Genomic DNA, 115,343 nt, shown 5'->3' on the forward strand with positions numbered 1-115,343 from the left:
CCTAAAAACCCTATCGCTTTGCTATAACTAGCCGTTTGCAACCAGACCTCACCAGCCGCACCCGCCATCTGCACCAGCATAATGCCCATGATCACCACCGGAAAGACCAAATTATCGAGCAGCGGCAACAACAAAAAAAACGCAACAATACTGGCTGCAAGTAGTAGCGCTAACAGCCACCACACTATTTCGATGTTTAACTGCACCCAAAATGCGGTGCTGTAACAAGCCTGAGCGATAAGATACCCGCTAAAATAAATCATACTATGCACTTTAAGCGATGATAATGTGTCTGCGAGAATCGATACCAGTAAGCCACCTGTAATCCAATAGGTGTAGGCAGATAACGTGTCTTGCGTTGCAACAAGAATCAGAAGAAGTAACAGGGTAAAGATTTTGAACACGAGAAATTGCGTCCGATTACCTTGCTTCGATCCCATTACCGAATACATACCTGAAAGCCCAATTGCCAGCCAACTCCACATGCCGCACGTACCTTTTGCTTAAACTCGCCGCTAGTCTAGGTAGACCAGCATCTATGTAAAGATACAATCTACGAAAGTTGGATCTCGCTAGCGATTCCCATCATTTTGTGTTGTCCGCATTCTGTAAATACGGTCAATCATCCGTATTGACGTTCTGATTAGGCAGAAAGGTTTTGAACCTACAGCAGTGGCAATCAGCGCCCATTAGATGAGTTAAGTGGTAGGAATCAAAGCATAGCACTAACCGAATTACCATAGAGCTAGAGGCTCCCTGAGTATTTCAGCACCGACAAACCATGTTTTTGCTACTAAGCCCAACCTATCTAGGTGATTTCAGTATAACTCTATCATCTTAAGCAAATTTGGCCACATACCAATCAGCATGGATAAATAACCAACATAAAAATCAAAAATGAAGATATACAGCGCTATAATTGAAATAACTTTGAATAAACAACAGTGAAAAATGGAAAATAGTGCGTAATTCTATGTAAATTTACTATACAAAATACACAAACAAAAACCCAACCAATTGAATTAAAACAAATTAAATTCATTTACCTCAACAAAAACTGCTTTCACTGCCCACAATACCAGTAATTCATCTTGCTCTTAATACTGCTTCTCTAATCCAGCCTCTTTTGTTGGTTTTTTATCCCCCAGCAGGATACCGAGCAACACATACTGGAACTTTTACAAACTTTTGACGAACCCACGCAAAACTTGCCACTAAGCATAGAGTTGAAACAATAAACAATAATTAAACATTAAGTAAGATGTTTCTTACATATTAAATTCAACAACTTAAAACAAAATAGAACAATTTCAACACTAAACGAATAATTAAAGAGCAATCCAAAAAACACTGTTTAATTAGTTAAAAACTGGTAAAAATGCTTTCTTTAAGTGTTGGTTTTGAAAAGTTTAAAAGTGATAGCTTGATCAACCCCCAAAAGTAGTGCTATATTAATTACATCAAGTTCATCAGATTTAGGAGTAGTGTTATGATTTCGTCTTCTCAAAAACAAGGGCTGGTAATGATTGCAGTGGTTGTGGGTTTAATGACACTGCCAATGATGTACTAAGCACATGATTAAAAATAAAAAAAGGACGCAAAAGCGTCCTTTTTTTATTTTCGATAAACCCTACTTTAGGTGTTGGGATAGCGTTTCCCAGTGTACGTAATAAACACCTAGTGCAGCGAGCGTAATCAGCATGACTAAAAAAACTGCCGCGCGCCAAATAAAACGAGAGCTTCTTGGTGTTAGCTCTTTTTCGCAGTCATCACAGGCTGCCATGAAACCTTTGCGATCATCCAACTTATAATTTTCTTCATGAACCACTTTATTGCGTACTGTGGCGATATAGCGCAGTTTCGATTTAACATCATGCGGTAAACGCTCTTCACAACTCGAAATCAGTTGGTGCAACCCTTTCCCTTCTGCGTGGTATTGAGTACGCAGCAGTTTTTCGATTGTTCGGGTACGCATAACTACTTTTTCAATATCTGACATCGTATCGGCCGTCCCTTTAGGATTTATTTTATTCTTCTATAAACTTAGAGCGTTTTCGAGTACTTAACTCCAACTTTACGCTCAAACTGTGTGCTATTTCCAAGTTATGTGAGCATGCAAACTGTGAACCACACCGAATAAAATCCAACGACCTTTGAGTAAATCATGAAACATCTAGATCGGTGCATGGTTTCATCAGGAACTTCTGTAAAATAAGGCGTAACAACATACTGGAGGTTTCCATGCCCATTACACTGATTTTGGCACTATTCGCCCTCATCGCGCTAGGTGCTTGGGTATTCTTTCGTTTTTACAGCAAACATTACGTTGGTGAAGAGGCTCCCGAGCAAACAGCACAAGTCACCATCTTAGACAAGCAAGTCTTTGAGATTCCAGACCCTGATCCAGGACAAGACGATCAAGAATTTTGGATCTACGTTCAACGCGGTTCGATGGGCCCTAAACGAGAATTCCAAGTTGGCGTTCATTATTATCATGCTCTTAACCCTGGCGATAAAGGAACACTCACCTACCAGGGAGAGAAGTTTCTTCATTTCGCCTTAAAACGCTAAACTCCATCAAGGCAATAGCCAACGCGTCTTGGCCGAACGAGAGAATAGGTAGCTTGTCATCAACGCTCCAGCACCACTAATCAGTATCCACAGTGGAATGACCCATACAGGATGCCCGGTATACCAACCAAACTCTTTCATTGGCCACAAGAAAATTGGATGCAGCAGATAGATGCCCAAACTGTGTTGACTAATAAAACTCACCACTTTTTGCACATTGGGCGTTAATCCTTCACCAAAGTAACGACCCAGCATAAACACCATTGAAGCAGCTAAAATAACGTTGAGTGTCTTATACGACAGCCAGTGTCCAACCTTGTATTTTCCGGCTTCTAAACTATTCGATACCAGCATGGTAAATGTGACAACAAGAGCAATCACTCCGAGTACCGTAAATAAGGTCACGACAGGTCGATTCAGTGGTACTTTCTGAAACAACACATATCCTAACGGCAGATACCCCATATAGAGCCACATCTGATTGCTCCATGGTCCATCAATTTTGAATAAGAATAAGGTGCTGGTAAAAAGCCAAACCGCTAGGTAGGTATATAAAACGTTGTCGTCGACATTTCTAACCAACCACTGGAATAATGGAATGACCAAGTAAAGTGGAATGAAATAATAGAAGAAACCAAGATGATAATAGGTGGCGTGGTGCAGGCTGCTAGACAGGACGTCTTTTACACTACCAGAGTCGAATCCTTGCGCCGTCCAACCAGATAAATACGCATAGAACAACGACCATATAAGAAACGGGATCAGAACCTTACCTAAACGACGTCTCAAGTAATATTTACCATCAAATGGACGCTTATCACTGAGCATCAAAGCTCCGGTAATTAAGATAAACACGGGCACTGCCCAGCGAGTTACACTATTTATTCCCACCGCTGTTAGCCACTGATCAAGCGGGATTACGCCCAGCTCGTTTCGGTAAGGTGCCAACACATGTATGGCGATCACAGCTACCGCGGCTACACAGCGCAATAGGTCAAAAAACAGAACCCGCTCTCTCATACTTCTTTCCATTTGTGTCATTTGTTGTCCATAGCATAGTGGAATTTGCACTCTGCGAAAGACTTAACAAACTGTTTTTGCTTATTTTTAACGCAACCAAGACACAATGCTTTCAGTGCTCACCTGGCTTTACAAGCACGATTTTTAAACACGGCCTATCAATTATGAGCAATACTGCGTGACGTTTCGCCAAACAGAACAGAGCGGAGAAATAAAAAGAGCCCGCGACCAAGGAGCTCTTATCAATCAATTTTTTAAGCGGTTGCAACCTTGGCTTTGGGTAACTTAATAGAAATAAGCGTCGTTAGGGCAAGAAACGCAAAGGAAACCCACAAACAAGCGGCAAGCCCAGCTTGCTGATATACCCACCCAGATAAAACCGTTCCGATCAATCGACCCATCGCATTCGCCATATAGTAGAAGCCGACATCCAGTGATACACCATCCCCTTTAGCATAACTGACAATTAGGTAGGAGTGCAGCGACGAGTTAATCGCGAAAACAGCACCAAAAATCATCAACCCCACGACGATTACCAACTCTGGCTGCCAACCCACTTGCACTCCGTAGGCAATAGCGCCAGTGATAACGGCAAGGATCGCTGCCCACATCAGTGCGGCGCTACCATCGGGAACTCGCCCTTGCGCCTTCCCAGTAATACGCGGGGCAAAACCTTGCACAAAACCATAGGCGATCACCCATGCCGCTAAGAAGCCACCGACCCACAAATGGTCCCACCCAAACACGCTGCCCAGGTAAACAGGAAGCGCAACGACAAACCAAACATCACGAGCCCCAAACAAGAACATGCGTGCTGCAGATAAGATGTTCACCGATTCAGATTTAGAGAAAATTTGGCGAAATTTGGGTTTGCTTTTCGCTTTGCCCATATCGGCTTCTAACCAAATCATGCTACAGATAAAGACCACCGTCAGAGCCGCAGCCATAATAAACATCGAGTTTTGGAAGCCCACCCAAGACAACAATAAACCACCAACAAAGAATCCTGCCCCTTTCAACGCATTCTTTGAACCCGTTAATATCGCGACCCATTTATACAGTGCCCCTTGTTGTTCATCCGGCACTAAGGTTTTGATGGCACTTTTCGCACTCATCTTGTTCAGATCTTTGGCAATCCCGGATAACGCCTGTGCCGCCATGACCCAAGGAATCGTTAACCATACACTCGGCACCGCAAGCATCAACAAAGCAAAAACTTGCATGGCTAATCCAATATTCATGGTTTTATTCAGGCCTAATCTCGCTCCTAACCAACCGCCAATCAAGTTGGTCACCACCCCAAAAAATTCATAGAAAAGGAACAGAGAGGCAATGGCTAATGTCGAATAGCCTAAGTCGTGGAAGTAAAGCACCACCAGCATACGTAGTGCACCATCGGTTACGGTAAAGTTCCAATAATTGAACGTTACCAACATGTACTGACGAATGCTTTTACTTAATTGTGAAATCATGATGACCTCAAATGTACAGCAATAAGAGCATTTAGATCATGATGTTCCAAATGCTGTAGAACCTGAACACCAATATTGTTACGCAACCATTTTCCGTAACAATATTGGTGAAAAACCATCTGCGTAGTCCACTTAAAAGAAAAGTAAAAAACACATAATATCAAATGGATAGATAAACCAATAAATGTGTATTCATCTTCAACAAGTGAAACTCACTGCAAGACTATGGCGCTTTTGGATCATAGTGTTCTAAAAGCGCCATTCGCTGATCAAGTGCGATTTGCCACGTGCTCGATATAGTCGATTTGTACCGGTTTCGTGAACGCACCCGGGCGCAGAGCCTGAACTTCACGGACGATATCAGCGAGTTCCCAACCTTTCTCGATCAGCAAGTGCGCAGCAAAAAGACCGGTTCTACCTGACCCGCCCATGCAGTGCATCGCAACCTTGCCGCCTTGATCAACAACCGCGTGCAATTCAGGGCTGGCTTGCTGCCACTTCGCCGCAAACACGTCGTTAGGCGCGCAATCGTCTTCAATCTCAATCTGGAACCATTTCATGCCGAGTTGTTGAGTAACTTCACCCAACTCAGAAACGTGTTTCGACGCCAGCTCAGTATCGTCCAAAGCCGTCACAACAGCCTGAACTCCTTGCGCTTTCAACTGTTCAAGTGATGCTTGTAGTGCAACACCTTTTGTACCCGGACAAGGCGTTAAAACTAATGCACCCGAGTCCAAGTCTAATTGCCATGTAGGATGTGACATTTGCATACCTCTTTACGCTAAACCAACGTTACGTACCAGCTCGGCAGTACGTGTCGCATAACCCATTTCGTTGTCATACCACGCATAAATTTTCACCATGCGCGATCCAACCACCATCGTAGATTGGGCATCAACAATGGTTGAGCGCTGGTCACCTTTATAGTCAATCGAAACCAATGGACGAACTTCAAAACCAAGAATGCCTTTCAGTTCACCTTCGGACGCTTCTTTAAGCAACGCATTCACTTCTTCTGCTGTGGTGTCACGCTTAACGTCGAAGATGATGTCGGTCAGTGAAGCATTCGCCAAAGGGACGCGCACGGCATGGCCATTAATTTTGCCTTTCAGATCCGGGAAGATTTCCACTATCGCTGTTGCACTGCCAGTTGTTGTAGGAATCAAGCTCATGCCACAAGCCCGAGCACGACGCAGATCTTTGTGTGGCGCATCCAGAATCGTTTGTGTATTGGTCAAATCATGAATCGTCGTGAACGATGATTGCTCGATGCCTAATTTCTCATGAATCACTTTCACCACTGGCGCGATGCAGTTGGTCGTACAAGATGCTGCAGTAACAATACGGTGCTTTTCTGGATCGAAAATGTGGTCATTTACACCAACGACAATGTTTGCGATGCCTTCTTCTTTTACGGGGGCGCTTACCACCACACGTTTAACACCTTGGTCAAGATACTGATCTAAGTACGAGGTTTTACGATGCACACCGGTTGCTTCAATCACCACATCACAACCAGACCAGTTCACCGCGTCGATATCACGTTGTTGAGTGGTCACGATGCGTTTACCATCGATGATTAATTCATTGTCTTCTACTTGCACTTCGTGGTGCCAACGTCCTTGAACTGAATCAAATTCAAGTAAATGACCTAGCGTCGCGGCATCGCCAGCAACATCATTAATTTGGACAAATTCCAATTCTGGCCAGTCAAACGCCGCACGTAATGCCAAGCGACCAATACGACCAAAACCGTTAATCCCTACTTTAATTGTCATAAGTTCCTACCTTTAAAATCTTTAATCGTGAATTTTTATTCGTGACTAGCAGCAAGCCACACGATTCTTATCATGCAGACGCGAAATATCTTCTTGGTATTCTTGCTTCAAACAGTTCGACGCGACTAAGTTGTCAATCAACTTGCGCATCCATCCGGGTAACTGCTGTGACAGTTCGTAATACACCCACTGTCCTTTACGCTTATCAACCAAGATGCCATTGGATCGTAACTGAGCAAGATGACGAGAAATTTTCGGTTGGCTTTCTTGCAGCGCAAAGACCAAATCGCCGACGCAGATCTCGCCTTCACGCGCCACCAGCAATAAGCAGCGCACCCGGGTCTCATCGGATAAAAGTTTGAAAAACTGATGTGGAAGCATAATAAACATACCTATATATGGATATACGTATATGTTTATTTAAAAGAAGGAGGTCGTCAAGGTCACGGCGTACGACGTCACAAAAGTTTCATACAGGAGAGAGTGATAAGCGGAGAGATGAGTCTAGCCCGCTTAACGTCAACAACCTTAAGCGAGCTAATGAAGCTTTAAGAGTGAATATTACGCTTTTGCGGCAGCCAACAGAGCACCACAACCGACGAACATCGAACCAAAGATTTTGTTTATTTTAGACATAATGAGATCAGAGCGAATAAAACGCCCCATCTTTGATGCCAGCGAGGTATAGCCAAGCATCACACAAGAATCAATCACAACCGTCGTCACGCCTAGCACCAATAATTGTATCAGTTGATCTTTGGCTGGATCGATAAACTGAGGAAACAACGCAACGAGGAACACAATCGATTTGGGGTTGGTAAGATTAATAAACACAGCTTTATACAATAGCGAGCTCGCCGACATGTCCTGATGGTTCTCGGCGGTTGCCAAACCTGATGTGTCACGCCATTTCTGAACACCAAGCCATACTAAGTAAGCGACACCCACCCACTTAATCACACTAAATGCCGTCGCTGATTGCGCAACCAATGCACCAATGCCAGCCCCAACCAGCGCGATGTGTATGGCTAGTCCTATTTGCAAACCAGCAATGGCACTGAGTGACTTTCGGGTCCCGTAGTTCAAGCCATTACTGATCGAGTTGACGGTACCAGACCCAGGAGCCAAACTAAAAACGATCGCTGTAACTACATAGGCTAGCCAAACATGCGTATCCATTGCATTTCCTCACTATTTCTTCGATGATACACCGCGTCTGCAACGTATCTTTAGGTAATCGACTAATGGCTTCTCACCATTCACCTTTGATTTATACCCAAGAGACTTTATTTGGGCAAGCGATAGATGGTCCTATCGCAGCACTTTGGCAAAGTCGCCAAGAAGGTTTTGTGAAAGGAGTAGAAAAAAAGAAAATCTACTGGTGCAAACTGACTAATCCGAACCACAAAAAAGCGGTGCTGGTCGTCAATGGTCGTATAGAGTCATCTTGGAAATACCAAGAGTTGTTTTATGACCTGTACCGACAAGGATTCGATGTCTATTCTTTTGATCACCGGGGTCAAGGATTGTCTGAGCGCCTTTTGAGCGACTCTGACATGGGTCATGTCTATGACTTTACCGATTACGTTGACGATATGGATGAGGTACTTAAGGCGCATAATCTCAGCCATTATAAACATAACTTTATTATTGCTCACTCCATGGGGGGAGCAATCGCCACGCGATATTTGCAAACACGCCCGAACCACCCTTTCACAGGGTTGATATTAAGCGCACCTATGTTTGGCATCAACTTACCTTGGTATCTTTCGCCTATCGCGATACCAGTGACGCAAATCATGTCCGCAATCTCGACACTGCCACGTTACGCGCCGGGACATCAACCATACTTCCCCAAGCCATTTGAAGATAACCCACTCAGCCAAAGCCATGATCGATACCAATGGTTTCGTAACCTCTATACCGAGAAACCAGAACTGCAAGTCGGTGGACCCAGTACTCGATGGGTATGGCAAGGATTGATGGCTGCAAAACAGTGCTTTTTATTGACTCGCCAAATCAAGGTGCCGGTATTGCTCATCCAAGCGCAAAATGATCGCATTGTCAGTAACCTTGCCCAAAAACGCTTTATCGATAAACTACGTAAAACCAACCCAGAAACCGAACTGCTGACGATTGAAGGGGCTCAGCATGAGATCTTGTTCGAATCAGACCAATATCGTAATCAAGCGTTGGATGCCATATTCCGTTTTATGAATGAACACCAGGAACAAAACACGCACAAGTGAGATTAAAGGGGGAAATATCTACCTGACGATTTACCCTCTTTTTCCTGTTTATTTTGACGTACACTGGGTCGCACATTGGATATTGTTCATTACATTAGCTGTGGATTGAATAATCGACCTGCACAACTTCGAGTACAACCGACTCATTCCACCTATCCTAAACGTTGACGAGGACTACATGAGCACATCGTTACCTTGCAAAGAGATCACTAAAATCGTTGCCTCCGATCTAGACGGTACCTTACTTGCACCCGATCACAGGCTCAGCGCGTACTCGAAAATGACGCTGAGAACCCTTCACGAAATGGGCTATACCTTTGTCTTTGCGACGGGTCGCCACCATGTAGACGTTGCCAGTATCCGCCGCGAAGTGGGCATTCCCGCTTACATGATCACCTCAAATGGTGCACGCGTACACGATCAGGACGATCAACTCATGTACAGTGAGAACGTCCCGCAAGAGTTAGTACAGAGTGTGATCGATACGATCAAGCACGATCCTGAACTCCTCATTCATATCTATCAGAATGATGATTGGCTGTTGAATAAACCTGATGAAGCGCTACGTGACTTTCATGAGGAGTTCACCTATAAATTGTTTAATCCCGATCAAGCGCCGACCGATGGTATTGCGAAAATATTTTTCACTCATGAAGGTAAAGATCATGAGCGCCTAGTAGTGTTAGAAAACAAACTCCGTAAACAGTTTGGTGATAAGCTGAATATTGCCTTTTCGACACCGTGGTGTTTAGAAGTGATGAACGGAGAGGTCTCTAAAGGTCATGCTCTACAAGCTGTCGCAGAAACGCTCGGCCTAACTCTAGATAACTGTCTCGCCTTTGGTGATGGTATGAATGACGTAGAAATGTTGTCGATGGCAGGTAAAGGACTCGTCATGGGAACCGCACACGAAAAAGTGATGCAAGCACTTCCGCATAATGAAGTGATAGGCAGTAATGCTGATGATGCAGTAGCGCGCTATCTGCAAAAGCACTTACTCCTAGATGAGCAATAATAGCCATCGTAATAAATACCACTAAAAGGGCTGCTATTATGCAGCCCTTGTTTCTCTCTATTTGAGCTGCTATCTATTTGTACGCTGACTCGGCAGTTTTTCTTTGTCAAGAATCGCGTCCCACTCTTGCTCCGCTACGGGCATAATGGATAAGCGATTTCCGCGTTTCACCAATGGCATCGCCTCCAGTTCTGGCATCGATTTCATTACTGACAAGGGAATCACACGCTCGGTTTTACGCACAAATTCGACATCCACCATGACCCATCGCGGGTTGTCAGGGTCTGACTTAGGATCATAGTAATCACTTTCTGGGTCAAACTGAAAATGATCTGGGTACGCTTCCTTAATCACTTTTGCTATCCCGGCGACACCGACCTGTTTGCAGGAAGAGTGATAAATCAGCACCAAATCCCCCACTTTTACCTGATCACGCATCATATTGCGTGCCTGATAATTACGAACTCCCTCCCAACATGACACGTTTTGTATTCTCAATGTATCAATAGAAAAGGTATCGGGTTCAGTTTTAAATAACCAATATGCCATAATGCCTTCCGATGCCAATAAAGTATTAATGAGGAAGATATAACATGAAGGCTTTAAAAAACCCAGTGGCACTCGCGACTCTGCTGGTTCTGCAAGCATGTAGCAGTCAACCACCGCAATCGGGTGACGACAAACTCACCGCGCCAACCGCTTCACTGGACAAGCCAGACACAATTCAACCTCAGTCATTTATGCTCCGCGGCAAAGTGATCGTTGGCCCCAAAAGCCAATACATCATGCCATGTGGCAGCGATAAACAGTACTGGTTGCAGTTAACGCAGCAACAAGCCCAGCACGCCATCGCGCTAAGTCGTCAACCCTATCAAGCCATGTACGGGGAAATGATTGGCTACCTCAACACGCCAGGCATTGACGGCAGTTCTGCCGATTTTGACGCTAACTTTTCCGTCGAACAAATTAACTTCCTCAGCGCTGAAAACCCTAATCTGTGCTCTCAAGCCAATAAACCAACTCGAGTATTTGGTAACGAACCGTTTTGGTCTGCAAGCTTTACCGACGACTCACTCAACGTTCAACCAATGGGTCAACCAGTCCAAGCGCTCAAGATCCAAGGAGCTCAACTGCAACCTCGGCAACGTACCTACCAACTGAACGAGGGCTCTCTAACCATGGCAGAAAACCTCTGTTCAGACACGATGAGTGACTCACTGTATGGCTGGAAAGCAACACTCAAACTTGATGACCAAACATATCAAGGCTGTGGGATGACGGCGAATGTTGACAACACTCTGAGCTGGGCTAATACCTATGTGGCCACCTCGACGCAATCACAGGGGTTCGAAGTGCAAATGACGTTGCGCCCCGATCACAGTGCAGAAACGAAATACAGTTACTCCGATGGACAACCCCCTTTAGTTGAACGCGGCTACTGGCAACAACTCAACCCATCGCAAGTTCAAGTCGTGATGACGCACCACCAGCAACAACGCTTGCTGTCTGAGCGGCTATTTACCCGTGAGGGAAACCAGCTCAAAGCCACCCAAGAAAAAGTCGGCAATCTCGTCTACCCAATCGCAGATGGCGGACTGGTACTGTATCCAACTACTGTGCGTGAGACAGGGTTGCAGCAACCTGCTGCCAAACGAACGAACAAGCCGATCGGCAGTGCTGATATACCGTCTAGCGCTGACTTCAACTCACAAGTCGATAGCGCCGTTCGCAATTACTTTTTCATTAATCAAACCGATCCGAGTAATAACCAGTACCGCTGGCTGACTTACGACTTAAATGATGACGGTCAACAAGAATTGCTGGTGCAGTTAGACTGGTGTGGCTCTGGCGGCTGTACCTTACTGATTTTTGAGAACTACGAACAAGCTTGGCGTTTCAATAGCCGAATTACTTTAGTTCAAAGCCCAATCATGCTTGGTCAACAGATCTCTCACGGCTGGCGTGATCTCATTTTTAATGTCAGCGGTGGTGGAGCACAGTCCGCTAACCATGTGATGGAATACACGGGGGTCAGTTATCCAATCAATCCAAGCATGGCACCAACAGCCACCGCTGAACAAGTAAGTGGGGTACGCTTATTCTCTGACGGGATTAGCCCAGTACGTGATGGAGTACGCTTATAATGCCTTCGCTGTGCACTCACTGCGGTTTTCAATATCAGTGCATTTGCCCACTGCTGCCTCAGCTCAACAGTGAGCATGCTTTGATGCTACTTTTACACCCTAACGAACTCAAGCGTGATACCAACACTGGTAAACTGCTACAGAAATGCCGACTGAATGTCGAGCAAGCACTCTGGGATCGTAAACAGCCACCAGCAGAGTTGTTAGCTCGGCTCGCCGACCCTAGCCTATATCCGGTCATACTGTTTCCTCATCAAACAAGTCAGACACTGGAACAAGTCACAGAGCAAAGTAAGAGCCAACAGAGAAAACCACTGTTCATTATTTTGGATGCGACCTGGCAAGAAGCGCGCAAGATGATCAACAAAAGTCGTTGGTTAGAAGATATCCCAATGTTGGAACTCTCTGCTCAGGGTGACTCCCAATATCAACTGCGCCGCAACCAGCAGCAAGGCAACCTATGCACTTTTGAAGTGGCTGCACAACTATTAGGGCAATTAGGCGAAAAAGAGAATCAGCAGCTGATGCTCAGTTTTTTTGCTCGTTACTTACCGATATTTCATGCAGAGAAAAGCGGACATGGATTTGTTCAAAGGTAGATAAGGGAGGAAAAGTGCAGCACGCTGCACTTTTAATAAGGTTTCACGTGAAACTTTATTGAACCAAGTGAACTATTGAATGTGGAACCTTAAGCATTACAAAAGATCCAACAGGGTCTGTAAAGAACGAATTTCAACATCAGGTAAGGTGCGTGTCTTCGGATGCTGATTCACGTTGATATTCACATCATTTAACCAACATGCCGCGTAGCCCGCTCTTTTCGCGCCATGGACATCCGTCAGCAAATGATCACCAACATGTAAAATGTTCTCGGCAGGTAAGTTTAAAAAACGTTGGGCCTTATCAAACATATCAACAGCCGGTTTCGCCAAACCATCAGGTCCCGCCTTCAGTACACACTGAAAATAAGGAGCTAGGCCGATTTTATCCACATCCACGTTGCCGTTGGTGATGGCAATCAATGGGACTTTGTTACCAAGCTGCATCAGTATATCCAGACTTTGTTGAGGAACTGCAAACCGATTACGCCAGTCTAGTGCAACGTTAACCCCCTGCTCTGCGGCCAATTGCGCCTGCTTTGAGTTATATCCCGCATCAAGAAAGCCTTGCTTTAGTTGGACCAGTCGCCACAGTGTGACATCACTTTTTAAATCTGGAGATTGTGTCACTACACGTCTTTTTACGGCGAGCCAATCCGTTTTTCCCATATGTGCAACTGCAGGATGGCTGACCTGCAGCCACGAGAGTAGCTCTCGCTCCATCCTCGCAATAATGGGGGCGTTATCATACAAAGTATCATCAAGGTCAAACGTCATCGCCTTTATCGGCGCAATGCTGCGGTAAAATATCATCTTTCGTGTCAGTCTCCGCGTTTCTTGCGTGCTCTTGGGTGCGCTTGATCGTAAGCTTGGGCTAAATGTTGGAAGTCCAAGTGAGTATATATTTGCGTCGTCGAAATATTTTCATGACCCAATAATTCTTGTACCGCTCGTAAGTTGTTACTCGATTCCAGCATATGTGTGGCAAATGAGTGACGTAATTTATGCGGACTAATATGGCTCGCAACCGACTGTTTTTGCCCCCACTCAGCCATGCGCTTTTGTACACTGCGATGAGAAATACGTGTACCTAGCTTGGAGACAAACAATGCAGATTCACCAGCATCAGCAAGACCACCACGTAATTTGAGCCATTTACCGACCCATTCCGTTGCCATTCCAGAAAACGGTACCTTGCGCTCTTTATCACCTTTACCAATGACACGAAGCTCACCGCTACGTAATTGAACATCACGCACATCAATGCTGACTAACTCGGCTAAGCGTAAGCCAGCGCCGTACATTAACTCCATCATTGCCCGATCACGCACAGCTAAGGGGTCATCCTCATTCACCTCGAGTAGTTGATTAACTTCATCGACATCAAGGTTTTTAGGTAATGGACGCTTTTTACGAGGTGCCGATACCCCTTTCGCTGGATTGGCCGACATTTCTCCACGCAGGATAAGAAAATCGAAAAAGCTACGTAAAGACGATAAGCGAGTCGCAAGGCTGCTGGCTTTCATGCCTTCACGCATACCTTTACCCGCTAACTGGCGCACCCAGCCCGCATCTACCTGAGACCAATCTTTTAGGCCCATATCAACTAAATGTTGGGCCATGGTTTCGAGCTGTTGCTTATAATTACGCTGAGTGTGCAGGCTTAGCCCTTTTTCGCTTCTAAGAAACTCATAGAAACGTTCAAGGGGCTTTTGCAAACTACTTGGCAGTGGAATGCTGTGAGCAGGCGTTGTTGTCATCGTAAGATTGCCATACCAAGGTTTGAGCAAGATGCGCCACTACGAGTGATAAATGACGCAAAAATAGAGTATCCATTTCTGGCTGGAAATGGCCACCGTCTTCGCTAGAAAAAATCAGCGCACCAATGGTCTGCTGTTTTACTAATGGTAGCACCACATAAGACCCCATTTCTGGGACCGCTTGCCGCCCAAATAATGCTTCACGATCAACGTTACGTAAACGACCTAAATATGCGTCTTTCCCGTTGAGATGAGTCGCTGCAAACCGTTGATAGTTGTCTCGGTTGAGTTGTATCGATGCATCACATTGATCGAACAAGCGCACATAAGCCCGCAGACCTAAGTCCTGTGCTTTTTGCTCAATGGCTTGAATAACCTGTTTGAAGTCATGACATTTGAGGACCTGACCTTGCAGATCCATAAACTCATAAAAGGTGCGATCGTTGTTTGCCGCAAGAGACATCAGCGTCGTGATCTCTTCTTCAAGCTCTTCGATGCGCTGACGCTGACGGTTCATTTGGACATGCACTAACGACACTGCCCCTAATTCCGCATGAGGGAATGAGAGGCGATCGACTAACTCCGAACGCTCTACAAAAAAGTCTGGATGATCTTTTAGGTACTCAGCGACGACTTCAGCGGTTAATGCATCAGCATTGACTTCAATAACTTCTTCTACTTGTACTTTAGACAAACTATTTCCTTTTTGCGTCTATTAGCACGATAACTGACCATCAAAAACATGCGTTGTTGGCCCTGTCATGAATAGTGGCTCTCCCGGCCCCTTCCAGGAGATTTTTAGTTCACCACCAGGCAGTGACACTTTGACATTCTCGTCCAGCAGTCCTTGTAGGATACCTACTGCGACGGCCCCACACGCACCACTACCACAAGCCTGTGTTTCCCCTGCGCCTCGTTCGTATACTCGTAAACGAATGTTGTTTCGATCAACAACCTGCATAAAGCCGGCATTGACACGCTCTGGGAAGCGCTCATGAGATTCAAGCAGCGGTCCTAATGTATCGACCTCTGCCGTATCGACATCATCGACAACCGTCACAACATGTGGATTACCCATACTCACCGCGCCACAAAAGAGTGTTTTGTCACCCGTACGCATGATGTAGGTTTTCTCTTTCTGCTTAGCTTTGAATGGAATCTTGTTGGGTTCAAACTCAGGCACACCCATATTGACTCTGACTTCACCATCTTCTTCAATGTTGAGGATCATCTTGCCTTTCTTGGTGCTCACACTGATGCTGTATTTGTTAGTTAGCCCTTTGAGCCTCACGAAACGTGCAAAGCAACGAGCACCGTTACCACACTGCTCGACTTCACTGCCATCCGCATTAAAAATACGGTAGTGGAAGTCTGTTTCTGGGTCATACGGAGCTTCAACCACCAGCAACTGGTCAAAACCAACGCCGGTGTGACGATCCGCCAAACGACGAATCAAATCTTGAGAAAAAAACATGTTCTGGGTAATACAGTCTACGACCATAAAATCATTACCCAAACCGTGCATTTTAGAAAAATGGAAATGCATTTGTTGTGTGTTACTCCGGTAGAATCTGTTCCAGCTGCCACAAACTGGTCAGCTCTTCACGCTGGCGAACGAGATGGCTCTGGTCTCCATCGACCATCACTTCTGCCGCTCGGGTACGAGTATTGTAATTCGAAGACATCACAAAACCATAGGCGCCCGCGGAACGAACCGCGAGTAGATCACCTTCTTGCAACACAAGTGCACGATCTTTACCCAAGAAGTCACCCGTTTCACAAATAGGACCAACCAAATCATAACTCTGAGCTTCACCTTCTCGTGGCGAGACTGGCACAATTTCTTGCCAAGCTTGGTAAAGTGCAGGACGCATCAGATCGTTCATCGCAGCATCAATGATGGCGAAGTTTTTATGCTCAGTGTGCTTAAGGAATTCAACACGCGTTAGCAAGATACCTGCGTTTGCTGCAATGGCGCGTCCTGGTTCAAAAATCAACTCGAGATCTTTGTGATTATCAAGGCGGGCCAATAACGCTTTGGCATAGTCCGATGGTTGCGGCGGTTGCTCATCATGATACACCACACCCAAACCACCACCGACATCGATGTGGCGAATATGAATGCCTTGTGCTTTTAAATCATCAATCAGCGCCAATAAGCGATCTGTCGCATCAATGAACGGAGCGATACTGGTTAACTGAGACCCGATGTGACAATCGATACCTTGCACATTCAGATTCGGTAGACTTTGCGCAAACCGGTAAACTTCCGGTGCTCTATCAAATGCAATACCGAACTTATTATCACGTAAACCCGTTGAGATGTAAGGGTGTGTTTGAGCATCCACGTCTGGATTAATACGCAATGAAATTGGGGCAATTACACCAAGTTCACCCGCGACTTTATTCAGGCGTTCTAACTCTGGCTCAGACTCAACGTTAAAGCACTTAATGCCAAGCTCCAGTGCTCGTTTCATTTCTGTTGGTGTTTTTCCTACCCCGGAAAAGACGATTTTTTTCGCATCACCACCAGCGGCGATCACTCGTTCTAGCTCACCACCAGACACAATATCAAAGCCAGAACCTAAACGCGCTAATGCATTAAGTACACCAAGGTTTGAGTTCGCCTTCACCGCAAAACACACTAAGTGCGGGTGTTCGCCCACAGCATTGTCAAACGCCTTCCAGTGACGTTCTAGCGTGGCTCGAGAGTAAACATACAGAGGAGTGCCATATTGCTCTGCTAGAGTCTGAAGTGAGACATTTTCAGCCCAAAGCTGGCCATCGTCCTGATAGTTAAAGTAATCCAAAATTCGCTTCCCTTATTTTATTCGACTGCTAAACCGTAGTATCACCTTGAAGTGCGGCTATTTATTGTGATTGCTCATTTTGTTGAGCGTCATCTGGAATGTAGAGTGAACCGGACTGCCCACACCCAACGAGTGTAGCGGCTACCATCACAAACAACACAGTAAGTAATTTTTTCATTTGGCATATCGTGATTATTAATTCAATGCCCCCTATAATCGCACCACACTCAGGAAAAGCAATAGGACAGACGGATGAACGATACTGAATTTCATCAACTGGTGGATACACAAATGCAAATCATTGAAGAATCCATCGATGAATCAGGCGCTGACATTGATTATGAAGTGTCTGGGAATGTAATGACGTTAGAATTTGAAGACCGCAGCCAAATCATCATCAATCGCCAAGAACCCATGCATGAGATTTGGTTAGCATCAAAATCAGGCGGTTTTCACTTCAAACTTATCGAAGACAAATGGATCTGTTCAAAAACAGGGATAGAGCTGTTTGAAATGGTGAAACAGGAGTGTGAAAAACACGCTGGTGAAACCATCGATTGGGAATAAGGCCAGCCCTACCGCCAATAATAAAAAAGAGCACTAATTAATGTGCTCTTCTTTTTTATTTTTTCTTCTCAGTGTTACCAGTGTTACGCATTCACGGCTTTATGAGGACGATGAGGTGGACAATCGTTACGATAAGGAATGATGTAAGCGCTCCCTTCTTCTGGGTGAATGATTTGGTAATACTGTGGCAAATTAAAGTTGATAAACTGTGAGGCAACGCCATTGTCATCTTTTACTGAGGTGTAAAAACTATTGACCGAAGCGATCATCTCATCTTTTGAGCCACTGAACTGGTGATACACTTCCACCTGGTTTGACTCATCCAACACATAAATATTAAATCCGTTTTCGCTGTCTTCGAAAAAAAATTGCACCAAGCCTTCGCTCGCAAAACCATCGACCGCTTCAGGCATTTGGTATTCTTGCTCTCGATCCAGCATCAATAATGGTGAGCCTTTAAGCTTGTTCGTTGAGATACTGCGATAAAAGTCGATCGAGTTTTCCAATTTCTGCACTGATACTCCGCGACGCTCGAAAAACAGGCCGTAGGTTTGATCGCCTAGACGCATCGCCTTAAAACGTCGGCGTTTTTCTTGTTCGACAGGCTTCAAACGTAACTCAATACATTCCGCTAGCAGCTGATATACCTTATTGCGCATCACACCACGCATGTTTTTCGCATAACAAAATACATCCACCGACTCAGGCGGAACCGCATCTTGGTGCATTTTGCCTAAAATGGTTTTCAGCGCATCCAGCATTGCTGTCTCGCCTTTGAAATGCAATGTGCGCACTTCATGCCATGAGTTTCGATAAACCAAATCGACGCTGCCGACTAAGTTCTTATGCTCAGGCCCAAAACTAAAAATATCGATATTCTTCACATCCACTTTCATCGATCTACCGGACAATTCCGAGGTAGGATCGCTTTCAAAGTTGATGAACATGGCCAGTTGGCTTATTTCACAAGGATTTGCCAACGCTTGCATGGATGGACGACGCTTACGTAAAGCAAACGTATTACGTAAATCACTCACCATTTGATAGAACTTATCAATGTCTAGGTCAGCTTCGCGTACCACAGCATGTAAATGAGTGGACTCGGTAATTAAACCGTTAAAGAAAGCCCATGAAACCAGCTTACTCAGGTATTCATGATGATCCAGATACGGTTGACCAAGTATGCGGTGTGCCTCGAGAGGCTGTTTATACAAATACCAACCGGGTTTATTCACGCCCCCTTTTTTCACTTCGATAAAACTCAAATCAGGTTCATGTAAATCCGGAGAAATTTGCGGGTTCAGTAGAGTAACTTTCCCCGGTAACACTTCAAACGCTGCATATAGTTTACGCGCAAGAATACTGATATCTTGCGGGCTGATAGCCGAAGTGATGTCGTTACGACGTGCGAACTGAATTAGATTACGGTAACTCTGCATCAACGCATCCAGTAATGCATGATGCACCACTTTGACCTGCTCGACTTTCCAGTTTCGACGATCATCAAGTTCAGCAACCACAAGGATATCCCAGTTCCATTGCTCTATCATCTCGCTCAAAGCTTCACGACGCCAAGCCACAGAACCGACATCTGGCTCACGAGACAGTTTTTCATGCGTTTTCAGATAGAAGCAACGACGAACTAAATCTAGGCGTGTATGGTCTTGAATGCGCTCAAGGTAGCGAGTCACTTTTTCTAGCATCAAGTAATAAGCATCCATCCCATAAAGATCTGGTTCATGAGCAAAAAAACGACGCTTTGTATCAATACTTAATAGCTGAGTATGAGGGTATTCCCAAGAGTAAGCTTCTAATAGAATCGCTTTTAGAACCGACTTATAAGGTGAATCAATACTCTTGTACAATTGCCACAAATTCGAGCCAAAATACTCTTCCGCTGGAATTCGGTTCAATTTGCCAAAGTCGATCCATTCATCACAGTTAATGTGACCATCGCGACAAAGTTGCGAAACGTACTCTTCGTAACACTCTTCCATTTCTGGTGGCACAATTTGCCATAAAAGACGCTGACCAGCGATTCGGACCGCTGAACGATAAAACTCATCAAGTAGCAGCAGATGTTGAGAAGAGCCACAGTTATCACCTGTCATCTCTTCAGAATGATTGGTTTTGAAACGTTCTTCATCCATTAAGAAAAAGTTCGCTTCTACACCTTTGCTTTGCGCCCAATCCGTGATCAGCAGACATTTATTTATCAGTGATTCACGTTCGTTACTGCCCATTTCAGGCGAGACACACACCCAAATATCCAAATCACTGGACGTACTTTGACCGATAGAAGACGTACTACCCATGGTATACAAACCGAGAATTGCAGGTTGTTGCGCCGTTTTTAACGACTGACCAATCGTCAGTTGAGTGTCGTCAATAAACTGTTGCTGGATCGAATTCGGTGTAAAGCCTGACACGCCAAATGGTACGTCGGCATCATAGTAACCGGGTATAACGGGGTGGTTGTAGTTAAACAACGCGGGGATCAAGTGAAGAACTTGCTGGCTTTGCGAGTCCATAAGCGCCAGCGCGCGCTCAATACGCTGCCGGTTCAAATTGTCTAATCGCTGAATAATTTTTTGGGTGTAAACCTGCAAGGGTAATTCCTTGGTTGAACAGTCACGAATATCTGCTGAAGTTTTAAACCAAAACAGTCTAAAAACGTGATCAATTTAACACTTTTATTGTACTTGGTAAAGTTTACCACTTTTACATCAACCCTGCGGCAAAAATATACATTTGTCACAAATTTGATAGCGAGACAGTGTCGCCCGTAACCGCAGTAACGAGTAATAGTCCTTAACTTAATTGAGAATCTAGTCACACTATTTTCAATGCGATATGAAATTTCATTCTTCGAATTCCTAGATAACTAACTAACAGTAAGAATTTTTTGGTGACAATGGTAGGATAAACTCAAATCCAAACAGCATTGAGATGATCATGACACAATCAACACCTATTCGCATTGCAACTCGAAAAAGCCCTCTTGCTTTATGGCAAGCCCATTTTGTGAAAGACGCCCTGCAAGCTGCTCATCCAGGGTTGGAGGTCGAGTTAGTAACTATGGTGACCAAAGGTGACGTGATTTTAGATACCCCTTTAGCCAAAGTTGGTGGTAAAGGGTTATTCGTTAAAGAGTTGGAAGTCGCAATGTTAGAAGGTCGCGCAGATTTAGCCGTACATTCGATGAAAGATGTTCCTGTTGACTTCCCTGAAGGATTGGGGCTTGTAACTATTTGCGAGCGTGAAGATCCTCGCGATGCGTTTGTTTCGAACCATTACTCGGATATTGACGCACTACCTGAAGGTGCAGTGGTCGGTACATGTAGCCTACGCCGCCAATGCCAACTAAAAGAATATCGCCCAGATCTCATCATTAAAGAGCTGCGTGGTAACGTAGGAACACGCCTCGGTAAACTCGATGCAGGTGAATACGATGCCATTATTCTAGCCGCTGCTGGCTTAAAGAGACTGAAACTGGAAGAGCGAATTCAGAGCATTATCGAGCCAGAGCAGTCACTCCCAGCCGTTGGGCAAGGAGCAGTTGGTATTGAATGCCGCCTTGACGATGATAGACTCCTAAAACTTCTTGAACCATTAAATCACCAGAATACAGTAGACCGCGTACTGTGTGAGCGAGCAATGAACCTCACACTAGAGGGAGGTTGCCAAGTACCCATTGGCAGTTATGCCCTGCTGGATGGAGATGAAGTTTGGCTACGCGCGTTAGTTGGTGAGCCTGATGGTAGCCATATTGTTCGGGGTGAAATACGCGGCGCTCGAGAAGATGGCGAAGCGCTAGGCGTCAAATTAGCAAATGAACTGCTAAATAAGGGCGCGCGAAACATCCTCACCAAACTGTACGCCGAAGAACACGAATAATCATGACAGTGTTGGTCACTCGGCCTGGAGAACAAGGCTTAGCGCTTTGTTCTTTGCTTGAACAACACGGTATCTCCGCATACCACCACCCTCTAATAGATATTGTTGCGGATCTCACTGACGCAGCATTGAGGAATCATATTGATGATGTTCAGATCATTATTGCTGTGAGTCGACATGCGGTGCAATGTGCACAGCAAATTCTGATTAACAATGAGAAATCATGGCCTAAACGAGCCATTTACCTTGCCGTTGGTCAAAAAACAGCACACTATTTAAGCAAACACTCTCAACAGAAAGTACACTATCCGCGAATCAGTGATAGTGAACATTTATTGCGACTTCCACAGCTAAGCAATGTTGAACATCAACATATTCTCATCTTGCGCGGTAATGGAGGAAGAGAGTTGATTAAAGAAGCACTAGTTAAACGTGGCGCAAAAGTCCACTATAGTGAGACATATAAGCGAGAATTCATCCCATTCGATCCATTACGCTGTGTTTCACTATGGAAGACGCAAAAAATTGATCAGGTCATCGTCACCAGTGGTGAGCAACTGAATTATTTGTGCAACCAATTGACATCCGAGCAGTTGAGTTGGCTTAATAAGCAAGAATTGTTTGTTCCCAGTCAGCGCATTGCTGATCTCGCAATTCAACGGGGGTTCACTCGGGTGAGATGCACAGGAAGCGCATCCAACCAGGAATTACTGGCTGCTCTCCAGCCCTAGTTACACAGGACATAGGCATGACAAATAAAAATAACGACCAAAAGAATAACGATAAAAACCTTACCGAGGACACTTCATCGGTATCGCAAGCTGATAAAGAGACGCCTAAGAAGCAACCTGAGTCTAAAGCAGAATCTAAAGCGACGGCAGAGACAACCTCTTCTGAACCGAACAAGCCTAACGATGATGCTCCTTTAGCAAGCAGCGAAAAGCCGTCAGAAAAAACCAAACCCGCGGAACCTGTTCAGCAACCGTTTGAAGAGAAACAAGGTAAACGAGGCGTTAAGCTCGGCACAGCCGCTATTATTCTCTCTGTCATTTTTGGCGGTGGTTTAGCCTATAAACTCCATGAGCAGCAAAGCCAATATCAAGCCCAAATTACCCAGCTTCAAAGTCAGCTAGAACAAGCTCAAACTTCAATGAAGCAGCAACTCAATCAAGTAAAAGAAGAAACCATCGCAAAAGCGACGACGGTCACCCATAAAGCTGAGGTCGTTTTAGGTCAGCAACAGAAAAGCATCGAAAGTCTCCAACTTGCCGTTGCTGACATAAAAGGTCGCCGCCCGAATGATTGGCTACTTGCAGAAGCGGATTATTTAGTAAAACTTGCTGGTCGTAAGTTATTCCTGGAGCACGATGTCGAAAGCGCCACGCAATTGATGGAAACAGCAGACCAACGCATAGCGGCACTCAATGACCCTAGTTTGGTCAATCTACGCAAATCAATGGCAAATGACATCACAAAACTGCGAACCGTTCCTTTAGTGGATCGTGATGGTTTGGTATTGCGTCTAACCGCTCTACAGCAGCAGGTCGACACACTGCCATTAGCCAATGCCATACTTCCAGAAGCTCAAGCGGTTACAGAGCAAGAAGTTTCTGAAGACATCGCCAACTGGCAAGATAATCTGATGACGTCGCTCAAGGACTTCTCTGAAAACTTCATCACCTTCCGTACTCGTGATGGTAATGTCATCCCACTACTTTCACCGCAGCAACATTTTTATCTCAAAGAGAACATCAAAGCCAAACTAGAAACAGCGATCAAAGCGGTTTATGACGAACAAGGTGAGATTTATACCACAGCACTCACAACGGCTGACAAGTGGGCACTTGCATTCTTTAATCAAGATAACAATTCGGTTAAAGAGTTCAATAAAACCATCAACCAACTGAGTCAACAAAACATCCAGGTAGATTACCCTACGAAGCTGGAGAGCCAGTCAAAGCTCTCTGATGTCATTCGTGTACGCATACGTCGTGAAGTAACGACAATGACAGGCACGGAGGATAAGTAATGTTTCGTCTTATTTTCCTATTTGCCGTTTTAGGTTTGGGCTTATTTGTAGGCACGCAATTTTCAGGTCAGCAAGGCTATGTACTCATCTCGATAGCAAATAAAACCATCGAAATGAGTGTGACGACTCTGGTCATCTTCGTTATCGCGGCACTCGCAGCCTTGTTCCTATTAGAGTTTGTAATTAAGAAAGTTATTTATACAAGCTCTGCTACTTGGAATTACTTCAGTGTGCGCAAAATGCGCCGCTCTCGCCGATATACCAATGAAGGCATCATTAAGCTACTGGAAGGTGACTGGAAAGGCGCAGAGAAAAAAGTAACACGTTGGGCCAACCACCACGATATGCCTCTCCTGTGTTATTTGGTTGCATCAGAAGCCGCGCAAGGGCAAGGTGACAAACAGAAGCGGGATCAGTACCTAGCTCTAGCAGGCCAACAAGAAAACGCCCACCTTGCCGTCGAGCTTACGCGCGCAAAACAGTTAGTTAGAGATAACGACTTCGAAGCCGCCCTTAACACCTTGCAGTCGTTAAAAGGACAGTACGCCAATAACTCTATTGTACTCAATCTGTTAAAAACAACTTATCTTCAACTTAAGCTGTGGCAACCGTTGCTTGATCTAGTGCCCCAATTGAACAAAGCAAAGTTGATATCAGAAGACGAGCAAGCAGAGCTAGTACAAACAGCCCAATGTGGTTTGTTACATGATGTCGCACAAAAGCAAGGCAGTGAGGGGTTGATCGCTCATTGGAATGGATTGTCGCGCAAAGTGAAACAAGAACCCCATTTGATTGCTTGTTTTGCTCGTGAGTTGATTGCACGAAAAGCAGACTCGGAAGCGTTTACCATTCTGAAGGAATCATTGAAAAAGACCCCAACACCAGAACTTTATCAATTGCTACCTGATCTTAACCTGCCAGATATACATCCAGCAGTGGTCTTCTTGGAAGGTGTTGTTAAGAAAGAGCCAGAAAATGCCGCGGCTCACAGTGCTCTGGCAAACTATTACTTCCGCCAAGAAAAATGGTCTGAAGCCCAACAGCACTTTGAAGCGGCTTTAAAGCTTCGTACAGACGTTTCTGACTACGCATTCTTAGCAGACACACTCGAGAAGCAGAACTTAACCAAAGCAGCGCATGAAGTCTCTCGTAAAGCGTTAACGCTGGTTCAAGATGACGATTAAACCTTAACCACCATTCAGTAATTCAAAAGCCGACCGCAACATGCTGTCGGCTTTTATTTTATTTCTACCTTTTGATGGATACACGAGCAACCATACCGACGTGTTCTTATCGCCATATCTAAAGCCTTTACAACATCCGTCGCTTTCATTTCATTGCTAAGCTCATAGCCCATAATCTTCCGACTAAAGGCGTCAGTAACTAACGAGAGATAATGCACTCCTTCATCAGATTGGACATAGGTTATGTCGCTCATCAACACATCTTCAGGATGACAATACTTTTTTCTGAGGCTAGTCCCGTGTTCAGCATCAAGAATATCAACGACTTCATTTAAAAATGAGATTTTTCAATCGTTCATCTTCCAACTCTTTTTCAAGTCGCTTAATTTTTGAGCTGGAGATGCATTTGGTTTCGTTGTTTTATGCATGGCGTTCTTCCTTGGATTTTGCGCCCAATCCATTTTTCCGTACTTTCTTAGCCAGGTTAAAACCGTTGAACGACCTTGAATGCCATAGGTAGCTTAGGCTTGTTTATACGTCATGTCGCCTTTTTCAACAGCATCGACAACCTGTAATTTAAAACCTAGTGTGTAATCACGCTGAGTGCGTTTAACGTAGAGATTATGTGAAGTAGTCATAATTCGTCCTCAATGTGCAAACACATTTCAGGACGAGACACAGAAATGACAAAAGCCCGTTGATAAATCAACGGGCTTTCTTAATGGTGGCGGAGAGATAGGGATTTGAACCCTAGATACGCTATTAACGTATGCCGGTTTTCAAGACCGGTGCTTTCAACCACTCAGCCATCTCTCCACAAATTGTTACTAAAATTTAGTCTTACATATAGATGCTAATTTTAGTTTTAGCTTTCACCTTTTTAAAGGTGAAGACCTAATTTAAAGCCTGGCGATGTCCTACTCTCACATGGGGAAACCCCACACTACCATCGGCGCTACTTTGTTTCACTTCTGAGTTCGGAATGGAATCAGGTGGGTCCAAAACGCTATGGTCGCCAAGCAAATTCGGGTTAAACTCGCTGCTTAAGCAAGTTTAATAATCTGGAAAGCTGTTTTATTTCTCATTATCACACATTCAATGTTCTTTCATTGAGTCCATCAAAACCCCTTGGGTGTTGTATGGTTAAGCCTCACGGGCAATTAGTATCAGTTAGCTCAACGCCTCACAACGCTTACACACCTGACCTATCAACGTCGTAGTCTACGACAACCCTTTAGGATACTTAAAGTATCAGGGAGAACTCATCTCAAGGCTCGCTTCCCGCTTAGATGCTTTCAGCGGTTATCAATTCCGAACTTAGCTACCGGGCAATGCGTCTGGCGACACAACCCGAACACCAGAGGTTCGTCCACTCCGGTCCTCTCGTACTAGGAGCAGCCCCTTTCAATTCTCCAACGCCCACGGCAGATAGGGACCGAACTGTCTCACGACGTTCTAAACCCAGCTCGCGTACCACTTTAAATGGCGAACAGCCATACCCTTGGGACCGACTTCAGCCCCAGGATGTGATGAGCCGACATCGAGGTGCCAAACACCGCCGTCGATATGAACTCTTGGGCGGTATCAGCCTGTTATCCCCGGAGTACCTTTTATCCGTTGAGCGATGGCCCTTCCATTCAGAACCACCGGATCACTATGACCTGCTTTCGCACCTGCTCGAATTGTCATTCTCGCAGTCAAGCGGGCTTATGCCATTGCACTAACCTCACGATGTCCAACCGTGATTAGCCCACCTTCGTGCTCCTCCGTTACTCTTTGGGAGGAGACCGCCCCAGTCAAACTACCCACCAGGCACTGTCCTCATCCCCGATGAGGGGACCAAGTTAGAACATCAACACTACAAGGGTGGTATTTCAAGGTCGGCTCCACCAACACTGGCGTGCTGGTTTCAAAGCCTCCCACCTATCCTACACATGTAGGGTCAATGTTCAGTGCCAAGCTGTAGTAAAGGTTCACGGGGTCTTTCCGTCTAGCCGCGGGTACACTGCATCTTCACAGCGATTTCAATTTCACTGAGTCTCGGGTGGAGACAGCGTGGCCATCATTACGCCATTCGTGCAGGTCGGAACTTACCCGACAAGGAATTTCGCTACCTTAGGACCGTTATAGTTACGGCCGCCGTTTACCGGGGCTTCGATCAAGAGCTTCGACCGAAGTCTAACCCCATCAATTAACCTTCCGGCACCGGGCAGGCGTCACACCGTATACGTCATCTTACGATTTTGCACAGTGCTGTGTTTTTAATAAACAGTTGCAGCCACCTGGTATCTGCGACTCCTAGTAGCTCCATCCGCAAGGGACTTCACCGCCAGGAGCGTACCTTCTCCCGAAGTTACGGTACCATTTTGCCTAGTTCCTTCACCCGAGTTCTCTCAAGCGCCTTGGTATTCTCTACCCGACCACCTGTGTCGGTTTGGGGTACGATTCCAACTTATCTGAAGCTTAGAGGCTTTTCCTGGAAGCATGGCATCAATGACTTCACATCCGTAGATGCTCGACGTCGTGTCTCAGCCTTAGAAAGAGCCGGATTTACCTAACTCTTAAGCCTACGCACTTGAACCTGGACAACCGTCGCCAGGCCCACCTAGCCTTCTCCGTCCCCCCATCGCAATAAGTTGAAGTACGGGAATATTAACCCGTTTCCCATCGACTACGCCTTTCGGCCTCGCCTTAGGGGTCGACTTACCCTGCCCCGATTAACGTTGGACAGGAACCCTTGGTCTTCCGGCGAGGGGGTTTTTCACCCCCTTTATCGTTACTCATGTCAGCATTCGCACTTCTGATACGTCCAGCATGCGTTACCACACACCTTCAACCGCTTACAGAACGCTCCCCTACCCAATGTGCAAAAGCACATTGCCGCAGCTTCGGTTTACTACTTAGCCCCGTTACATCTTCCGCGCAGGCCGACTCGACCAGTGAGCTATTACGCTTTCTTTAAATGATGGCTGCTTCTAAGCCAACATCCTGGCTGTCTGAGCCTTCCCACATCGTTTCCCACTTAGTAGTAATTTGGGACCTTAGCTGGCGGTCTGGGTTGTTTCCCTCTCCACGACGGACGTTAGCACCCGCCGTGTGTCTCCCGGATAGTACTTACTGGTATTCGGAGTTTGCAAAGGGTTGGTAAGTCGGGATGACCCCCTAGCCTTAACAGTGCTCTACCCCCAGTAGTATTCGTCCGAGGCGCTACCTAAATAGCTTTCGGGGAGAACCAGCTATCTCCAGGTTTGATTGGCCTTTCACCCCTAGCCACAAGTCATCCGCTAATTTTTCAACATTAGTCGGTTCGGTCCTCCAGTTGATGTTACTCAACCTTCAACCTGCCCATGGCTAGATCACCTGGTTTCGGGTCTATATCCAGAGACTGAACGCCCAGTTAAGACTCGGTTTCCCTACGGCTCCCCTAGATGGTTAACCTTGCCACTGAATATAAGTCGCTGACCCATTATACAAAAGGTACGCAGTCACACCACGAAGGTGCTCCTACTGCTTGTACGTACACGGTTTCAGGTTCTATTTCACTCCCCTCACAGGGGTTCTTTTCGCCTTTCCCTCACGGTACTGGTTCACTATCGGTCAGTCAGTAGTATTTAGCCTTGGAGGATGGTCCCCCCATATTCAGACAGGATATCACGTGTCCCGCCCTACTCGATTTCACTGAATGTGCGTTGTCAACTACGGGGCTATCACCCTGTATCGCCGGACTTTCCAGACCGTTCGTCTAACGCATATAAAGCTTAAGGGCTAGTCCAATTTCGCTCGCCGCTACTTTCGGAATCTCGGTTGATTTCTTTTCCTCGGGGTACTTAGATGTTTCAGTTCCCCCGGTTCGCCTCGCTGCGCTATGTATTCACGCAGCGATACTTACTTATGTAAGTGGGTTTCCCCATTCGGAAATCCCAGACTCAAGTGGCTTTTACTGCCTAATCTGGGCTTATCGCAAGTTAATACGTCCTTCATCGCCTCTGACTGCCAAGGCATCCACCGTGTACGCTTAGTCACTTAACCATACAACCCGAAGAAGTTTCGAATTGACGTTAAACAACCAAAGTTGTCTCTCATTATTTGAATGAGCGAGAGACAGTTCGATTTTGCCGGACTCAAATATGAACAACACCTAAAGATGTTATTCCCAAGAACACTTGAATGTGTTTTTAGTTGTATTCCCTTAGGAATACTTTGAGAACTTTACAAACAACAATAAATTGTTGTTTTGTCAGCTTTCCAAATTGTTAAAGAGCGAGATTTTCTGATGAAAACCATTTTTAAAAGCACTATCACTAATGCGCTTAAAGATGGTGGAGCTATGCGGGATCGAACCGCAGACCTCCTGCGTGCAAGGCAGGCGCTCTCCCAGCTGAGCTATAGCCCCATCAGGTGTCGATACTGTCGCCAACCCTTTAAAAGGAATTGGTGGGTCTGAGTGGACTCGAACCACCGACCTCTCGCTTATCAGGCGAACGCTCTAACCACCTGAGCTACAGACCCAGTATCGTCTCTTAAACTTTATAAACCATATCAATCTGTGTGGACACTCATCACGATAATCATCGTATAAGGAGGTGATCCAGCGCCAGGTTCCCCTAGCGCTACCTTGTTACGACTTCACCCCAGTCATGAACCACAAAGTGGTAAGCGTCCCCCCGAAGGTTAAACTACCTACTTCTTTTGCAGCCCACTCCCATGGTGTGACGGGCGGTGTGTACAAGGCCCGGGAACGTATTCACCGTGGCATTCTGATCCACGATTACTAGCGATTCCGACTTCATGGAGTCGAGTTGCAGACTCCAATCCGGACTACGACGCACTTTTTGGGATTCGCTCACTCTCGCAAGTTGGCCGCCCTCTGTATGCGCCATTGTAGCACGTGTGTAGCCCTACTCGTAAGGGCCATGATGACTTGACGTCGTCCCCACCTTCCTCCGGTTTATCACCGGCAGTCTCCCTGGAGTTCCCGACATTACTCGCTGGCAAACAAGGATAAGGGTTGCGCTCGTTGCGGGACTTAACCCAACATTTCACAACACGAGCTGACGACAGCCATGCAGCACCTGTCTCAGAGTTCCCGAAGGCACCAATCCATCTCTGGAAAGTTCTCTGGATGTCAAGAGTAGGTAAGGTTCTTCGCGTTGCATCGAATTAAACCACATGCTCCACCGCTTGTGCGGGCCCCCGTCAATTCATTTGAGTTTTAATCTTGCGACCGTACTCCCCAGGCGGTCTACTTAACGCGTTAGCTCCGAAAGCCACGGCTCAAGGCCACAACCTCCAAGTAGACATCGTTTACGGCGTGGACTACCAGGGTATCTAATCCTGTTTGCTCCCCACGCTTTCGCATCTGAGTGTCAGTATCTGTCCAGGGGGCCGCCTTCGCCACCGGTATTCCTTCAGATCTCTACGCATTTCACCGCTACACCTGAAATTCTACCCCCCTCTACAGTACTCTAGTCTGCCAGTTTCAAATGCTATTCCGAGGTTGAGCCCCGGGCTTTCACATCTGACTTAACAAACCACCTGCATGCGCTTTACGCCCAGTAATTCCGATTAACGCTCGCACCCTCCGTATTACCGCGGCTGCTGGCACGGAGTTAGCCGGTGCTTCTTCTGCAGCTAACGTCAAAGATGTGCGCTATTAACACACACCCCTTCCTCACTGCTGAAAGTACTTTACAACCCGAAGGCCTTCTTCATACACGCGGCATGGCTGCATCAGGCTTGCGCCCATTGTGCAATATTCCCCACTGCTGCCTCCCGTAGGAGTCTGGACCGTGTCTCAGTTCCAGTGTGGCTGATCATCCTCTCAGACCAGCTAGGGATCGTCGCCTTGGTGAGCCCTTACCTCACCAACTAGCTAATCCCACCTAGGCATATCCTGACGCGAGAGGCCCGAAGGTCCCCCTCTTTGGCCCGAAGGCATCATGCGGTATTAGCCATCGTTTCCAATGGTTATCCCCCACATCAGGGCAATTTCCTAGGCATTACTCACCCGTCCGCCGCTCGACGCCGTTCACGTCCCCCGAAGGTTCAGTTAACTCGTTTCCGCTCGACTTGCATGTGTTAGGCCTGCCGCCAGCGTTCAATCTGAGCCATGATCAAACTCTTCAATTTAAAGTTTTTTCGGCTCAATGAATACTGACTTCAAAACTACTAATGTAATTTTAAAGCTATTATCGTTCCAACAGAACGATAATGAATTGACTGTGCTGAATCCGAAGATTCAATGGTCACTTCGTATCATTGAAACCTAATTTGAAACCGAAGTTTCTAATTGGATTATCATCAACGAGTGCCCACACAGATTGATAGGTCTATATTGTTAAAGAGCTTGCTTTTCGAGAATCTTTTCTTTCAAAGCGGAGGTGCATTCTAGCGATTTCATTGAGAGTGTCAAACACTTTTTTTCAACTTATTTTCGTAGAAGCTTTTTCCTCTTCCAACCTTGCAAAGCCTTATAGCGTCTGCCGTGTCGGTGGATGCGCATTATAGGGAGTTACGATTGCAGCGCAAGCCCTTTTTAGAAAAAAAACAGAAAAATTGATCGTTCGGTGCTTTTTCCATCAAAAGCAAAAAAAAGAGGGTAAAAAACCCTCTTTTTTGACTTTAAAAACTGTACTTAAATGAAAGCATACGCATCCGCGAACATACGTTCCCTTTTCGCCCGCTTATTCTGAGTAAACTGTTCTCTCGCTGCGCCAGCCATTTCAAATCGACCTGCGATGTAAATATCGTAACTATCGAGGCTTACAAAATCGTCACTGACTGCTTCAAGTACATTACCCACCTTCCCCTGCCAACCAACTGGGGCTTCTTCCACTACTGGAATGAAGTGAACATTAGAGTATTTCTCTGAGATCGCGACAAGCTCGTTTTTTGCATATAACTGGCTTTCATCACGAGCTCCCCAATACAAGTAGATAGGATTGGTTTTGTTTTGCGCAACACAGTGGTCTAAGATTGATCGAACATAACTGAACCCTGTGCCACCAGCGATAAGCAATAAAGGACGCTCACTATCTTCTTGAACCCAAGCGTCACCGTGCGGTGCATCTATCTCAATATCACCATTGGTTGCTAGTGCAGATTTCATTGCTTCGACAACTTCTATCGCGTAAGCGTTGTGTTCAGCAGCGCCAATGTGCAGCTCCAGTTCACCTTCATGTCGGCAAGGGCTACTGGCAATAGAAAATGGGCGCTTATCTTTTTCTCCCATTACTACCATCAGGTATTGGCCAGCTTTAAACGCTACGAGTGATTCCGGGTGAAGTAGAATTCGGTAAGTATTACAAGCTAACGGCTGAATAGACTTTACTTTACATTGGATGGTCATGGTGTTCCTCTCACTTACTCTTCAAAAGTAAGCACTAAATTACTTTCTGTATAGGCTTGGCAAGGAAATATCCACCCTTGCTGTTGCTCTTTATCGGTTAGCATAGGGTCAAGGTGGTAACTCACCTCGCCTGATAGCTTTTTACACATACACATAGCACAAGCGCCTACGCGACAACGGTGCGGGAAGCGAATATTATTGTTGAGCGCAGCTTCCAACACTGTCTCTCCCTCTTCGACCTGGAATGTAATTTTCATAGGAAGAAGCTGGACTTGATGGCTCATAGCATACCTAACTGATCCCAAATCTCATCGACTTTCGCCACAAGTTTAGGATCTTTTTTAATTGGCGTGCCCCACTCACGGGTCACTTCAGTTTCAAATTTATTGGTGGCATCGAGTTCTAGTCTCGTTGCAGTTCCACGCACTTGAATCGTGTCTCTATCGGGATCCATACGCGTTGTCACTGCCCAAATAATATCGTGCCAATCTTGAGCATTGACGTCGTCATCACACAGGATGATGAATTTGACATGCGTACGGTGCTCGAAAAACTCCCCAAGGTGTTTTAGCAAAGCTTGCGATTGTCCCGCCCGCTCTTTCTTTATGGTGGCCACAACAAACTGTTGCTTGGCAGTAGGCGGTAAGTAAATATCAACAACATCCGGACATTGGGCTTTAAGCTCTTCCAACTCAACTTGCGTAAGCGCTTGGCTTTCTCGCTCACGCGCTTGTGGTCGAGTTGCCAGTTCCGCTTCCCACTTTATCGTTGCATCCAATCCCATTTTGGAACCTAGTCCCACCACAGGAGAAGCAAAATCCAATGAGTCAATCGGCGTATTATCTATCATTAACGTATCACGCACTGGATCCATATGCTCAGTCATGGCTTTAACCACATCATTCCAATCACGTGCATTAACAGACTCATCACAAACAATGACATATTTGGTGTACATGAACTGACGTAAGAAAGACCACACTCCCATCATGACACGCTTGGCATGTCCCGGGTATTGCTTCTTCATTGTCACCACAGCCATTCGATAAGAACAGCCTTCAGGAGGCAGATAGAAGTCTTCAATTTCAGGGAACTGTTTTTGTAAAATAGGAACGAAGACTTCATTCAGGGCAACGCCTAATACCGCAGGCTCATCCGGCGGTCGTCCGGTATAGGTGCTGTGGTAAATAGGGTCTTTGCGCATGGTAATATGTGTAATAGTGAAGACGCGGTGCAGTTCTTTCTCATTGTAGTAACCAGTATGGTCACCGTATGGTCCTTCTTCCGCAAATTCATTTGGGTCAATGTAGCCTTCTAGGACAATCTCGGCACTTGCGGGAACCTCTAGGTCATTGCTGATGGATTTGACGACTTCGGTTTTGCTGCCGCGGAGTAAACCCGCAAACGCATATTCGGACAATGTATCAGGCACGGGCGTAACCGCACCAAGAATGGTAGCGGGGTCTGCGCCAAAAGCGACTGATATGGGGAATGGTTGACCAGGGTTTGCTTCCATCCAATCGCGTAAATCAAGCGCTCCACCTCGATGAGCAAGCCAACGCATGATGACTTTATTCTTCGCAATTTTTTGCTGACGATAAATACCAAGGTTTTGGCGCTTTTTATTTGGCCCCTTGGTGACCGTTAAGCCCCAAGTTAAAAGCGGTGCAACATCTTCCGGCCAGCAACTCATTACGGGAATCTTATCCAAATCGACATCATCGCCCTGCCAAACGATATCCTGACACGGGGCTTTGCGCAGACGTTTAGCTGGCATGTTCAACACCTGTTTGAATACTGGTAACTTTTCAATCGCATCTTTAAAGCCTTTAGGTGGCTCTGGCTCTTTAAGGTACGCCAGTAGTTTCCCTACTTCTCGTAGCTCTTTTACATCTTGTCTCCCCATACCAATCGCGACTCGCTCCGCCGTACCAAAGAGATTGGTGAGTACCGGAACATCATATCCAATGGGGTTTTCAAACAACAATGCAGGACCGCCTGCGCGCAGTACGCGGTCGCTAATTTCTGTCATCTCATAGGCGGGATCGACAGGGTGAGTAATGCGTTTGAGTTTACCGTTCTGCTCTAGATGGTTGATAAACTCACGTAAATCCTTAAAACTCATAGGCCTTCATGACTGGCTGATTAAACTCTCCGCAGTATAACAAATAGAAGGACTGTAAGATCCTCCTATTTATTGTGGATTTATGGGTGATATTACTTCAATACTTGCTCAATCTGACTGGCTTTGACTTGATGATTGTTCGAAATAAGATCTTCGAGCCAGTTTTGGTGACCTTGCAGAGCCAGTTCTCTTGCAACTAGAGTCGCTTCTTCTGACAGAGCCATCTTGTCAATTAAGAACTGCTTCACTTCAGGAGTGAGCGGGTTGGATTTAGTCAGAAGACTAATAGCTGATGGCTTGAGAGTCGGATTGACCGTTGAGTTCATCAATTGCTGCAAGGAAAACGCATCACCGACCGCGGCCAAGCGCTCTATTTCTATCAGGCTGTTGTAATCGGCTTTCATCCGCCACAGCAAATCATAGACTTCTTTATCTCGACTGACTTCGGCCAAACGCGCTATCACAGCGGTTGATGGCAGCCAGCTTGTGATATCAGCTTGAGTTAACTGCACCGTCAATGCTTGTAGTGCACTAGGAGACAAATTATCTAATTCCTGAAGAAGCAGCGCCTCTTGGGACTTAGTGTGTTGTGTCGTACCGGATAACCATTGTTGAAGATCGAGTTCCTGACGTTCCGCTTGCAGCACGAAGTCTAAGGTACTTTGGCCTTGTTTCCAGCGCTTGAGTAAACGACTTGCAACGGCAGGATAATTAAACGCAGGAACACTGAACTCGTACCCATCGCCTCGCTCTAAAACTTGATAGGTCGGGATCATACGAATCTGTGACTCTATAAAAAGCGCCATTCGTGGTGTAAGAACCACGTCCTGCTTTTCAATTTTTTCGAGCAAGCGAAAGCGCACAACCTCTTGCTGAGGCAATGCGAGGCGGTCGAGGGCAAATTCCAGTGAATCGACTTTGTCTCTAATAGCATAGTCGAACAGTTCAGACGTTTTGGCCTGAATTGGGGCATCCTGAAGCCACTGCTCTACCACCGACTCCTGCATTTCCTTAGCAGATAGTGTCGTTGGTATCGCCATAAGTGACACACTCAGGAGTAAAGACGACAACATTCCTTGTTGCATGTTAACCTCCCGATAACAATTACTTACATTCTGATGCTTCTATTTGCAGAAAGCAATAAAAAAGCCACCGTTTTGCGGTGGCTGTTTTATAAATAAGATGTTCGTAATTACTGACGACGCATCGCGTCAAAGAATTCGTCGTTGGTCTTGGTCATTGCCAGTTTATCAATGAGGAACTCCATTGCGTCGGTCTCACCCATTGGGTGGACAATCTTACGTAGAATCCACATTTTTTGTAGCTCGTCCGTTTTAGTCAACAACTCTTCACGACGAGTACCGCTGCGATTGAAGTCAATGGCAGGGAAAACACGTTTCTCTGCAATCTTACGGTTCAAGTGAAGTTCCATGTTACCGGTACCCTTGAACTCTTCGTAAATAACCTCATCCATCTTAGAACCAGTATCAACCAAAGCGGTTGCAATGATAGTCAAACTACCACCTTCTTCGACGTTACGAGCAGCACCAAAGAAACGCTTAGGACGATGCAGTGCGTTTGCGTCCACACCACCTGTCAACACTTTACCTGATGAAGGAACAACGGTGTTGTAAGCACGCGCCAAACGAGTGATAGAATCTAGAAGGATAACGACGTCTTTCTTATGCTCAACCAAGCGTTTTGCTTTCTCAATGACCATTTCAGCGACTTGAACGTGACGTGATGCTGGCTCATCAAAGGTAGAAGCAATGACTTCACCTTTCACTAGACGCTGCATCTCGGTCACTTCTTCCGGACGTTCGTCAATCAGAAGTACCATCAGTTCACACTCAGGATGGTTGTAAGCGATACTTTGCGCGATGTTTTGCAAAAGCATGGTTTTACCTGCTTTTGGCGGAGCAACAATCAAACCACGCTGGCCTTTACCAATTGGCGATGCTAAGTCTAATACACGCGCTGTGATGTCTTCTGTTGAACCGTTGCCACGCTCCATCACCATACGCTCGTTAGCATGTAATGGTGTTAAGTTCTCAAAAAGAATCTTGTTACGAGCGTTGTCAGGCTTATCAGCATTGACTGTGTTGACTTTTAAAAGGGCAAAGTAGCGTTCACCATCTTTTGGTGGACGAATTTTACCCGCAATTGAGTCACCTGTGCGCAGGTTAAAACGACGAATCTGACTTGGTGATACGTAGATGTCGTCCGGACCAGCGAGGTATGAACTATCTGCACTGCGTAGGAAACCAAAACCGTCTTGCAGAATTTCCAGAACCCCATCGCCAAAGATGTCTTCGCCGCCTTTGGCGTGCGCTTTCAAAATCGCGAAGATAATGTCTTGTTTTCTTAAGCGAGCTAGGTTCTCTAATCCTAAGCTCTCGCCCAGTTTTACAAGGTCAGACACAGGTCTGTTCTTCAGTTCGGTAAGGTTCATGGTAGTGGATTCTTGTTTAGTCAAAATAAGATCTGTTTTCTAGTTAAGATGGATTTGGTCTCAGGATCGACCAAGAAGAGAAATTTGTTCAATTAACGCGCGATAACTTAGCACTAATTAATATTCTAGTCCAGAGTTAGAAAAACAAAACCGTGCATTGTTAATCTGCACGGTTTTGTTTTTAATCACATGGTGATTATAAATTTGCGTCCAAAAACTCTTTCAGTTGAGTTTTAGACAGAGCACCAACTTTCGTTGCCGCAACACCGCCGTCTTTAAACAACAGTAACGTTGGAATACCGCGAATACCAAACTTAGGCGGAGTGCCTGCGTTATGATCGATGTTTAGTTTACCGATAGTGAGCTTGCCTTCGTACTCTTCAGCGATTTCATCAAGAATAGGCGCAATCATCTTACAAGGACCACACCACTCTGCCCAAAAATCAACTAAAACAGGGCCTGCAGCATTGATCACATCGTTTTCAAAACCGTCATCAGTTAGCTGCAAAATCTTATCACTCATCTTCCACTCCAATGTGTTTTTCGAAACTGGTTGGATGATAACCAGTAATTAGATGCCCTATTGGAATGTATTTACTTTCGTATTGCAAGCTTTAGCTGATATTCTATAGCGATGAAAAAGACGCATATCACAGAGCAAAAGTTCGCCGATTTGGGATTAAAGCCCCAAGTTATTGATGGATTGGACAAAAAAGGGTTCGAATTTTGTACCCCTATCCAAGCCTTGGCGCTGCCGGTACTGCTCACCGGCCAAGACATTGCAGGCCAGGCCCAAACGGGCACTGGTAAAACCCTCGCGTTTCTTACTGCTACATTCAATCACTTGTTAACGACACCAGAACACGAAGGGCGCCAACCCACGCAACCGCGAGCCATCATCATGGCGCCAACGCGTGAGCTAGCCATACAAATCTTTAATGATGCAGAGTCGCTTATTGCCAGTACTGGCCTAAAAGCCGCATTGGCGTACGGTGGCGAGAGCTACGATAAGCAACTCAATAAACTACAAAGCGGCGTCGATATCTTAATCGGGACCACCGGGCGTATTATTGATTTCTATAAACAGCGCGTATTCAACCTAAACAACATTCAAGTGGTTGTATTGGACGAAGCAGACCGCATGTTTGATTTAGGCTTTATTAAAGACATTCGCTTCTTGTTCCGCCGCATGCCTGCGCCACAAGAGCGTCTCAATATGCTATTTTCAGCCACGCTATCATATCGCGTTCAAGAACTGGCCTTTGAACATATGCACAACCCAGAGCATGTTGTGGTAGAACCAGCGCAAAAAACTGGTCACCGCATTCAGGAAGAACTGTTCTACCCATCAAACGAAGATAAAATGGCCTTACTTCAGACCCTCATTGAGGAAGATTGGCCAGATCGCGCAATTATTTTTGCTAATACCAAGCACAAATGTGAATCAGTTTGGGGGCATCTCGCTGCAGATGGTCACCGTGTTGGCCTACTTACTGGTGATGTACCGCAGAAAAAGCGTGAAAAAATTCTCGAGCAGTTCACTAAAGGTGATGTGGATATCCTAGTCGCGACCGATGTAGCCGCGCGTGGTTTACACATTCCTCAAGTAACACACGTGTTCAACTATGATTTACCTGACGATTGCGAAGATTATGTTCACCGCATTGGTCGTACAGGTCGTGCAGGTGCGAGCGGTCACTCAATCAGTTTTGCATGCGAAGAATACGCCATTAATCTACCTGCAATTGAAGAATACATCGAACATACCATTCCGATGTCTGAATACGATGCTTCTGCGTTGATACGTGATCTACCAGCACCGATTCGCATGCGCGCGCCACGCAATCAACAGCGCCGGACGAATACGGGTGGTACACGTTCCGGTAATCGTAAGCCGCAAGGACGTCGCCCTCGTCAGCCACGCCAATCGGCACCTAAGCAATCTTAAAGGGAAACTGAAGTCGTTTATGAGTCAAGCAGGATCATCACCGCTATATGCTGCCATCGACCTCGGGTCGAACAGTTTTCATATGCTCGTTGTGCGTCATATCGATGGCAGCGTTCAAACTATGGCTAAAATTAAGCGCAAAGTTCGTTTAGCCGCGGGCTTAGATGAACATAACTCTCTTAGTATGGAAGCGATGCAGCGAGGATGGGACTGCTTAAGTCTATTTGCGGAACGCTTGCAAGATATTCCGAAACAGAACATTCGTATCGTCGGTACCGCAACATTGCGCACGGCAACGAATGTGGAAGTTTTTTTAGACAAAGCGCGTGAAATTCTCAGTCAGCCGATTGACGTCATTTCGGGTGAAGAAGAAGCCGCCACGATTTACAAGGGTGTAGCGCATACATCTGGCGGTAGCGGTCGTCGCTTAGTCGTCGATATTGGTGGCGCAAGTACTGAACTGATCATCGGTGAAGGGTTTGAGGCCAAAGCATTGACCAGCTTAAAGATGGGCTGTGTCACTTGGCTGGAAAATTTCTTTAAAGATAGACAACTGAATGCCCGCAATTTCGACGCTGCGATTGAAGGTGCAAAACAGACCATCAAGCCGATATTAGAGCAGTATACCGACTTGGGTTGGGATGTTTGCGTTGGTGCGTCTGGTACCGTTCAAGCATTACAAGAGATCATGCTGGCGCAAGGTATGGACGAAGTAATTACTCACTCCAAGCTTAAACGCCTACAAAAGCAAGCGATGCTCGCCGATCATTTAGAAGAGCTAGACATAGAAGGTTTAACACTCGAACGTGCGCTTGTTTTCCCAAGTGGCTTATCTATCCTGATTGCGGTATTTGAATTACTCGAAATAGAGGCCATGACCTTGGCAGGTGGAGCGCTACGTGAAGGCCTGGTTTACGAGATGGTCGATGAACTGCGTCAAAGTGATATCCGCTCACGCACCATTAGCAGTATTCAGAGTCGTTATCAACTGGATTGCCAATATGGGGATCAGGTGAGTCAACTTGCTAGCCAGCTTCTTAAACAAGCTGGCGGTGAAACATGGATTTCTGAGCCTCAAGGTAAAATCTTACTTACCACAGCCGCCAAATTGCATGAAATAGGCTTAACCATTGACTTCAAAAAAGGTGGTGAACACAGTGCTTATCTGCTGCAAAACCTAGACTTGCCCGGTTATACGCGAGCACAAAAGTTCTTTATCGGCGAAGTGGCACGTCGTTACCGTGAACAACTGACGTCTCTTCCTGAGCAACATGCTCTATCGGGCAGCAGTGCAAAACGTGTCCTGCGTTTATTACGCCTTGCGGTCTTACTAACCCACCGCCGCAATCCAAGCTTAGAACCGCAGATCGAGCTTTCCGCAGAGGGTGACAACCTGACATTAAGTATCGATGCCAAATGGTTAGAGGCGAATCCGCTGACAGCAGCAGAGCTGGAAATTGAATCGAATCGCCAAACTGATATTGGCTGGCCGTTAACGATTTCAGCGCGCTAACCGTTTACGGTTTCTTTACCACTTAAACATTACATATCGATAGATAAAGGCTCCTTTGGAGCCTTTTTTATTGCCTGTTATTTTTTGAAGTGCAGATCTAAGCCCTTTGGGACACCCATGATCCAAATGCTCTACGTGCTGAACGCCTCATTCACATGTAACAAAAAACCGCTTGTCAAAAACAAGCGGCTTTCCAACATCGAAACAAACTGAGAGCACTACACTGTGGTCGTGACTTTAAAGTCAGGATTCACTGCCGTAAGTTTCTTAATCAGATAGTTCAACAGCACGCCATACATCGGAACAAACAAGCCAAGGCTAATGACAAGCTTGAAGCCATAGTCCACCAGCGCGATTTCAGTCCAGTGCTCAGCCATAAATGGATCCGGACTCTGGTAAAACGCAATACCAAAGAAGGCAATCGTATCTAATGCATTACCAAATAGTGTCGAACAAGTCGGAGCTACCCACCACTGCTTCATTTGGCGTAGGCGGTTAAAAACATGCACATCCAAAATTTGGCCGAGCAGATAAGCCATAAAGCTTGCTATCGCGATGCGGGCAACAAACAGATTAAATTCACTCAAATGGCTAAGGCCTTGGAACTGACCTTCAAAAAAGACCACTGAAAGAAAATACGAGACGATCAACGCAGGTAACATCACCAAAAAAATGATTTTACGCGCGAGCGGTGCACCAAAAATACGTACCGTCAGATCGGTTGCCAAGAAAATAAATGGAAACGTAAATGCGCCCCAAGTGGTATGGAAGCCAAAAACAGTAAACGGCAGCTGAACCAGATAATTGCTGGATGCAATAATGACAAGATGAAATAAAACCAGATAGATAAGGGCGTTGCGCTGCTGCGCAGGGGTAAAGTTACTCATGCGATACCTTTTTAGTTTGGTTTGGGGGCGAGGGAACCCAAATCGAGTGAGCTATTTAAAAGCCACTCTTACCAACAATGTTAAATGAAAAAATGGCTTCACTCTGTATTGAGCAAAGCGGTGGGCGATTATACATTAACCACTTTGACTAGCAAGTAGAGGTTTTTACGCAAACGTTTATTCTCATACTTCACTTAAAAACAGCGGCTTTTAAGATACAAACAAAAAAGGTGTTTCATGTGAAACACCTTCCTACTACGCTCTTTTCAGATCAGAAACCACGTTGAAACAACCCGGCTAGATAATCAAGCTCTTCCCTGCTCTCTTCTATCGTCAGCGCTTCAAACCAAATCGCTTCACTATAATGTTCAGCCTTCATAAACAAACGACAGCCTTCAAAATCGATGAGCCAAGAATGGATATCCGCATCCCATTGCTTTTCAATAACAACAGCAGATAACAATCCAACCAAACGCTCTCCCAGCGCAGGAAATGTATCTAAATCAAAGCTTGGGGCAGTAATAACTAAACGCCCTTCGTCAGCGAAATATTCCGCTAAGCCAAATTCCTTTTGCATAGTCAGTCTCTTAACCGTGGTGAGTAATGTGTTCTTGAATCAAATCAAGAAACGGATCGGCATACTTTTCTAGCTTTCGCTGCCCCACGCCACTAACGGCTAACATCTCACCGTATGACGTTGGCAATATATCTGCCATATCAATAAGCGTCGCGTCACTGAAAACCACGTACGGTGGTAACCCATCTTCATCTGCAATCGACTTACGCAATTTACGTAACTTAGCAAACAACTTTTTATCATAGTTTTTGCTAGTGAGTTTATCTGTTTTCGCCGCGCGAGCAGTGGTGTCGAGCCGGGGTACCGCCAGTTCGAGTGACACGTCTCCGCGCAGCAACGGGCGCGCTTCTTCAGTCAACTGCAACGTTGAATTACGGGTGATATTTTGAAACAACAGACCTTTGTGAATCAGCTGACGGAAAATGCTCACCCAATAGTCATGACTATTCTCACGCCCGATTCCATAGGTAGAAAGTTTATCGTGCCCATGTTCACGGACGCGAATATTTTGCATTCCCCGCAACACTTCAACAACGTAATTCATACCAAAGCTCTGATTAACACGGTAAACACAGGATAAGGCTTTGCGAGCTTGTTGCGTCGCATCAAACAGTTTAGGTGGATCAAGACAAACATCGCAGTTCCCACAAGGTTTTTCACGATATTCACCAAAATAGTTTAACAATACTTGGCGACGGCAGGTCTGCGCTTCGGCAAACGCACTCATCGCATTGAGTTTATGGCTTTCGACTTGTTTTTGCGGGCCATCGTCTTTCTCGTCCAACATACGACGTAACCAACTAATATCAGCCGGATCGTAAAGCATCATCGCTTCTGCTGGTAAACCATCTCGCCCGGCACGCCCCGTTTCCTGATAGTAGGACTCGATGTTACGGGGAATATCAAAATGCACGACAAAGCGCACGTTTGGTTTGTTAATCCCCATACCAAAGGCTACCGTAGCAACAACGATTTGAATATCATCACGTTGAAATGCTTCTTGAACATACGCTCGCTCATCAGTCTCCATTCCAGCGTGGTAACCCGCGGCACGAATACCATTGTTACACAGCTTCTCTGTCACCATTTCTACTTTCTTACGACTACCACAATAGATAATCCCGCAGTTCCCTCTCTGGGTTTCTAAATAGCGGATGATTTGCGAAACGGGCTTATGCTTTTCAACTAAGTTGTAACGAATATTAGGGCGATCAAAGCTCCCCAGATAAACCTGCGGTTCCGTTAAATTCAATCGCTGTAAGATATCTCGACGAGTCGCATCGTCCGCGGTCGCGGTTAGCGCCATAAATGGAACGTGTGAAAAGTGCTGCTTTAGTTGACCTAACGCGGCATATTCGGGACGGAAATCGTGGCCCCATTGCGAAATACAATGCGCTTCATCTACGGCAATCATCGATAAAGAAAGATGTTCTAAGCGCTCGATAAAATCGCGCATTAATACTCGTTCAGGCGAGACATAAATCAGCTTCAACTGACCATTATGCATCCGGTTATACACGCTGAGCAGCGCTTCTCGGCTCATGGTCGAGTTGACACATTCCGCCGCTACACCATTGGCTTTGAGCTGATCAACTTGGTCTTTCATCAGTGAAATCAGTGGCGAAATTACTAAGGTAATACCAGGCTTTACTAAAGCAGGAATCTGATAACAAAGTGATTTACCGCCACCAGTCGGCATAATAACTAAACTATCCTGCCCCTCTACCGCAGCATCAATGACTTGTTGCTGGCCATCACGAAAAGACTGATACCCAAACACGTCCTGTAATACTTTTTGAGGTGTTGCAGGCAAGTCTGATGGTTCAGCTAACAGAGTCGAGGTCATGAATAATCTCAGGTTGGATGGTCAAGAAATGCTTTTCCGTGCCGCGAAGTCAACGCCTCTTGGCACACAAAACGAGGGCACATTGTAATGGGGTTTGATGGCGAATAAAACCGCAAATTGTTAGGTGTTTCCTAGTACGGCTCGTATACTCAGTTTCTCGTCTATAAATACACAAATAATTGGCACTTCATGACTTCCGAAGAACAACTGCGCGCACGACAAGGCGTTCTGCTTGCGATTGCGGCCTACACTATGTGGGGTATTGCCCCTATGTACTTTAAATCGATTGCCCAGGTCTCTGCGTTTGAAATTCTCAGCCACCGAGTGATTTGGTCTTTCTTTTTGCTTGCTGCTCTACTTCATTTTGGCCGAAGGTGGCGTGCCGTCTATGACATTGCAAGCAGCAAAAGTAAAATGGCATATCTGCTATCAAGCTCTGTCCTCATTGGTGCTAACTGGCTGATTTTTATTTGGGCAGTCAACACCAACCATATGCTTGATGCGAGTCTTGGCTATTTCATCAACCCACTGATTAATATTTTGCTTGGGATGGTATTTCTCGGAGAGAGACTACGCAAACTCCAGTGGTTCGCTGTGGTACTGGCGGGTTGTGGGGTATTAGTGCAATTAATCGTCTTTGGTTCGGTACCGATTGTTGCGATGGCACTTGCGATGAGCTTTGGATTTTACGGGCTGCTACGCAAAAAAGTGGCCGTGGATGCGCAAACCGGGCTCTTTGTCGAAACACTGCTTCTTTTGCCGGCAGCGTTGGTTTACTTGTTGTTTTTCGCTGATACCGCCACATCAAACATGATGGATAATGCCGCTTCTCTCAATACACTTCTTATTGCTGCTGGTGTGATTACAACGTTACCTCTACTCTGCTTTACTGGTGCGGCAACAAGGCTCAAATTATCTACTTTAGGTTTTTTCCAATACATCGGTCCAAGTTTAATGTTTTTGCTTGCCGTACTGATGTACGGAGAAGCGTTCACTATGGATAAAGCCATCACCTTCGCTTTTATTTGGGGTGCGTTAGTCGTATTCAGTATCGATGGACTGCGCAGCAATCGTCGTTCTCGTCGGGCAATTCAGCCACAGTGATCGTTTTTTACAAGACAACAACGATATTGATAGATAAGCTTGGTTATATTATGACCAAGCTTTTTTGTATGTAATGGAACAGATTCAATACTATTCTACAGCCCATGACCAGTTGAGCCTGATCGAGGCGAAATATCAGAGTTTTGCTTTTCAAAAGCACTATCATCTTGATTTTCACCTTGGCTTAATCACCCATGGTGAACAGAAATTCCATCACCAAGGCAGCCATCATCAAGTCGGACACGGACAGATTGTCATTATGCCGCCTGATGAACTGCATGACGGTCAATCACGGCGTGCTGATGGGTATGAAGTGAATGTATTTTCGATCGAACCAAGCATGCTCAGTGATCTGGCAGATCTAAAACAAAACGGTCAAACAATCAGCTTTAATGCACTGATCATCTCGGATCCGCAGATATTTTTACAACTTAGCAACTTGCACCTCTACCTGCGCAGCAAAAACCTCAGTCAGTTGACCAAAGATTGCCTGCCATTTGAGGGATTTAACTCACTAATTGATCGCTATGGCTCCCTAGACAGACAGAAAGTCCTACCGCTTGGCAACCAATCACTTAACACCTTAAAAGAGTACTTGATGGCTAACCTTGATAAGTCGGTTCGCTTGAATGCACTCTCTGAACTCTGCCAACTGAGCCCAACTCAGTTTCAGCGACATTTTAAAGCCCAAACTGGCATGACGCCGTACGCTTGGTTTGCTCGTTTGCGGTTAGAAAAAGGAATGAAGCTACTTCAAGCAGGTCAGTGTGGAACTCAAGTCGCACATCAAGTCGGCTTTTACGATCAAGCGCATTTCAGTAAAGCATTTAAGCAAACTTATGGTATATCACCATCGCAAGTGGCCCGATAAAACCATTTGATAAAATGCTGCCAATATTTTACAAGCATTCTCCGCGATATAGCGTGACAATGTTGCTCTTCGCTTTGTTTTGAGATGTGTTATGAATGAATCTACCATCCTATTAACGCTTGCCAGTATCCACTTTATTGCGTTGATGAGTCCAGGTCCTGATTTTGCTCTGGTCGTGCAGAATGCGACACGCCATGGCCGCCAAACCGGATTGTATATCGCGCTAGGGTTGTCGGTTGGTATCTTACTGCACTCCCTATTCAGTCTAACGGGTGTCAGCTTTTTAGTTCACCAACATCCGCTGCTCTATTCCGTCTTGCAATTACTTGGCGGTAGCTATCTGCTCTATTTAGGTATCGGCGCCCTACGAAGTGTGATCTCCATGATCAAAAACCCTCTTTCTGATCAACCGAGCAAAGCAAACCATCTCGTGATCAGCAATAAACGCCAAGCTTTTACCAAAGGTTTCGCAACTAATATTCTCAACCCAAAAGCCTTGGTGTTTTTCGTTAGCTTAATGTCGAGCCTTGTGCCTGCAGACATGTCGGTGACAGGCAAAGGCATTGCCCTCGTAATTCTATTTGGTCTGTCGCTGTTCTGGTTCTCCAGCCTCGCGTGGATGTTATCAACGCAGCGCTTACAAACACGGTTGCAGCAAGCCGGTATCTATATAGACGGTTTATGTGGCGTAGTCTTTACGCTGGTGGGTGGTAGTATTTTAGTGCAAACCATCCGTACCTTTATCGGATAACTCTCTGATTTAAAAGCATCGCACACTCGACATTTCTAAAATAGGAAACTCGACGACCAGTTCCATGGCTGCCAAGCTGAATAAATCAGATTGGCAACATGGAGAGCCATCATGCGATGGACGTTCAACCGACTCGTACTCTCGGGTCTTTTTCTTACTTCCCCTTTCATTTTAACCGGGCAAGTCCGCGCGAACCAAGCTGCTGACTCTGTCGCACCAGAGCACAGTACCGGCATGGAACAGAAGCAGATAGTCAAAGCGAAAGATTACATGGTGACTGCCGCGAACCCACTTGCCACTCAAGCGGGTGCAAACGTGCTTGCTCAAGGCGGTAATGCCATAGATGCCATGGTCGCGGTACAACTGATGCTTGGCTTAGTTGAACCCCAATCATCTGGTATTGGTGGCGGTGCGTTTTTAGTGTATTGGAACGATGAAACGCAAAAGCTGACGACTTATGACGGACGTGAAACCGCGCCCCTCGCCGCGACGCCAACACTGTTTCTAGACGAAAATAGTCAGCCACTGCAGTTCTACGACGCCGTGGTGGGTGGACGCTCTGTTGCAACGCCCGGCACCGTCAAGCTGCTGTGGGACACTCACCAAAAATACGGCAAACTGGATTGGAAAAAAATCATCCAACCTATTATCACGCAGGCGGAGCAAGGTTTCAAAGTCAGCCCTCGCCTAGCAAGTTTGATAGAAACAGACGCCGAGCGTTTATCGCGCTTTCCAGCCACCAAAGCCTACTTCTTTAACTCAGATGGTTCGCCAAAAAGCGAAGGTACGTTATTAAAAAACCCTGAGTACGCACAAACACTGAGTGCCATTGCCAAGCAAGGCGCTCAAGCCTTCTACCATGGGGATATCGCCAAGGACATTATCGAGACGGTACAAACCGCGCCGGGAAACCCGGGCGTATTAGCCCAACCCGATTTTGACACCTACCAAATCAAACAACGTGATCCGGTTTGCGCGGCATACCAAAGCTATGATATTTGCGGTATGGGGCCGCCGAGTTCCGGCGCGCTCACTATTGGCCAAATTTTGGCGCTCACTGAACAGTACGATCTTAAAGGCTGGGGCGCTAACAGCATTAAGTCTTGGCAAGTACTCGCCGATGCATCTCTTCTAGCGTTTGCTGACCGTGGTAAATACATGGCAGACCAGGATTACGTACCAATGCCAACAGAAGGCTTGCTCGATAAAGACTATCTCAAACAGCGAGCTAAGCTCATCCAAGTCGGCAAAGCACTAAACAAAGTTGAAGCAGGTAACCCTCCGTGGTCACACGCAATGAATTTAAGCATGGACGAGTCCATTGAGCTTCCTTCCACCAGCCATTTCAATATCGTCGATAAACAGGGTAATGTCGTCTCCATGACGACCACCATAGAGAATGCGTTTGGCTCGCGTTTAATGGTACGTGGTTTCTTGCTTAATAACGAACTGACCGATTTTTCTTTTCGCACTCATATTAACGGTACTCCAATCGCAAACCGTTTAGAGCCAGGTAAGCGGCCACGATCTTCGATGGCACCGACGATTATGATGAAAGACAAAAAGCCATACATGGCGATAGGTTCTCCGGGTGGCAGTCGAATTATCGGGTACGTTGCTCAAACTATCATTGCTCACACTCAGTGGGATATGAACATTCAACAAGCGATCAATCAACCAAGACTGTTAAACCGATTTGGCACTTTGGACATTGAAAAAGGAACCTCCGCAATCAACTTACAACCGGAGATGGAAAAGATGGGCTTTACCACCGAAATACGCGACTTGAACTCCGGCTTGCACGCTATCCGAATCACTCCTGATGGCTTAGAAGGTGCGGCAGATCCACGTCGAGAAGGTATCGCTATCGGAAAATAATAGCCTTTAGCCCGCTTCTTTGTGCGAGATCTCGCACAAAGGGTTGGGTAAAACACGCTTTTCGACGAGTAAAATAGCCATAAAACCCATTTAACCTATTGAATAATAAGAACATGAGGCTTTATTAAACATATCACAATAAGAAAAATGTGCGCTTTCTCCGTTGTCCAGGTGCGCGAAATACGTAATATTAAACCTGTCGGAAGGATGCTGACACGGAACAGGAATTACCAAGGATTTGGTAGACTTCAGGAAGAAGAAACGGTTATTCAGGATGAATAGTCGGGCATGGAATGCAAAACTGGACATTGAACGGAATCAATAGTGACTAGGATGGTTGCTACTAAGGACGGGAAATGGACACCTCTGGACGAGGCAAGGACTGAACATCAGGATGATGTAATGGACACCGCTCAGGGAACAAGTGATGAGAGCTAACGAGGATTGTTAGCAGACCAGGATAAGGTCAAGGACACCGCTAGGAAGGCGACGGAAGGAATACGCTGAAGGAATCGGCACACTATCATGGATTCGATGCATGGAGCACTTTTAGTAGCTGGATTGCTGCGAGTAAGACTATAACCCCGATGGGCGCAAGCCCTCGGGGTTTTTCTTTGCCTGAATGTTCTGAATGTTCTGAATGTTCTGAATGTTCTAATAGCTGACATAAAAAAGAGCCACCTAGGTAGCTCTTTTGAGATTTTATGTGAATAGCTTAAAGCTTCTCAAGTTTTGCGTAAGCGGTCACTAACCATTTGATGCCTTCACCGTTAAAAGCAATCTGTACCCGGCTTTGTGGGCCACTGCCTTCAAAGTTGATGATCGTCCCTTCACCAAATTTCGGGTGCATCACGCGCGAGCCTAGCGAAAACCCTGTCTCATTGAAGTTTTCTTTCACCGCAGTCTGGCTAAAACGGCCACTGCTTGAAGGACGGCTGACTTGTGCCTTCATGCGCACTTCATCTAAGCAAGTTTCTGGTAACTCGCGAATAAAGCGTGACGGCTTGTGGTATTTATCTTGACCGTATAAACGACGCATTTCAGCATACGTGATGTAGAGTTTCTGCATCGCTCGGGTCATACCGACATAACATAAGCGTCGCTCTTCTTCTAAACGCCCCGCTTCTTCGGCAGACATCTGACTTGGGAACATGCCCTCTTCCACACCGACCATAAACACTAATGGGAATTCCAACCCTTTCGCACTGTGTAGCGTCATCAGTTGAACAGCATCTTCAAACTCATCGGCCTGCCCTTCACCAGCCTCTAGAGCTGCATGGGTTAAAAATGCCGTCAGCAGAGACATTTCTTCCGCTTCTTCTGGTTTCTCAAACTGGCGAGTGGCGGTGACCAATTCCTCTAAGTTTTCTATACGAGCCTTAGACTTTTCACCCTTCTCTTGTTCGTACATGGCAAACAAGCCAGAGTATTTTATTACGTGGTCGGTCTGCTCATGCAATGGTTTATCTAGTGTGTCGTCTTCCAAAGCCGTGATGAGCTCAATAAAACGACTCAGCGCACCTGCGGCGCGACCAGCAAGCACCTGCTCTTCTAGCATGGCTACGCTCGCTTCCCACATGGTGCAACCACGATCACGAGCTGCACGACGAATGGTCTCTAAAGTCTTATCACCCATACCGCGAGTTGGCGTATTTACCACACGTTCAAATGCTGCATCGTCATTGCGATTGGCAATCAAACGCATGTAGCTCAGTGCATCTCGAATTTCCTGACGTTCGAAGAATCGCATCCCACCATAAATACGGTATGGAAGACCGGCCTGAATCAGCGCTTCTTCTAGAACACGAGATTGGGCGTTATTACGGTAAAGCATCGCACTATCATTCAATGCTCCACCGTTATCTTGCCACTCTTTGATTTTATTCACAGCAAAGCGGGCTTCGTCTAATTCGTTGTACGCACTGTAAACCGAAATCGGCTCACCTTCTGCACCATCGGTCCAAAGCTCTTTCCCCATGCGCTCCGTGTTGTTGGATATCAGGGTGTTCGACGCTTCCAAAATCGTTTTAGTTGAACGATAGTTTTGCTCAAGACGGATGGTATTAACACTAGGAAACTCGAGTGTGAATTTCTCGATGTTTTCTACTTTTGCACCACGCCAGCCATAAATGGATTGGTCATCATCACCAACAATCATTACATGACACTCAGGACCTGCCATCATCCGTAGCCAAGCATATTGAATGTTGTTGGTATCTTGAAATTCGTCGACCAAAATATGCTTAAAACGCGCTTGGTAATGTTCACGAACAAACTTATTTTCACGCAGTAGCTCATGCGCGCGCAGCAAAATTTCCGCGAAATCCACCAAACCAGCGCGATCACACGCTTCTTGGTAAGCGGTGTATAGCTGAAGGTAAGTTTTAGTCACTGGGTCGTGATAAGCGTCGATGTGCGATGGGCGCAAACCTTCGTCCTTCTTACCATTAATCCACCACGAAACTTGACGTGCAGGCCACTGCTTTTCATCTAAGTTTTGTGCTTTGATTAAACGCTTTAACAAACGCAGTTGATCATCGCTGTCTATGATTTGGAAGTCTTCCGGTAGCTTGGCATCAAGATAGTGCGCGCGCAAAATACGATGGCAAATTCCGTGGAAAGTACCATTCCACATGCCAGATGCACTGCCCATCATCAACTCTTCAATACGACCGCGCATTTCTGCTGCCGCTTTATTGGTGAAAGTGACCGACATGATCGAGAAAGGAGAAGCTTGCTCAACTGACATGAGCCAAGCGATACGGTGAACAAGAACGCGAGTCTTACCACTCCCTGCACCAGCAAGGACGAGCAAGTTTTCTAGAGGTGCTGCGACGGCTTCACGCTGTTTATCGTTCAAGCCGTCGAGTAATAGAGATGGATCCATCATGATGAGCTACTGGTTATTTATACATAAAAACCGATTATAACCTAAACAACCGGGTGCTGTTTAGACAAAACTTGATAAAAAAATTCGCTGTTTTTTAATCTTTTATTCAAATAGTTGGCAAGGTTAACCAATAAAATTTCATTTGCTACGACTATTTTCATGAAAGTTTTTCTGCCTCATCTCTATCTTTTAGTTTAAGCAAGTGGATAAAGGTTGTACGCCAAACGGCAAATCGACTTGCCTGACGAAAGTAAAAGGAAATCACTCAGAGGAAATTATTATGAAAAAGTCGAACCTTGCAGTTACTGCCGCTGTTACTGGTCTTATCGCTCTTGGTGGCACCATGCTGACTGCAGCACCTGCTGTCGCCGCAGAGAAAGAAAAGTGTTATGGCGTGGCAAAAGCCGGTAAGAATGACTGTGCAACTAAAAACAGCTCTTGCGCGGGCACCTCTAAAGAAGACAACCAAAAAGATGCCTTTGTTGTCGTTCCTAAAGGATTGTGTGACAAATTGGTGGGTGGCAGTACCATGGGGTCGTAACTTCATTGCTTTGCTTGCAAGGGGGTACGCTGTACCACCCCCCTGCTCGTTTCGCCACTCGAGTAAGGAGTTTCACGTGAAACATCAGACTTATCACTCTCTTTCAGGCGTAGGATTACGATCCCCTCACCTAAACTACTTCAGCCAACACAAACCTGATCTGTCTTGGTTAGAAATTCACAGCGAGAACTATTTTCAACCCAATACAGCCGCGCGCCGACACCTGCACATCTTGCGAGAGCAATACCAAATCAGCTGTCACGGGATTGGTTTATCGTTGGGTTCGATAGCTCGTGTGAACACCAAACACTTAACTCAACTGAACGCGCTCATCAATGCGATTGATCCCATCTTCGTCTCTGATCATTTAAGCTGGAGTGAAAATGGTGGCCATTACTTCAATGACCTGCTTCCATTACCCTACACGGAAGAGGCATTGCAAGTCTTCACTCGTAATGTGCTCGAAGTCCAAGAACATCTACAACGTGAAATCTTAATTGAGAACCCTTCTAGCTATGTGAAATTTCACCATTCAACCATCAGCGAATGGGAGTTTCTTACCGAAATACAAAAGCGCACTGACTGCCGTTTATTGCTCGACTTAAATAACGTGTATGTCTCCGCCTTTAATCACGGTTTTGATTGCGGTACATACTTAGATGCGATTCCGGCCGATAAAGTCGACGAAATTCATTTGGCAGGTTTTACCATCAAACAGTTAGATCAAGGCGAAATCTGGATTGATACTCACAGTCGTCCAGTCAGTGATGAGGTATGGCAACTGTTCACCAATTGGATACAAAAACATGGACCTCGACATACATTAATTGAATGGGATTTAGATATTCCAGCGCCAGAAATATTACTTGGCGAAGCAGAAAAAGCGTCCTCGTTATTGCTTAGAAATGACAATTCGCTCGGGCAAAAAAACAAAAGGAAAGCGTCATGAATCTCGCGACCTTACAGAATCAATTTGCTAAAGCCCTTCACTATCAGGCACTCGGTGAAGAATGCGATATCATGAGCGACAAGTTTACTGCTGACAAACGGATGCAGATTTACCGCAACAACTTTGTCATCAGCTTAAGTGAAATATTAGCCGCAACCTATCCGATGATTAACGCGCTAGTTGGAGAAGAGTGCTTCTCGCAAATCGCTCGTCAACACGTTCTTTCTCATCCGCTAGAAGAAGGCAATGTCGTGCATTATGGTGCGGGCTTTCAAGATACTATTATGCAGTTCAGCCAAGTAATGACTCATGCGCCCTATATACCTGAAGTCGCTCGGTTTGAATGGAGTATGGACTTAGCTCGACAAGTATATGGTGAGCAAATCGCCCCCCTAAATCTTATGCCTCTGTCTGCACTGACTAATGTGACTGAAGAACAGCAACCTCACCTTGTATTTCACTTACGCACCGGAAGCCGCCACTTTGACTCTAACTACGCGGTGATTGATCTCTTTCATGCAATTCAGCGACAAGATTTTGAACAGCTCAATATCAATCAATTGCAACAAGGCGTGATTGCGACTCAAAGTAATGGTGACGTGACATGCCATGCCCTGAATCCTGACGCATTCCAGTTACTGCGTGCGTTAGAAAAAGAACTCAGTTTGAGTGAAATCCCACAAGCTTTATTCGCTCAACTCAATCATATTTTCACTCTCGACTTAATAAGCGGATATACGCAAAAAGGACAGTAAGGAGTGCGTATGACAGATGCGCTAAAGAGCTTGGTTTATAAATATGAGCAGTGGAACCATATTCTACAAAATGGCGTTGCCACTTTGTTGCTGCTATTTTGCCGCTTATGGGTTGCGTGGGTATTCTTCCATTCAGGGCTGCTCAAAATTTCATCCTGGGATAGCACGCTTTATTTATTTGAGTTGGAGTACCAAGTGCCATTCTTGCCATGGTATCTCGCTGCTTATCTAGGTACGATAGCCGAATTGGTTCTGCCCGTATTCTTAGTCCTTGGTTTGATGACACGCCCAATGGCTGCGGTTCTCTTTATGTTTAACATTGTCGCGGTCCTTTCTTACCCTTTATTATGGGAAAAAGGGTTCTATGATCACCAGTTTTGGGGGTTAATGATGTTAATCGTCATTGTATGGGGACCAGGGCGAGTCTCTGTCGACCAATTTATTAAGCGTAAATTGACTGGATAAAAAAATCCCCGCAGTTGCGGGGATTGTTTACTGTTTATTCAGGTAAGCTAATAAGTCGTCTGCTGAAATGCCTTTTTGGGCAATGTCTTTCGCCAGCAATTCAACTTGTTCGCCTTTACGCGATTCAATCACTTGCTGAAATTGATACACGATATCACGTAGAATAGGCAAAGGAACTTGCTTTGCCGCGCTGCGAATACGCTCGGAGCTTTGATTACCCAACTCATTAAGCAACTTACCAAACATCACTTTTTCAGGTGATTCTTCCATCTGCTCTAAGATACGAGCCATTTCATACGTGGTTAAAGACATTACTTTTTGAATTCCATTATGGTGTCAGAGAAAGTCTGAGCGACAAATATACACGCCTTACTGACATTGGAAAATACCAAATTACGCTGATTTACGCTTTAGCAAAGCGTGCATGCCAATTTTTACCCGTTTTGGTAAATAGAATGACAAGAGCAGGTAATAATACCCACATATGAAGTGCGATCAACGTTTGCGGGTCAAGAGATAAGCGCTGCAACGTTCCAACCAGCAATCCTGAACCACTCATTTGGAACAAGCCAAGTAATGCTGCGGCTGTACCTGCCCTATCACCAAACGGCTCCAATGCTTTCCCTGCTGCCGCACCCAGAATGAATGCAAAACCCACTGAAGACATAAAGATAGGCAGCATAAAAGACAATGCCGTATTCTGACCATTCATCATTAGCATGATCACTCCAGCTAGACCCAATGTCGAGATCCCGGTAACCAAAGTGTTGTGCGTGCCAACACGCTCCATAAACTTAGGTGCCAGCATACAAGCCGCAATATTGATCACTGCATTCATACCAAACCAAAAAGTAAACTCGTTCATCGACAATCCCATCCCAGTCATCAAGACAGCTGGTGCGGAGGTCACGTAAGCGATGATCACCGCCATCGCCATCAAGCATAATGATGCATGGAAAATAAACGAAGGCGTACTCAGCACAGACCAGTAACGGCTAAGTTTAAATACCGCTTGTTTTTCTGTCGTCGGATTGGTTTCCTTCATCATAAAAAACATTAAAGTGCCAGAAAGCACTGCGAAGCCAGCCATAAAACTGAAGTTAGCCCGCCAATCAAACTGCTGAGTCAACCAGCTACCAAGAATTGGCGCTAAAGCCGGAATAAAACAAATCGCACCGTTAAGATAGCTGATCATTTTACCGCTTTTTTCCGGGCCAAAGAGATCGCGAACTGTTGCAAAGGCTGCTACCGATGTTGCACACGCACCTAAGCCTTGTAGCAGTCGGGAAACCAACATCCACTCAATATTTTGAGCACTCCACGCCAATAAAGCGCTCATCGCATAGATGGTGATACCACCTAATGCAACAGTTCGACGTCCAAGTTTATCTGCCAAAGGGCCAGCAAACAGCTGCCCGACACCCATCGCAAATAAGAACCAAGTGATCGTGTCTTGCGCCAACGCATCGTCTACTTGAAATGTAGAAGCAATAAGAGGTAACGCTGGTAGGTAAATGTCTATCGCTAGAGGACTAAACAGAACCAAAAGGGTCAGCAAAACCATTTGCTTTTTGCTGTTAGAAATATGGCCAGACACGCAACTCTCCAAATAAAAAAAGAACTTTTGCCTGTAGCTTAATCATCTCATGATATGAATGGAAATGATGTATAATCATGACCATTATTCCTTATTGGAAAATCATAATGAATGTAGAAAAACTTGCACGTATTGACCTGAATCTATTGGTTTGTTTTAAAATCCTGATGGAAGAGTTAAATGTTACACGCGCCGCCCACCGACTCTGTCTTAGCCAATCGGCAGTCAGTAAATCATTAGCTAAGTTGCGCACCCAATTCGACGACCCTTTGTTCACACGAAACTCACACGGTTTGACGCCCACACCCCGCTCTTTATTCCTCAAACCAAAACTGGATCTGTTGATCAATCAACTCGAAGTACTCACACAACCGGAAGAGTTTTCTCCACAAAGCAGTGAGTATCGATTTCAAATTGCTGCAGTAGAAAGTGTTTATCCTCTTATCTTGCCACACTTTTTACCGGCTATCTTTCAACAGGCGCCAGCCGTCACGATCAGTACCCATCCTTGGTCAGACAACACGTTTAAAATGCTGCAACGTGGCGAACTAGATTTAGGTTTAACGGGTAAAGACATCGACATTAATGACGCAAAACTGACCTTGTTACCTCCGGATGATATATGCGAACAAGAAATCTATCGTGACCATCAGATGTGCGTTGTCCGCAAGAACCACCCGGTACTAAACCAAAAGTGGAACCTTGAGGCCTACTTAGCCCTACGGCATGTACAAGTTCGCTGTGATGGCAACGATCGCTGGCTACTTGATTATCGTCTGGCTGACCTTGGTGTAGAGAGAGACATTGCAGTAACGGTGCCAGACTTCAACAGCGCAGCCAGTTTATGTTCCTATACCGATTTTATTTTCACCGCACCGAGCCATTTCGTTCAACTCGCAGCAAAGCAACTGGACTTAGCGGTTGTGCCGCTGCCACTCGAATTTCCACCTATGGCATACACTTTATTTTGGCACAGAGATAGAGAAAACGACCCGGCGTTAAGCTGGCTACGCACGATGATCACGCAAAAAACCGATCATCTTAGATAAAAGCTCGGACTCTGTTTGCGATCAGCAAATAAAATGAGTAGCTTAATCAGTGAAAGTCCTTTTTGGCTCATCTTTGGTCTGTTGCAACCTTGTTTGCACTTTCGATTTAAATCAGTCGCACGAGTAAAGGGAAACAGCGCCACACCTGAGCATAAAGGAGCGCTAATTGAAGGAATAACACAGATGCATAATGATACCCAAAGTCGCGTGAATGCAATTCGCGAATGGCTTATACAACATAATATTGATGCCCTACTCATTCCACACGAAGATGAGTATTTAGGTGAGTACGTTCCAGCTCATAACGAGCGTTTACATTGGCTCACTGGCTTTACTGGTTCGGCTGGTGCAGCAGTCGTCACCAAAGACAAAGCCGCCATTTTTGTTGATGGCCGCTACACCGTTCAGGTCACCAAACAAGTCCCGGCGGATCTGTTTGAATATCGCCACCTCATTGAAGAACCAGCCCTAGATTGGATTCTAAACAATCTTGTCACCAATGCATCCATCGCCATTGACCCTCGTATGCACAGTTCCGCTTGGCTTGATATGGCACAAAGTAAACTAGCAGGAAAACTCGATCTCAAAACACTAGTAAGCAACCCAATTGATGAGCTATGGCATGACCGTCCTGCTCCTGTTGTTTCTGACGTTCGTTTAATGCCTACCGAGACAGTTGGACAATCAAGTGAAAGTAAGCGCGCAGAGGTGGCAAAGTTAGTAACGCAAGCTGGTGCAGATAGCGCGGTAATCACAGCGCTTGATTCAATTTGTTGGCTACTAAACGTTCGCGGCCTAGATGTATCTCGTTTACCAGTATTACTATCACATGTGATTCTTCATTCAGATGCCTCTGTCGAATACTTCCTCGACCCTGCTCGACTACCTGCTGACTTTGATGCCCACGTAGGATCAGGCGTTACGGTATATCATCCAGAGGCGCTTCAATCTCGTCTTGAGGCGATGACTGGTAAACAGGTGCTCGTCGATCCTGCCATCAGCAATGCCTGGTTTAAATTAGTATTACAAAATGCAGGTGCCTCAATCGTTGCTGCGGCCGATCCATGCTTGCTACCAAAAGCAGCGAAGAACCCAGTGGAAATTGCGGGCATGAAAGCATGTCATATTCGCGATGGCGTAGCGATGAGCAAATTCTTATGTTGGTTAGACGCTGAAGTCGCGGCAGGTCACCTTCATGATGAAGCAACCCTCTCTGATAGGCTTGAAGCCTTCCGCAAAGAAGACCCAACCTTAAAAGACTTGAGCTTCGATACGATTTCTGCCGCTGGTAGTAATGCGGCAATGTGTCACTACAATCACGAAAACCAAACTGTACCCGGTAAGCTAGAAATGAATACGCTTTACCTGGTCGACTCAGGCGGTCAATACCTGGACGGCACCACTGACATTACACGTACCATTGCGATTGGTCAGCCTTCAGCAGAAATGATCAAACAGTTCACACTAGCGCTCAAAGGGCACATAGGCGTTGCACGTGCTCGCTTCCCAAAAGGCACACGAGGATATCAAATTGATACGCTAGCACGTCAGCATCTTTGGGCTGAAGGATATGATTATGACCATGGAACAGGTCATGGTGTCGGTCACTTCTTGAGTGTGCACGAGGGACCTGCAAGCATCTCTAAGAGACAAATCGACGTTCCACTGCTCGAAGGTATGGTGCTATCCAATGAACCTGGTTACTACCGTGCCGACGCATTTGGTATCCGCATTGAAAACCTTGAACTGGTCGTAGAAACGCCGACGCAAGGTGACTTCTCTGTTTTATCTTTTGAGTCATTGACGCGTTGCCCAATCGATAAACGTAACATCAACGTTGATATGCTGACCCGCCCTGAACTCGCGTGGTTGAATGCCTACCACCAGAAAGTTTGGGATGAGATCAGCCCACTTGTTGAAGGTGATGTGAAAGAGTGGCTTCGTCAGGCAACGCTACCTGTAGAACACAGCTAGAAGCTAGAAAAAATAGAGAGTTGATGTTTTGCATCAACCCTCTTTCTTTTCTTATGTTTCACGTGAAACATAACGATGACCAGTGGCTTTATTTGTTGCTTAACCAGAATACGCCGAGTGCCAGTCTCGCCATACTGGGTCAAAGCCTTTGGCTCTAATCATATCTTCCACAGAACCAGCACTTCGCTCATCACTGATCTCAAACTGCTCGAGTTCAACATCATCCATCGCATAACCACCCGGCTGAGTTTTCGATGCTGCAGATATACTGGTAATGCCTAAAGGCAATGCGTTGTCTCTAAACTTCGGTGACTCACGAGTCGATAACGACAACTCCACTTCTGAATTCAACAATCGATAAGCGCAAATCAACTGAACAAGCTGCTTATCCGTCATGACTGATTTTGGTTGGAGCGCGCCCTCACAAGGACGTAAACGTGGGAAAGAAATCGAGTAACGAGCCTGCCAATATGTGCGCTCAAGATAGTCCAAGTGCGCTGCCACATAAAAACAATCTGTTCGCCACTCTTCCAACCCTATTAAAGCACCAATACCGATCTTATCGATGCCCGCTTTTGCGAGGCGGTCGGGTGTATCCAATCGGTATTCGAAATCCATCTTATTGCCACGCAAATGGTGCTCAGCATAAGTCGATGGATGATACGTTTCTTGGTAAACCATCACCGCATCTAAACCCAATGTCTTGAGCTCAGCGTATTCGTCTTGATCAAGTGGCTGTACTTCCATCGCCAAATAGTTGAAACGTTGCTTAATCATCGGCACCATTTCGCGGAAGTATTTCATGCCCACTTTGGTTTCGTGTTCGCCAGTCACCAGCAATACGCTATCAAACTTCATGCGTTTAATCGCTTCTACTTCTGCAGCCACTTCGTCCATATTCAAAGTACGACGCTTGATTCTATTCTCCATTGAGAAGCCACAATAAGTACAAGCATTGGCGCACAAGTTAGAAAGGTACAATGGAATATAAAGCGACATGGTATTACCAAAACGCTTACGAGTTGCCGAGTATGACAACTGCGCCATTTGCTCTAAGTACGCCTCAGCCGCTGGTGAAATTAGTGCTTTAAAGTCTTCCAAATCACGCTTGGGTTTATTCAATGCCCGCTCGACATCTTGTGCCGTTTTCGCGTAGATCGACATTGAAATGTCATCCCAATTAAGCTGCTTAAATTGTTCAACGAAGCTCATGTTTTCCTCGCTTATTAGCTAAACCAATCTAGGGTTAAAGCTCATCTAGGAATGACGTCAGTGGACTCGACGCAACCGCATGAGAAACCTTACCAGCAAGTCCGGCTTCATAAGCCATACGCCCCGACTCTACCGCCAACTTAAATGCCTTCGCCATCGCAACGGGATCGCTCGAAGCTGCAATCGCAGTATTGACGAGCACGGCATCCGCGCCCATTTCCATCGCACGCGCGGCATGTGAAGGGGCACCAATACCCGCATCAACAACGACAGGAACATTAGCTTGGTCGATAATGATCTCTAGGAAGTCGTGAGAAACTATCCCTTTGTTGGAACCGATCGGCGCACCTAATGGCATGACTGCAGCACAGCCTACTTCTTCCAATCTTTTACACAGAACCGGGTCAGCATGACAATAAGGAAGGACAATGAAGCCTTCACGAACCAGTTGCTCAGCGGCTGCAAGTGTCTCAATTGGATCGGGCATCAAGTACTTGGGGTCTGGATGAACTTCCAGTTTTAACCAGTTAGTACCTAATGCTTCTCGCGCCAGTTGTGCAGCAAACACAGCATCTTTAGCATTCTTTGCACCTGAGGTGTTCGGCAATAAGTTCACCCCCGCTTGTACTAACGGCAGCAAAATATCGTCTTGTTGGTCGTTCACATCCACACGCTTCAACGCCATAGTCGCAAGTTGAGAACCCGACACTTGAATCGCTTCTGCCATTAGTCGGCTGTTGGCAAACTTCCCTGTTCCTGTGAACAGTCTTGATTCGAATTGTTTATCACCAATTTTAAGCATCGACTTTAACCCCCTGCGATCGCTTGAAACAAAGAGATGCTATCTCCCTGTGAAAGAACTGTGCTAGCCCACTCACTGCGCGGCACAACATTGTTATTAATTGCAAAAACACAGCCTATTTCAGGCAGCGCAAATTGGCTAATGATTTGCTGTAGATTCGACTCACTGGCAACTTGATGTGACTGGTCATTGATGACAATAGTGATCACATCTAAGTCAGCAGCGGTCACTGGTGTTGTTTGTTGTTCTGATAACGTCATTGTTTCCAACTCTCTTAATTCTGCCCATTACTCTTAAGCTAAATCTGAGCACACACTTGGCACTGTTTGTCTTTGCTTATCGCCATGGTTTGCCATTGCAGTTTCAATCCATCAAACAGGTGTAGCTTGGCAGTCTCAACATGAAACTTTCCCGTCGCCAGTTTTTGAATTGCTGCTATCGCTTGGTAGTTGCCAAGTGTGCCCACCACCGGACCAACGACACCGCTCTCACTGCACTTTTGAGTTTGTGGTAATTCGTCAAACGGATACAAACAGCGGTAACAGGCTTTACTCTGTGCCTCTTGTTCACTCGGCGTTTGGTAATCAAAGACAGCAAATTGCCCTTGCCAACCAATTGCCGCCGCTGAGATTAGCGGCGTATTTTGATCGAAACAAACTTGGTTAATTAGCTGGCGCGTTGGCATGTTATCGGTGCAGTCCAACACCACATCCGCTAGCATCACCTCAAGCTGTAGCTGTGCTTTGTCTAATCGTTTATTGAGAGCACGAACTTGAACCATAGAATTAAGTTCATTGAGTTGCTTTACAGTCGCTTTTGTTTTCGCAACTTGGAGGTCTTGCTCACGATAAATGATCTGACGTTGTAGGTTACTGCTATCAACTTCATCATCATCAACCACAACCAATTTACCAACACCCGCTGATGCCAAGTACAAACTCGCTGCGCTTCCTAACCCACCACAACCGATGATCAGCACATGCGATTTACTCAAACGCTCTTGCCCACCTTCAGCAATTTCAGGCAGAGCGACTTGGCGTTGATAGCGAAGGAACTGCTTATCCGTGAGCATGCTCGCCTCTCTTGGTATGCGCCAATTCACTATTCAGATCAGTAAACGTTAGCTGTCTTTCCTTCATCAGTTGTGCAAAAAACTCGATAACGGACTGAGGTGATTCTGCCAAGGTAATAGCACGCACGACTGCCAAGCTAGAAACGCCCGTTTTCCAAACTTGGTCAGCATTAGATTGGTCAATACCACCGATCGCGACCGTCGGAAAGCCAAGCACGTCGCCACTAACGGCTTTGTCTTTTGAAGGACGGCAAGCCGACTCTTTGTTTCCGTAAGGAATGCTATCAATCAGCTTTTGATACAGAGCCAAGCGCATCAAACCTTGTGGTTTCGATAGCATCTGTTTTGTGGTGGTTGGGAAGATATGTCCTAGCGCGATGTAACTAGGATGAATCTGTACGATGCGCAGTAGCTCATAATAACCATGAGTAGAAAGACCAAGACGAATGCCCGCTTTAGTTAGCTGAGCCAAATTCGATTCTTCTATGTCTTCCTGCCCTAGGTGAACGCCATAAGCGCCATGTTTGATTGCCAACTGCCAATAGTCATTGATGAACACTTGCGCTTGGTACTGACGACCTAGCTCAATCGCTCGAATGATCTGTTGTTCTAAATCGACTTGTTGTGGGTTCTTGATTCGTAGCTGAATAGTGTTGATGCCTAAAGGCAGTAAACGCTCAATCCACGCAACATCATCAACTACCGGGTAAAGCCCTAAACTTTGCTTAGTTAGAGTTGGAAAGCTAACGCTCTCTCCTTGCGCTGACCAACCAACTTGAATACCTAGTCGTTTATCTTCCAGTACTGGTGTGGGGAAATCATCAAATTGGTCAGCCCACGGAGTAGTTTGCCCTCCGTCGAAGTTGTCATTCAACTGTGTTTCACGTGAAACATTCGCTTGTTGAGTTAGCATTCCTCGAGCAAGTGTTAACGCATCTTCGATAGGAAAATCGAGTACTGTCAGCGTTACTATCCAAGCAAGGTGATGTTCGGGGTCGAAGATTACGTTGAGTTTGGACTTAACGGAAAGCGCTCTCACTTCGTCGTTAATTGGGTGACGCCAGATATCAAGCTGAAGCACTTTCTCCTTTTCATCGGAAACTTGAGTATCAGCAATACCAATGTAAATCGCTTTCGACGGTTGCTTTGCGAACGCTTCTACCGATAAAGAAGAACGGTAATAAAGCACAAATGAACTCTCATGCTCAGAATTATGTCCATCAATAAGATCAGTCGTTATATGTGTGGTCTGTTGGTCGCGAACAAGCTGAATAGATTGAGTTGGGCTCACACCCAACTCAATGTCTTCGATGATAAAACCCTGTTCTTTCGCCAACAACAAACATTGCTTAACTAAACCTGTCAGTTCAATCAATGATGACGGAATAAGGATTTTGCTCATTAGTCACTTACCTCGGCATGTGCTGCTGGGTGGTATAACTCAGAACCTGACTCTCTAAATTCTTGCGATTTCTGACGCATCCCTTCGAGAGGATCATCCAGCATTTTGATCGAGATAGCTTGGTCCGCAGCAACTTGCTCAGTGTCTTTCGCGTACTCTCGAACCTCTTGCGAAATCTTCATCGAGCAGAACTTTGGTCCACACATCGAACAGAAGTGAGCAACTTTTCCCGACTCTTGAGGCAAGGTTTCGTCATGGAACGCGCGCGCGGTATCTGGGTCTAATGATAAGTTAAATTGGTCTTCCCAGCGGAATTCAAATCGAGCTTTAGATAGTGCATTATCACGAACCTGTGCACCTGGGTGCCCTTTTGCCAAATCAGCGGCATGCGCAGCCAACTTGTAAGTAATCATACCGGTTTTTACGTCTTCTTTGTTCGGTAACCCTAAATGCTCTTTCGGGGTCACATAACATAGCATTGCGCAGCCATACCACCCAATCATGGCAGCTCCGATACCTGAAGTAATGTGGTCGTAGCCAGGAGCGATGTCCGTAGTCAGTGGGCCTAGTGTGTAGAACGGCGCTTCATGGCAGTGCTCTAGTTGCTCTTCCATGTTCTCTTTGATCATGTGCATTGGAACATGACCGGGACCTTCGATAATGACCTGAACGTCGTATTCCCAAGCAACCTTGGTTAATTCTCCGAGAGTACGCAACTCAGCGAATTGAGCTTCATCGTTAGCATCAGCAACCGAACCAGGACGCAGACCATCGCCAAGAGAAAGTGCCACATCATACTTAGCGCAGATTTCACAGATCTCTCGGAAATGGGTGTATAGGAAGCTTTCTTGGTGATGCGCTAGACACCATTTCGCGATGATCGAACCGCCGCGAGAAACAATGCCAGTAACGCGTTTTGCTGTCATTGGTACATAGCGCAGTAGTAAGCCAGCATGGATAGTGAAGTAATCAACACCCTGCTCTGCTTGCTCAATCAGAGTATCGCGCATCACTTCCCAGTTAAGGTTTTCCGCCACACCATTCACTTTCTCAAGCGCTTGGTACATTGGTACGGTACCGATCGGAACCGGGCTGTTACGCAGAATCCACTCGCGAGTTTCGTGAATGTTACGTCCGGTAGAGAGGTCCATAACAGTATCGCCACCCCAGCGTGTCGCCCACACTAGCTTCTCAACTTCTTCCTCAATCGACGATGAAACTGATGAATTACCAATATTAGCGTTCACTTTGACAAGGAAATTACGACCAATGATCATTGGTTCAGATTCTGGGTGATTAATATTAGATGGGATAATGGCGCGGCCTTCTGCCACTTCCTTACGGACAAACTCGGCAGTAATGTCTTTTGGTAAGTTAGCACCAAAGCTTTGACCAGGATGTTGCAAGTTCAGCACGTCATCACGGTATTTGGCACGACCCATATTCTCACGCAGAGCGATATATTCCATTTCAGGGGTGATAATCCCTTTACGAGCATAGTGTAGCTGAGTGACACATTGACCCGCCTTCGCACGTCGAATGCGAGGCAGATTGCCGTAGCGCAGTTCGTCCAACGTATCATCTTCTAGTCTCTGTTTGGTATAAATAGAGCTAACGTCATCAAGAATTTCTGTATCTTTACGCTCCTCAATCCAACCATCTCTGAGCTTAGGTAGGCCGTTATAAAGGTCAATTACGTAATCTGGGTCAGTATATAGTCCCGAGGTATCATAAACGCGTACAGGCTCATTGGGTTCGAAAATAGGTGATTCTTTGGTACCACCAATAAGGCTATCAGCTAAAGAAATTTCACGCATAGGAACACGAATATCAGGACGTGAACCTTCGACATACACTTTGGTGGAATTTGGGTACGGTTGTACCGAGAGAGTATCAATAAACTGTTTTGCTTCCAGTCTCGCTTGCTTGCGACTCGACATAGCATTTTTCCTTGCTTGTTATTCTAGATAAAAAGTATTGGGATAAAAATGCTTGGCGGATAGATGCGACAAGAGGGGCCGAATTATGGACTGATAGAGAGACTATTCATCTATAACAACATTCGACGGTTTGATAGGTTAACCAGAATTACTCTGGTGTAAGTATCTTCTCCTGTTCCCTTCGCTGGTACTAACCAGATCAGGTTCAACGGATCCCGAATAAACGGTCTCAGCCTTATGGCACTCCGACAAGTGAATCTAGTATATAAAAACGGTCCGGCTAAACCAAGCAGAGCTGATTAAATTTTGACAAATTTACTAACTGCGCACTAATAGTTGGAAGCCGATCCAAGCTGCAGAAATACTTAATGTAACGTTCAACAGAACGTTTAAGCCCATTTTAAAAAATGCGCCTTGCTGCATGAGTAAAACATTATCCATAGAAAACGTTGAAAAGGTTGTTAATGCACCAAGAAAACCTAGTCCAATAATTTGTCGCCATGGATCAGTTGCTAATGCTTCATTTTCGAAAGCCGCGATCAATAGCCCCATAATAAAAGAGCCAATGACATTGACCATTAACGTCCCGTAAGGAAAACCACGCCCTAGAAGAAACACACACAGTTCAGAAATAAGATAACGTGAGCACGCACCAAACGCCCCCCCTACCGCGATAAAGCCTAAAATATAAAGTTGCCCCATAATCCCCCCAAATATTTATGGCGATATTGTAATCAAATTCTGAACAAGATCGATAATACAATCTTAGAATTCAACCTATAACCGTTCCTATAAAACAAAACATTTAAAAAGTTACAGGAGTCACTTTTAGGAGGGATAGATACAAAAAATCCCATTATTCCGATGAGAGTTGCTGCGTGATAGCAGAGTGGATAGATTCAACGGGCAGCCCATTCAGTTCCCAACATTACTTTGACTAAGCAAGAAACGCAAAAAAGCCCCAGTCTTTCGACTGAGGCTTTGATGTAATGGCAGGGGTGGAGAGATTCGAACTCCCAACACGCGGATTTGGAATCCGCTGCTCTGCCAATTGGAGCTACACCCCTAAAACTATCATATTTTAGATTTGACAAAACCTCGCATAAGCGAGGTTTTTCAAATAAGTGGCGGAGTGGACGGGACTCGAACCCGCGACCCCCGGCGTGACAGGCCGGTATTCTAACCAACTGAACTACCACTCCGCAGTGGTATTTTTTACTAAATAAAGTCTTATGGTTAGCTCGCTTTATTTAGTTTGCCTTTAGATTTTTCAAAATCTAAAAACAAGGAAGCAAGCCTGGCGATGTCCTACTCTCACATGGGGAAACCCCACACTACCATCGGCGCTACTTTGTTTCACTTCTGAGTTCGGAATGGAATCAGGTGGGTCCAAAACGCTATGGTCGCCAAGCAAATTCGGGTTAAACTCGCTGCTTAAGCAAGTTTAATAATCTGGAAAGCTGTTTTATTTCTCATTATCACACATTCAATGTTCTTTCATTGAGTCCATCAAAACCCCTTGGGTGTTGTATGGTTAAGCCTCACGGGCAATTAGTATCAGTTAGCTCAACGCCTCACAACGCTTACACACCTGACCTATCAACGTCGTAGTCTACGACAACCCTTTAGGATACTTAAAGTATCAGGGAGAACTCATCTCAAGGCTCGCTTCCCGCTTAGATGCTTTCAGCGGTTATCAATTCCGAACTTAGCTACCGGGCAATGCGTCTGGCGACACAACCCGAACACCAGAGGTTCGTCCACTCCGGTCCTCTCGTACTAGGAGCAGCCCCTTTCAATTCTCCAACGCCCACGGCAGATAGGGACCGAACTGTCTCACGACGTTCTAAACCCAGCTCGCGTACCACTTTAAATGGCGAACAGCCATACCCTTGGGACCGACTTCAGCCCCAGGATGTGATGAGCCGACATCGAGGTGCCAAACACCGCCGTCGATATGAACTCTTGGGCGGTATCAGCCTGTTATCCCCGGAGTACCTTTTATCCGTTGAGCGATGGCCCTTCCATTCAGAACCACCGGATCACTATGACCTGCTTTCGCACCTGCTCGAATTGTCATTCTCGCAGTCAAGCGGGCTTATGCCATTGCACTAACCTCACGATGTCCAACCGTGATTAGCCCACCTTCGTGCTCCTCCGTTACTCTTTGGGAGGAGACCGCCCCAGTCAAACTACCCACCAGGCACTGTCCTCATCCCCGATGAGGGGACCAAGTTAGAACATCAACACTACAAGGGTGGTATTTCAAGGTCGGCTCCACCAACACTGGCGTGCTGGTTTCAAAGCCTCCCACCTATCCTACACATGTAGGGTCAATGTTCAGTGCCAAGCTGTAGTAAAGGTTCACGGGGTCTTTCCGTCTAGCCGCGGGTACACTGCATCTTCACAGCGATTTCAATTTCACTGAGTCTCGGGTGGAGACAGCGTGGCCATCATTACGCCATTCGTGCAGGTCGGAACTTACCCGACAAGGAATTTCGCTACCTTAGGACCGTTATAGTTACGGCCGCCGTTTACCGGGGCTTCGATCAAGAGCTTCGACCGAAGTCTAACCCCATCAATTAACCTTCCGGCACCGGGCAGGCGTCACACCGTATACGTCATCTTACGATTTTGCACAGTGCTGTGTTTTTAATAAACAGTTGCAGCCACCTGGTATCTGCGACTCCTAGTAGCTCCATCCGCAAGGGACTTCACCGCCAGGAGCGTACCTTCTCCCGAAGTTACGGTACCATTTTGCCTAGTTCCTTCACCCGAGTTCTCTCAAGCGCCTTGGTATTCTCTACCCGACCACCTGTGTCGGTTTGGGGTACGATTCCAACTTATCTGAAGCTTAGAGGCTTTTCCTGGAAGCATGGCATCAATGACTTCACATCCGTAGATGCTCGACGTCGTGTCTCAGCCTTAGAAAGAGCCGGATTTACCTAACTCTTAAGCCTACGCACTTGAACCTGGACAACCGTCGCCAGGCCCACCTAGCCTTCTCCGTCCCCCCATCGCAATAAGTTGAAGTACGGGAATATTAACCCGTTTCCCATCGACTACGCCTTTCGGCCTCGCCTTAGGGGTCGACTTACCCTGCCCCGATTAACGTTGGACAGGAACCCTTGGTCTTCCGGCGAGGGGGTTTTTCACCCCCTTTATCGTTACTCATGTCAGCATTCGCACTTCTGATACGTCCAGCATGCGTTACCACACACCTTCAACCGCTTACAGAACGCTCCCCTACCCAATGTGCAAAAGCACATTGCCGCAGCTTCGGTTTACTACTTAGCCCCGTTACATCTTCCGCGCAGGCCGACTCGACCAGTGAGCTATTACGCTTTCTTTAAATGATGGCTGCTTCTAAGCCAACATCCTGGCTGTCTGAGCCTTCCCACATCGTTTCCCACTTAGTAGTAATTTGGGACCTTAGCTGGCGGTCTGGGTTGTTTCCCTCTCCACGACGGACGTTAGCACCCGCCGTGTGTCTCCCGGATAGTACTTACTGGTATTCGGAGTTTGCAAAGGGTTGGTAAGTCGGGATGACCCCCTAGCCTTAACAGTGCTCTACCCCCAGTAGTATTCGTCCGAGGCGCTACCTAAATAGCTTTCGGGGAGAACCAGCTATCTCCAGGTTTGATTGGCCTTTCACCCCTAGCCACAAGTCATCCGCTAATTTTTCAACATTAGTCGGTTCGGTCCTCCAGTTGATGTTACTCAACCTTCAACCTGCCCATGGCTAGATCACCTGGTTTCGGGTCTATATCCAGAGACTGAACGCCCAGTTAAGACTCGGTTTCCCTACGGCTCCCCTAGATGGTTAACCTTGCCACTGAATATAAGTCGCTGACCCATTATACAAAAGGTACGCAGTCACACCACGAAGGTGCTCCTACTGCTTGTACGTACACGGTTTCAGGTTCTATTTCACTCCCCTCACAGGGGTTCTTTTCGCCTTTCCCTCACGGTACTGGTTCACTATCGGTCAGTCAGTAGTATTTAGCCTTGGAGGATGGTCCCCCCATATTCAGACAGGATATCACGTGTCCCGCCCTACTCGATTTCACTGAATGTGCGTTGTCAACTACGGGGCTATCACCCTGTATCGCCGGACTTTCCAGACCGTTCGTCTAACGCATATAAAGCTTAAGGGCTAGTCCAATTTCGCTCGCCGCTACTTTCGGAATCTCGGTTGATTTCTTTTCCTCGGGGTACTTAGATGTTTCAGTTCCCCCGGTTCGCCTCGCTGCGCTATGTATTCACGCAGCGATACTTACTTATGTAAGTGGGTTTCCCCATTCGGAAATCCCAGACTCAAGTGGCTTTTACTGCCTAATCTGGGCTTATCGCAAGTTAATACGTCCTTCATCGCCTCTGACTGCCAAGGCATCCACCGTGTACGCTTAGTCACTTAACCATACAACCCGAAGAAGTTTCGAATTGACGTTAAACAACCAAAGTTTGTCTCTCATTATTTGAATGAGCGAGAGACAGTTCGATTTTGCCGGACTCAAATATGAACAACACCTAAAGATGTTGTTCCCAAGAACACTTGAATGTGTTTTTAGTTGTATTCCCTTAGGAATACTTTGAGAACTTTACAAACAACAATAAATTGTTGTTTTGTCAGCTTTCCAAATTGTTAAAGAGCGAGATTTTCTGATGAAAACCATTTTTAAAAGCACTATCACTAATGCGCTTAAAGATGGTGGAGCTATGCGGGATCGAACCGCAGACCTCCTGCGTGCAAGGCAGGCGCTCTCCCAGCTGAGCTATAGCCCCATCAGGTGTCGATACTGTCGCCAACCCTTTAAAAGGAATTGGTGGGTCTGAGTGGACTCGAACCACCGACCTCTCGCTTATCAGGCGAACGCTCTAACCACCTGAGCTACAGACCCAGTATCGTCTCTTAAACTTTATAAACCATATCAATCTGTGTGGACACTCATCACGATAATCATCGTATAAGGAGGTGATCCAGCGCCAGGTTCCCCTAGCGCTACCTTGTTACGACTTCACCCCAGTCATGAACCACAAAGTGGTAAGCGTCCCCCCGAAGGTTAAACTACCTACTTCTTTTGCAGCCCACTCCCATGGTGTGACGGGCGGTGTGTACAAGGCCCGGGAACGTATTCACCGTGGCATTCTGATCCACGATTACTAGCGATTCCGACTTCATGGAGTCGAGTTGCAGACTCCAATCCGGACTACGACGCACTTTTTGGGATTCGCTCACTCTCGCAAGTTGGCTGCCCTCTGTATGCGCCATTGTAGCACGTGTGTAGCCCTACTCGTAAGGGCCATGATGACTTGACGTCGTCCCCACCTTCCTCCGGTTTATCACCGGCAGTCTCCCTGGAGTTCCCGACATGACTCGCTGGCAAACAAGGATAAGGGTTGCGCTCGTTGCGGGACTTAACCCAACATTTCACAACACGAGCTGACGACAGCCATGCAGCACCTGTCTCAGAGTTCCCGAAGGCACCAATCCATCTCTGGAAAGTTCTCTGGATGTCAAGAGTAGGTAAGGTTCTTCGCGTTGCATCGAATTAAACCACATGCTCCACCGCTTGTGCGGGCCCCCGTCAATTCATTTGAGTTTTAATCTTGCGACCGTACTCCCCAGGCGGTCTACTTAACGCGTTAGCTCCGAAAGCCACGGCTCAAGGCCACAACCTCCAAGTAGACATCGTTTACGGCGTGGACTACCAGGGTATCTAATCCTGTTTGCTCCCCACGCTTTCGCATCTGAGTGTCAGTATCTGTCCAGGGGGCCGCCTTCGCCACCGGTATTCCTTCAGATCTCTACGCATTTCACCGCTACACCTGAAATTCTACCCCCCTCTACAGTACTCTAGTCTGCCAGTTTCAAATGCTATTCCGAGGTTGAGCCCCGGGCTTTCACATCTGACTTAACAAACCACCTGCATGCGCTTTACGCCCAGTAATTCCGATTAACGCTCGCACCCTCCGTATTACCGCGGCTGCTGGCACGGAGTTAGCCGGTGCTTCTTCTGCAGCTAACGTCAAAGATATGCGCTATTAACACACACCCCTTCCTCACTGCTGAAAGTACTTTACAACCCGAAGGCCTTCTTCATACACGCGGCATGGCTGCATCAGGCTTGCGCCCATTGTGCAATATTCCCCACTGCTGCCTCCCGTAGGAGTCTGGACCGTGTCTCAGTTCCAGTGTGGCTGATCATCCTCTCAGACCAGCTAGGGATCGTCGCCTTGGTGAGCCCTTACCTCACCAACTAGCTAATCCCACCTAGGCATATCCTGACGCGAGAGGCCCGAAGGTCCCCCTCTTTGGCCCGAAGGCATCATGCGGTATTAGCCATCGTTTCCAATGGTTATCCCCCACATCAGGGCAATTTCCTAGGCATTACTCACCCGTCCGCCGCTCGACGCCGTTCACGTTCCCCGAAGGGTCAGTGAACTCGTTTCCGCTCGACTTGCATGTGTTAGGCCTGCCGCCAGCGTTCAATCTGAGCCATGATCAAACTCTTCAATTTAAAGTTTTTTCGGCTCAATGAATACTGACTTCAAAACTACTAATGTAATTTTAAAGCTATTATCGTTCCAACAGAACGATAATGAATTGACTGTGCTGAATCCGAAGATTCAATGGTCACTTCGTATCATTGAAACCTAATTTGAAACCGAAGTTTCTAATTGGATTATCATCAACGAGTGCCCACACAGATTGATAGGTCTATATTGTTAAAGAGCTTGGCTTTCAGTGCCTTAGCACTTAAGCGAGGTGCGTATAATACGCTGTACACTTTGAAAGTCAACATAAAATTCTAACTTTATTTAGAACCTTATGGTGACTTGCTTACATTGTAAGCAAGTGCGCTATTTTGTCTTCACTTTTTAAAAAAGTGAAAATAAATAAGAGCCTGGCGATGTCCTACTCTCACATGGGGAAACCCCACACTACCATCGGCGCTATTTTGTTTCACTTCTGAGTTCGGAATGGAGTCAGGTGGGTCCAAAACGCTATGGTCGCCAAGCAAATTCGGGTTAAACTCGCTGCTTAAGCAAGTTTAATAATCTGGAAAGCTGTTTTATTTCTCATTATCACACATTCAATGTTCTTTCATTGAGTCCATCAAAACCCCTTGGGTGTTGTATGGTTAAGCCTCACGGGCAATTAGTATCAGTTAGCTCAACGCCTCACAACGCTTACACACCTGACCTATCAACGTCGTAGTCTACGACAACCCTTTAGGATACTTAAAGTATCAGGGAGAACTCATCTCAAGGCTCGCTTCCCGCTTAGATGCTTTCAGCGGTTATCAATTCCGAACTTAGCTACCGGGCAATGCGTCTGGCGACACAACCCGAACACCAGAGGTTCGTCCACTCCGGTCCTCTCGTACTAGGAGCAGCCCCTTTCAATTCTCCAACGCCCACGGCAGATAGGGACCGAACTGTCTCACGACGTTCTAAACCCAGCTCGCGTACCACTTTAAATGGCGAACAGCCATACCCTTGGGACCGACTTCAGCCCCAGGATGTGATGAGCCGACATCGAGGTGCCAAACACCGCCGTCGATATGAACTCTTGGGCGGTATCAGCCTGTTATCCCCGGAGTACCTTTTATCCGTTGAGCGATGGCCCTTCCATTCAGAACCACCGGATCACTATGACCTGCTTTCGCACCTGCTCGAATTGTCATTCTCGCAGTCAAGCGGGCTTATGCCATTGCACTAACCTCACGATGTCCAACCGTGATTAGCCCACCTTCGTGCTCCTCCGTTACTCTTTGGGAGGAGACCGCCCCAGTCAAACTACCCACCAGGCACTGTCCTCATCCCCGATGAGGGGACCAAGTTAGAACATCAACACTACAAGGGTGGTATTTCAAGGTCGGCTCCACCAACACTGGCGTGCTGGTTTCAAAGCCTCCCACCTATCCTACACATGTAGGGTCAATGTTCAGTGCCAAGCTGTAGTAAAGGTTCACGGGGTCTTTCCGTCTAGCCGCGGGTACACTGCATCTTCACAGCGATTTCAATTTCACTGAGTCTCGGGTGGAGACAGCGTGGCCATCATTACGCCATTCGTGCAGGTCGGAACTTACCCGACAAGGAATTTCGCTACCTTAGGACCGTTATAGTTACGGCCGCCGTTTACCGGGGCTTCGATCAAGAGCTTCGACCGAAGTCTAACCCCATCAATTAACCTTCCGGCACCGGGCAGGCGTCACACCGTATACGTCATCTTACGATTTTGCACAGTGCTGTGTTTTTAATAAACAGTTGCAGCCACCTGGTATCTGCGACTCCTAGTAGCTCCATCCGCAAGGGACTTCACCGCCAGGAGCGTACCTTCTCCCGAAGTTACGGTACCATTTTGCCTAGTTCCTTCACCCGAGTTCTCTCAAGCGCCTTGGTATTCTCTACCCGACCACCTGTGTCGGTTTGGGGTACGATTCCAACTTATCTGAAGCTTAGAGGCTTTTCCTGGAAGCATGGCATCAATGACTTCACATCCGTAGATGCTCGACGTCGTGTCTCAGCCTTAAAAAGAGCCGGATTTACCTAACTCTTAAGCCTACGCACTTGAACCTGGACAACCGTCGCCAGGCCCACCTAGCCTTCTCCGTCCCCCCATCGCAATAAGTTGAAGTACGGGAATATTAACCCGTTTCCCATCGACTACGCCTTTCGGCCTCGCCTTAGGGGTCGACTTACCCTGCCCCGATTAACGTTGGACAGGAACCCTTGGTCTTCCGGCGAGGGGGTTTTTCACCCCCTTTATCGTTACTCATGTCAGCATTCGCACTTCTGATACGTCCAGCATGCGTTACCACACACCTTCAACCGCTTACAGAACGCTCCCCTACCCAATATACAAAAGTATATTGCCGCAGCTTCGGTTTACTACTTAGCCCCGTTACATCTTCCGCGCAGGCCGACTCGACCAGTGAGCTATTACGCTTTCTTTAAATGATGGCTGCTTCTAAGCCAACATCCTGGCTGTCTGAGCCTTCCCACATCGTTTCCCACTTAGTAGTAATTTGGGACCTTAGCTGGCGGTCTGGGTTGTTTCCCTCTCCACGACGGACGTTAGCACCCGCCGTGTGTCTCCCGGATAGTACTTACTGGTATTCGGAGTTTGCAAAGGGTTGGTAAGTCGGGATGACCCCCTAGCCTTAACAGTGCTCTACCCCCAGTAGTATTCGTCCGAGGCGCTACCTAAATAGCTTTCGGGGAGAACCAGCTATCTCCAGGTTTGATTGGCCTTTCACCCCTAGCCACAAGTCATCCGCTAATTTTTCAACATTAGTCGGTTCGGTCCTCCAGTTGATGTTACTCAACCTTCAACCTGCCCATGGCTAGATCACCTGGTTTCGGGTCTATATCCAGAGACTGAACGCCCAGTTAAGACTCGGTTTCCCTACGGCTCCCCTAGATGGTTAACCTTGCCACTGAATATAAGTCGCTGACCCATTATACAAAAGGTACGCAGTCACACCACGAAGGTGCTCCTACTGCTTGTACGTACACGGTTTCAGGTTCTATTTCACTCCCCTCACAGGGGTTCTTTTCGCCTTTCCCTCACGGTACTGGTTCACTATCGGTCAGTCAGTAGTATTTAGCCTTGGAGGATGGTCCCCCCATATTCAGACAGGATATCACGTGTCCCGCCCTACTCGATTTCACTGAATGTGCGTTGTCAACTACGGGGCTATCACCCTGTATCGCCGGACTTTCCAGACCGTTCGTCTAACGCATATAAAGCTTAAGGGCTAGTCCAATTTCGCTCGCCGCTACTTTCGGAATCTCGGTTGATTTCTTTTCCTCGGGGTACTTAGATGTTTCAGTTCCCCCGGTTCGCCTCGCTGCGCTATGTATTCACGCAGCGATACTAGCTTGTGCTAGTGGGTTTCCCCATTCGGAAATCCCAGACTCAAGTGGCTTTTACTGCCTAATCTGGGCTTATCGCAAGTTAATACGTCCTTCATCGCCTCTGACTGCCAAGGCATCCACCGTGTACGCTTAGTCACTTAACCATACAACCCGAAGAAGTTTCGAATTGACGTTAAACAACCAAAGTTGTCTCTCATTATTTTAATGAGCGAGAGACAGTTCGATTTTGCCGGACTCAAATATGAACAACATCTAAAGATGTTATTCCCAAGAACACTTGAATGTGTTTTTAGTTGTATTCCCTTAGGAATACTTTGAGAACTTTACAAACAACAATAAATTGTTGTTTTGTCAGCTTTCCAAATTGTTAAAGAGCTATGTTTCTTCACAAGGAAGTACATTTTCTAAAGACTTTCAGCCGCGCCGCGCAGGCGTCAAAAATGCCAACCAGTATCAATAAATTGTTCTGGTTTGGACGTTTTATTCCAAAAATACTTAGAGAATGGTGGGCGATACCGGGCTCGAACCAGTGACCCCCTGCTTGTAAGGCAGGTGCTCTCCCAACTGAGCTAATCGCCCACATTATTTTCTTACCGAAACGCAAGCATTTCCGTGGAAGGAAATGGTGGGTCGTGCAGGATTCGAACCTGCGACCAATTGATTAAAAGTCAACTGCTCTACCAACTGAGCTAACGACCCAATGGTATCCCGTAGGGGAGTCGAACCCCTGTTACCGCCGTGAAAGGGCGGTGTCCTAGGCCTCTAGACGAACGGGACACTAAGTCGAACATCTTGGGGGATGTTCTATCTCTTAAACTTTATAAACCGTATCAATCTGTGTGGACACTCATCACGACTCATTTGTCTTCACTTTAAAAAGTGAAAGCAAACTATCCATCGTATATAAGGAGGTGATCCAGCGCCAGGTTCCCCTAGCGCTACCTTGTTACGACTTCACCCCAGTCATGAACCACAAAGTGGTAAGCGTCCCCCCGAAGGTTAAACTACCTACTTCTTTTGCAGCCCACTCCCATGGTGTGACGGGCGGTGTGTACAAGGCCCGGGAACGTATTCACCGTGGCATTCTGATCCACGATTACTAGCGATTCCGACTTCATGGAGTCGAGTTGCAGACTCCAATCCGGACTACGACGCACTTTTTGGGATTCGCTCACTCTCGCAAGTTGGCCGCCCTCTGTATGCGCCATTGTAGCACGTGTGTAGCCCTACTCGTAAGGGCCATGATGACTTGACGTCGTCCCCACCTTCCTCCGGTTTATCACCGGCAGTCTCCCTGGAGTTCCCGACATGACTCGCTGGCAAACAAGGATAAGGGTTGCGCTCGTTGCGGGACTTAACCCAACATTTCACAACACGAGCTGACGACAGCCATGCAGCACCTGTCTCAGAGTTCCCGAAGGCACCAATCCATCTCTGGAAAGTTCTCTGGATGTCAAGAGTAGGTAAGGTTCTTCGCGTTGCATCGAATTAAACCACATGCTCCACCGCTTGTGCGGGCCCCCGTCAATTCATTTGAGTTTTAATCTTGCGACCGTACTCCCCAGGCGGTCTACTTAACGCGTTAGCTCCGAAAGCCACGGCTCAAGGCCACAACCTCCAAGTAGACATCGTTTACGGCGTGGACTACCAGGGTATCTAATCCTGTTTGCTCCCCACGCTTTCGCATCTGAGTGTCAGTATCTGTCCAGGGGGCCGCCTTCGCCACCGGTATTCCTTCAGATCTCTACGCATTTCACCGCTACACCTGAAATTCTACCCCCCTCTACAGTACTCTAGTCTGCCAGTTTCAAATGCTATTCCGAGGTTGAGCCCCGGGCTTTCACATCTGACTTAACAAACCACCTGCATGCGCTTTACGCCCAGTAATTCCGATTAACGCTCGCACCCTCCGTATTACCGCGGCTGCTGGCACGGAGTTAGCCGGTGCTTCTTCTGCAGCTAACGTCAAAGATGTGCGCTATTAACACACACCCCTTCCTCACTGCTGAAAGTACTTTACAACCCGAAGGCCTTCTTCATACACGCGGCATGGCTGCATCAGGCTTGCGCCCATTGTGCAATATTCCCCACTGCTGCCTCCCGTAGGAGTCTGGACCGTGTCTCAGTTCCAGTGTGGCTGATCATCCTCTCAGACCAGCTAGGGATCGTCGCCTTGGTGAGCCCTTACCTCACCAACTAGCTAATCCCACCTAGGCATATCCTGACGCGAGAGGCCCGAAGGTCCCCCTCTTTGGCCCGAAGGCATCATGCGGTATTAGCCATCGTTTCCAATGGTTATCCCCCACATCAGGGCAATTTCCTAGGCATTACTCACCCGTCCGCCGCTCGACGCCGTTCACGTTCCCCGAAGGGTCAGTGAACTCGTTTCCGCTCGACTTGCATGTGTTAGGCCTGCCGCCAGCGTTCAATCTGAGCCATGATCAAACTCTTCAATTTAAAGTTTTTTCGGCTCAATGAATACTGACTTCAAAACTACTAATGTAATTTTAAAGCTATTATCGTTCCAACAGAACGATAATGAATTGACTGTGCTGAATCCGAAGATTCAATGGTCACTTCGTATCATTGAAACCTAATTTGAAACCGAAGTTTCTAATTGGATTATCATCAACGAGTGCCCACACAGATTGATAGGTCTATATTGTTAAAGAGCTTTCCGATTGAGCCTTGCTCAAATCGGACGGCCATTTTAGCGAGTTAAAGTTTGGTGTCAATCACTTTTTTAAAACTTTTTAAGCGTTTCCGCTTCGCTAAATTGCCTTGCTGAACTTGGCTTTATTTACCTTGAAACTCAAAGCTTCGAAGCGTTGCCGTGTCAGCGAGGTGGCATTATAGAGATTGCGATCACATTGGCAAGTGCTTTTTGACGTTTTTTTTGATTTTTTTATCGTTTGAGTGTTTTTTATTCTAAGAGGTGAGTTTTCACTACTCTTCTACCCCTATATACCCTTTAATCTCACTAAGTAAGGAGAAAATATGAGTTCAATAAGAAGCTATAAAGGTATACAACCTCAACTTGGTGAGCGAGTTTACGTTGATTCAACTGCGGTTTTAGTCGGAGACATCTGTATTGGTGACGACTCTAGCATTTGGCCTTTGGTTGCTGCCCGAGGTGATGTGAATCATATTCATATCGGTAAGCGCACCAATATCCAAGATGGTAGCGTGTTACACGTGACACACAAAAACCAAGAAAACCCCAATGGCTACCCACTTATCATTGGCAATGATGTCACGATTGGGCATAAGGTCATGCTTCACGGATGTGAGATTCACGATCGGGTATTAGTAGGAATGGGAGCAATTGTCCTAGATGGCGCAGAGGTTCAATCCGAAGTAATGATTGGCGCAGGTAGTTTGGTACCACCAGGAAAAGTATTGGAAAGCGGTTACCTCTATGTGGGTAGTCCAGTAAAACAAGCTCGCCCACTCTCAGATAAAGAACGAGCATTTTTACAAAAATCTTCCGATAACTATGTGCAGAACAAAAACGACTACCTTAATGAAGTCGAAGTGATTCAATAAACAATCATTGAATCATAATGTAGCCTTCTTCATTGAAGGCTTCATCTTCGATCAGCTCTTCGGCCATTTCTTCTAGATCAAACCGGAAGGCAATAAAGGCTTCTATCGCTTGCTGCTCACATTCAACGGATAATCCACTCATCTTTGTCAGCTTCTGTTTGGTTACGTAACATTCGATAAGCGCACCAGATTGCTGAGCAGGAAAATTAACGGACTGTGATGATTCATCCCACGACTGGATATCTGGGAATAAAATAGATTGATTCATCGATTACTGACCTTCAAGGTTTTTTCTTAACTCACGCAAAATTTGCTTAGCACCCGGGCGCAGTCCACGCCATAACATAAAGCTTTCAGCAGCTTGGCCAACCAACATCCCTAATCCGTCATAGGTCTGTGCCGCACCATGCTCTTTGGCCCACCGATTAAAAGTGGTGTCACCTTTACCATACATCATGTCATAGCTCGTACTGTTGGGAGCAAAAATAGTCGATGAGATATTAGGAAGTTCTCCACTCAAAGAAGCTGAGGTAGAATTGATAACAACATCGTACTCTTGAGTAACACAACTTATCTCTTCTGCGGTAACAGGCCCATAAGCTGAAAACAGGTCCGCTAACTCTTTGGCTTTTGTATATGTACGGTTGGTAATCGTTAAAGAAGATGGATTTTGATCAAGTATTGGCTTAACCACTCCTCGAGCCGCCCCACCAGCACCGATAATTAAGATGCGAGCCCCTTCTAAAGCAACCTGATGTTGCAGCAAATCTTGCACTAAGCCAGCACCATCGGTGTTGTCGCCGATGATTTCTCCGTCATCAAGCTTCTTAAGAGTGTTCACAGCTCCGGCAAGTTGAGCCCGCTCAGTCAGGCGATTAGCAAATTGATAAGCATCTTCTTTAAATGGCAAGGTCACGTTACACCCTTTTCCACCTTCAGAGAAAAATGCTTTCGCTGCATCACTAAATCCATCTACAGGGGCACATTCAGCGGTGTAAGTCAGTGATTGATTGGTTTGACGGGCGAAGAGTGTATGAATAAATGGTGACTTACTATGTCCGATAGGATTGCCAAACACGGCATAGCGATCGATTTGCTGAGTCATTTCCTTACCTTTATTCCTTGCGTTTATATAGAAAAACAGGGGCATCTGATTACAAATGACCCTATCACTATCTCTCTATCTAGAAAAGAAGATTCAGCGCTTACCACTCACGTGGCTTTAAATATTGCTCATAAAGCTCTGCTTCTGGTGTACCAGCTTCAGGCTGATAGTTGTACTCCCAACGTGCTAATGGCGGCATCGACATCAAGATCGACTCTGTACGCCCACCACTTTGCAAGCCAAATAAAGTGCCTCGGTCATACACCAAGTTAAACTCAACATAACGACCACGACGATACAACTGGAAATCACGCTCACGCTCACCATATTCAATATTTCTGCGGCGAGCAACTATGGGTAAATAGGCCTGACAAAAACCATTACCCACGGCTTTGATATAGTCAAAACACTGCTCAAACTCCCAGTGATTCAAATCATCGAAGAACAAACCACCAACACCACGGGTTTCGTTTCTATGTGGCAGGTAGAAGTATTTATCACACCACGCTTTGTGCTCAGCATACACATCATCACCAAATGGCGCACAGATTGCCTTCGCTGTATCGTGCCAAGACTGGCAATCTTCTTCGAAAGGATAGAATGGCGTTAGATCGAATCCACCACCAAACCACCAAATCGGTTCTTCGCCCTCTTTTTCAGCGATAAAGAAACGAACATTGGCATGAGAAGTTGGTACATAAGGGTTTTTAGGGTGAATCACCAAAGAGACCCCCATAGCCTCAAAACGACGGCCTGCTAATTCAGGACGATGAGCTGTCGCTGACGCTGGCATCTCTTTACCTTCGACATGAGAAAAGTTCACCCCTCCCTGCTCGAAGACGTCGCCATCTCGAAGCACCCTTGAGCGACCACCGCCACCAAGACGCTCTCCCGGCTCACGATGCCATGCATCTTCGACAAAGACGGCCTTTCCATCTTCTTGTTCTAACTGCTGACAAATGGAATCCTGAAGTGACATCAGGAATAGCTTTACGGCATGTTTATCGATTGCTGACATACATTTAATACCTATTACTTAGTGCATATAAATCGCTGACTGCAGGGTTAGCCCTGTCTTAATATTTGCGAGGTTTTAGCGTCACGAATCTCACTTGGCTTATCACGACCACTGGTTTCACCACGAAGAATGGCCACCAGCTTATCACCCAACTGCTGCTCCACTTCTACTGTAGTCATGCACGGTGGCAATCCAGAAAGATTCGCGCTGGTGGAGGTTAGCGGCTTTCCAAACGCATTACACATCTTTTGCACTAAAGGATGATCCGTCACACGAACGGCAATCGAATCAAACTGTCCAGAGACCCAATGAGACACTTTATCGCTGGCCGGCATGATCCACGTGTATGGCCCTGGCCAAGTCGCATGGACGTTTGCTAGCTGCTCTTGAGTCAACTGAGATTCATCAATATAAGGTAACAACTGCTCGTAATTCGCAGCGATTAGGATAAGGCCTTTTTCCACTGGTCGCTGCTTAAGATCCAGTAGTTTCTGAATTGCATCAGGATTGTCTGGATCGCACCCAACGCCAAACACACCTTCTGTTGGATAAGCAATTACTTCACCTTGCTGTAGCGCGTTGAGCACCTGTTCAAAGTTATCCACTGATTACTTCCTAATTGTCTAACTATTATATTGTGGCGTTAAGTGTACAAAGATTCATTCTCAGAGACTAAAGCTATTTACTTATAAAATGTATCCATCGCTTTTAAGCACAAGGCGCAAACGTTTGCTTGAGATAAAAATCCCCGTATAATGCCCACAAATTTATGGCTCACCTAATTTTGTAGCTTGAAGGAGTTTGAGATGAAAGTCGGTATCATCATGGGTTCTAAATCCGATTGGCCAACCATGAAATTGGCAGCAGACATGCTGGATCAATTTGGCGTATCTTACGAAACAAAAGTTGTATCAGCTCACCGCACTCCTCAACTATTGGCTGACTATGCAAGCAGCGCAAAAGAACGTGGTATCAAAGTGATTATTGCCGGCGCTGGCGGTGCAGCTCACCTGCCAGGCATGGCTGCTGCATTTACTAGTGTTCCAGTACTTGGCGTACCAGTTCAGTCTCGCGCTCTGAAGGGCATGGATTCTTTATTGTCTATCGTGCAAATGCCAAAAGGTATCGCGGTAGGAACGCTAGCCATTGGCGAAGCAGGTGCGGCCAATGCAGGAATCCTAGCAGCGCAAATTCTCGGAACCCATGATGAAAGTATTATGGAGAAAGTAGAAGCATTCCGTAAAGAACAAACGGAAACTGTACTGGCCAACCCAAACCCGGCAGAGGATTAATCGGATGCATGTACTGGTTCTCGGAGCAGGTCAGCTGGCTCGTATGATGTCTCTGGCTGGTGCACCATTGAATATCCAAATTTCCGCCTATGATGTAGGGAGCGCGAACATCGTTCACCCCCTCACTCAACACGTGCTTGGACATGGCCTAGAAAATGCGATTGAACAAGTGGATGTCATTACAGCCGAGTTCGAGCATATTCCTCATGATGTCCTTGATATCTGTGCTGCAAGCGGGAAGTTTCTGCCAAGTACAGAAGCCATCAAAGCTGGCGGCGACCGCCGTCTTGAAAAAACACTGTTAGATAACGCAAATGTACGCAACGCGAAATACTATGTCATCGAAACTCGCGATGATTTTGACCGTGCGATTGAACACGTTGGCATGCCAATGGTGCTGAAAAGTGCGCTAGGTGGTTACGATGGTAAAGGCCAATGGCGCTTGAAAGAAGCATCTCAAGTGGAGTCTATCTGGACCGAAATGGCAGAATGTATTGCAGCAACGCCGGCTCAAGCGATAGTCGCTGAGGAGTTTGTACCATTTAACCGTGAAGTATCGCTAGTCGGCGCTCGCGGCAAAGATGGCAGCGTTGAGGTTTACCCACTGGCAGAAAACGTGCATACCAATGGTGTGTTGAGTCTTTCTACCGCTATTGATGCGCCAGAATTACAAGCACAAGCCAAGCAGATGTTTACCGCGGTCGCTGAAAGCCTCAATTACGTTGGCGTATTGGCATTAGAGTTCTTTGATGTCAACGGCAACTTACTGGTAAATGAGATAGCCCCTCGCGTGCACAATTCGGGTCACTGGACACAGCAAGGCGCAGAAACCTGCCAGTTCGAAAACCATCTGCGTGCAGTGTGTGGTTTGCCTCTTGGCAGTACCAAACTGGTTCGAGAAACCTCTATGGTGAATATTCTAGGGGAAGATACCTTACCAGAATCACTACTAGCAATGGATGGCTGCCATATCCATTGGTACGGAAAAGAGAAACGTGCTGGGCGCAAGATGGGCCACATTAATATTTGTGGAGATTACCCTGGTGAACTACATCGCAGACTCTGCTCATTAGCCGATGTACTGGATCAAACCGCTTTTCCTGCCGTACATGACTTCGCCAAACAATCGCAGGCGTAATATTCTGCGCTATTGATTAAAATGGGTCGCACAAAGCGACCCATTTTTCTATCTAAGCTAAGCCATTACTCTGGCTGAGTGTGCTGACACTTTCGGTTAGCACATTGCGACTTCACACCACTGGCCAGTTTTTTCTCAACCAGTAACGTAAAACCACACGCCTCGCACACCCCTTTTATCGGCGGCAAGTTCACGGCAAATTTGCATTTAGGGTAGTTGTCACAGGCATAAAATGTCTTACCGAAACGCGTCTTGCGTTCAACTAAGTGGCCCTTCCCACATTCAGGGCAAACATATTGCTCCTGGGATAGCGTCTCCGGCTCAGGCTGATTGATTGATTCAATATGGTGACAGGCCGGATAATTGCTGCACCCAACAAACATGCCATAACGTCCCTGACGCAGTACGAGCTCATTGCCACATTCGGGACAAGGCACACCAAGCTCTTTGACTATGTGACCATCGTTACTGTGCAGTGCTTTAATGTAATCACAACTTGGGTATTGGCTGCAGCCCAGAAACGGACCGTGTTTACCGTGTTTGAGAATCAGTTCACCACCACACTTAGGACAGGGGGCATGTTCCAACGCATGTTCATGGGCGGAGAAAAGGTTGTTGTCGATTTTACTACTCATACTGACCGCTTTCTTGAAAGATCTACCACTCTTATTGACAAGCTCGTGGTCCTAATCAAACAGACCTCGAACTTGCCAAGAGATTTAGTGAAGAATGCCTTGTTCCTTGGTATACAACAGCTCTTCCATCAGCGTATAAGCGTTTTCATTACCAGGTACGTTAAACAGTACCATGAGAATAATCCATTTGAGGTCTTCAAGCTCAAACTCGTTGGTTTCCAAGCCCATCACTCGATCAATCACCATTTCACGAGTTTCTGTCGTTAAGACATTAATTTGCTCAAGGAATAACAAAAAGCCTCGGCACTCTAAATCTAAACGTTGCATCTCTCGCGAGGTATAAATACGAGTCGAAGACGATGCAATACAAGACGCGATCGCAGAAGAGGTATCGCTTTGCTGCAGCGCGGCAAGCTCTTCTAACCAGACAAGGGCTTTGTAGATATCTTTTTGCTGAAAGCCTGCACGAAGCAGTTCTTCTTCCAGCTCGTCTTGCTCGACTTGTAACTCTGCATCGCTATGGATGTAGGTTTCGAATAGATACATCAATATATCCATCATCATAGCTAGCCCCTCCCCTTTCGAATATAGCCACCTGAAACTGCAACAACATGCCCTGAGAGTTCAAGCTCTAAGAGCTGCATCATGACTTCCTGCACAGGTATATTGGTCCTGTTTGCAAGAATATCAACTGGTGTAGCTTCATTTCCTACGTTAGCTAACAGCTGAGGAAATGGCAATTCTTCTTCATCAATTAACTCAGAAAATAAATCGTTGCTCTGATTAACAGACCAATCGAGCAACGATTGTATTTCATCCAGCACATCTTTAGTCTTTTCTACGAGGCAAGCGCCCTGACGAATCAACTGGTTTCCACCGCTGGCATTCGGGGCGTGAATTGATGATGGTAAGGCAAACACTTCTCTCCCTTGTTCAAGGGCGTAGCGCGCGGTAATCAAGGAGCCACTTTTCTCTGCAGCTTCCACCACCAATACACCTAACGATAACCCGCTGATGATTCGATTGCGGCGTGGGAAGTTTTCCGCCCGCGGTTTTGCATCTGGCCGAAACTCAGAGACTAAAGCCCCACTCTCCACAACACGTTGCGCCAGCCCACGGTGACGAGCCGGATATATATGCTGCAAACCAGCACCAAGAACTGCGATCGTCTTTCCGCTCGCTTGTAGCGCACCATCATGTGCATGCCCATCAATACCAAGTGCGAGACCACTAGTTACAATCAAATGGTGCTGAACAAAATCTGCGGCAAATTGACGCGCATGACGTAAGCCATCAATGCTCGCATTACGACTTCCTACCATGCCAATCTGCGGTTGTGATAAAAGAGCGGGATCGCCCTTTACAAATAATAGTGGCGGTGGTGCCACCACCTGCTTAAGCAAAGGTGGATAAAACGGATCAGACAATGTCACGATATGGTGGCCAGGTGACAGCGCTTGCCATGCTAAGCAGTCATCAACCGTCTTATCAACCGCATACCACGCTTGCAGCTGCTTAGGCGTCAAACCTAGTGCTTGTAACTGCTCGGGTGCATAATTGATGATATTGCGAGGAGTATCTTTGACCAGTAACTTGTTTAGTTTGACCCCACCAATGCCTGGCAAGCAACTTAGCTTTAGCCAGGCAGCAAGATCGCTTTCAGAGTGCGTTGTCGTCATTTAAGGTAGACTTTTGTTCAACAGGCGAAACCTCAAGTGCCTCTTGATTGTTATCGTCGATAAGTGACTCCGTCAACGGAGAAATGACTGACACATTTTTATTGATAGGCTTAGTACTATTAGTAATTAACCCCAAGCTAAAGTACTCATACGGGCGTATGACCAATAACTCTCCGACTTTACTTTGCGGCAACGTGATTTTCTTATCCAGCAGGCCAAATTCTTTTTTAAAGTCATCACCATCTTGATACACCGGATGAGCATCTTCTTTGAGGTCAAATACGCTGCCTTGCTGCAATTCATCGGCAGTGCCTTTATCAATCACGACAACTTGGTTAGTCGAGCTAAAACGAATCCCTTCAATATTACCCAATAGGTTTGCAGTGCTGCCCAGTGGAGATGGTAGTGGATAGAATGTGGTAGAGAAATCATCACGGTCTAACGTCTGCATGGGTAAAGCGATGTCATTGCGCAGTATTTCTTGCAGTTGCGAAGTAATCTTAAGCCCAGAGTACTCATTCGACGCTTCTACCAAATCCCCTTTGGCAATTAAACGCAATGCCGTAATCTGTTTTGAAACGTCATCCCGAGAAAAGGTTTCAACGGGTCTGTATATCGCCCAAGCTGCAGCGGTTTGCTCACCACTGATATACAGCACATCCTCTGCCGTCAAAAACTTACTGCCCTGATTGCTGCCCATGACCTTGGCAGCATTATCAAGAGTCTCATCGTCAACTAAACGGTCAGACTTTAAGTACGGCATCACTAAACCTTCAGCCACTGTTGGCACGGCTTTCTTCTCAGTGATACGAGCTTGTGGGCTCAGTTTCTTGACCGGCTTAAGGCTCAGCACTGGTTGACCGTTTATCCAAACCAACGACAACTTATCACCTGGATAAATTAAGTGTGGGTTATCAATGTCTGGGTTGACCTGCCATAGACGAGGCCACAGCCAAGGACTATCGAGATACATGGCAGAGATATCCCACAAAGTATCCCCTTTTACGACAACATACGTTTGTGGCGCATCCTTCTTGACGGTTAAAGGCTTAAAGCCCTCGCTTGCTGTGGCATTGAAAGAGAAAAATAACGGCAACGTAACACGAACAACATTACGAAAGATTCGGTTCATGACCCTCGTCCTTGGTCTATTAAGCAGTAATCAGAGTGAAAATAATGCCTGGATGCTGTCATTTAGGTCATAAAATGTCTAGAATTGAGCCAACAAGGTTTGTGCTGTTTCGGCACAGTTCAATATTTCGAGTGAATATGTCTGTATTACAAGTATTAACATTTCCAGATGATCGCCTGCGCACAGTCGCCAAGCCTGTTGAAGCAGTGACACCTGAAATTCAAAAAATCGTCGACGACATGATTGAAACCATGTACGACGAAGAAGGTATCGGCCTAGCTGCAACGCAGGTAGATATCCATCAACGAATCGTAGTGATTGATATTTCAGAATCTCGTGATGAGCCGATGGTGCTTATTAATCCTGAAATTTTAGAGAAACGTGGCGAAGACGGCATCGAAGAAGGCTGTCTGTCAGTACCTGGCGCTCGAGCTCTAGTACCTCGCGCGGCTGAAGTCACAGTAAAAGCACTCGACAGAGAAGGTAATGAGTTTACCTTTGAGGCTGACGACCTGCTTGCGATTTGTGTTCAACACGAACTGGACCACTTACAAGGGAAATTGTTCGTTGATTACCTATCACCACTGAAGCGAAAGCGTATTCAAGACAAACTGGCGAAAATAAAACGCTATAACGAGAAACAACAGCAAAACGCTTAATCTCGAACCATGTCAATTAGAAGGAAGCCTACCTTGAGCCAATCTTTACGTATTGTCTTTGCAGGTACTCCGGATTTCGCCGCCCGTCACTTGGCGGCGTTGTTGTCTTCGGAGCATGAAGTCATTGCCGTTTACACTCAACCAGACCGCCCTGCTGGTCGTGGTAAAAAATTGACGGCAAGCCCGGTAAAACACATCGCGTTAGAACACGACATCCCGGTATATCAGCCAGAAAACTTCAAGTCACAAGAAGCAAAACAAGCGCTTGCTGACCTCAATGCCGATATCATGGTCGTTGTGGCCTACGGGTTGTTACTGCCACAAGCGGTATTAGACACACCGAAACTAGGTTGTATTAACGTACACGGCTCCATTTTGCCTCGCTGGCGTGGCGCAGCTCCAATCCAACGCTCTATCTGGGCGGGCGATGCAGAAACTGGGGTTACCATTATGCAGATGGATATTGGTCTGGATACGGGTGATATGCTCAAAATTGCAACGCTACCAATTGAAGCAACGGATACCAGTGCTTCTATGTACGAAAAACTGGCTGAACTGGGCCCTGAGGCATTGATTGACTGCCTCGCAGATATTGCTGCGGGCAAAGCCATACCCGTGAAGCAAGACGACGAGCTAGCGAACTACGCGAAGAAACTCAGCAAAGAAGAAGCTCGTATCAATTGGAATGACGATGCTGCACATATCGAACGTTGCGTTCGTGCCTTCAATCCATGGCCAATGAGTCATTTTGTGGCGGCTGAGAACAGCATCAAAGTCTGGCAAAGCCGAGTTGACGAGGAAGTCAGTAGTCAACCAGCGGGCACCATTATCCAAGCAGACAAAACGGGAATCTACGTTGCAACTGGCAACGGCATACTGGTTCTAGAACAACTGCAAGTGCCAGGCAAAAAAGCCATGTCAGTTCAGGATATTCTGAACTCACGTGCTGCTTGGTTCGAAGTCGGTACTGTGCTGATTTAAACCATACTTGGGGAGCGAGCCCCCCATAATACGAACTTTTAGAGGGCAGAGATGCCCTCCTTTATTTTAAGGTACTCATCATGAATGTGCGCGCTGCGGCTGCCAACGTCTTGTATCTTGTCGTCGACAAGGGCCACTCACTTTCCAGCGCCCTTCCAGCGGCTCAACAAACCATTCGGTCTCGTGACCATGCGCTGCTTCAGGAAATCTGTTACGGTGCATTACGCTATTTACCACGTCTGGAAACCATCGCTAATCAATTGATGGATAAACCGCTTAAAGGGAAACAGCGTGTATTCCACCACCTGATCCTAGTTGGCATTTATCAGCTAAGCTTTATGCGTATTCCAGCTCATGCTGCGGTCGGTGAAACCGTCGAAGGCACCAAAGATCTGAAAGGTCCACGCCTACGTGGGTTAATTAACGCCGTATTGCGTAACTACCAGCGCAGTCAAGAAGAACTAGACGAGGTTGCCGTAAGCAGCAATGCAGGAAAATATAGTCACCCAAGCTGGTTATTAAAACTGCTCCAAGCGGCTTACCCAGAGCAATGGGAAAATATTGTTGAGGCCAATAACAACAAGGCTCCTATGTGGTTAAGAGTAAACCACCAACACCACTCACGAGATGAATACCTAACGCTACTCAAAAATGAAAACATTGATAGCACGCCACACACACAGGCCCAAGACGCCCTAAAATTGGCAGCACCTTGTGATGTGAGTCAGTTGCCCGGCTTTGATAAAGGGTGGGTTTCAGTACAAGATGCAGCCGCTCAATTGTCGCTCAATTACCTCACACCTCAAGATGGCGAGTTGATTCTAGACTGCTGCGCCGCACCTGGTGGTAAAACAGCGCACATTCTCGAACGCACATCAGGTAGCGAAGTGGTCGCGATTGACTGCGACGACACAAGATTGAAACGTGTGCATGAAAACCTAGAGCGTCTCAACCTTCAGGCAAAAGTGATTTGCGGAGACGCTCGTGATCCTCAACAATGGTGGCAAGGTGAGCAATTTGATCGCATATTACTTGATGCGCCTTGCTCTGCAACCGGTGTGATTCGTCGCCACCCAGACATTAAGTGGCTTCGCCGCGCTGAAGACATTACGGCGTTGGCAGAACTGCAAAGTGAAATTATTGATGCTATGTGGACGCAGTTGAAACCTGGCGGTACCTTGGTTTATGCGACGTGTTCAATCACACCACAGGAAAACGTCGAGCAAGTCAAAGCGTTTTTAGCACGCACGGCAGATGCGACATTGGTCAACTCAGATCCTAAGCAACCTGGACGTCAAATTTTACCAGGCGAAGAAGATATGGATGGCTTCTACTACGCTGTACTAAGCAAAAAACACGCGTAACAGCATACTAAATAGGGCGATTGGAACCATTTCAATCGCCTTTTTCAGATAACGAGAAAAGAGTATGAAAATCATTATTCTTGGTGCAGGTCAAGTTGGCGGCACACTGGCAGAAAACTTAGTGGGTGAGAACAATGACATCACCATCGTCGATAACGATTCCGATAGACTGCGTGAATTGCAAGATAAGTATGACTTGCGCGTCGTCAATGGGCACGCAAGCCACCCAGATGTGCTGCATGAGGCAGGTGCACAAGATGCTGATATGCTCGTCGCGGTGACTAACACAGATGAAATCAATATGGCGGCATGTCAGGTTGCTTTTACTCTGTTTAACACCCCCAACCGAGTCGCTCGTATTCGCTCACCAGAATACCTGGTTGAAAAAGAAGCTCTATTTAAATCCGGTGCCATTCCCGTCGATCACCTTATCGCACCTGAAGAACTGGTCACCAGTTACATCGAACGCTTGATCCAATACCCAGGGGCCTTGCAAGTGGTCAGTTTTGCCGAGCAAAAAGTCAGCTTAGTGGCAGTCAAGGCCTACTATGGCGGTCCTTTGGTTGGCAACGCCTTATCCGCGCTTCGTGAACACATGCCGCACATTGATACCCGGGTTGCGGCAATTTTCCGTCAAGGTCGCCCTATCCGCCCACAAGGCACAACGATTATCGAGGCAGATGATGAAGTGTTCTTTGTGGCTGCAAGTAACCATATCCGCTCTGTCATGAGTGAGTTGCAACGTCTTGAGAAGCCATACCGCCGTATTATGATTGTCGGTGGGGGTAACATCGGTGCGAGTCTTGCGAAGCGTCTAGAGCAAACTTACAGCGTCAAACTCATAGAACGCAACTATCAGCGAGCCGAACGACTTTCTGAAGAATTAGAGCAGACCATCGTGTTTTGTGGTGACGCAGCGGATCAAGAACTGCTCACTGAAGAGAACATCGACCAAGTGGATGTGTTCATTGCCCTAACCAATGAAGACGAAACCAATATTATGTCAGCCATGTTGGCCAAACGTATGGGCGCGAAGAAAGTGATGGTGCTGATCCAGCGTGGGGCTTACGTTGACTTAGTGCAAGGTGGGGTGATTGATGTTGCAATCTCACCACAGCAAGCAACCATATCAGCATTGTTGACGCACGTTCGTCGTGCTGACATCGTGAACGTTTCCTCGCTACGTCGCGGTGCAGCTGAAGCCATTGAAGCCATTGCACACGGTGATGAAACGACATCCAAAGTGGTTGGCCGTGCAATTGGCGATATTAAACTGCCGCCAGGTACAACGATTGGAGCGATTGTACGTGGTGAAGAAGTATTGATCGCCCACGATCGCACCGTCATCGAGCAAGATGACCACGTCGTGATGTTTTTGGTCGACAAGAAGTACGTGCCAGACGTCGAAGCGCTGTTTCAGCCGAGCCCATTCTTCCTTTAGGATTTTCCTATGGTCAACTTACGTCCCGTGCTGTTCGTTATTGGGCTGGTTTTATCCAAACTGGCTCTTTTCATGTACGTGCCTACTTTGGTCGCCTTTTTTACCGGTACCGGTGGATTCCTCGACTTTGCCCAAGCCGTGGTGATTACCCATATTGCTGCGTTTATCTGCCTAACGATTGGCAGGACCTCACGGTTTAAACTCAGCGTACGTGACATGTTTCTTATCACCAGCTTAGTTTGGACCATCGCCAGCGCATTTGCGGCACTGCCCTTCGTTTTCATTAACCATATCAGCTTTACCGATGCCTACTTTGAGACCATGTCCGGTATTACCACCACAGGCTCTACAGTACTCAGTGGTTTAGACAATATGGCTCCGAGTATCTTGTTATGGCGCTCTATATTGCAATGGCTGGGTGGTGTTGGGTTTATTGTTATGGCAGTGGCTGTTTTACCAATGTTAAACGTTGGGGGGATGAAACTGTTCCAGACCGAATCATCCGACTGGTCAGACAAAAGCAGTCCGCGCGCCAAAACCGTGGCTAAAAACATCGTCGCGGTTTATCTCATATTAACTGGTGCCTGCATTGCGGGTTATGTACTGACAGGAATGAGCTGGTTTGAGGCTATCAATCACGCTTTCACCACACTTTCCACCGGCGGGTACTCGACATCAGATGGTTCCATGAACCACTTCTCCAATGGCGCACATTGGGTTGCTACCGCCTTTATGTTTATGGGTGGCTTGCCGTTTCTTCTGTTTGTCGCCGCGTTACGTAAGCGTCGAATCGAGATTTTACTTAAAGATGCTCAGGTCCGAGGTTTCGCTTACCTGTTTTTAGCATCCAGCCTTGTTGTCGCAGGATGGCTGGTTATTCGAGATGGATACACGATACTAGATGCCTTGCGCGTCTCCATGTTCAATATTGTATCGGTTGTGACGACCACGGGTTTTGGCCTCGAAGACTTTACCGCTTGGGGCGCTTTACCAACCACACTGATTGCCTTTTTGATGTTGGCAGGGGCTTGCTCTGGCTCAACCGCTGGTGGGATTAAAGTGTTCCGTTTTCAAATCGCGATGACATTACTCAATAAACAAATGATGAAGTTGGTGCATCCGTCCGGCGTCTTTGTTCAACGTTACAACCAACGCCCGGTCAATGACGATATCGTGCGTTCGGTTGTCGCATTCGTTTTGATGTTTTTTATCACCATCATTTTTATCGCAGGTTGCTTGAGCGGGTTGGGCTTGGATCCTGTCACGAGTATCTCTGGCTCTATTACCGCCGTGGCGAATGTCGGACCCGGAATGGGCTCCGTGATCGGACCAACAGGTAACTTTGCACCACTACCAGATACAGCCAAATGGCTGTTAAGCTTTGGGATGTTAATGGGCCGACTGGAAATTTTGACCATTCTCGTGCTGTTTTTCCCGGCGTTTTGGCGCCGCTAGTCTTGCTCACAAAAAAGGGATCACAATGAAAATATCAATTACCCTAGCGACGTTACTTGCAACCTCCTCGGTTTATGCCGCAGAGGTAGTCACCCTTGCTGACGGACGTGAAGTGAAATTAAATGATGACTTCACATGGCACTACGTGGTGAACAACCCCACGCTAAACACGACAAAAGTGGAAAAAGCGGCCATAAATACACCCATTAATGCAGCCCCTACTATCGCAACCATTCCGGTTGTCACGAAAAACGTTGGTACCACAGTGGTGGTGAATAGCAAGAAGCCAACCCTACAGCTTTCTGATTCTGGCGTTGATATTTTACTGGGAGCGGCCAGCTACGAGAATGGTAAGTTGATTTTACCGACTTCGCTCACCAATCAGAGCACTCAGTCTGTGATTCAGGTTGAAGTGAAAATAGAAGTATTTGATATGTCAGGTAACTCACTGGTGAAAGAGAATGTGACAATCTGGCAATCCATCAAACGAATGGCAGAAACCTACCTTCGTCCAAAACACGCAGAGCAAGGCAAAGCGATTCAACTCACCGTGCCAGAATCCCAGCAATACCAACTGACCGCAAAAGTGATTGAAGTGGTCACGCGTTAACGACCAGACTTCGTTGAGCAAACTCGTAGCCACGAGATTTGCTCAACAGACCTAAACGGGTTCAACAAAGTAATAGATAGCGAAAAAGTGACACACGCAACCCGCCAAAACAAAACCATGCCAAATCGCGTGATTAAATGGGATGCGCTTAGCAACGTAAAATATTACCCCGATAGAATACACCAAGCCACCTACAGCCAACAGCGTCAAGCCGGTAATATGCAAATGGATCGCCAGCTGATAAATCACTATCAACGAAAGCCAGCCCATGACTAAATAAGAACCCAGTGATAGCTTCTTGAACCGAGAAATAAACGCAACCTTCATCATGATGCCAATCAGTGCAATTGTCCAAATTACGATCATCAAACCTATCGCTAGAGGCGTGCGTAAGCTCACCAATAAGAAGGGGGTATAACTGCCCGCGATCAATAAATAAATGGCGCAGTGATCAAACGTTTTCATCCAACGTTTTACGTTTGGATGAGGAATAGCGTGATAAAGTGTGGAAGCTAAAAACAGCACTATAATACTTGAGCCGTAAATCGCCATACTGGTTAGAGTCAATGTGTCGGCCTGATGCTCGAGTGCTTTGACCAGCAAAAGTACAAGACCAACGATCCCCATGACCATACCGATGCCGTGAGTAATTGCGTTGGCCCACTCTTCCGTTTGGCTGTATTGAGGTTTCTGTGGAGAAGACATCCCTGCGCCTATACTAGAGTGTTGAACAATAACTCTAGTATGGCACATTAAGCTTACACGTGTAAGCTAAAACTCATTTTCGTGCAGCGCGGTGGTTTGATCTAGGTAGTCGATCACGATATCGCCCACGTTTTCTGGGCTGGTCGTAACTGGAATCACCATTTCACGTTTCAGCTTTCCGCTTCCAAGTAAACTTGCGAGCATGCCACTCGTCCCTTTGCGAGTGCGATCAACTTCAAACCATAACTTGAGTTCATCTGCATTTCTGTGCGCAACAAACTCCAGTTCGCGCCACACACCATGGTATGGACCATCAGTTGGTACCATTTCAAACTCTTGAACAAAAGGCAGCTCGAAGCCGTCCACTTCTTCACATTCGACCTGACGAATTCTTAACCCTTGTGCTTCTAGTGCAGACAATACCGCATCCATCAACGGATCAGGGCGCACGGTTAACGTATCTTTATCCGTAGGATCGAGCGCGGCAGAAACATCGAGTCCCGTTTCAAGCCAGACTTTGGCGTCACCAATGGTTACTGGTGTATTCCATGGCACATTAAGCTTGGCATCAAACGTACGCTCTTCACCGGAATGAATAACAAATGCGTAAGGGAGGCTCCATTCAGCGAGAACATGGGTTTGTGGTACTCGGCGCATCATGTGCCCCTCACGAGAGCCTCTATCATCCAAAGTTTCAGCGATATAACGGCAACACAGTTTCAGATCAATATTGTCGATCGCTTGCTCTGTTGCGCCACCATACACATGGATAGACACATCCACACTTTGACCGGGGTAAACCACATCCTGATTTAGAATCGAGTCTACTTTAGCACTGCCGATTCCAAAACTTGCAAGTGTCTTCTTTAAAAATGACATATGCACCTCCTTCGTCTATGCCTCATACTACTACTGCGGTTCTCGGGATCAAAACAAAATTTTTTCTCTCTTTAAGGGTAAAAATAACAAAATTGAACGAATTCAATTGCTCAACTATCGACCAACGAATATAAGGGTGCTAATCTAATAACTGATATGCATGCATATCGCTATTCCTGAATTACTAATTGGATTGGCGAGAGCCAAATGAGCCTCCTTCAGGTTAAAACTGGAGCCGAACTCGTAGTAATTTAGGCCATAACATCGGCAATGGATATGCCTGACAGTTAGGTAATGCAATGCGCCCAACAACAGTCAGGTTCGCACACACCAATAGTAGTGCAATGCGCCGCCGCAGTGGCTTTACTCAAGCACCGAAAGCGCAGCAACGTAGTACGCCAGCAATGACATTAGTTGATAAACTTGCGATGACATCAAAAGCTTCGACCAAAGTCATCAAAGCAGCTTAATCAAAAGCGCAGTATTCACTGCGCTTTTTCTTTTCAACGTTTTCTTATTTGTCTTCTCGATGCAATTTGGTACCTTAAACAAAATACTTACAAAATTTGTGGAGAAGGAAAATGAAGTGTCATCGTATTGAAGAGTTAATCGAGCTGTTGGAGCCTGAGTGGCACAAAGATCAAGAAATGAATCTCATACAGTTTATTGTCAAATTAGCGGGCGAAGCGGGTTTTAATGGCAATCTGGAAGATTTAACCGATGATGTACTGATCTATCATCTGAAAATGCGCAATAGCAACAAAGACGACATGATCCCTGGGCTAAAGAAAGACCAAGAAGATGATTTCAAAACCGCGCTATTACGTGCTCGTGGTGTAATTAAATAGCGCAGCCCCTACCTTTCAGAAGCGATCCATCAAAGGTCGCTTTTTTACAACTGAATACTGCCCATCTGGATAAATGAGCGTTCGATTGATTCCCCAGCAAAATCGCTCGGAACACGACCCAGACTGTCGTTACTAATGACTCACATGACAAAGTAGATAACACCTCTTAAAGCGATTATTACCCACTAAAATGATCAAAAGCGCATTTAAATAGACGCACTGTTCAGACAATTATCAGGTCAACTGTACTGTTTTTTGTTGTTAAACATTGACTGCGTTAAAGAAAAGAAATTGTTATTGATCGTATAATCGCCACACATCAGTGTTTACTAAACTATATACTCGATCAATCTCACGATGAGTTGCCAAAGGCGAATGTTGAGGTTGCTTGAGTATAAACATAGCAATGCATCGAGTGCCAACAATAGAAATGGCACCGTAGCCTATAAAAAGCCCAGAAGGAAAGCTAAATGAGTCAGGATAAAGACAAGATCGATATCAAGGATGTGACTCCCAAAACCTTTAACCCAAAAACACATAAAGGCAACGGGGATCGTTTTAACCCAAGCAATCGTATTTATGTGCGTGAGAGTAAAGGGACTTACCAAAAACTGCGACGCTATGGTGGCTGGTTTTTGTTGCTGCTGTTTGCCTTAACACCTTGGATTCCTTATGGAGAACGCCAAGCGATTTTGCTCGATATCGGCAACCAACAATTCAACTTTTTTGGCACCACCTTATATCCACAAGATCTGACGCTACTCGCGGTACTGTTTGTCATCGCGGCTTTTGGGCTGTTTTTCATCACCACCTTTTTAGGTCGGGTTTGGTGTGGCTACCTCTGCCCGCAAACCGTCTGGACTTTTATGTATATCTGGTTTGAGGAAAAACTCGAAGGCAGTGCAAACAAGCGTCGTAAACAAGATGGCAACAAATTAACCGCTAATTTAGCCATGCGTAAAGCCGCCAAACACCTAGCGTGGTTTGCGATCGCACTTGCAACAGGCTTCACCTTTGTCGGTTACTTCGTGCCGATGCAGCAACTGGTTATTGACTTCTTCACTCTCAATGCCAGTTTCTGGCCAATATTCTGGGTGCTATTTTTTGCTTTTTGCACATACGGCAATGCTGGCTGGATGCGCTCGATTATGTGTATCCACATGTGTCCCTACGCACGTTTTCAGTCAGCCATGTTCGATAAAGACACCTTCATCGTCGGGTATGATGCGAAACGAGGGGAAAAACGCGGTCCTCGCCCACGTAAAGCAGATCCAAAACAGCTTGGTCTAGGTGACTGTATTGACTGTGATCTATGTGTTCAGGTGTGCCCTACTGGCATTGACATCCGAGATGGCTTGCAATATGAATGCATCAACTGTGGTGCGTGTATCGATGCTTGTGACCAAACCATGGATCGCATGGGATATGAGAAAGGACTGATCAGTTATACCACAGAGCACCGCCTATCCGGCAAAACCACGAAAGTTCTGCGGCCAAAATTACTCGGTTATGGCGCCGTCCTATTGATCATGATTGGGCTGTTCTTTGCGCAAATTGCATCTGTGGATCCTGCAGGCCTGACGGTCATTCGTGACCGAAACCAACTATTCCGTACCAACAGCGCCGGGGAAGTGGAAAATACTTATACCCTTAAAGTAATCAACAAAACTCAACAAACACAGAAATACGCTCTCAATGTCACCGGAATGGGTGATGTGAGTTGGTATGGCAAACAAACCATTCAAGTTCAACCTGGTGAAGTTTTGAACCTGCCAATGAGCCTTGGTGTCGATCCTGACAAGCTAGACTCTCCTATCACCACGATTCAGTTTATACTCACCGATAAGAGCAACCAATTTACCATCGAAGTAGAAAGCCGGTTTATCAAAAAGCTGTAGCATGACTTACGGTGCCCAATGGAAAAAGGCTCAGCAATGAGCCTTTTTATTTATATGTCTCAAGGTACTTTTAACTTTGACGCCCTTACCCCTGATTTTATGTGGTATGCGTTAGAAAGCATCGGTATTCGAGCTGAGTCTGGGTTTCTCCCACTTAACAGCTACGAGAACCGCGTTTATCAATTTACTGATGAAGAGCGTCGCCGCTATGTGGTTAAGTTCTACCGCCCAGAGCGCTGGCGTCATGAGCAAATACAAGAAGAGCACGACTTCACTTTAGAACTCATCGACAATGAAATTCCCGTTGCACCGCCTGTATTGCTTAATGGTCAAACCTTACATCATTACCAAGGATACGCCTTTGCCCTGTTTGATAGTGTCGGTGGGCGCCAGTTTGAAGTCGACAACTTACAACAACTGGAAGGCGTGGGAAGGTTCCTCGGGCGCATTCACAAGGTCGGCAGCAGAACCAACTTTCAACACCGACCAAGCATTAGTTTGCAAGAATATCTCTACCAACCACGTGAGCTGCTCCAACATTCATCGATGATCCCAATGCATTTGGAAAACAGTTTCTTTAATGACTTAGATCTGCTGATCCAAGCGATTGAACATCACTGGCCATCCGAACTCAATTCAATTCGTCTTCATGGTGACTGCCATCCAGGGAATATTCTGTGGCGCGATGGACCAATGTTCGTTGACTTAGACGATGCGCGCAATGGTCCCGCGGTGCAAGATCTGTGGATGCTGTTAAACGGTGATCGACAAGATAAAATCATGCAGCTCGACATCATATTGGAAGCATACCAAGAGTTTTGTGACTTTAACCCAACAGAATTGAAACTAATCGAACCTCTTCGCGGTCTACGAATGGTGCACTATATGGCATGGTTGGCCAAACGTTGGCATGACCCAGCATTCCCTCTCGCATTTCCGTGGTTCAATGAACCGAAATACTGGGAAGGCCAAGTCCTTGCATTTAAAGAACAGATAGCCAACTTAGAGGAAGCACCACTGTCGTTAATGCCACAATGGTGATAAAAAACCAAATAACATACACTTAACGTTCTTACGCCCAATGGTGCTTAAAAAACCAAGTGTAAAATGTTACCGGGACTGTAACCTGTCATTCTCGTTGACCTAATGTTCTTGAGGTGATTTGGGGTTGATTCAGCCCAACAATTAAAAATGGAGATATTTACATGAAAAAGCTGTTCGCATTATTTTCTATGCTGATGTTCAGTCTGTCAGTCAACGCAGCGCAATTTAAAGAAGGTGAGCATTACAAGGTTTTAGATTTAGAAGCATCAAAAAAACCAGTCGTCACCGAGTTTTTCTCATTTTATTGTCCACACTGTAATGCGTTTGAACCTATCATTCAGCAATTGAAGAAACAGCTACCAGAAGGTGTGAAGTTACAAAAGAATCACGTGTCTTTCATGGGTGGTAACATGGGAGCGTCAATGAGCAAAGCGTTTGCGACCATGGTAGCGCTAAAAATTGAAGACCAAATGGTGCCAGTAATGTTTAATCGCATCCACAACCTGCGTAAACCACCACGTGACGATGCAGAGCTGCGTCAAATCTTCGTAGATGAAGGCATCGATGCGAAAAAGTTTGATTCAGCCTTCAAAGGGTTTGCTGTCGATTCAATGGTTCGTCGCATGGACAAACAGTTTGAGGACAGCGGTCTTACGGGTGTACCTGCTGTGATCGTGAATAACAAATATCAAGTCCAAGCACAGAGCATCAAATCAACCGATGAGTACTTCGCGCTGGTCAACTACCTGCTGACCCTAAAGTAATTTTCACCCCATCGCGGTTGAGATATACACTGTAAGATCAAATATCAAGGGGAGCCGTATGTGCTCCCCTTACTTTTAGAGCAAGATTTACTCGTTATCGAGATAACAGGTATACCCAAGTACCTGTTCATCGACCAATCACGATTGAGCAAGCGGTCGAATTGACCATCACCCGAGATGCGTGAGTGAAAAGTAACACTTATGAGAACATGATCATTTAACAAAAAAATAATAGGGTGATTAATAAAACAGCGTGTAATTATACGACTCTATCGTTACATTAGAATGTGTGTAAGAAGGGTCTTACGTGTTACCTAGCTATTCTCGGGCCGTTTTCACACAACAATTTTCACATAACAATGCTTAAGCAAATAATTGTTCATTCGACATTTTAGGAGATCACGAATGAGACTAAAGTTGGCACTCTTACCTTTAGCCTTGGTAGTCAGCACTTCTCAAGCACAACTGGCAGACAGTCAGGGGTTTAGTGGAGAGATATCGGTTATCGCTGGTTATGCTTCTACCGAGTCGAACTTAAATACAGACAATAGCAAAACGATAAACTCACTTAACCAGAAAGGAGAAAGTGAGAGTTCTGCCGTCATTGCACCATTGGGTAATGTGGCTTACACGTTTGGTAGTGCCCTTAACCACCAAGTCTATATGGGTACGTCACGTTCTGATGTCGCCATAGGTACACTGGCCTTTCAATTAGGTTATCAGTATCAATTAGATTCAGGTACAGTCCTTGACTTCTCTTACTTGCCAACCCTAGTGGACGGTGAAACCTGGAGCAATCCATACCAAACTGGCTCAGCACGCAGCACAACCGATGAAAGCGGCAATGCTTTTCGATTCCAAGCCAAAGGCCTTATCGATAAAAACTTTAACCTCGAACTTGGCTACGCCGAGCGTGACGTTGAAAATGACGACGTGATTGGGTTTGACGATTCACTCGCACGTGATGCTGACGTCTACTACTTCAAAGGTAGCTACCGTATTTCAATGACCCCAACTTCCTTTCTACAACCTGCGTTTACTTACATCATGCAAGATGCAGAGGGCGATGCAGAATCATTCGATTCATACGGTGCGGATCTAAGTTGGTTCAAATTCATCAACCAGCATCGCTTAGCTCTGACTGCTGGTTACACATTGAAAGACTTTCAATCGGCAAGTCAAACATTTGGCAAGAAACGCAGCGATGACACCTTAAGCCTATTCGCTGCTTATGAGTACGAAAACGTATTCGATTGGCAAGACTGGTCGTTTGTTTCTTTTGCTGGCTACAGTCAAACCGATTCAAATCTCACCTTCTTTGATGAGAAAGAGTACTTGCTCTCACTTGGCTTAAACTACAAATTCTAATCCCGCTTAACTCATCGCTATAGTGACTGAAGCAACTAAACCGCTTGTGCTGTTAGTTGCTTCAGTAGTCTATCCATTGCTCGGTAACCAAGTGCTTCGGCAAGATGAGCGCGCTCAATATGCTTTGCGCCATCTAAATCTGCGATGGTTCTGGCAACCTTAATAATGCGATGATACGCTCGGATAGATAACCCCAAACGATGCAAAGCCGTTTCGAGAAACTCGGCGTCACTTTTCTGTAAAGGACAAAACGTTTCAATCTCTCGACTGCCCAACAACGCGTTCACTTTACCACTGCGCGACAGCATACCTTCGCGAGCAGTATTCACCCGTTGCTTTACGACGGCAGTCGATTCACCACGCTCCCCCCCTTGCGAAAGCGTGCCCTTTGGTAATGCTGGAATTTCTAACGACATATCAAATCGGTCAAGAAGTGGTCCAGATAGTCGCCCTAAATAGCGTAAGATCGCTTGAGGATTGGTGCGAGCTTGGTTACCTTCATAGTAACCGGTTGGGCTTGGGTTCAACGCGCCCACCAACTGAAATCGTGCAGGAAAGCGAGTTTTTCCTTGTGCCCGAGAGATAATGATTTCCCCAGACTCCAATGGCTCGCGCAAAGAATCCAAAACTTTCCGGTCGAACTCAGGCATTTCATCCAAAAAGAGCAACCCATTGTGTGCCAACGATATTTCGCCAGGGCGAGGAATAGATCCACCACCAACTAACGCTGCCATTGAGCTCGAATGGTGCGGTGAACGAAAAGGCCGCAGCTTCCAATTGTGCTCATTAATTTCACTTTGCGTCAGCGAGGCAACCGATGCCGTTTCCATCGCTTCTTCATCACTCATTTCCGGTAACAAGTCACACAAACGCGATGCCAACATCGTCTTTCCGGTACCAGGAGGGCCAAGAAACAATAGGTTGTGGTTGCCAGCTGCTGCAATTTCGAGTGCCCTTTTACCTTGTTGTTGACCGATAATATCTTGCAGATCGCGTCCATGCTTCGTGGCTTTCCTTAGTTTAGGAGATTGATAAAGTTCAAGCTTTTGCTGGCCACACAACTCTGCACAAACTTCCAATAAAGAGTGCGCGGATTTGTGCAGCTCTTTCGCCACCAGCGCAGCCTGATCACCATTGACGTTCGGTACCACCAAATGACGTTGAATTTTACTCGCTTCTAACGCTGCCGGGAGCACGCCTTTTACCGATCTTAACTCACCGGAAAGTGCTAACTCTCCAACAAATTCGTAGTTTTTCAGCTTATCTGTGGCAATTTGTGCCGAAGCCGCCAAAATCCCCAAAGCAATAGGTAAATCGAAACGCCCACCTTCTTTGGGTAGGTCCGCTGGCGCCAAGTTCACTGTTATTCGTTTAGCAGGAAACTGAAAGTTAGAATTGATGATCGCGCTACGTACCCGATCTTTAGACTCTTTTACTGTGGTTTCAGGTAGCCCAACCAAGGTAAAACCTGGCATGCCATTGCTGATATGAACTTCTACACTCACCGAGGGCGCTTGCACCCCGACACTTGCCCGACTATGAATGATTGCCAGCCCCATACGCTCTCCAAGTTACTCAATACTCATACCCCTACAGAGAACCTCACTGTTCCAACCTGTTTGGGTATAACCAAATGTTTTTTATATGTACTTATGTTATATACCGCGTACAAACTGGGGGTTAATGTGAAAAAAGAATGACTTTTTGCTTGTCATGCAACGGAATTGTGTGATACCACTAGAGACGCAAACAATTGCGTAGAACATTACACAAAAAATTAACGATAGAAATTAACGACAGACAGATGAACCTATTCGCCAAATTCAATTCACTGCTAGCCCTGATTATCGTGGTCATTATTGGCATCACGCGGGGTGTTGTGGGCGAAAGGTAACCACAAATTATAAAAAACCCCCGCACTGAAAAGTCCGGGGGTTTTTTTACAACTACAAGTTGTCATCTGTCTAACCCTTGGACAGTTTAACGGGAAGAATGGGAGTGCACATGAAGTGCAACACATATGGCGATAGCTACGAGCCTCAACGTAGCAAAGGAGGTTTACGATGACTGGAGCACAACTTGTCGTAGCCGCTTTAAGACAGCAAGGCATCAATACCATATTTGGCTACCCTGGCGGAGCCATCATGCCCATCTATGATGCCTTGTATGACGGAGGTGTTGAACACATCTTATGCCGTCATGAACAAGGGGCAGCCATGGCCGCTATAGGTATGGCTCGTTCAACTCAAGATGTTGCTGTTTGCATGGCAACTTCCGGCCCTGGCGCCACTAACCTCGTTACCGGTCTTGCCGATGCGTTCCTTGATTCCGTTCCACTGGTCGCCATTACGGGTCAAGTAGCCAGCTCCCATATCGGTACCGACGCCTTCCAAGAAATGGATGTGATCGGTATGTCCCTCGCCTGTACCAAACACAGCTACTTGGTCACTGAAATCGAAGACCTAGCTCCAACACTGGCTGAAGCATTTGAAGTAGCCAAAACCGGTCGTCCAGGTCCTGTTATTGTTGACATCGCTAAAGACGTTCAGCTTGCACAGGCACCAACCGATTTGCTGCCACCATATGTTGCACCGCCTATCGAAGATGTTGCCGCCGCAGACGTTAAGCGAGCTCAAGAAGTGTTAGCCGCTTCGACACGCCCTGTACTTTACGTCGGTGGTGGTGTTCAGCTCGCCAAAGCAACGGATGCAGTACGAGAGTTCTTACGTCTGAACCCTATGCCAGTGGTAAGCACTCTGAAAGGCCTAGGCACCATTGAACGCCACGATCCCCATTACTTGGGCATGCTAGGTATGCACGGAACCAAAGCCGCAAACCTTGTTGTACAGGAATCGGATCTGTTGATTGTTGTTGGTGCGCGATTTGATGACCGTGTGACAGGAAAACTCGACACGTTTGCTCCGAATGCAAAAGTGATTCACATTGATATTGATGCGGCAGAAATTCATAAGCTGCGCCACGCCAATGCTCCACTGCGTGGTGACATCAATACGATTCTTCCTCAGTTAGAACTGACACAAGACATCACTCCTTGGGTTCACCACAGTGAAAGTTTACGTAGTGGCTTTAAGTGGCGTTATGACCACCCTGGCGAGCTTATCTATGCGCCACTATTACTCAAACAGTTATCCGATATGATGCCGGATAGCTCGATTGTCTCAACGGATGTCGGCCAACATCAGATGTGGGCAGCACAGCATATTCAGCCGCGTGATCCGCAAAATTTCATCACCTCCGCAGGTCTAGGCACGATGGGCTTTGGCCTACCCGCAGCGATGGGGGCAGCAGTCGCGCGTCCGGATGATCAGTCTATTCTTATAACGGGTGACGGGTCATTTATGATGAACGTCCAAGAATTAGGTACATTAAAACGTCGCCAAATTCCGGTGAAGATTGTGCTCCTTAATAACCAACGCCTAGGCATGGTGCGCCAGTGGCAATCGCTATTTTTCGATGGCCGCCACAGTGAAACCATTCTTGACGACAACCCTGACTTCGTGATGCTAGCCAAAGCATTCGATATCCCGGGCAAAACCATCACCAAGAAAGAAGAAGTGGAACCAGCATTGAAAGAAATGCTCGCGAGCAAAACTTCTTACATGCTTCACGTTTTAATCGATGAAGAAGAAAACGTGTGGCCTTTGGTACCGCCAGGCGCCTCAAACAGTGATATGTTGGAAAACACATAGGAGACCATCACATGGACAGATATTTACTCGATATCAAAGCCGATGACAAACCGGTACTGTTAGAGCGCGTTCTACGTGTGATTCGTCACCGAGGCTTTGTGATAAAACAAGTTGCCGCGACCCAAAACCATGAAAGTAAAGTGGCCAGCGTGGAGATCATTGTCGATAGCGATCGACCAATTTCGTTTTTGATCAATCAGATTGAAAAGTTGTGGGACGTGCGTAAAGTTGAGGTGCTAAAAATCCGCAACGATGAACTGCCAAATCACAACTTACAACAACAAGTAAGTGCATAAGGAAGGCAATAAATGGCAACGAAAACAGCAGATTTCATTTGGTTTAATGGCGAGATGGTGCCATGGGCAGAGGCAAACGTACACGTTTTGACTCATGCGATGCACTACGGTACCTCGGTATTTGAAGGCGTACGTTGTTACAACACGCCCAAGGGTCCAATTGTCTTCCGTCACCGCGAGCACGCACAACGCTTAAAAGATTCTGCCAAGATTTATCGCTTCCCTATTCCATACTCTGTGGAAGAAATCATGGAAGCCACCCGTGAAACCTTACGCCAAAACAAACTGGATAATGCTTACATTCGCCCACTGGGTTTTGTTGGTAATGTCGGCTTAGGTGTATGTCCTCCAGTCGGCACTGAAATGGACCTGATTATCGCGGCGTTCCCATGGGGTTCGTATTTAGGTGAAGAAGCATTAGAGAAAGGCGTGGATGCCATGATTTCCAGTTGGAACCGCGCTGCACCCAACACCATTCCAACCGCAGCAAAAGCGGGAGGCAACTACCTATCTTCATTATTAGTAGGCGGTGAAGCTCGTCGTCACGGTTACGATGAAGGTATTGCGCTCAGCGTGGACGGTTATCTGTCGGAAGGCGCGGGTGAGAATATCTTTGTCATCAAAGATGGCGTGATCACAACCCCACCAGCAACCAGTGCGATATTACCGGGCATCACTCGTGACTCGATCATGACCATTGCGCGTGATAAAGGCTATGACGTACGCGAAGCGAACATCGCTCGTGAAGCACTTTATCTAGCGGACGAAGTCTTTATGACCGGAACCGCAGCGGAAATCGTACCTGTCGCAACCGTCGACAAAATTGAAGTGGGCAGCGGTAAACGTGGCCCTATCACTAAAGAATTGCAACAAGCCTACTTTGGCCTATTTAACGGCACCACTGAGGACAAGTGGGGCTGGTTAGACTATGTGTACCCAGAGCAGAAGTAAGAAGGAATTAAGAAATGCCAAAATATAGATCAGCAACCACCACACATGGTCGTAACATGGCGGGTGCTCGTGCGCTCTGGCGTGCTACTGGTGTAAAAGATGATGACTTCGGAAAACCAATCATCGCGGTCGTGAACTCATTTACTCAGTTTGTTCCGGGGCACGTTCACCTTAAAGATATGGGTCAATTGGTTGCCGGTGAAATCGAAAAAGCCGGTGGTATCGCGAAAGAATTCAATACCATTGCGGTCGATGACGGCATCGCAATGGGTCACGGCGGCATGCTTTACTCATTGCCGTCACGTGAACTGATCGCCGACTCTGTGGAGTACATGGTCAACGCACACTGCGCTGATGCTATGGTGTGTATTTCGAACTGTGACAAAATCACTCCGGGAATGATGATGGCAGCAATGCGCCTTAATATTCCAGTGCTCTTCGTGTCTGGTGGCCCGATGGAAGCGGGTAAAACCAAGCTTTCTGATCAGATCATTAAACTCGACTTGGTTGATGCAATGATCCAAGGCGCCGATCCAACGGTTTCGGATCAACAGAGTGAACAGATCGAACGTTCCGCGTGTCCAACTTGTGGTTCATGCTCAGGCATGTTTACCGCCAACTCAATGAACTGTCTAACCGAAGCGTTAGGCCTCTCTCAGCCAGGTAACGGGTCTATGCTGGCAACGCATGCCGACCGTGAGCAATTGTTTATTAATGCTGGTAAACGCATCGTTGAACTAACAAAACGTTACTACGAACAAGATGACGCATCTGCCCTACCGCGTAACATCGCTAGTCGCGCAGCCTTTGAAAATGCGATGGCATTGGACATTGCCATGGGTGGCTCTAGCAACACCGTTCTGCACCTGTTAGCAGCGGCACAAGAAGGTGAAGTAGACTTCGACATGAACGACATCGATGAGATGTCTCGTCGCGTTCCTCACCTATGTAAAGTGGCTCCATCGACCCAGAAATACCATATGGAAGATGTCCACCGTGCGGGAGGCGTCATGGCTATCTTGGGTGAGCTAGACCGCGCAGGCTTGTTAAACGGTAATACACACACCGTCCTGGGCATGACCATGCAACAGCAGCTTGCCGAGTACGACATCATCCAAACCGAAAACGAAGAGGTACTTAAATTCTTCCGCGCTGGTCCTGCAGGTATTCGTACCACCCAAGCCTTCTCGCAAGATTGCCGTTGGGATCGCCTTGACGATGACCGTGTTGATGGCTGTATCCGCTCAAAAGACAACGCATTCAGTCAAGAAGGTGGTCTAGCGGTCCTTTCCGGTAACATTGCCGTTGATGGATGTATCGTTAAAACCGCTGGTGTAGATGAAGAAAACCTTAAATTCCAAGGTCCTGCAATTGTTTTCGAAAGTCAAGATACGGCAGTGGATGGTATTTTAGGCGGTAAAGTGAAAGCTGGTGAAGTGGTTGTTATCCGTTACGAAGGGCCTAAAGGCGGTCCAGGTATGCAAGAAATGCTTTACCCAACAACGTACCTAAAATCCATGGGTCTGGGTAAATCGTGCGCCCTACTAACGGATGGCCGTTTCTCAGGTGGAACATCAGGCTTATCAATCGGCCACGCCTCTCCAGAAGCGGCGAGTGGTGGTACGATCGGCTTGGTTCAGGATGGTGATATTATTACCATTGATATCCCAAGCCGTTCCATCACACTTGATGTCCCAGAAGATGAGCTCGCTGCACGCCGAGCAAAACAAGATGAGTTAGGCTGGAAACCCGCAGACCGTCAACGTGACGTTTCTTTTGCGCTGAAAGCGTACGCAAGTATGGCAACCAGTGCTGACAAAGGGGCAGTACGAGACAAATCTAAGCTAGAGGGCTAGCAGCGATGGAATCTCAACCCGAAAAGACAGTCAATCAAACTGGCGCAGATTATCTGCGTCAAATCCTACGTGCACCGGTTTATGAAGTCGCAACGGTCACCCCTTTACAAGACATGCCTCGCTTGTCTGCACGCATTGGCAATCATGTACAGATCAAACGTGAAGATCGCCAACCTGTGCACTCATTTAAGCTACGCGGGGCATACAATATGGTCGCTAGCTTATCGGAAGAGCAAAAAGCCGCGGGAGTGATTGCCGCTTCAGCAGGTAACCATGCTCAAGGCATGGCGCTTTCTGGAACCAAATTAGGCATCAAAACAACGATTGTGATGCCAAAAACAACACCAGATATCAAAGTTGACGCTGTGCGCAGCTTTGGTGGTAATGTCGTCCTGCATGGCAGCAACTTTGATGAAGCCAAAGCAGAAGCTGAGCGTTTATCGGAGGAGTATGGTTACACCTTCGTACCTCCGTTTGATCACCCACTAGTGATTGCCGGGCAAGGCACCATTGGCATGGAAATGCTGCGACAAAATGGTCACTTAGAATACATTTTTGTGCCAGTGGGCGGTGGTGGCTTAGCCGCTGGTGTTGCAGTATTGGTGAAACAACTGATGCCAGAAATCAAAGTCATTGCAGTCGAGCCAGAAGATTCTTCGTGTCTGAAAGCAGCGCTGGATGCAGGTGAGCCGGTGGTTCTTGATCAAGTCAGCATGTTTGCTGATGGGGTTGCGGTAAAACGCATTGGTGAAGAGACGTTCCGTTTATGCCAGAAATACATTGATGGCCATGTTGCTGTGTCTAGTGACGAAATCTGCGCCGCAGTGAAAGACATCTTTGAAGACACCCGAGCCATCGCTGAGCCTTCTGGTGCGTTGGCTTTAGCAGGCTTGAAGAAGTTCGTAGAACAAAACCATCTCGAAGGCAAAAACTTAGGTACCGTCCTTTCTGGTGCTAACACCAACTTCCATGGTCTGCGTTATGTTTCCGAGCGCTGTGAACTGGGTGAAAAGCGCGAAGGTTTGCTCGCGGTGACCATTCCAGAGCGCCAAGGGGCATTCTTAGAGTTTTGCAACTTGATTGGTGGTCGTGCTGTTACTGAGTTCAACTACCGCTACAACGACGATCAGTTAGCCAATATCTTTGTCGGTGTACGTCTGCAAGGCGGGCAAGAAGAACTGGAACAAATCATTCACGATCTTCGTGATGGGGGTTATCCCGTCGTGGATCTTTCCGATGATGAAATGGCGAAGCTACATATTCGCTATATGATCGGCGGAAAACCATCAAAGCCACTGACAGAGCGTCTGTACAGCTTTGAATTTCCTGAATACCCGGGCGCACTGCTTAAGTTCCTCAGTACGTTAGGAACACATTGGAACATCAGCTTGTTCAACTATCGCAATCATGGTGCCGATTACGGTCGAGTTCTTTGTGGTTTCGAGTTAAATGAAGGCGATTTGGCCCAGTTTACGACGCACTTACGTGAGCTTGGTTACCAATATAAAGATGAAACAGACAACCCATCGTATAAGTTCTTTTTATCCTAAGTTGTGCTGATACTCATCCACCTAAAACACCTCGCCATCGCGAGGTGTTTTTAAACCAAGCACAATCATCAAGTTCTCAAAAATGGCCTAAGAACCATGGCAATGGCGAGCATCAATGTTGTAACCAATCTTGGTGTAATTGACTGGATGATCCTAAATAATCAACCATCCATTGGATCAACTTATGGTTGTCATCTTTACGCCATACTAAGCAACAGTGGCTGAGTGGCATCTCATCCGGTAATACTTTTTCTACCAGTACACCTTGGTTAATTAACGGCATCGCAATGTGGCGCGGCATATACCCTACACCCACCCCATTTTTCAGACATTCAATGGCACTGTACCAATTCGGTAATAGCAGCCGTCTCTGTTGCGGATAATGCCCCGTATGACGCTTAGGCAGCACATTAGACGTATCATCCAAGCAAATGGCTGGAAACTGGCTGACAAACGCTTCGGTTAAAACCTGTTGGCGCACACACGGGTGAGCAGGAGACATGACAAATGCCCAATCTAATTTACCCATCTCTTTTACTTCAAAATCTCCCCCAACTGGAATGGCCGACGTTGCGCCAACAACGATATCTGCTCGTCCTTGTGCGATAGCTTCCCAAGACCCATTGAACACTTCCATATTGATTTGCAGTTCAGCAAAATCAAACTCACGATAAAAGTCATCCACCAGCGGCTTAAGTTTGTCCAGTTTTACCACATTATCCAAGGTCAACTTAAGCGTACTTTGCCAACCATGCGCAGCGCGGCGGGTTTGCATCTTCACCTCTTCCATCTGTCGCAATAAAGAGCGAGCTTCGGCGATAAATAGCTCCCCAGCTGGGGTCAGCTCTACTTTTCTGGGTAACCGACGAAACAACACCACATTTAAATCTTTCTCTACCTGCCGAACCGCATAACTGATCGCAGAAGGGACCTTATGTAACACGTCCGCCGCTGCGGTAAAACTGCCTAACCGAGCAACGGTATCGAGCAGCTCTAAAGAAGATTTAGAGAACATCCACGCCTAACCTTTCAAAAATTTTGATTCATAACCAACAATTTTAGCGTTTTATTTTTAATAGATCGAAAAATACAATGAAAAGGTAAATAAATCAGGGTTGGCGCCAACTGATATTGATTAAAAAGTAATTAAAAAATTTGATTGGTAATAAAATGAAAATAGCAAAATTACAACTCGTTTATCTTGCAGTGCTATCCATGTTGGGCTTTATTGCCACGGATATGTACCTACCTGCATTTAAAGCCATGGAAGTCGACTTTGCGACCGGCCCGGAGCAGATAGCCCTGTCTTTGACTGTATTCTTAGGCGGAATGGCGTTTGGCCAACTGATGTGGGGACTGGCTTCAGACAAATTTGGCCACCGAAATACCTTGGCGACAGGCTTGGTGATATTTACCCTTGCTTCATTCGGTCTGGCTTTCTGCGACCAAGTATGGCAATTGCTAACCCTACGATTTATTCAAGCGATTGGTGTGTGTGCACCAGCCGTGATCTGGCAAGCCATGGTGATTAAGCGTTACTCAAGCAGCAGCCAACAAATTTTTGCTACCATCATGCCGCTGGTGGCGTTATCTCCAGCACTCGCCCCTCAGCTCGGTGTGATCCTAGCGGACAACTTGGGCTGGCACAGTATCTTTATTACTCTGAGCGCAGTTGGCGTACTACTTGTCGCGGCAACCATGATGCAGAAAAACGAAAGCGTAGAAACCAAGCAAACCAGTATTTCTACAGACATCAAAGCCTTGCTCAGCTCTAAAGCTTACCTTGGCAACGTATTTATGTTTGCTACCGCTTCCGCGGCGTTCTTTGCATATCTGACAGGCATGCCAGAAATCATGGCTCAACTCGGTTATGACGCCAAAGACATCGGACTCAGCTTCATTCCGCAGACTATCGCTTTTATGGCAGGTGGCTATTTGGGTAAAGTCGGTGTGCGTAAGTTTGGTGACGAAAAAATACTTCGTCAGTTAATCGGGCTTTTCAGCGTCGCTGCCGTTTTAGTGTTTATCGCTTCTCAATGGCAACTCACGTCGATATGGCCAATTTTGGCACCGTTTTGTTTAATTGCTGTGGCGAATGGCGCTCTCTACCCAATCGTTGTGAATCGCGCTTTAGCCAGTGCACAACAAAGCCCGGCAACGGCAGCTGGCCTGCAAAACAGCTTACAAATCTGTGTAAGTAGTTTATCGAGTGCATTGGTTGCTGCGTTAGCAAGTCAAGCGCAGATGGTGACAGGTATCGCGATAGTGTTGTGCATGGGTGGTTTATGGATTGGGTACATCGTCTCTAATCGTGAACTATCCAGCCATTTCATAACACCAGATAACGCGCGTGTCGTCAGCAATGAAGAGTAATAAAAACAAGTAACAAGAACGACAAAGCCGCTCGAATCAGCGGCTTTGATTTTTTATTCAGTAAAATACCGCGAAGCGGAATTACTTTTTCTTTTCTGGGCGTTGCCAGCCAGGTATTTTGCGCTCTTTCGCGCGAGTAATCACTAACTCACCTGCATCGACGTCTTTTGTCAACGTCGTACCGGCACCAATAGTCACACCATCAGCAATGGTCACAGGCGCCACCAGCTGGCTATCTGAACCGACGAAAACGTCGTTACCGATAATGGTCTTGAATTTATTCGCACCGTCGTAGTTGCAGGTAATTGTGCCGGCACCGATATTGGTGCGCTGGCCGATTTCCGCATCCCCCAAATAAGTTAAATGGTTGGCTTTCGAACCTTCACCAATACGGGCATTTTTTACTTCAACAAAGTTACCGACGTGTGAATCATTTCGCATTTCTGCGCCTGGACGCAGACGGCTAAATGGGCCAACGGTACAGGTTTCGCCCACCGTTGCACCTTCAATGACGCTGTACGGACGAATGACCGTATTGTCATCAATCTCACAGTCAGTCAGCACACAGCCAGCACCGATCACCACGTTATCGCCCAATGTCACTTTACCTTCGATGATGACATTAACATCGATTTCGCAGTCCATGCCGCATTGCAATTCACCACGCAAATCAAAACGAGCAGGATCACGCAGCATCACACCTTGTTCTAGTAACTTCTGCGCTTGCATGGATTGAAAAGCGCGCTCAAGTCGAGCTAACTGAGCGCGGTCATTGACCCCTTCCACTTCGATTGCATTGACCGGATGCACGGCTTCAACCGCACGACCTTCATCATGTGCTGCGGCAATAACGTCGGTTAAGTAGTATTCGCCTTGCGCATTTTGATTGTTCAGACCCGCAAGCCAGCGCTTCAAGTCGCCGCCTGTTGCCACCATCACACCGGTATTGATCTCTTTAATCAGTTTTTGCTCTTCAGTCGCATCTTTCTGTTCGACGATAGCAACCACAGGGCCGTTCTTACGCACAATGCGTCCATAGCCTGTCGGGTTGTCTAGAACCACCGTGAGCAGCGCAATTCCACCTGTCGGTTGGGCATCAAGCAAGCTCTCAATAGTTTCTTCAGAGATAAGCGGAACATCACCGTATAGAATAAGTACTTTTTCATCATCTTCGAACTGCGCTGAAGCCTGATCTACCGCGTGTCCCGTGCCAAGTTGCTCAGACTGAAGTACCCAGTTGACCGGCTCTTCAGCAAGCGTCTGCTTCATTTGATCACCAGCGTGACCGTAAACTAAATGAATGTTTTGCGCACCGAGCCCAGAACATGTATCAATGACATGTTTTGCCATCGGCTTACCTGCCAACGTATGAAGCACTTTTGGCATGTTCGAGTACATACGGGTTCCTTTACCCGCAGCAAGGATTACTGCACTGAATTTCATTAATAACCTATTTGATGTTCCGTATTAGTTGGCGGTTATTTTAGACAGCTTGGAAGGATTAGTTAATGGTGAGAAGTAAATTTCCAATAAAAATTAAGCAAAAAGGCGACCATATGGTCGCCTTTTTCATGCAACGTTGCTAATTGAGCTTAGCGACGCTTCTTGGTCAGTTCGATAACTCGTAACTGAGCCATGGCTTTAGCCAGTTCACTGGCCGCTTGTGCGAAGTCCATATCGCCATGCTGATTCTGGATGTTCTCTTCAGCACGACGCTTGGCTTCTTCTGCCTTAGCTGCGTCTAGATCTTCACCACGAATCGCAGTATCAGCCAGTACTGTAGCAGTACCAGGCTGAACTTCGACCATACCACCCGAGACATAAATGAACTCTTCGTGGCCGTGCTGTTTCACAATACGCACCATACCAGGCTTAATAGCGGACAGAAGCGGAGTATGGCCGTGGAAAATACCAAGCTCACCTTCGCTACCGGTCACCTGAAACGTTTCAACACGACCTGAGAAAATACGTTTCTCAGCGCTGACCACGTCTAGGTGAAAGGTTATTGGTGCCATATCGCCTCCTAGTTAGCCTTATAGCTTCTTAGCATTCTCAATAGCATCATCAATGCTACCGCAGTACATAAATGCCTGCTCTGGAATGTCATCGTATTCACCAGCGAGTAGACCTTTGAAACCACGTAGAGTTTCTTTAAGAGGTACGTAGATACCTGGGTCTCCTGTAAATACTTCTGCTACGTGGTAAGGCTGAGTTAGGAAACGCTCAATCTTACGTGCACGAGATACAACTTGCTTATCTTCTTCAGATAGCTCGTCCATACCTAGAATCGCAATGATGTCTTTCAGCTCTTTGTAGCGCTGAAGTGTCTGCTGAACGCCACGAGCAACGTCGTAGTGATCTTGACCAACCACAAGTGGATCAAGCATACGAGACGTTGAATCTAGTGGGTCAATCGCAGGGTATAGACCCATTGCCGCGATGTTACGGTTAAGTACAACCGTTGCATCTAAGTGCGCGAACGTGGTTGCTGGAGACGGGTCAGTCAAGTCATCCGCAGGTACGTAAACCGCCTGTACAGACGTGATAGAACCTGATTTTGTTGACGTGATTCGCTCCTGAAGTACACCCATCTCTTCTGCAAGAGTTGGCTGGTAACCTACCGCAGAAGGCATACGACCTAGCAGTGCTGATACCTCAGTACCGGCCAATGTGTAACGGTAGATGTTATCAATGAACAGTAGTACGTCACGACCTTCGTCACGGAACTTCTCTGCCATTGTAAGACCAGTCAGTGCAACACGTAGACGGTTACCTGGTGGCTCGTTCATCTGACCGTAAACCATCGCTACTTTTGATTCTTCAGGCTTCTCAACGTTTACAACGCCCGCTTCCTGCATCTCGTAGTAGAAATCGTTACCTTCACGAGTACGCTCACCAACACCAGCAAATACTGATAGACCAGAGTGTTGTAGTGCGATGTTGTTGATAAGTTCCATCATGTTAACGGTCTTACCTACACCTGCACCACCGAATAGACCGATTTTACCACCCTTAGCGAATGGACAAATTAGGTCGATTACTTTAACACCCGTTTCTAGGAGTGCAATTTCGTTTGATTGGTCTTCGTAGCTTGGTGCGCTACGGTGGATAGAGTAAACCTCTTCCGCACCGACTTCACCACGCTCATCAATCGCGTCACCTAGGACGTTCATGATACGACCTAGTGTTTTAGTACCTACTGGTACTGAAATTGGAGCGCCAGTGTTAACCACTTCTACTCCACGACGTAAACCATCAGAGCTACCCATAACGATACAACGAACTACGCCACCGCCTAGCTGTTGTTGAACTTCAAGAACAAGACGCTCTTTTGAGTCCGTTACGTTTAGAGCGTCATATACACTAGGTACATCGCTCTGTGGGAACTCTACGTCGACTACCGCACCGATGATCTGTACGATCTTACCTGTAGCCATCGTTAATCCTCTAAACTATTTCGTTTTACCTAAGCTTAAACCGCAGCTGCACCACCAACGATTTCAGATAGCTCTTGTGTAATCGCCGCCTGACGGGCTTTGTTGTACACAAGTTCCAAATCGTCAATCAAGTTAGTCGCGTTATCCGTTGCAGCTTTCATCGCAATCATTCGAGCCGCTTGCTCACAAGCAAGGTTCTCAACCACACCTTGGTATACCTGAGACTCTACGTAACGCACCAAAAGTGTGTCCAATAGAGGCTTTGGTTCAGGCTCATAGATGTAATCCCATGAATGCTCACGCTGCACCTCTTCGCTATCCGATTTAGGCAAAGGTAGCAATTGATCGATCGTTGGTTGCTGAACCATCGTATTCACAAATTTATTGAATACTACGTATAGACGGTCCAGTTCACCTTCATCGTATTTTTTCAGCATTACGCCAACAGAACCGATAAGGTCTTCTAGCGTTGGGCTATCGCCCAGACCAGAGACCTGTGCCGCAACTTTTGCGCCACCATGTTTGAAGAAGGCAGTTGCTTTTGAGCCAATGACAGCAAGCTCAATTTCAGCGCCTTTTTCTTTCCATGACTGAATGTCTGTGACGGCTTTCTTAAACACGTTAATGTTCAAGCCACCACACAGACCACGGTCTGTTGAAACGATGATGTAACCAACA

The 115,343-nt window shown here is 46.5% G+C and carries 94 protein-coding genes, 10 tRNA genes, 9 rRNA genes, 1 pseudogene and 1 riboswitch (2 of these 115 running past the window's edge); of the genes and pseudogenes, 43 read left to right on the top strand and 71 right to left on the bottom strand.

What is annotated here, in order from left to right:
- Both ONE56_RS13030 and ONE56_RS13035 read right to left on the bottom strand, forming a co-directional pair.
- On the bottom strand, positions 1 to 485 hold the 5' portion of the coding sequence (locus tag ONE56_RS13030; protein ID WP_423839981.1) for a lysoplasmalogenase. It extends 136 nt beyond the left edge of the window; the window shows 485 of its 621 coding nt (coding positions 1-485); its start codon is at positions 483 to 485; its stop codon lies beyond the left edge, outside the window.
- Between the two features lie 1,145 nt (positions 486 to 1,630).
- The gene (locus tag ONE56_RS13035) at positions 1,631 to 1,999 is read right to left on the bottom strand and encodes a DUF4145 domain-containing protein (RefSeq protein ID WP_041155278.1); all 369 of its coding nucleotides are present in this window, start codon (positions 1,997 to 1,999) and stop codon (positions 1,631 to 1,633) included.
- A gap of 242 nt (positions 2,000 to 2,241) precedes the next feature.
- Between ONE56_RS13035 and ONE56_RS13040 the strand changes: the two genes are divergently transcribed.
- Positions 2,242 to 2,571, top strand: a complete 330-nt coding sequence (locus ONE56_RS13040) for a DUF2500 domain-containing protein (protein ID WP_423839982.1) — start codon at positions 2,242 to 2,244, stop codon at positions 2,569 to 2,571.
- A gap of 6 nt (positions 2,572 to 2,577) precedes the next feature.
- On the opposite strand, the gene ONE56_RS13045 is transcribed toward ONE56_RS13040, so the two are convergent.
- From ONE56_RS13045 to rhtB, 6 genes are all read right to left on the bottom strand, one after another.
- A complete protein-coding gene (locus ONE56_RS13045) occupies positions 2,578 to 3,591 on the bottom strand; it encodes an acyltransferase (RefSeq protein WP_423840512.1) in 1,014 nt (337 codons plus the stop codon).
- A 254-nt stretch (positions 3,592 to 3,845) separates the two neighbouring features.
- A complete protein-coding gene (gene arsJ, locus ONE56_RS13050; RefSeq protein WP_331439212.1) occupies positions 3,846 to 5,063 on the bottom strand; it encodes an organoarsenical effux MFS transporter ArsJ in 1,218 nt (405 codons plus the stop codon).
- Between the two features lie 269 nt (positions 5,064 to 5,332).
- A complete protein-coding gene (locus ONE56_RS13055) occupies positions 5,333 to 5,827 on the bottom strand; it encodes a cyclin-dependent kinase inhibitor 3 family protein (protein ID WP_423839983.1) in 495 nt (164 codons plus the stop codon).
- Between the two features lie 12 nt (positions 5,828 to 5,839).
- Positions 5,840 to 6,841, bottom strand: coding sequence for an ArsJ-associated glyceraldehyde-3-phosphate dehydrogenase (locus tag ONE56_RS13060; protein ID WP_041155274.1), 1,002 nt, complete (start codon positions 6,839 to 6,841; stop codon positions 5,840 to 5,842).
- A gap of 45 nt (positions 6,842 to 6,886) precedes the next feature.
- Entirely contained in the window at positions 6,887 to 7,222 is a 336-nt protein-coding gene (locus ONE56_RS13065; protein ID WP_041155273.1) for a metalloregulator ArsR/SmtB family transcription factor, read from the bottom strand.
- Positions 7,223 to 7,402: 180 nt separating this feature from the next.
- Positions 7,403 to 8,020 (bottom strand): homoserine/homoserine lactone efflux protein, encoded by a 618-nt coding sequence (rhtB, locus tag ONE56_RS13070; RefSeq protein ID WP_331439210.1) that lies wholly within the window; start codon positions 8,018 to 8,020, stop codon positions 7,403 to 7,405.
- Positions 8,021 to 8,085: 65 nt separating this feature from the next.
- On the opposite strand from rhtB, the gene ONE56_RS13075 reads away from it, so the two are divergent.
- Both ONE56_RS13075 and ONE56_RS13080 read left to right on the top strand, forming a co-directional pair.
- Positions 8,086 to 9,090, top strand: a complete 1,005-nt coding sequence (locus tag ONE56_RS13075; RefSeq protein ID WP_423839984.1) for an alpha/beta fold hydrolase — start codon at positions 8,086 to 8,088, stop codon at positions 9,088 to 9,090.
- 178 nt (positions 9,091 to 9,268) lie between these two features.
- Complete coding sequence (locus ONE56_RS13080) at positions 9,269 to 10,105, top strand: Cof-type HAD-IIB family hydrolase (protein WP_331439208.1); 837 nt, start codon at positions 9,269 to 9,271, stop codon at positions 10,103 to 10,105.
- Between the two features lie 69 nt (positions 10,106 to 10,174).
- Here ONE56_RS13080 and ONE56_RS13085 read toward each other — a convergent pair whose 3' ends face one another.
- Positions 10,175 to 10,654 (bottom strand): EVE domain-containing protein, encoded by a 480-nt coding sequence (locus ONE56_RS13085; protein ID WP_415679538.1) that lies wholly within the window; start codon positions 10,652 to 10,654, stop codon positions 10,175 to 10,177.
- A gap of 44 nt (positions 10,655 to 10,698) precedes the next feature.
- Here ONE56_RS13085 and ONE56_RS13090 point away from each other — a divergent pair, with 44 nt between their 5' ends.
- Both ONE56_RS13090 and ONE56_RS13095 read left to right on the top strand, forming a co-directional pair.
- Positions 10,699 to 12,249, top strand: coding sequence for a COG3650 family protein (locus ONE56_RS13090; protein ID WP_423839985.1), 1,551 nt, complete (start codon positions 10,699 to 10,701; stop codon positions 12,247 to 12,249).
- A complete protein-coding gene (locus ONE56_RS13095) occupies positions 12,249 to 12,848 on the top strand; it encodes a tRNA-uridine aminocarboxypropyltransferase (protein ID WP_331439205.1) in 600 nt (199 codons plus the stop codon). Before ONE56_RS13090 ends, ONE56_RS13095 begins: the two co-directional genes overlap by 1 nt.
- 96 nt (positions 12,849 to 12,944) lie before the next feature.
- Here the strand turns inward: ONE56_RS13095 and yigB are convergent, their stop codons facing one another.
- From yigB to lptM, 6 genes are all read right to left on the bottom strand, one after another.
- Complete coding sequence (gene yigB, locus ONE56_RS13100; RefSeq protein ID WP_331439204.1) at positions 12,945 to 13,661, bottom strand: 5-amino-6-(5-phospho-D-ribitylamino)uracil phosphatase YigB; 717 nt, start codon at positions 13,659 to 13,661, stop codon at positions 12,945 to 12,947.
- Positions 13,662 to 13,669: 8 nt separating this feature from the next.
- Complete coding sequence (xerC, locus tag ONE56_RS13105; RefSeq protein WP_415679537.1) at positions 13,670 to 14,608, bottom strand: tyrosine recombinase XerC; 939 nt, start codon at positions 14,606 to 14,608, stop codon at positions 13,670 to 13,672.
- The gene (locus tag ONE56_RS13110) at positions 14,568 to 15,302 is read right to left on the bottom strand and encodes a DUF484 family protein (protein ID WP_423839986.1); all 735 of its coding nucleotides are present in this window, start codon (positions 15,300 to 15,302) and stop codon (positions 14,568 to 14,570) included. The genes xerC and ONE56_RS13110 overlap by 41 nt, the downstream gene beginning before the upstream one ends.
- 21 nt (positions 15,303 to 15,323) lie before the next feature.
- Entirely contained in the window at positions 15,324 to 16,154 is an 831-nt protein-coding gene (gene dapF / locus ONE56_RS13115; protein WP_041155267.1) for a diaminopimelate epimerase, read from the bottom strand.
- Positions 16,155 to 16,164: 10 nt separating this feature from the next.
- On the bottom strand, positions 16,165 to 17,418 hold the full coding sequence (gene lysA / locus ONE56_RS13120; protein WP_041155266.1) for a diaminopimelate decarboxylase: 1,254 nt from the start codon (positions 17,416 to 17,418) through the stop codon (positions 16,165 to 16,167).
- 61 nt (positions 17,419 to 17,479) lie between these two features.
- Positions 17,480 to 17,596 carry an LPS translocon maturation chaperone LptM gene (lptM, locus tag ONE56_RS13125; RefSeq protein WP_128814650.1) on the bottom strand — a complete coding sequence of 39 codons (117 nt, stop codon included), beginning with the start codon at positions 17,594 to 17,596 and terminating at the stop codon, positions 17,480 to 17,482.
- 74 nt (positions 17,597 to 17,670) lie between these two features.
- On the opposite strand from lptM, the gene cyaY reads away from it, so the two are divergent.
- A complete protein-coding gene (gene cyaY, locus ONE56_RS13130; protein WP_041155265.1) occupies positions 17,671 to 17,985 on the top strand; it encodes an iron donor protein CyaY in 315 nt (104 codons plus the stop codon).
- Between the two features lie 83 nt (positions 17,986 to 18,068).
- Here cyaY and ONE56_RS13135 read toward each other — a convergent pair whose 3' ends face one another.
- Positions 18,069 to 20,594: a class I adenylate cyclase gene (locus tag ONE56_RS13135; RefSeq protein ID WP_423839987.1), complete on the bottom strand. Its 2,526-nt coding sequence runs from the start codon at positions 20,592 to 20,594 to the stop codon at positions 18,069 to 18,071.
- Between the two features lie 346 nt (positions 20,595 to 20,940).
- Between ONE56_RS13135 and hemC the strand changes: the two genes are divergently transcribed.
- Genes hemC through ONE56_RS13155 form a run of 4 tightly spaced genes read left to right on the top strand, consistent with a single transcriptional unit; the run spans position 20,941 to position 25,095 of the window.
- Positions 20,941 to 21,882, top strand: a complete 942-nt coding sequence (gene hemC / locus ONE56_RS13140) for a hydroxymethylbilane synthase (protein WP_423839988.1) — start codon at positions 20,941 to 20,943, stop codon at positions 21,880 to 21,882.
- 2 nt (positions 21,883 to 21,884) lie between these two features.
- Positions 21,885 to 22,613, top strand: coding sequence for a uroporphyrinogen-III synthase (locus ONE56_RS13145; RefSeq protein WP_423839989.1), 729 nt, complete (start codon positions 21,885 to 21,887; stop codon positions 22,611 to 22,613).
- Positions 22,614 to 22,630: 17 nt separating this feature from the next.
- Positions 22,631 to 23,911 (top strand): uroporphyrinogen-III C-methyltransferase, encoded by a 1,281-nt coding sequence (locus ONE56_RS13150; RefSeq protein ID WP_423839990.1) that lies wholly within the window; start codon positions 22,631 to 22,633, stop codon positions 23,909 to 23,911.
- On the top strand, positions 23,911 to 25,095 hold the full coding sequence (locus tag ONE56_RS13155) for a heme biosynthesis protein HemY (RefSeq protein WP_423839991.1): 1,185 nt from the start codon (positions 23,911 to 23,913) through the stop codon (positions 25,093 to 25,095). The genes ONE56_RS13150 and ONE56_RS13155 overlap by 1 nt, the downstream gene beginning before the upstream one ends.
- A gap of 74 nt (positions 25,096 to 25,169) precedes the next feature.
- Here ONE56_RS13155 and ONE56_RS13160 read toward each other — a convergent pair.
- The 13 genes and pseudogenes from ONE56_RS13160 to trxA form a co-directional block, all read right to left on the bottom strand.
- A pseudogene (locus tag ONE56_RS13160) lies at positions 25,170 to 25,733 on the bottom strand (DDE-type integrase/transposase/recombinase); the annotation flags it as partial.
- An 87-nt stretch (positions 25,734 to 25,820) separates the two neighbouring features.
- Positions 25,821 to 25,911 (bottom strand) — tRNA-Ser (locus ONE56_RS13165).
- 88 nt (positions 25,912 to 25,999) lie between these two features.
- A 5S ribosomal RNA gene (rrf, locus tag ONE56_RS13170) occupies positions 26,000 to 26,115 on the bottom strand.
- A gap of 119 nt (positions 26,116 to 26,234) precedes the next feature.
- Positions 26,235 to 29,124, bottom strand: a 23S ribosomal RNA gene (locus tag ONE56_RS13175).
- A gap of 288 nt (positions 29,125 to 29,412) precedes the next feature.
- Positions 29,413 to 29,488: transfer RNA gene (locus ONE56_RS13180), tRNA-Ala, on the bottom strand.
- A gap of 39 nt (positions 29,489 to 29,527) precedes the next feature.
- A tRNA-Ile gene (locus ONE56_RS13185) sits at positions 29,528 to 29,604 on the bottom strand.
- Between the two features lie 67 nt (positions 29,605 to 29,671).
- Positions 29,672 to 31,224 (bottom strand): 16S ribosomal RNA (locus tag ONE56_RS13190).
- The 16S, 23S and 5S rRNA genes sit together here with 3 tRNA genes alongside, the layout of an rRNA operon.
- Positions 31,225 to 31,729: 505 nt before the next feature.
- On the bottom strand, positions 31,730 to 32,443 hold the full coding sequence (gene fre / locus ONE56_RS13195; protein ID WP_423839992.1) for an NAD(P)H-flavin reductase: 714 nt from the start codon (positions 32,441 to 32,443) through the stop codon (positions 31,730 to 31,732).
- Between the two features lie 14 nt (positions 32,444 to 32,457).
- Positions 32,458 to 32,727 carry a 2Fe-2S iron-sulfur cluster-binding protein gene (locus ONE56_RS13200; protein ID WP_331439137.1) on the bottom strand — a complete coding sequence of 90 codons (270 nt, stop codon included), beginning with the start codon at positions 32,725 to 32,727 and terminating at the stop codon, positions 32,458 to 32,460.
- Entirely contained in the window at positions 32,724 to 34,568 is a 1,845-nt protein-coding gene (gene ubiD, locus ONE56_RS13205) for a 4-hydroxy-3-polyprenylbenzoate decarboxylase (RefSeq protein WP_423839993.1), read from the bottom strand. Before ubiD ends, ONE56_RS13200 begins: the two co-directional genes overlap by 4 nt.
- 92 nt (positions 34,569 to 34,660) lie before the next feature.
- Entirely contained in the window at positions 34,661 to 35,653 is a 993-nt protein-coding gene (locus tag ONE56_RS13210) for a hypothetical protein (RefSeq protein ID WP_331439135.1), read from the bottom strand.
- Positions 35,654 to 35,760: 107 nt separating this feature from the next.
- Positions 35,761 to 37,020 carry a transcription termination factor Rho gene (rho, locus tag ONE56_RS13215; RefSeq protein WP_041156720.1) on the bottom strand — a complete coding sequence of 420 codons (1,260 nt, stop codon included), beginning with the start codon at positions 37,018 to 37,020 and terminating at the stop codon, positions 35,761 to 35,763.
- A gap of 196 nt (positions 37,021 to 37,216) precedes the next feature.
- On the bottom strand, positions 37,217 to 37,543 hold the full coding sequence (gene trxA, locus ONE56_RS13220; RefSeq protein ID WP_041156719.1) for a thioredoxin TrxA: 327 nt from the start codon (positions 37,541 to 37,543) through the stop codon (positions 37,217 to 37,219).
- A 111-nt stretch (positions 37,544 to 37,654) separates the two neighbouring features.
- Between trxA and rhlB the strand changes: the two genes are divergently transcribed.
- Both rhlB and gppA read left to right on the top strand, forming a co-directional pair.
- A complete protein-coding gene (gene rhlB, locus ONE56_RS13225) occupies positions 37,655 to 38,968 on the top strand; it encodes an ATP-dependent RNA helicase RhlB (RefSeq protein ID WP_331439134.1) in 1,314 nt (437 codons plus the stop codon).
- A gap of 19 nt (positions 38,969 to 38,987) precedes the next feature.
- The gene (gppA, locus tag ONE56_RS13230; protein WP_041156717.1) at positions 38,988 to 40,481 is read left to right on the top strand and encodes a guanosine-5'-triphosphate,3'-diphosphate diphosphatase; all 1,494 of its coding nucleotides are present in this window, start codon (positions 38,988 to 38,990) and stop codon (positions 40,479 to 40,481) included.
- Between the two features lie 218 nt (positions 40,482 to 40,699).
- Here the strand turns inward: gppA and ONE56_RS13235 are convergent, their stop codons facing one another.
- The 3 genes from ONE56_RS13235 to recQ form a co-directional block, all read right to left on the bottom strand.
- On the bottom strand, positions 40,700 to 41,368 hold the full coding sequence (locus tag ONE56_RS13235) for a 7-cyano-7-deazaguanine/7-aminomethyl-7-deazaguanine transporter (RefSeq protein WP_041156716.1): 669 nt from the start codon (positions 41,366 to 41,368) through the stop codon (positions 40,700 to 40,702).
- Positions 41,369 to 41,639: 271 nt separating this feature from the next.
- Entirely contained in the window at positions 41,640 to 41,945 is a 306-nt protein-coding gene (locus ONE56_RS13240) for a DUF3630 family protein (RefSeq protein WP_331439133.1), read from the bottom strand.
- A gap of 10 nt (positions 41,946 to 41,955) precedes the next feature.
- Positions 41,956 to 43,791 carry an ATP-dependent DNA helicase RecQ gene (gene recQ / locus ONE56_RS13245; RefSeq protein ID WP_331439132.1) on the bottom strand — a complete coding sequence of 612 codons (1,836 nt, stop codon included), beginning with the start codon at positions 43,789 to 43,791 and terminating at the stop codon, positions 41,956 to 41,958.
- Between the two features lie 189 nt (positions 43,792 to 43,980).
- On the opposite strand from recQ, the gene rarD reads away from it, so the two are divergent.
- From rarD to ggt, 4 genes are all read left to right on the top strand, one after another.
- The gene (rarD, locus tag ONE56_RS13250) at positions 43,981 to 44,895 is read left to right on the top strand and encodes an EamA family transporter RarD (protein ID WP_423839994.1); all 915 of its coding nucleotides are present in this window, start codon (positions 43,981 to 43,983) and stop codon (positions 44,893 to 44,895) included.
- 73 nt (positions 44,896 to 44,968) lie between these two features.
- Complete coding sequence (locus ONE56_RS13255) at positions 44,969 to 45,766, top strand: AraC family ligand binding domain-containing protein (protein WP_423839995.1); 798 nt, start codon at positions 44,969 to 44,971, stop codon at positions 45,764 to 45,766.
- Between the two features lie 91 nt (positions 45,767 to 45,857).
- Positions 45,858 to 46,517 (top strand): LysE family translocator, encoded by a 660-nt coding sequence (locus ONE56_RS13260; protein ID WP_423839996.1) that lies wholly within the window; start codon positions 45,858 to 45,860, stop codon positions 46,515 to 46,517.
- Positions 46,518 to 46,628: 111 nt separating this feature from the next.
- Positions 46,629 to 48,395 carry a gamma-glutamyltransferase gene (ggt, locus tag ONE56_RS13265; RefSeq protein ID WP_423839997.1) on the top strand — a complete coding sequence of 589 codons (1,767 nt, stop codon included), beginning with the start codon at positions 46,629 to 46,631 and terminating at the stop codon, positions 48,393 to 48,395.
- Positions 48,396 to 49,110: 715 nt separating this feature from the next.
- Here the strand turns inward: ggt and uvrD are convergent.
- Positions 49,111 to 51,285 carry a DNA helicase II gene (uvrD, locus tag ONE56_RS13270; RefSeq protein ID WP_423839998.1) on the bottom strand — a complete coding sequence of 725 codons (2,175 nt, stop codon included), beginning with the start codon at positions 51,283 to 51,285 and terminating at the stop codon, positions 49,111 to 49,113.
- Between the two features lie 280 nt (positions 51,286 to 51,565).
- Between uvrD and ONE56_RS13275 the strand changes: the two genes are divergently transcribed.
- The 4 genes from ONE56_RS13275 to ONE56_RS13290 all read left to right on the top strand — a co-directional run bounded on the left by ONE56_RS13275 (position 51,566) and on the right by ONE56_RS13290 (position 53,995).
- Positions 51,566 to 51,826, top strand: coding sequence for a DUF2282 domain-containing protein (locus ONE56_RS13275; protein WP_331439128.1), 261 nt, complete (start codon positions 51,566 to 51,568; stop codon positions 51,824 to 51,826).
- A 76-nt stretch (positions 51,827 to 51,902) separates the two neighbouring features.
- Positions 51,903 to 52,775 carry a DUF692 domain-containing protein gene (locus ONE56_RS13280; RefSeq protein WP_423839999.1) on the top strand — a complete coding sequence of 291 codons (873 nt, stop codon included), beginning with the start codon at positions 51,903 to 51,905 and terminating at the stop codon, positions 52,773 to 52,775.
- Entirely contained in the window at positions 52,772 to 53,530 is a 759-nt protein-coding gene (locus ONE56_RS13285) for a DNA-binding domain-containing protein (protein WP_423840000.1), read from the top strand. Before ONE56_RS13280 ends, ONE56_RS13285 begins: the two co-directional genes overlap by 4 nt.
- Positions 53,531 to 53,539: 9 nt before the next feature.
- A complete protein-coding gene (locus tag ONE56_RS13290) occupies positions 53,540 to 53,995 on the top strand; it encodes a DoxX family protein (protein WP_423840001.1) in 456 nt (151 codons plus the stop codon).
- Positions 53,996 to 54,022: 27 nt separating this feature from the next.
- Here the strand turns inward: ONE56_RS13290 and ONE56_RS13295 are convergent, their stop codons facing one another.
- The gene (locus ONE56_RS13295; protein ID WP_041156707.1) at positions 54,023 to 54,307 is read right to left on the bottom strand and encodes a hypothetical protein; all 285 of its coding nucleotides are present in this window, start codon (positions 54,305 to 54,307) and stop codon (positions 54,023 to 54,025) included.
- A gap of 91 nt (positions 54,308 to 54,398) precedes the next feature.
- The gene (locus ONE56_RS13300; RefSeq protein ID WP_209419721.1) at positions 54,399 to 55,592 is read right to left on the bottom strand and encodes a multidrug effflux MFS transporter; all 1,194 of its coding nucleotides are present in this window, start codon (positions 55,590 to 55,592) and stop codon (positions 54,399 to 54,401) included.
- Positions 55,593 to 55,699: 107 nt separating this feature from the next.
- Between ONE56_RS13300 and ONE56_RS13305 the strand changes: the two genes are divergently transcribed.
- Positions 55,700 to 56,641: a LysR family transcriptional regulator gene (locus ONE56_RS13305; RefSeq protein ID WP_423840002.1), complete on the top strand. Its 942-nt coding sequence runs from the start codon at positions 55,700 to 55,702 to the stop codon at positions 56,639 to 56,641.
- A 183-nt stretch (positions 56,642 to 56,824) separates the two neighbouring features.
- A complete protein-coding gene (locus ONE56_RS13310) occupies positions 56,825 to 58,615 on the top strand; it encodes an aminopeptidase P family protein (protein WP_423840003.1) in 1,791 nt (596 codons plus the stop codon).
- Positions 58,616 to 58,714: 99 nt separating this feature from the next.
- Here ONE56_RS13310 and thiH read toward each other — a convergent pair whose 3' ends face one another.
- The 20 genes from thiH to ONE56_RS13410 form a co-directional block, all read right to left on the bottom strand.
- Positions 58,715 to 59,827, bottom strand: a complete 1,113-nt coding sequence (gene thiH / locus ONE56_RS13315; RefSeq protein ID WP_423840004.1) for a 2-iminoacetate synthase ThiH — start codon at positions 59,825 to 59,827, stop codon at positions 58,715 to 58,717.
- A gap of 34 nt (positions 59,828 to 59,861) precedes the next feature.
- A complete protein-coding gene (locus ONE56_RS13320; RefSeq protein WP_041156703.1) occupies positions 59,862 to 60,629 on the bottom strand; it encodes a thiazole synthase in 768 nt (255 codons plus the stop codon).
- Positions 60,630 to 60,634: 5 nt separating this feature from the next.
- A complete protein-coding gene (thiS, locus tag ONE56_RS13325) occupies positions 60,635 to 60,889 on the bottom strand; it encodes a sulfur carrier protein ThiS (RefSeq protein WP_041156702.1) in 255 nt (84 codons plus the stop codon).
- Between the two features lie 38 nt (positions 60,890 to 60,927).
- A complete protein-coding gene (locus ONE56_RS13330) occupies positions 60,928 to 61,701 on the bottom strand; it encodes a HesA/MoeB/ThiF family protein (RefSeq protein ID WP_041156701.1) in 774 nt (257 codons plus the stop codon).
- The gene (locus ONE56_RS13335) at positions 61,688 to 63,103 is read right to left on the bottom strand and encodes a thiamine phosphate synthase (protein ID WP_423840005.1); all 1,416 of its coding nucleotides are present in this window, start codon (positions 63,101 to 63,103) and stop codon (positions 61,688 to 61,690) included. Before ONE56_RS13335 ends, ONE56_RS13330 begins: the two co-directional genes overlap by 14 nt.
- Positions 63,103 to 65,043 (bottom strand): phosphomethylpyrimidine synthase ThiC, encoded by a 1,941-nt coding sequence (gene thiC, locus ONE56_RS13340; RefSeq protein WP_423840006.1) that lies wholly within the window; start codon positions 65,041 to 65,043, stop codon positions 63,103 to 63,105. The genes ONE56_RS13335 and thiC overlap by 1 nt, the downstream gene beginning before the upstream one ends.
- A gap of 159 nt (positions 65,044 to 65,202) precedes the next feature.
- Positions 65,203 to 65,301, bottom strand: a riboswitch (TPP riboswitch).
- Between the two features lie 60 nt (positions 65,302 to 65,361).
- Positions 65,362 to 65,745, bottom strand: a complete 384-nt coding sequence (crcB, locus tag ONE56_RS13345; protein WP_423840007.1) for a fluoride efflux transporter CrcB — start codon at positions 65,743 to 65,745, stop codon at positions 65,362 to 65,364.
- A gap of 288 nt (positions 65,746 to 66,033) precedes the next feature.
- Positions 66,034 to 66,110 (bottom strand) — tRNA-Trp (locus ONE56_RS13350).
- Between the two features lie 58 nt (positions 66,111 to 66,168).
- Positions 66,169 to 66,245: transfer RNA gene (locus ONE56_RS13355), tRNA-Asp, on the bottom strand.
- Positions 66,246 to 66,338: 93 nt separating this feature from the next.
- Positions 66,339 to 66,454: ribosomal RNA gene (gene rrf, locus ONE56_RS13360) — 5S ribosomal RNA — on the bottom strand.
- Positions 66,455 to 66,573: 119 nt separating this feature from the next.
- Positions 66,574 to 69,463: ribosomal RNA gene (locus ONE56_RS13365) — 23S ribosomal RNA — on the bottom strand.
- A gap of 289 nt (positions 69,464 to 69,752) precedes the next feature.
- Positions 69,753 to 69,828, bottom strand: a tRNA-Ala gene (locus ONE56_RS13370).
- A 39-nt stretch (positions 69,829 to 69,867) separates the two neighbouring features.
- Positions 69,868 to 69,944, bottom strand: a tRNA-Ile gene (locus ONE56_RS13375).
- Between the two features lie 67 nt (positions 69,945 to 70,011).
- A 16S ribosomal RNA gene (locus tag ONE56_RS13380) occupies positions 70,012 to 71,564 on the bottom strand.
- A 385-nt stretch (positions 71,565 to 71,949) separates the two neighbouring features.
- A 5S ribosomal RNA gene (gene rrf / locus ONE56_RS13385) occupies positions 71,950 to 72,065 on the bottom strand.
- A 119-nt stretch (positions 72,066 to 72,184) separates the two neighbouring features.
- A 23S ribosomal RNA gene (locus ONE56_RS13390) occupies positions 72,185 to 75,074 on the bottom strand.
- A gap of 360 nt (positions 75,075 to 75,434) precedes the next feature.
- Positions 75,435 to 75,510, bottom strand: a tRNA-Val gene (locus ONE56_RS13395).
- A gap of 44 nt (positions 75,511 to 75,554) precedes the next feature.
- Positions 75,555 to 75,630 (bottom strand) — tRNA-Lys (locus ONE56_RS13400).
- 2 nt (positions 75,631 to 75,632) lie between these two features.
- A tRNA-Glu gene (locus ONE56_RS13405) sits at positions 75,633 to 75,708 on the bottom strand.
- Positions 75,709 to 75,835: 127 nt separating this feature from the next.
- Positions 75,836 to 77,388, bottom strand: a 16S ribosomal RNA gene (locus tag ONE56_RS13410).
- A gap of 540 nt (positions 77,389 to 77,928) precedes the next feature.
- On the opposite strand from ONE56_RS13410, the gene ONE56_RS13415 reads away from it, so the two are divergent.
- Positions 77,929 to 78,477, top strand: coding sequence for a gamma carbonic anhydrase family protein (locus ONE56_RS13415; protein WP_423840008.1), 549 nt, complete (start codon positions 77,929 to 77,931; stop codon positions 78,475 to 78,477).
- A 4-nt stretch (positions 78,478 to 78,481) separates the two neighbouring features.
- Here ONE56_RS13415 and ONE56_RS13420 read toward each other — a convergent pair whose 3' ends face one another.
- The 4 genes from ONE56_RS13420 to ONE56_RS13435 all read right to left on the bottom strand — a co-directional run bounded on the left by ONE56_RS13420 (position 78,482) and on the right by ONE56_RS13435 (position 81,205).
- Positions 78,482 to 78,745 (bottom strand): DUF1488 domain-containing protein, encoded by a 264-nt coding sequence (locus tag ONE56_RS13420; RefSeq protein ID WP_331438644.1) that lies wholly within the window; start codon positions 78,743 to 78,745, stop codon positions 78,482 to 78,484.
- 3 nt (positions 78,746 to 78,748) lie between these two features.
- Complete coding sequence (aroE, locus tag ONE56_RS13425; RefSeq protein ID WP_041157161.1) at positions 78,749 to 79,582, bottom strand: shikimate dehydrogenase; 834 nt, start codon at positions 79,580 to 79,582, stop codon at positions 78,749 to 78,751.
- Positions 79,583 to 79,682: 100 nt separating this feature from the next.
- On the bottom strand, positions 79,683 to 80,600 hold the full coding sequence (gene hemF, locus ONE56_RS13430) for an oxygen-dependent coproporphyrinogen oxidase (RefSeq protein WP_423840009.1): 918 nt from the start codon (positions 80,598 to 80,600) through the stop codon (positions 79,683 to 79,685).
- A 47-nt stretch (positions 80,601 to 80,647) separates the two neighbouring features.
- Positions 80,648 to 81,205: an L-threonylcarbamoyladenylate synthase gene (locus ONE56_RS13435; RefSeq protein WP_041157159.1), complete on the bottom strand. Its 558-nt coding sequence runs from the start codon at positions 81,203 to 81,205 to the stop codon at positions 80,648 to 80,650.
- Between the two features lie 201 nt (positions 81,206 to 81,406).
- On the opposite strand from ONE56_RS13435, the gene purE reads away from it, so the two are divergent.
- Together purE and ONE56_RS13445 are read left to right on the top strand one after the other, a co-directional pair.
- Positions 81,407 to 81,892, top strand: coding sequence for a 5-(carboxyamino)imidazole ribonucleotide mutase (gene purE, locus ONE56_RS13440; protein ID WP_041157158.1), 486 nt, complete (start codon positions 81,407 to 81,409; stop codon positions 81,890 to 81,892).
- A gap of 4 nt (positions 81,893 to 81,896) precedes the next feature.
- The gene (locus tag ONE56_RS13445) at positions 81,897 to 83,030 is read left to right on the top strand and encodes a 5-(carboxyamino)imidazole ribonucleotide synthase (RefSeq protein WP_423840010.1); all 1,134 of its coding nucleotides are present in this window, start codon (positions 81,897 to 81,899) and stop codon (positions 83,028 to 83,030) included.
- Between the two features lie 65 nt (positions 83,031 to 83,095).
- Here ONE56_RS13445 and ONE56_RS13450 read toward each other — a convergent pair whose 3' ends face one another.
- From ONE56_RS13450 to ONE56_RS13465, 4 genes are all read right to left on the bottom strand, one after another.
- The gene (locus ONE56_RS13450; protein ID WP_423840011.1) at positions 83,096 to 83,665 is read right to left on the bottom strand and encodes a topoisomerase DNA-binding C4 zinc finger domain-containing protein; all 570 of its coding nucleotides are present in this window, start codon (positions 83,663 to 83,665) and stop codon (positions 83,096 to 83,098) included.
- An 84-nt stretch (positions 83,666 to 83,749) separates the two neighbouring features.
- The gene (locus ONE56_RS13455; protein WP_041157156.1) at positions 83,750 to 84,229 is read right to left on the bottom strand and encodes a DUF494 family protein; all 480 of its coding nucleotides are present in this window, start codon (positions 84,227 to 84,229) and stop codon (positions 83,750 to 83,752) included.
- Between the two features lie 2 nt (positions 84,230 to 84,231).
- Positions 84,232 to 85,344, bottom strand: a complete 1,113-nt coding sequence (dprA, locus tag ONE56_RS13460) for a DNA-processing protein DprA (RefSeq protein WP_423840012.1) — start codon at positions 85,342 to 85,344, stop codon at positions 84,232 to 84,234.
- A complete protein-coding gene (locus tag ONE56_RS13465) occupies positions 85,325 to 86,476 on the bottom strand; it encodes a LysM peptidoglycan-binding domain-containing protein (RefSeq protein WP_423840013.1) in 1,152 nt (383 codons plus the stop codon). Before ONE56_RS13465 ends, dprA begins: the two co-directional genes overlap by 20 nt.
- Positions 86,477 to 86,613: 137 nt before the next feature.
- On the opposite strand from ONE56_RS13465, the gene def reads away from it, so the two are divergent.
- The 6 genes from def (at position 86,614) to ONE56_RS13495 (ending at position 92,986) form a co-directional block, all read left to right on the top strand.
- Positions 86,614 to 87,135: a peptide deformylase gene (gene def / locus ONE56_RS13470; protein ID WP_041157154.1), complete on the top strand. Its 522-nt coding sequence runs from the start codon at positions 86,614 to 86,616 to the stop codon at positions 87,133 to 87,135.
- 33 nt (positions 87,136 to 87,168) lie between these two features.
- On the top strand, positions 87,169 to 88,116 hold the full coding sequence (fmt, locus tag ONE56_RS13475) for a methionyl-tRNA formyltransferase (protein WP_423840014.1): 948 nt from the start codon (positions 87,169 to 87,171) through the stop codon (positions 88,114 to 88,116).
- 80 nt (positions 88,117 to 88,196) lie between these two features.
- Positions 88,197 to 89,480, top strand: coding sequence for a 16S rRNA (cytosine(967)-C(5))-methyltransferase RsmB (gene rsmB / locus ONE56_RS13480; protein WP_423840015.1), 1,284 nt, complete (start codon positions 88,197 to 88,199; stop codon positions 89,478 to 89,480).
- A 64-nt stretch (positions 89,481 to 89,544) separates the two neighbouring features.
- Positions 89,545 to 90,921 carry a Trk system potassium transporter TrkA gene (gene trkA, locus ONE56_RS13485; protein ID WP_041157151.1) on the top strand — a complete coding sequence of 459 codons (1,377 nt, stop codon included), beginning with the start codon at positions 89,545 to 89,547 and terminating at the stop codon, positions 90,919 to 90,921.
- A gap of 9 nt (positions 90,922 to 90,930) precedes the next feature.
- A complete protein-coding gene (locus ONE56_RS13490) occupies positions 90,931 to 92,376 on the top strand; it encodes a TrkH family potassium uptake protein (RefSeq protein ID WP_331438651.1) in 1,446 nt (481 codons plus the stop codon).
- A 25-nt stretch (positions 92,377 to 92,401) separates the two neighbouring features.
- The gene (locus ONE56_RS13495) at positions 92,402 to 92,986 is read left to right on the top strand and encodes a DUF3157 family protein (RefSeq protein ID WP_423840016.1); all 585 of its coding nucleotides are present in this window, start codon (positions 92,402 to 92,404) and stop codon (positions 92,984 to 92,986) included.
- A 51-nt stretch (positions 92,987 to 93,037) separates the two neighbouring features.
- On the opposite strand, the gene trhA is transcribed toward ONE56_RS13495, so the two are convergent.
- Together trhA and ONE56_RS13505 are read right to left on the bottom strand one after the other, a co-directional pair.
- Entirely contained in the window at positions 93,038 to 93,691 is a 654-nt protein-coding gene (trhA, locus tag ONE56_RS13500; protein WP_423840017.1) for a PAQR family membrane homeostasis protein TrhA, read from the bottom strand.
- A 66-nt stretch (positions 93,692 to 93,757) separates the two neighbouring features.
- Positions 93,758 to 94,570, bottom strand: coding sequence for a sporulation protein (locus tag ONE56_RS13505; protein WP_041157148.1), 813 nt, complete (start codon positions 94,568 to 94,570; stop codon positions 93,758 to 93,760).
- Between the two features lie 299 nt (positions 94,571 to 94,869).
- Between ONE56_RS13505 and ONE56_RS13510 the strand changes: the two genes are divergently transcribed.
- From ONE56_RS13510 to ONE56_RS13535, 6 genes are all read left to right on the top strand, one after another.
- Positions 94,870 to 95,040 carry a hypothetical protein gene (locus tag ONE56_RS13510; protein WP_128814743.1) on the top strand — a complete coding sequence of 57 codons (171 nt, stop codon included), beginning with the start codon at positions 94,870 to 94,872 and terminating at the stop codon, positions 95,038 to 95,040.
- A gap of 111 nt (positions 95,041 to 95,151) precedes the next feature.
- The gene (locus ONE56_RS13515; RefSeq protein ID WP_041157147.1) at positions 95,152 to 95,418 is read left to right on the top strand and encodes a YihD family protein; all 267 of its coding nucleotides are present in this window, start codon (positions 95,152 to 95,154) and stop codon (positions 95,416 to 95,418) included.
- 470 nt (positions 95,419 to 95,888) lie between these two features.
- On the top strand, positions 95,889 to 97,316 hold the full coding sequence (gene ccoG, locus ONE56_RS13520) for a cytochrome c oxidase accessory protein CcoG (protein WP_423840018.1): 1,428 nt from the start codon (positions 95,889 to 95,891) through the stop codon (positions 97,314 to 97,316).
- Between the two features lie 54 nt (positions 97,317 to 97,370).
- Positions 97,371 to 98,357, top strand: a complete 987-nt coding sequence (locus tag ONE56_RS13525; RefSeq protein WP_423840513.1) for a serine/threonine protein kinase — start codon at positions 97,371 to 97,373, stop codon at positions 98,355 to 98,357.
- A gap of 164 nt (positions 98,358 to 98,521) precedes the next feature.
- Positions 98,522 to 99,124, top strand: coding sequence for a thiol:disulfide interchange protein DsbA/DsbL (locus ONE56_RS13530; RefSeq protein ID WP_423840019.1), 603 nt, complete (start codon positions 98,522 to 98,524; stop codon positions 99,122 to 99,124).
- 405 nt (positions 99,125 to 99,529) lie between these two features.
- Positions 99,530 to 100,492, top strand: a complete 963-nt coding sequence (locus ONE56_RS13535; protein WP_423840020.1) for a DUF2860 domain-containing protein — start codon at positions 99,530 to 99,532, stop codon at positions 100,490 to 100,492.
- A gap of 35 nt (positions 100,493 to 100,527) precedes the next feature.
- Here ONE56_RS13535 and ONE56_RS13540 read toward each other — a convergent pair whose 3' ends face one another.
- On the bottom strand, positions 100,528 to 102,051 hold the full coding sequence (locus tag ONE56_RS13540; protein WP_331438656.1) for a YifB family Mg chelatase-like AAA ATPase: 1,524 nt from the start codon (positions 102,049 to 102,051) through the stop codon (positions 100,528 to 100,530).
- Between the two features lie 504 nt (positions 102,052 to 102,555).
- On the opposite strand from ONE56_RS13540, the gene ilvG reads away from it, so the two are divergent.
- From ilvG to ilvA, 5 genes are read left to right on the top strand one after another with little or no spacing between them, the layout of a single operon-like run.
- Complete coding sequence (gene ilvG, locus ONE56_RS13545) at positions 102,556 to 104,202, top strand: acetolactate synthase 2 catalytic subunit (protein WP_041153758.1); 1,647 nt, start codon at positions 102,556 to 102,558, stop codon at positions 104,200 to 104,202.
- Between the two features lie 11 nt (positions 104,203 to 104,213).
- Positions 104,214 to 104,498 carry an acetolactate synthase 2 small subunit gene (gene ilvM, locus ONE56_RS13550; protein WP_014233403.1) on the top strand — a complete coding sequence of 95 codons (285 nt, stop codon included), beginning with the start codon at positions 104,214 to 104,216 and terminating at the stop codon, positions 104,496 to 104,498.
- A 12-nt stretch (positions 104,499 to 104,510) separates the two neighbouring features.
- Positions 104,511 to 105,449 carry a branched-chain-amino-acid transaminase gene (gene ilvE, locus ONE56_RS13555; RefSeq protein WP_423840021.1) on the top strand — a complete coding sequence of 313 codons (939 nt, stop codon included), beginning with the start codon at positions 104,511 to 104,513 and terminating at the stop codon, positions 105,447 to 105,449.
- 14 nt (positions 105,450 to 105,463) lie between these two features.
- Positions 105,464 to 107,305: a dihydroxy-acid dehydratase gene (ilvD, locus tag ONE56_RS13560; RefSeq protein WP_423840022.1), complete on the top strand. Its 1,842-nt coding sequence runs from the start codon at positions 105,464 to 105,466 to the stop codon at positions 107,303 to 107,305.
- A 5-nt stretch (positions 107,306 to 107,310) separates the two neighbouring features.
- Positions 107,311 to 108,855 (top strand): threonine ammonia-lyase, biosynthetic, encoded by a 1,545-nt coding sequence (gene ilvA, locus ONE56_RS13565; protein ID WP_041153761.1) that lies wholly within the window; start codon positions 107,311 to 107,313, stop codon positions 108,853 to 108,855.
- Positions 108,856 to 108,967: 112 nt separating this feature from the next.
- On the opposite strand, the gene punR is transcribed toward ilvA, so the two are convergent.
- Complete coding sequence (gene punR / locus ONE56_RS13570; RefSeq protein ID WP_041153762.1) at positions 108,968 to 109,870, bottom strand: DNA-binding transcriptional activator PunR; 903 nt, start codon at positions 109,868 to 109,870, stop codon at positions 108,968 to 108,970.
- Positions 109,871 to 110,025: 155 nt separating this feature from the next.
- Between punR and punC the strand changes: the two genes are divergently transcribed.
- On the top strand, positions 110,026 to 111,228 hold the full coding sequence (gene punC / locus ONE56_RS13575; protein ID WP_041153763.1) for a purine nucleoside transporter PunC: 1,203 nt from the start codon (positions 110,026 to 110,028) through the stop codon (positions 111,226 to 111,228).
- An 81-nt stretch (positions 111,229 to 111,309) separates the two neighbouring features.
- Here punC and glmU read toward each other — a convergent pair whose 3' ends face one another.
- The 4 genes from glmU to atpG all read right to left on the bottom strand — a co-directional run.
- On the bottom strand, positions 111,310 to 112,671 hold the full coding sequence (glmU, locus tag ONE56_RS13580) for a bifunctional UDP-N-acetylglucosamine diphosphorylase/glucosamine-1-phosphate N-acetyltransferase GlmU (protein WP_331438659.1): 1,362 nt from the start codon (positions 112,669 to 112,671) through the stop codon (positions 111,310 to 111,312).
- A 149-nt stretch (positions 112,672 to 112,820) separates the two neighbouring features.
- On the bottom strand, positions 112,821 to 113,243 hold the full coding sequence (locus ONE56_RS13585; RefSeq protein ID WP_041153765.1) for a F0F1 ATP synthase subunit epsilon: 423 nt from the start codon (positions 113,241 to 113,243) through the stop codon (positions 112,821 to 112,823).
- Between the two features lie 18 nt (positions 113,244 to 113,261).
- Positions 113,262 to 114,665, bottom strand: coding sequence for a F0F1 ATP synthase subunit beta (gene atpD, locus ONE56_RS13590; protein WP_041153766.1), 1,404 nt, complete (start codon positions 114,663 to 114,665; stop codon positions 113,262 to 113,264).
- 35 nt (positions 114,666 to 114,700) lie between these two features.
- Positions 114,701 to 115,343, bottom strand: partial view of a F0F1 ATP synthase subunit gamma gene (atpG, locus tag ONE56_RS13595; protein WP_041153767.1) — the 3' portion only. Its footprint extends 224 nt past the window's final position; the window shows 643 of its 867 coding nt (coding positions 225-867); its start codon lies beyond the right edge, outside the window; its stop codon occupies positions 114,701 to 114,703.

Origin of the sequence: Vibrio mytili (assembly GCF_049563345.1) — a bacterium.
In the GTDB taxonomy this organism is placed as follows: domain Bacteria; phylum Pseudomonadota; class Gammaproteobacteria; order Enterobacterales; family Vibrionaceae; genus Vibrio; species Vibrio mytili.

What these genes read in the sequence shown, in the direction of transcription:
- ONE56_RS13035 (WP_041155278.1), bottom strand. Translation starts at nt 1,999, where the DNA reads ATGTCAGATATTGAAAAAGTAGTTATGCGTACCCGAACAATCGAAAAA.
- ONE56_RS13040 (WP_423839982.1), top strand. Translation starts at nt 2,242, where the DNA reads ATGCCCATTACACTGATTTTGGCACTATTCGCCCTCATCGCGCTAGGT.
- ONE56_RS13045 (WP_423840512.1), bottom strand. Translation starts at nt 3,591, where the DNA reads ATGAGAGAGCGGGTTCTGTTTTTTGACCTATTGCGCTGTGTAGCCGCG.
- arsJ (WP_331439212.1), bottom strand. Translation starts at nt 5,063, where the DNA reads ATGATTTCACAATTAAGTAAAAGCATTCGTCAGTACATGTTGGTAACG.
- ONE56_RS13055 (WP_423839983.1), bottom strand. Translation starts at nt 5,827, where the DNA reads ATGTCACATCCTACATGGCAATTAGACTTGGACTCGGGTGCATTAGTT.
- ONE56_RS13060 (WP_041155274.1), bottom strand. Translation starts at nt 6,841, where the DNA reads ATGACAATTAAAGTAGGGATTAACGGTTTTGGTCGTATTGGTCGCTTG.
- ONE56_RS13065 (WP_041155273.1), bottom strand. Translation starts at nt 7,222, where the DNA reads ATGCTTCCACATCAGTTTTTCAAACTTTTATCCGATGAGACCCGGGTG.
- rhtB (WP_331439210.1), bottom strand. Translation starts at nt 8,020, where the DNA reads ATGGATACGCATGTTTGGCTAGCCTATGTAGTTACAGCGATCGTTTTT.
- ONE56_RS13075 (WP_423839984.1), top strand. Translation starts at nt 8,086, where the DNA reads ATGGCTTCTCACCATTCACCTTTGATTTATACCCAAGAGACTTTATTT.
- ONE56_RS13080 (WP_331439208.1), top strand. Translation starts at nt 9,269, where the DNA reads ATGAGCACATCGTTACCTTGCAAAGAGATCACTAAAATCGTTGCCTCC.
- ONE56_RS13085 (WP_415679538.1), bottom strand. Translation starts at nt 10,654, where the DNA reads ATGGCATATTGGTTATTTAAAACTGAACCCGATACCTTTTCTATTGAT.
- ONE56_RS13090 (WP_423839985.1), top strand. Translation starts at nt 10,699, where the DNA reads ATGAAGGCTTTAAAAAACCCAGTGGCACTCGCGACTCTGCTGGTTCTG.
- ONE56_RS13095 (WP_331439205.1), top strand. Translation starts at nt 12,249, where the DNA reads ATGCCTTCGCTGTGCACTCACTGCGGTTTTCAATATCAGTGCATTTGC.
- yigB (WP_331439204.1), bottom strand. Translation starts at nt 13,661, where the DNA reads ATGATATTTTACCGCAGCATTGCGCCGATAAAGGCGATGACGTTTGAC.
- xerC (WP_415679537.1), bottom strand. Translation starts at nt 14,608, where the DNA reads ATGACAACAACGCCTGCTCACAGCATTCCACTGCCAAGTAGTTTGCAA.
- dapF (WP_041155267.1), bottom strand. Translation starts at nt 16,154, where the DNA reads ATGCATTTCCATTTTTCTAAAATGCACGGTTTGGGTAATGATTTTATG.
- lptM (WP_128814650.1), bottom strand. Translation starts at nt 17,596, where the DNA reads ATGAAAAAATTACTTACTGTGTTGTTTGTGATGGTAGCCGCTACACTC.
- cyaY (WP_041155265.1), top strand. Translation starts at nt 17,671, where the DNA reads ATGAACGATACTGAATTTCATCAACTGGTGGATACACAAATGCAAATC.
- hemC (WP_423839988.1), top strand. Translation starts at nt 20,941, where the DNA reads ATGACACAATCAACACCTATTCGCATTGCAACTCGAAAAAGCCCTCTT.
- ONE56_RS13145 (WP_423839989.1), top strand. Translation starts at nt 21,885, where the DNA reads ATGACAGTGTTGGTCACTCGGCCTGGAGAACAAGGCTTAGCGCTTTGT.
- ONE56_RS13150 (WP_423839990.1), top strand. Translation starts at nt 22,631, where the DNA reads ATGACAAATAAAAATAACGACCAAAAGAATAACGATAAAAACCTTACC.
- ONE56_RS13155 (WP_423839991.1), top strand. Translation starts at nt 23,911, where the DNA reads ATGTTTCGTCTTATTTTCCTATTTGCCGTTTTAGGTTTGGGCTTATTT.
- fre (WP_423839992.1), bottom strand. Translation starts at nt 32,443, where the DNA reads ATGACCATCCAATGTAAAGTAAAGTCTATTCAGCCGTTAGCTTGTAAT.
- ONE56_RS13200 (WP_331439137.1), bottom strand. Translation starts at nt 32,727, where the DNA reads ATGAGCCATCAAGTCCAGCTTCTTCCTATGAAAATTACATTCCAGGTC.
- ubiD (WP_423839993.1), bottom strand. Translation starts at nt 34,568, where the DNA reads ATGAGTTTTAAGGATTTACGTGAGTTTATCAACCATCTAGAGCAGAAC.
- ONE56_RS13210 (WP_331439135.1), bottom strand. Translation starts at nt 35,653, where the DNA reads ATGCAACAAGGAATGTTGTCGTCTTTACTCCTGAGTGTGTCACTTATG.
- rho (WP_041156720.1), bottom strand. Translation starts at nt 37,020, where the DNA reads ATGAACCTTACCGAACTGAAGAACAGACCTGTGTCTGACCTTGTAAAA.
- trxA (WP_041156719.1), bottom strand. Translation starts at nt 37,543, where the DNA reads ATGAGTGATAAGATTTTGCAGCTAACTGATGACGGTTTTGAAAACGAT.
- rhlB (WP_331439134.1), top strand. Translation starts at nt 37,655, where the DNA reads ATGAAAAAGACGCATATCACAGAGCAAAAGTTCGCCGATTTGGGATTA.
- gppA (WP_041156717.1), top strand. Translation starts at nt 38,988, where the DNA reads ATGAGTCAAGCAGGATCATCACCGCTATATGCTGCCATCGACCTCGGG.
- ONE56_RS13235 (WP_041156716.1), bottom strand. Translation starts at nt 41,368, where the DNA reads ATGAGTAACTTTACCCCTGCGCAGCAGCGCAACGCCCTTATCTATCTG.
- ONE56_RS13240 (WP_331439133.1), bottom strand. Translation starts at nt 41,945, where the DNA reads ATGCAAAAGGAATTTGGCTTAGCGGAATATTTCGCTGACGAAGGGCGT.
- recQ (WP_331439132.1), bottom strand. Translation starts at nt 43,791, where the DNA reads ATGACCTCGACTCTGTTAGCTGAACCATCAGACTTGCCTGCAACACCT.
- rarD (WP_423839994.1), top strand. Translation starts at nt 43,981, where the DNA reads ATGACTTCCGAAGAACAACTGCGCGCACGACAAGGCGTTCTGCTTGCG.
- ONE56_RS13255 (WP_423839995.1), top strand. Translation starts at nt 44,969, where the DNA reads ATGGAACAGATTCAATACTATTCTACAGCCCATGACCAGTTGAGCCTG.
- ONE56_RS13260 (WP_423839996.1), top strand. Translation starts at nt 45,858, where the DNA reads ATGAATGAATCTACCATCCTATTAACGCTTGCCAGTATCCACTTTATT.
- ggt (WP_423839997.1), top strand. Translation starts at nt 46,629, where the DNA reads ATGCGATGGACGTTCAACCGACTCGTACTCTCGGGTCTTTTTCTTACT.
- uvrD (WP_423839998.1), bottom strand. Translation starts at nt 51,285, where the DNA reads ATGATGGATCCATCTCTATTACTCGACGGCTTGAACGATAAACAGCGT.
- ONE56_RS13275 (WP_331439128.1), top strand. Translation starts at nt 51,566, where the DNA reads ATGAAAAAGTCGAACCTTGCAGTTACTGCCGCTGTTACTGGTCTTATC.
- ONE56_RS13285 (WP_423840000.1), top strand. Translation starts at nt 52,772, where the DNA reads ATGAATCTCGCGACCTTACAGAATCAATTTGCTAAAGCCCTTCACTAT.
- ONE56_RS13290 (WP_423840001.1), top strand. Translation starts at nt 53,540, where the DNA reads ATGACAGATGCGCTAAAGAGCTTGGTTTATAAATATGAGCAGTGGAAC.
- ONE56_RS13295 (WP_041156707.1), bottom strand. Translation starts at nt 54,307, where the DNA reads ATGTCTTTAACCACGTATGAAATGGCTCGTATCTTAGAGCAGATGGAA.
- ONE56_RS13305 (WP_423840002.1), top strand. Translation starts at nt 55,700, where the DNA reads ATGAATGTAGAAAAACTTGCACGTATTGACCTGAATCTATTGGTTTGT.
- ONE56_RS13310 (WP_423840003.1), top strand. Translation starts at nt 56,825, where the DNA reads ATGCATAATGATACCCAAAGTCGCGTGAATGCAATTCGCGAATGGCTT.
- thiH (WP_423840004.1), bottom strand. Translation starts at nt 59,827, where the DNA reads ATGAGCTTCGTTGAACAATTTAAGCAGCTTAATTGGGATGACATTTCA.
- ONE56_RS13320 (WP_041156703.1), bottom strand. Translation starts at nt 60,629, where the DNA reads ATGCTTAAAATTGGTGATAAACAATTCGAATCAAGACTGTTCACAGGA.
- thiS (WP_041156702.1), bottom strand. Translation starts at nt 60,889, where the DNA reads ATGACGTTATCAGAACAACAAACAACACCAGTGACCGCTGCTGACTTA.
- ONE56_RS13330 (WP_041156701.1), bottom strand. Translation starts at nt 61,701, where the DNA reads ATGCTCACGGATAAGCAGTTCCTTCGCTATCAACGCCAAGTCGCTCTG.
- ONE56_RS13335 (WP_423840005.1), bottom strand. Translation starts at nt 63,103, where the DNA reads ATGAGCAAAATCCTTATTCCGTCATCATTGATTGAACTGACAGGTTTA.
- thiC (WP_423840006.1), bottom strand. Translation starts at nt 65,043, where the DNA reads ATGTCGAGTCGCAAGCAAGCGAGACTGGAAGCAAAACAGTTTATTGAT.
- crcB (WP_423840007.1), bottom strand. Translation starts at nt 65,745, where the DNA reads ATGGGGCAACTTTATATTTTAGGCTTTATCGCGGTAGGGGGGGCGTTT.
- ONE56_RS13415 (WP_423840008.1), top strand. Translation starts at nt 77,929, where the DNA reads ATGAGTTCAATAAGAAGCTATAAAGGTATACAACCTCAACTTGGTGAG.
- ONE56_RS13420 (WP_331438644.1), bottom strand. Translation starts at nt 78,745, where the DNA reads ATGAATCAATCTATTTTATTCCCAGATATCCAGTCGTGGGATGAATCA.
- aroE (WP_041157161.1), bottom strand. Translation starts at nt 79,582, where the DNA reads ATGACTCAGCAAATCGATCGCTATGCCGTGTTTGGCAATCCTATCGGA.
- hemF (WP_423840009.1), bottom strand. Translation starts at nt 80,600, where the DNA reads ATGTCAGCAATCGATAAACATGCCGTAAAGCTATTCCTGATGTCACTT.
- purE (WP_041157158.1), top strand. Translation starts at nt 81,407, where the DNA reads ATGAAAGTCGGTATCATCATGGGTTCTAAATCCGATTGGCCAACCATG.
- ONE56_RS13445 (WP_423840010.1), top strand. Translation starts at nt 81,897, where the DNA reads ATGCATGTACTGGTTCTCGGAGCAGGTCAGCTGGCTCGTATGATGTCT.
- ONE56_RS13450 (WP_423840011.1), bottom strand. Translation starts at nt 83,665, where the DNA reads ATGAGTAGTAAAATCGACAACAACCTTTTCTCCGCCCATGAACATGCG.
- ONE56_RS13455 (WP_041157156.1), bottom strand. Translation starts at nt 84,229, where the DNA reads ATGATGATGGATATATTGATGTATCTATTCGAAACCTACATCCATAGC.
- dprA (WP_423840012.1), bottom strand. Translation starts at nt 85,344, where the DNA reads ATGACGACAACGCACTCTGAAAGCGATCTTGCTGCCTGGCTAAAGCTA.
- ONE56_RS13465 (WP_423840013.1), bottom strand. Translation starts at nt 86,476, where the DNA reads ATGAACCGAATCTTTCGTAATGTTGTTCGTGTTACGTTGCCGTTATTT.
- def (WP_041157154.1), top strand. Translation starts at nt 86,614, where the DNA reads ATGTCTGTATTACAAGTATTAACATTTCCAGATGATCGCCTGCGCACA.
- rsmB (WP_423840015.1), top strand. Translation starts at nt 88,197, where the DNA reads ATGAATGTGCGCGCTGCGGCTGCCAACGTCTTGTATCTTGTCGTCGAC.
- trkA (WP_041157151.1), top strand. Translation starts at nt 89,545, where the DNA reads ATGAAAATCATTATTCTTGGTGCAGGTCAAGTTGGCGGCACACTGGCA.
- ONE56_RS13490 (WP_331438651.1), top strand. Translation starts at nt 90,931, where the DNA reads ATGGTCAACTTACGTCCCGTGCTGTTCGTTATTGGGCTGGTTTTATCC.
- ONE56_RS13495 (WP_423840016.1), top strand. Translation starts at nt 92,402, where the DNA reads ATGAAAATATCAATTACCCTAGCGACGTTACTTGCAACCTCCTCGGTT.
- trhA (WP_423840017.1), bottom strand. Translation starts at nt 93,691, where the DNA reads ATGTCTTCTCCACAGAAACCTCAATACAGCCAAACGGAAGAGTGGGCC.
- ONE56_RS13505 (WP_041157148.1), bottom strand. Translation starts at nt 94,570, where the DNA reads ATGTCATTTTTAAAGAAGACACTTGCAAGTTTTGGAATCGGCAGTGCT.
- ONE56_RS13510 (WP_128814743.1), top strand. Translation starts at nt 94,870, where the DNA reads ATGCGCCCAACAACAGTCAGGTTCGCACACACCAATAGTAGTGCAATG.
- ONE56_RS13515 (WP_041157147.1), top strand. Translation starts at nt 95,152, where the DNA reads ATGAAGTGTCATCGTATTGAAGAGTTAATCGAGCTGTTGGAGCCTGAG.
- ccoG (WP_423840018.1), top strand. Translation starts at nt 95,889, where the DNA reads ATGAGTCAGGATAAAGACAAGATCGATATCAAGGATGTGACTCCCAAA.
- ONE56_RS13525 (WP_423840513.1), top strand. Translation starts at nt 97,371, where the DNA reads ATGTCTCAAGGTACTTTTAACTTTGACGCCCTTACCCCTGATTTTATG.
- ONE56_RS13530 (WP_423840019.1), top strand. Translation starts at nt 98,522, where the DNA reads ATGAAAAAGCTGTTCGCATTATTTTCTATGCTGATGTTCAGTCTGTCA.
- ONE56_RS13535 (WP_423840020.1), top strand. Translation starts at nt 99,530, where the DNA reads ATGAGACTAAAGTTGGCACTCTTACCTTTAGCCTTGGTAGTCAGCACT.
- ONE56_RS13540 (WP_331438656.1), bottom strand. Translation starts at nt 102,051, where the DNA reads ATGGGGCTGGCAATCATTCATAGTCGGGCAAGTGTCGGGGTGCAAGCG.
- ilvG (WP_041153758.1), top strand. Translation starts at nt 102,556, where the DNA reads ATGACTGGAGCACAACTTGTCGTAGCCGCTTTAAGACAGCAAGGCATC.
- ilvM (WP_014233403.1), top strand. Translation starts at nt 104,214, where the DNA reads ATGGACAGATATTTACTCGATATCAAAGCCGATGACAAACCGGTACTG.
- ilvE (WP_423840021.1), top strand. Translation starts at nt 104,511, where the DNA reads ATGGCAACGAAAACAGCAGATTTCATTTGGTTTAATGGCGAGATGGTG.
- ilvD (WP_423840022.1), top strand. Translation starts at nt 105,464, where the DNA reads ATGCCAAAATATAGATCAGCAACCACCACACATGGTCGTAACATGGCG.
- ilvA (WP_041153761.1), top strand. Translation starts at nt 107,311, where the DNA reads ATGGAATCTCAACCCGAAAAGACAGTCAATCAAACTGGCGCAGATTAT.
- punR (WP_041153762.1), bottom strand. Translation starts at nt 109,870, where the DNA reads ATGTTCTCTAAATCTTCTTTAGAGCTGCTCGATACCGTTGCTCGGTTA.
- punC (WP_041153763.1), top strand. Translation starts at nt 110,026, where the DNA reads ATGAAAATAGCAAAATTACAACTCGTTTATCTTGCAGTGCTATCCATG.
- glmU (WP_331438659.1), bottom strand. Translation starts at nt 112,671, where the DNA reads ATGAAATTCAGTGCAGTAATCCTTGCTGCGGGTAAAGGAACCCGTATG.
- ONE56_RS13585 (WP_041153765.1), bottom strand. Translation starts at nt 113,243, where the DNA reads ATGGCACCAATAACCTTTCACCTAGACGTGGTCAGCGCTGAGAAACGT.
- atpD (WP_041153766.1), bottom strand. Translation starts at nt 114,665, where the DNA reads ATGGCTACAGGTAAGATCGTACAGATCATCGGTGCGGTAGTCGACGTA.